91 protein-coding genes (2 of these 91 running past the window's edge) are annotated in these 115,343 nt (G+C 71.8%); 43 read left to right on the forward strand and 48 right to left on the reverse strand.

Annotation, left to right across the window (positions count from 1 at the left end):
• Positions 1 to 229: the 5' portion of a chorismate mutase gene (locus tag ABIA32_RS20240; protein ID WP_370097136.1), read on the reverse strand. Its footprint begins 374 nt before the window's first position; the window shows 229 of its 603 coding nt (coding positions 1-229); its start codon is at positions 227 to 229; its stop codon lies off the left edge, out of view.
• A 256-nt stretch (positions 230 to 485) separates the two neighbouring features.
• Between ABIA32_RS20240 and ligD the strand changes: the two genes are divergently transcribed.
• Both ligD and ABIA32_RS20250 read left to right on the forward strand, forming a co-directional pair.
• Positions 486 to 1,490, forward strand: a complete 1,005-nt coding sequence (gene ligD / locus ABIA32_RS20245; RefSeq protein ID WP_370097486.1) for a non-homologous end-joining DNA ligase — start codon at positions 486 to 488, stop codon at positions 1,488 to 1,490.
• A 73-nt stretch (positions 1,491 to 1,563) separates the two neighbouring features.
• On the forward strand, positions 1,564 to 3,132 hold the full coding sequence (locus ABIA32_RS20250; RefSeq protein WP_370097139.1) for an MFS transporter: 1,569 nt from the start codon (positions 1,564 to 1,566) through the stop codon (positions 3,130 to 3,132).
• A gap of 65 nt (positions 3,133 to 3,197) precedes the next feature.
• Here the strand turns inward: ABIA32_RS20250 and ABIA32_RS20255 are convergent, their stop codons facing one another.
• Positions 3,198 to 3,767 (reverse strand): CGNR zinc finger domain-containing protein, encoded by a 570-nt coding sequence (locus tag ABIA32_RS20255; RefSeq protein WP_370097142.1) that lies wholly within the window; start codon positions 3,765 to 3,767, stop codon positions 3,198 to 3,200.
• 129 nt (positions 3,768 to 3,896) lie between these two features.
• Here ABIA32_RS20255 and ABIA32_RS20260 point away from each other — a divergent pair, with 129 nt between their 5' ends.
• The 4 genes from ABIA32_RS20260 to ABIA32_RS20275 are packed head-to-tail and all read left to right on the forward strand — an operon-like array spanning position 3,897 to position 7,462.
• The gene (locus ABIA32_RS20260) at positions 3,897 to 5,105 is read left to right on the forward strand and encodes an MFS transporter (RefSeq protein ID WP_370097145.1); all 1,209 of its coding nucleotides are present in this window, start codon (positions 3,897 to 3,899) and stop codon (positions 5,103 to 5,105) included.
• Between the two features lie 43 nt (positions 5,106 to 5,148).
• Positions 5,149 to 5,985: an enoyl-CoA hydratase/isomerase family protein gene (locus ABIA32_RS20265; RefSeq protein ID WP_370097148.1), complete on the forward strand. Its 837-nt coding sequence runs from the start codon at positions 5,149 to 5,151 to the stop codon at positions 5,983 to 5,985.
• A 3-nt stretch (positions 5,986 to 5,988) separates the two neighbouring features.
• Complete coding sequence (locus ABIA32_RS20270) at positions 5,989 to 6,933, forward strand: SDR family oxidoreductase (protein WP_370097150.1); 945 nt, start codon at positions 5,989 to 5,991, stop codon at positions 6,931 to 6,933.
• 10 nt (positions 6,934 to 6,943) lie between these two features.
• Positions 6,944 to 7,462, forward strand: a complete 519-nt coding sequence (locus ABIA32_RS20275; RefSeq protein WP_370097151.1) for a DUF664 domain-containing protein — start codon at positions 6,944 to 6,946, stop codon at positions 7,460 to 7,462.
• A gap of 25 nt (positions 7,463 to 7,487) precedes the next feature.
• Here the strand turns inward: ABIA32_RS20275 and ABIA32_RS20280 are convergent, their stop codons facing one another.
• From ABIA32_RS20280 to ABIA32_RS20295, 4 genes are read right to left on the reverse strand one after another with little or no spacing between them, the layout of a single operon-like run.
• Positions 7,488 to 8,060, reverse strand: a complete 573-nt coding sequence (locus ABIA32_RS20280) for a YbhB/YbcL family Raf kinase inhibitor-like protein (RefSeq protein WP_370097154.1) — start codon at positions 8,058 to 8,060, stop codon at positions 7,488 to 7,490.
• Positions 8,057 to 8,635, reverse strand: coding sequence for an isochorismatase family protein (locus tag ABIA32_RS20285; RefSeq protein ID WP_370097156.1), 579 nt, complete (start codon positions 8,633 to 8,635; stop codon positions 8,057 to 8,059). The genes ABIA32_RS20280 and ABIA32_RS20285 overlap by 4 nt, the downstream gene beginning before the upstream one ends.
• Positions 8,636 to 8,695: 60 nt before the next feature.
• Positions 8,696 to 10,462: an MFS transporter gene (locus tag ABIA32_RS20290; protein ID WP_370097159.1), complete on the reverse strand. Its 1,767-nt coding sequence runs from the start codon at positions 10,460 to 10,462 to the stop codon at positions 8,696 to 8,698.
• 30 nt (positions 10,463 to 10,492) lie between these two features.
• A complete protein-coding gene (locus ABIA32_RS20295) occupies positions 10,493 to 10,930 on the reverse strand; it encodes a MarR family winged helix-turn-helix transcriptional regulator (RefSeq protein ID WP_370097162.1) in 438 nt (145 codons plus the stop codon).
• A 267-nt stretch (positions 10,931 to 11,197) separates the two neighbouring features.
• On the opposite strand from ABIA32_RS20295, the gene ABIA32_RS20300 reads away from it, so the two are divergent.
• On the forward strand, positions 11,198 to 14,179 hold the full coding sequence (locus tag ABIA32_RS20300; RefSeq protein WP_370097164.1) for a glycoside hydrolase family 48 protein: 2,982 nt from the start codon (positions 11,198 to 11,200) through the stop codon (positions 14,177 to 14,179).
• An 18-nt stretch (positions 14,180 to 14,197) separates the two neighbouring features.
• Here the strand turns inward: ABIA32_RS20300 and ABIA32_RS20305 are convergent, their stop codons facing one another.
• Together ABIA32_RS20305 and ABIA32_RS20310 are read right to left on the reverse strand one after the other, a co-directional pair.
• On the reverse strand, positions 14,198 to 15,184 hold the full coding sequence (locus ABIA32_RS20305; protein ID WP_370097167.1) for a LacI family DNA-binding transcriptional regulator: 987 nt from the start codon (positions 15,182 to 15,184) through the stop codon (positions 14,198 to 14,200).
• A gap of 128 nt (positions 15,185 to 15,312) precedes the next feature.
• Positions 15,313 to 17,301 carry a glycoside hydrolase family 6 protein gene (locus tag ABIA32_RS20310; protein WP_370097170.1) on the reverse strand — a complete coding sequence of 663 codons (1,989 nt, stop codon included), beginning with the start codon at positions 17,299 to 17,301 and terminating at the stop codon, positions 15,313 to 15,315.
• Positions 17,302 to 17,624: 323 nt separating this feature from the next.
• On the opposite strand from ABIA32_RS20310, the gene ABIA32_RS20315 reads away from it, so the two are divergent.
• Positions 17,625 to 19,187: a cellulase family glycosylhydrolase gene (locus tag ABIA32_RS20315; protein WP_370097172.1), complete on the forward strand. Its 1,563-nt coding sequence runs from the start codon at positions 17,625 to 17,627 to the stop codon at positions 19,185 to 19,187.
• A 26-nt stretch (positions 19,188 to 19,213) separates the two neighbouring features.
• Here the strand turns inward: ABIA32_RS20315 and ABIA32_RS20320 are convergent, their stop codons facing one another.
• Entirely contained in the window at positions 19,214 to 19,882 is a 669-nt protein-coding gene (locus ABIA32_RS20320) for an HAD-IA family hydrolase (protein ID WP_370097173.1), read from the reverse strand.
• A 141-nt stretch (positions 19,883 to 20,023) separates the two neighbouring features.
• Complete coding sequence (locus ABIA32_RS20325) at positions 20,024 to 20,785, reverse strand: ArsR/SmtB family transcription factor (RefSeq protein ID WP_370097176.1); 762 nt, start codon at positions 20,783 to 20,785, stop codon at positions 20,024 to 20,026.
• Positions 20,786 to 20,850: 65 nt separating this feature from the next.
• On the opposite strand from ABIA32_RS20325, the gene ABIA32_RS20330 reads away from it, so the two are divergent.
• Both ABIA32_RS20330 and ABIA32_RS20335 read left to right on the forward strand, forming a co-directional pair.
• On the forward strand, positions 20,851 to 21,873 hold the full coding sequence (locus tag ABIA32_RS20330; protein ID WP_370097178.1) for a serine protease: 1,023 nt from the start codon (positions 20,851 to 20,853) through the stop codon (positions 21,871 to 21,873).
• A 119-nt stretch (positions 21,874 to 21,992) separates the two neighbouring features.
• A complete protein-coding gene (locus ABIA32_RS20335; protein WP_370097181.1) occupies positions 21,993 to 22,685 on the forward strand; it encodes an acetate uptake transporter in 693 nt (230 codons plus the stop codon).
• Positions 22,686 to 22,725: 40 nt separating this feature from the next.
• Here the strand turns inward: ABIA32_RS20335 and ABIA32_RS20340 are convergent, their stop codons facing one another.
• The 11 genes from ABIA32_RS20340 to ABIA32_RS20390 all read right to left on the reverse strand — a co-directional run bounded on the left by ABIA32_RS20340 (position 22,726) and on the right by ABIA32_RS20390 (position 45,230).
• A complete protein-coding gene (locus ABIA32_RS20340) occupies positions 22,726 to 22,974 on the reverse strand; it encodes a hypothetical protein (RefSeq protein WP_370097184.1) in 249 nt (82 codons plus the stop codon).
• Between the two features lie 324 nt (positions 22,975 to 23,298).
• Positions 23,299 to 24,363 carry a branched-chain amino acid aminotransferase gene (locus ABIA32_RS20345; protein WP_370097187.1) on the reverse strand — a complete coding sequence of 355 codons (1,065 nt, stop codon included), beginning with the start codon at positions 24,361 to 24,363 and terminating at the stop codon, positions 23,299 to 23,301.
• A gap of 10 nt (positions 24,364 to 24,373) precedes the next feature.
• Positions 24,374 to 24,730, reverse strand: a complete 357-nt coding sequence (locus ABIA32_RS20350; protein ID WP_370097189.1) for a nuclear transport factor 2 family protein — start codon at positions 24,728 to 24,730, stop codon at positions 24,374 to 24,376.
• Complete coding sequence (locus ABIA32_RS20355) at positions 24,727 to 34,722, reverse strand: amino acid adenylation domain-containing protein (RefSeq protein WP_370097191.1); 9,996 nt, start codon at positions 34,720 to 34,722, stop codon at positions 24,727 to 24,729. Before ABIA32_RS20355 ends, ABIA32_RS20350 begins: the two co-directional genes overlap by 4 nt.
• Positions 34,719 to 39,620: an amino acid adenylation domain-containing protein gene (locus tag ABIA32_RS20360; RefSeq protein WP_370097193.1), complete on the reverse strand. Its 4,902-nt coding sequence runs from the start codon at positions 39,618 to 39,620 to the stop codon at positions 34,719 to 34,721. The genes ABIA32_RS20355 and ABIA32_RS20360 overlap by 4 nt, the downstream gene beginning before the upstream one ends.
• Before the next feature lie 6 nt (positions 39,621 to 39,626).
• On the reverse strand, positions 39,627 to 39,842 hold the full coding sequence (locus tag ABIA32_RS20365; RefSeq protein ID WP_370097195.1) for an MbtH family protein: 216 nt from the start codon (positions 39,840 to 39,842) through the stop codon (positions 39,627 to 39,629).
• A 53-nt stretch (positions 39,843 to 39,895) separates the two neighbouring features.
• Positions 39,896 to 41,173, reverse strand: a complete 1,278-nt coding sequence (locus tag ABIA32_RS20370; RefSeq protein WP_370097197.1) for an MFS transporter — start codon at positions 41,171 to 41,173, stop codon at positions 39,896 to 39,898.
• On the reverse strand, positions 41,157 to 42,443 hold the full coding sequence (locus ABIA32_RS20375) for a glutamate synthase-related protein (protein ID WP_370097200.1): 1,287 nt from the start codon (positions 42,441 to 42,443) through the stop codon (positions 41,157 to 41,159). Before ABIA32_RS20375 ends, ABIA32_RS20370 begins: the two co-directional genes overlap by 17 nt.
• A complete protein-coding gene (locus tag ABIA32_RS20380) occupies positions 42,440 to 43,447 on the reverse strand; it encodes an asparagine synthetase A (protein WP_370097203.1) in 1,008 nt (335 codons plus the stop codon). The genes ABIA32_RS20375 and ABIA32_RS20380 overlap by 4 nt, the downstream gene beginning before the upstream one ends.
• Entirely contained in the window at positions 43,444 to 44,694 is a 1,251-nt protein-coding gene (locus ABIA32_RS20385) for a methylaspartate mutase (protein ID WP_370097205.1), read from the reverse strand. The genes ABIA32_RS20380 and ABIA32_RS20385 overlap by 4 nt, the downstream gene beginning before the upstream one ends.
• Entirely contained in the window at positions 44,694 to 45,230 is a 537-nt protein-coding gene (locus tag ABIA32_RS20390; protein ID WP_370097208.1) for a cobalamin B12-binding domain-containing protein, read from the reverse strand. Before ABIA32_RS20390 ends, ABIA32_RS20385 begins: the two co-directional genes overlap by 1 nt.
• Before the next feature lie 345 nt (positions 45,231 to 45,575).
• Here ABIA32_RS20390 and ABIA32_RS20395 point away from each other — a divergent pair, with 345 nt between their 5' ends.
• Positions 45,576 to 45,788: a hypothetical protein gene (locus ABIA32_RS20395; protein WP_370097211.1), complete on the forward strand. Its 213-nt coding sequence runs from the start codon at positions 45,576 to 45,578 to the stop codon at positions 45,786 to 45,788.
• A 34-nt stretch (positions 45,789 to 45,822) separates the two neighbouring features.
• On the opposite strand, the gene ABIA32_RS20400 is transcribed toward ABIA32_RS20395, so the two are convergent.
• Positions 45,823 to 48,960, reverse strand: a complete 3,138-nt coding sequence (locus ABIA32_RS20400) for a BTAD domain-containing putative transcriptional regulator (RefSeq protein WP_370097214.1) — start codon at positions 48,958 to 48,960, stop codon at positions 45,823 to 45,825.
• 327 nt (positions 48,961 to 49,287) lie between these two features.
• Between ABIA32_RS20400 and ABIA32_RS20405 the strand changes: the two genes are divergently transcribed.
• Both ABIA32_RS20405 and ABIA32_RS20410 read left to right on the forward strand, forming a co-directional pair.
• Positions 49,288 to 49,656, forward strand: a complete 369-nt coding sequence (locus ABIA32_RS20405) for a nuclear transport factor 2 family protein (protein WP_370097488.1) — start codon at positions 49,288 to 49,290, stop codon at positions 49,654 to 49,656.
• A gap of 102 nt (positions 49,657 to 49,758) precedes the next feature.
• A complete protein-coding gene (locus ABIA32_RS20410) occupies positions 49,759 to 51,408 on the forward strand; it encodes an AMP-binding protein (protein WP_370097217.1) in 1,650 nt (549 codons plus the stop codon).
• Positions 51,409 to 51,430: 22 nt separating this feature from the next.
• Here ABIA32_RS20410 and ABIA32_RS20415 read toward each other — a convergent pair whose 3' ends face one another.
• Positions 51,431 to 52,354: a serine protease gene (locus ABIA32_RS20415; protein WP_370097220.1), complete on the reverse strand. Its 924-nt coding sequence runs from the start codon at positions 52,352 to 52,354 to the stop codon at positions 51,431 to 51,433.
• A gap of 244 nt (positions 52,355 to 52,598) precedes the next feature.
• Here ABIA32_RS20415 and ABIA32_RS20420 point away from each other — a divergent pair, with 244 nt between their 5' ends.
• Complete coding sequence (locus tag ABIA32_RS20420; RefSeq protein WP_370097223.1) at positions 52,599 to 56,171, forward strand: choice-of-anchor D domain-containing protein; 3,573 nt, start codon at positions 52,599 to 52,601, stop codon at positions 56,169 to 56,171.
• 94 nt (positions 56,172 to 56,265) lie between these two features.
• Here the strand turns inward: ABIA32_RS20420 and ABIA32_RS20425 are convergent, their stop codons facing one another.
• Positions 56,266 to 56,832 carry an NAD(P)H-dependent oxidoreductase gene (locus ABIA32_RS20425; protein WP_370097226.1) on the reverse strand — a complete coding sequence of 189 codons (567 nt, stop codon included), beginning with the start codon at positions 56,830 to 56,832 and terminating at the stop codon, positions 56,266 to 56,268.
• Positions 56,833 to 56,952: 120 nt separating this feature from the next.
• Between ABIA32_RS20425 and ABIA32_RS20430 the strand changes: the two genes are divergently transcribed.
• Positions 56,953 to 57,561, forward strand: coding sequence for a TetR/AcrR family transcriptional regulator (locus ABIA32_RS20430; RefSeq protein WP_370097229.1), 609 nt, complete (start codon positions 56,953 to 56,955; stop codon positions 57,559 to 57,561).
• A gap of 42 nt (positions 57,562 to 57,603) precedes the next feature.
• Here the strand turns inward: ABIA32_RS20430 and ABIA32_RS20435 are convergent, their stop codons facing one another.
• Positions 57,604 to 57,999, reverse strand: a complete 396-nt coding sequence (locus tag ABIA32_RS20435) for a hypothetical protein (RefSeq protein ID WP_370097231.1) — start codon at positions 57,997 to 57,999, stop codon at positions 57,604 to 57,606.
• 472 nt (positions 58,000 to 58,471) lie between these two features.
• On the opposite strand from ABIA32_RS20435, the gene ABIA32_RS20440 reads away from it, so the two are divergent.
• The 5 genes from ABIA32_RS20440 to ABIA32_RS20460 all read left to right on the forward strand — a co-directional run bounded on the left by ABIA32_RS20440 (position 58,472) and on the right by ABIA32_RS20460 (position 66,010).
• A complete protein-coding gene (locus ABIA32_RS20440; RefSeq protein ID WP_370097233.1) occupies positions 58,472 to 58,723 on the forward strand; it encodes a type A2 lantipeptide in 252 nt (83 codons plus the stop codon).
• Between the two features lie 125 nt (positions 58,724 to 58,848).
• On the forward strand, positions 58,849 to 59,661 hold the full coding sequence (locus tag ABIA32_RS20445; RefSeq protein WP_370097236.1) for a DUF2118 domain-containing protein: 813 nt from the start codon (positions 58,849 to 58,851) through the stop codon (positions 59,659 to 59,661).
• Entirely contained in the window at positions 59,646 to 61,907 is a 2,262-nt protein-coding gene (locus ABIA32_RS20450; protein WP_370097239.1) for an NHLP family bacteriocin export ABC transporter peptidase/permease/ATPase subunit, read from the forward strand. Before ABIA32_RS20445 ends, ABIA32_RS20450 begins: the two co-directional genes overlap by 16 nt.
• Positions 61,882 to 64,776, forward strand: a complete 2,895-nt coding sequence (locus tag ABIA32_RS20455) for an NHLP bacteriocin export ABC transporter permease/ATPase subunit (protein WP_370097242.1) — start codon at positions 61,882 to 61,884, stop codon at positions 64,774 to 64,776. Before ABIA32_RS20450 ends, ABIA32_RS20455 begins: the two co-directional genes overlap by 26 nt.
• Positions 64,777 to 64,849: 73 nt before the next feature.
• Positions 64,850 to 66,010, forward strand: a complete 1,161-nt coding sequence (locus tag ABIA32_RS20460; RefSeq protein ID WP_370097245.1) for a nitric oxide synthase oxygenase — start codon at positions 64,850 to 64,852, stop codon at positions 66,008 to 66,010.
• 18 nt (positions 66,011 to 66,028) lie between these two features.
• On the opposite strand, the gene ABIA32_RS20465 is transcribed toward ABIA32_RS20460, so the two are convergent.
• The 4 genes from ABIA32_RS20465 to ABIA32_RS20480 are packed head-to-tail and all read right to left on the reverse strand — an operon-like array spanning position 66,029 to position 69,335.
• The gene (locus ABIA32_RS20465; RefSeq protein ID WP_370097248.1) at positions 66,029 to 67,159 is read right to left on the reverse strand and encodes an ABC transporter ATP-binding protein; all 1,131 of its coding nucleotides are present in this window, start codon (positions 67,157 to 67,159) and stop codon (positions 66,029 to 66,031) included.
• Positions 67,156 to 68,031, reverse strand: a complete 876-nt coding sequence (locus ABIA32_RS20470) for an ABC transporter permease (protein WP_370097251.1) — start codon at positions 68,029 to 68,031, stop codon at positions 67,156 to 67,158. Before ABIA32_RS20470 ends, ABIA32_RS20465 begins: the two co-directional genes overlap by 4 nt.
• Positions 68,028 to 68,885 (reverse strand): molybdate ABC transporter substrate-binding protein, encoded by an 858-nt coding sequence (modA, locus tag ABIA32_RS20475; protein WP_370097254.1) that lies wholly within the window; start codon positions 68,883 to 68,885, stop codon positions 68,028 to 68,030. The genes ABIA32_RS20470 and modA overlap by 4 nt, the downstream gene beginning before the upstream one ends.
• Positions 68,886 to 68,939: 54 nt before the next feature.
• Positions 68,940 to 69,335, reverse strand: a complete 396-nt coding sequence (locus tag ABIA32_RS20480) for a molybdopterin-binding protein (protein ID WP_370097257.1) — start codon at positions 69,333 to 69,335, stop codon at positions 68,940 to 68,942.
• A gap of 322 nt (positions 69,336 to 69,657) precedes the next feature.
• Here ABIA32_RS20480 and ABIA32_RS20485 point away from each other — a divergent pair, with 322 nt between their 5' ends.
• The 5 genes from ABIA32_RS20485 (at position 69,658) to ABIA32_RS20505 (ending at position 76,292) form a co-directional block, all read left to right on the forward strand.
• Complete coding sequence (locus ABIA32_RS20485) at positions 69,658 to 70,821, forward strand: MFS transporter (RefSeq protein ID WP_370097260.1); 1,164 nt, start codon at positions 69,658 to 69,660, stop codon at positions 70,819 to 70,821.
• A gap of 178 nt (positions 70,822 to 70,999) precedes the next feature.
• Positions 71,000 to 71,452 carry a DinB family protein gene (locus ABIA32_RS20490; RefSeq protein ID WP_370097263.1) on the forward strand — a complete coding sequence of 151 codons (453 nt, stop codon included), beginning with the start codon at positions 71,000 to 71,002 and terminating at the stop codon, positions 71,450 to 71,452.
• A gap of 307 nt (positions 71,453 to 71,759) precedes the next feature.
• Entirely contained in the window at positions 71,760 to 72,155 is a 396-nt protein-coding gene (locus ABIA32_RS20495; RefSeq protein WP_370097266.1) for a cell division protein SepF, read from the forward strand.
• 175 nt (positions 72,156 to 72,330) lie between these two features.
• On the forward strand, positions 72,331 to 75,603 hold the full coding sequence (locus ABIA32_RS20500; RefSeq protein WP_370097269.1) for an SNF2-related protein: 3,273 nt from the start codon (positions 72,331 to 72,333) through the stop codon (positions 75,601 to 75,603).
• Positions 75,600 to 76,292, forward strand: a complete 693-nt coding sequence (locus tag ABIA32_RS20505; RefSeq protein ID WP_370097272.1) for a hypothetical protein — start codon at positions 75,600 to 75,602, stop codon at positions 76,290 to 76,292. Before ABIA32_RS20500 ends, ABIA32_RS20505 begins: the two co-directional genes overlap by 4 nt.
• Before the next feature lie 162 nt (positions 76,293 to 76,454).
• Here the strand turns inward: ABIA32_RS20505 and ABIA32_RS20510 are convergent, their stop codons facing one another.
• Positions 76,455 to 77,501 (reverse strand): glycosyltransferase family 2 protein, encoded by a 1,047-nt coding sequence (locus tag ABIA32_RS20510; protein ID WP_370097275.1) that lies wholly within the window; start codon positions 77,499 to 77,501, stop codon positions 76,455 to 76,457.
• A gap of 213 nt (positions 77,502 to 77,714) precedes the next feature.
• Positions 77,715 to 78,386 (reverse strand): response regulator, encoded by a 672-nt coding sequence (locus tag ABIA32_RS20515; RefSeq protein WP_370097277.1) that lies wholly within the window; start codon positions 78,384 to 78,386, stop codon positions 77,715 to 77,717.
• Positions 78,387 to 78,608: 222 nt separating this feature from the next.
• On the opposite strand from ABIA32_RS20515, the gene ABIA32_RS20520 reads away from it, so the two are divergent.
• The 4 genes from ABIA32_RS20520 (at position 78,609) to ABIA32_RS20535 (ending at position 82,825) form a co-directional block, all read left to right on the forward strand.
• Positions 78,609 to 79,220 carry a transglycosylase family protein gene (locus tag ABIA32_RS20520; protein ID WP_370097280.1) on the forward strand — a complete coding sequence of 204 codons (612 nt, stop codon included), beginning with the start codon at positions 78,609 to 78,611 and terminating at the stop codon, positions 79,218 to 79,220.
• Between the two features lie 113 nt (positions 79,221 to 79,333).
• Positions 79,334 to 80,563 carry a sensor histidine kinase gene (locus ABIA32_RS20525; protein WP_370097283.1) on the forward strand — a complete coding sequence of 410 codons (1,230 nt, stop codon included), beginning with the start codon at positions 79,334 to 79,336 and terminating at the stop codon, positions 80,561 to 80,563.
• 34 nt (positions 80,564 to 80,597) lie between these two features.
• Positions 80,598 to 81,143 carry a TetR/AcrR family transcriptional regulator gene (locus tag ABIA32_RS20530; protein ID WP_370097285.1) on the forward strand — a complete coding sequence of 182 codons (546 nt, stop codon included), beginning with the start codon at positions 80,598 to 80,600 and terminating at the stop codon, positions 81,141 to 81,143.
• A gap of 62 nt (positions 81,144 to 81,205) precedes the next feature.
• Positions 81,206 to 82,825, forward strand: coding sequence for an MFS transporter (locus ABIA32_RS20535; RefSeq protein ID WP_370097287.1), 1,620 nt, complete (start codon positions 81,206 to 81,208; stop codon positions 82,823 to 82,825).
• Here ABIA32_RS20535 and ABIA32_RS20540 read toward each other — a convergent pair.
• Both ABIA32_RS20540 and ABIA32_RS20545 read right to left on the reverse strand, forming a co-directional pair.
• On the reverse strand, positions 82,809 to 83,696 hold the full coding sequence (locus ABIA32_RS20540; RefSeq protein WP_370097290.1) for a transketolase family protein: 888 nt from the start codon (positions 83,694 to 83,696) through the stop codon (positions 82,809 to 82,811). The genes ABIA32_RS20535 and ABIA32_RS20540 overlap by 17 nt on opposite strands.
• A 69-nt stretch (positions 83,697 to 83,765) precedes the next feature.
• Positions 83,766 to 84,464: a transketolase gene (locus tag ABIA32_RS20545; RefSeq protein WP_370097491.1), complete on the reverse strand. Its 699-nt coding sequence runs from the start codon at positions 84,462 to 84,464 to the stop codon at positions 83,766 to 83,768.
• A gap of 165 nt (positions 84,465 to 84,629) precedes the next feature.
• Here ABIA32_RS20545 and soxR point away from each other — a divergent pair, with 165 nt between their 5' ends.
• Positions 84,630 to 85,121 carry a redox-sensitive transcriptional activator SoxR gene (gene soxR / locus ABIA32_RS20550; protein WP_370097293.1) on the forward strand — a complete coding sequence of 164 codons (492 nt, stop codon included), beginning with the start codon at positions 84,630 to 84,632 and terminating at the stop codon, positions 85,119 to 85,121.
• A gap of 5 nt (positions 85,122 to 85,126) precedes the next feature.
• Here soxR and ABIA32_RS20555 read toward each other — a convergent pair whose 3' ends face one another.
• From ABIA32_RS20555 to ABIA32_RS20580, 6 genes are all read right to left on the reverse strand, one after another.
• The gene (locus ABIA32_RS20555; protein ID WP_370097296.1) at positions 85,127 to 85,909 is read right to left on the reverse strand and encodes a PIG-L family deacetylase; all 783 of its coding nucleotides are present in this window, start codon (positions 85,907 to 85,909) and stop codon (positions 85,127 to 85,129) included.
• Between the two features lie 24 nt (positions 85,910 to 85,933).
• Complete coding sequence (dacB, locus tag ABIA32_RS20560) at positions 85,934 to 87,178, reverse strand: D-alanyl-D-alanine carboxypeptidase/D-alanyl-D-alanine-endopeptidase (RefSeq protein ID WP_370097299.1); 1,245 nt, start codon at positions 87,176 to 87,178, stop codon at positions 85,934 to 85,936.
• A gap of 192 nt (positions 87,179 to 87,370) precedes the next feature.
• Positions 87,371 to 88,438 carry an RNA ligase (ATP) gene (locus ABIA32_RS20565; RefSeq protein WP_370097301.1) on the reverse strand — a complete coding sequence of 356 codons (1,068 nt, stop codon included), beginning with the start codon at positions 88,436 to 88,438 and terminating at the stop codon, positions 87,371 to 87,373.
• Between the two features lie 141 nt (positions 88,439 to 88,579).
• Positions 88,580 to 89,359 (reverse strand): hypothetical protein, encoded by a 780-nt coding sequence (locus ABIA32_RS20570; protein ID WP_370097303.1) that lies wholly within the window; start codon positions 89,357 to 89,359, stop codon positions 88,580 to 88,582.
• Positions 89,360 to 89,473: 114 nt separating this feature from the next.
• The gene (locus tag ABIA32_RS20575) at positions 89,474 to 90,406 is read right to left on the reverse strand and encodes a Gfo/Idh/MocA family protein (protein ID WP_370097306.1); all 933 of its coding nucleotides are present in this window, start codon (positions 90,404 to 90,406) and stop codon (positions 89,474 to 89,476) included.
• Positions 90,407 to 90,486: 80 nt separating this feature from the next.
• The gene (locus ABIA32_RS20580) at positions 90,487 to 93,339 is read right to left on the reverse strand and encodes a discoidin domain-containing protein (RefSeq protein ID WP_370097309.1); all 2,853 of its coding nucleotides are present in this window, start codon (positions 93,337 to 93,339) and stop codon (positions 90,487 to 90,489) included.
• A gap of 168 nt (positions 93,340 to 93,507) precedes the next feature.
• Here ABIA32_RS20580 and ABIA32_RS20585 point away from each other — a divergent pair, with 168 nt between their 5' ends.
• Complete coding sequence (locus ABIA32_RS20585) at positions 93,508 to 96,261, forward strand: TIM-barrel domain-containing protein (protein ID WP_370097311.1); 2,754 nt, start codon at positions 93,508 to 93,510, stop codon at positions 96,259 to 96,261.
• Positions 96,262 to 96,363: 102 nt separating this feature from the next.
• Here ABIA32_RS20585 and ABIA32_RS20590 read toward each other — a convergent pair whose 3' ends face one another.
• From ABIA32_RS20590 to ABIA32_RS20600, 3 genes are all read right to left on the reverse strand, one after another.
• Entirely contained in the window at positions 96,364 to 98,250 is a 1,887-nt protein-coding gene (locus tag ABIA32_RS20590) for a ricin-type beta-trefoil lectin domain protein (RefSeq protein ID WP_370097314.1), read from the reverse strand.
• Between the two features lie 191 nt (positions 98,251 to 98,441).
• Complete coding sequence (locus ABIA32_RS20595) at positions 98,442 to 98,705, reverse strand: hypothetical protein (RefSeq protein WP_370097317.1); 264 nt, start codon at positions 98,703 to 98,705, stop codon at positions 98,442 to 98,444.
• A gap of 67 nt (positions 98,706 to 98,772) precedes the next feature.
• On the reverse strand, positions 98,773 to 99,354 hold the full coding sequence (locus ABIA32_RS20600) for a hypothetical protein (protein WP_370097320.1): 582 nt from the start codon (positions 99,352 to 99,354) through the stop codon (positions 98,773 to 98,775).
• A gap of 273 nt (positions 99,355 to 99,627) precedes the next feature.
• Here ABIA32_RS20600 and ABIA32_RS20605 point away from each other — a divergent pair, with 273 nt between their 5' ends.
• Positions 99,628 to 100,572 (forward strand): alpha/beta hydrolase, encoded by a 945-nt coding sequence (locus ABIA32_RS20605; protein ID WP_370097494.1) that lies wholly within the window; start codon positions 99,628 to 99,630, stop codon positions 100,570 to 100,572.
• Positions 100,573 to 100,614: 42 nt separating this feature from the next.
• On the opposite strand, the gene ABIA32_RS20610 is transcribed toward ABIA32_RS20605, so the two are convergent.
• Complete coding sequence (locus ABIA32_RS20610; RefSeq protein WP_370097323.1) at positions 100,615 to 101,565, reverse strand: Dyp-type peroxidase; 951 nt, start codon at positions 101,563 to 101,565, stop codon at positions 100,615 to 100,617.
• A 215-nt stretch (positions 101,566 to 101,780) separates the two neighbouring features.
• Here ABIA32_RS20610 and ABIA32_RS20615 point away from each other — a divergent pair, with 215 nt between their 5' ends.
• Entirely contained in the window at positions 101,781 to 102,704 is a 924-nt protein-coding gene (locus ABIA32_RS20615) for an NADP-dependent oxidoreductase (RefSeq protein ID WP_370097326.1), read from the forward strand.
• A 144-nt stretch (positions 102,705 to 102,848) separates the two neighbouring features.
• On the opposite strand, the gene xylA is transcribed toward ABIA32_RS20615, so the two are convergent.
• Positions 102,849 to 104,027: a xylose isomerase gene (xylA, locus tag ABIA32_RS20620; protein ID WP_370097328.1), complete on the reverse strand. Its 1,179-nt coding sequence runs from the start codon at positions 104,025 to 104,027 to the stop codon at positions 102,849 to 102,851.
• Between the two features lie 108 nt (positions 104,028 to 104,135).
• Here xylA and xylB point away from each other — a divergent pair, with 108 nt between their 5' ends.
• From xylB to ABIA32_RS20640, 4 genes are all read left to right on the forward strand, one after another.
• Complete coding sequence (xylB, locus tag ABIA32_RS20625) at positions 104,136 to 105,554, forward strand: xylulokinase (RefSeq protein WP_370097331.1); 1,419 nt, start codon at positions 104,136 to 104,138, stop codon at positions 105,552 to 105,554.
• A gap of 162 nt (positions 105,555 to 105,716) precedes the next feature.
• Positions 105,717 to 106,742, forward strand: coding sequence for a LacI family DNA-binding transcriptional regulator (locus tag ABIA32_RS20630; protein ID WP_370097333.1), 1,026 nt, complete (start codon positions 105,717 to 105,719; stop codon positions 106,740 to 106,742).
• Between the two features lie 83 nt (positions 106,743 to 106,825).
• Positions 106,826 to 108,160 carry an FAD-binding protein gene (locus ABIA32_RS20635; RefSeq protein ID WP_370097336.1) on the forward strand — a complete coding sequence of 445 codons (1,335 nt, stop codon included), beginning with the start codon at positions 106,826 to 106,828 and terminating at the stop codon, positions 108,158 to 108,160.
• Positions 108,161 to 108,251: 91 nt separating this feature from the next.
• On the forward strand, positions 108,252 to 108,707 hold the full coding sequence (locus ABIA32_RS20640; protein ID WP_370097339.1) for an SRPBCC family protein: 456 nt from the start codon (positions 108,252 to 108,254) through the stop codon (positions 108,705 to 108,707).
• 221 nt (positions 108,708 to 108,928) lie between these two features.
• Here the strand turns inward: ABIA32_RS20640 and ABIA32_RS20645 are convergent, their stop codons facing one another.
• Positions 108,929 to 109,129, reverse strand: a complete 201-nt coding sequence (locus tag ABIA32_RS20645) for a hypothetical protein (RefSeq protein ID WP_370097341.1) — start codon at positions 109,127 to 109,129, stop codon at positions 108,929 to 108,931.
• Between the two features lie 133 nt (positions 109,130 to 109,262).
• Complete coding sequence (locus tag ABIA32_RS20650) at positions 109,263 to 109,544, reverse strand: hypothetical protein (protein WP_370097344.1); 282 nt, start codon at positions 109,542 to 109,544, stop codon at positions 109,263 to 109,265.
• Positions 109,545 to 109,707: 163 nt separating this feature from the next.
• Here ABIA32_RS20650 and ABIA32_RS20655 point away from each other — a divergent pair, with 163 nt between their 5' ends.
• The 4 genes from ABIA32_RS20655 to ABIA32_RS20670 all read left to right on the forward strand — a co-directional run bounded on the left by ABIA32_RS20655 (position 109,708) and on the right by ABIA32_RS20670 (position 113,151).
• Positions 109,708 to 111,009 carry an FUSC family protein gene (locus tag ABIA32_RS20655; protein ID WP_370097347.1) on the forward strand — a complete coding sequence of 434 codons (1,302 nt, stop codon included), beginning with the start codon at positions 109,708 to 109,710 and terminating at the stop codon, positions 111,007 to 111,009.
• Complete coding sequence (locus ABIA32_RS20660) at positions 111,006 to 111,551, forward strand: MarR family winged helix-turn-helix transcriptional regulator (RefSeq protein ID WP_370097349.1); 546 nt, start codon at positions 111,006 to 111,008, stop codon at positions 111,549 to 111,551. Before ABIA32_RS20655 ends, ABIA32_RS20660 begins: the two co-directional genes overlap by 4 nt.
• A 61-nt stretch (positions 111,552 to 111,612) precedes the next feature.
• A complete protein-coding gene (locus ABIA32_RS20665) occupies positions 111,613 to 112,887 on the forward strand; it encodes an FAD-dependent monooxygenase (RefSeq protein ID WP_370097352.1) in 1,275 nt (424 codons plus the stop codon).
• A 51-nt stretch (positions 112,888 to 112,938) separates the two neighbouring features.
• The gene (locus ABIA32_RS20670) at positions 112,939 to 113,151 is read left to right on the forward strand and encodes a DUF1918 domain-containing protein (RefSeq protein WP_370097355.1); all 213 of its coding nucleotides are present in this window, start codon (positions 112,939 to 112,941) and stop codon (positions 113,149 to 113,151) included.
• A gap of 29 nt (positions 113,152 to 113,180) precedes the next feature.
• Here the strand turns inward: ABIA32_RS20670 and ABIA32_RS20675 are convergent, their stop codons facing one another.
• Positions 113,181 to 113,453, reverse strand: coding sequence for a DUF2277 domain-containing protein (locus ABIA32_RS20675; RefSeq protein WP_370097358.1), 273 nt, complete (start codon positions 113,451 to 113,453; stop codon positions 113,181 to 113,183).
• 122 nt (positions 113,454 to 113,575) lie between these two features.
• On the opposite strand from ABIA32_RS20675, the gene ABIA32_RS20680 reads away from it, so the two are divergent.
• A complete protein-coding gene (locus ABIA32_RS20680; RefSeq protein ID WP_370097361.1) occupies positions 113,576 to 113,764 on the forward strand; it encodes a hypothetical protein in 189 nt (62 codons plus the stop codon).
• Between the two features lie 261 nt (positions 113,765 to 114,025).
• Positions 114,026 to 115,177 (forward strand): agmatine/peptidylarginine deiminase, encoded by a 1,152-nt coding sequence (locus tag ABIA32_RS20685; RefSeq protein WP_370097497.1) that lies wholly within the window; start codon positions 114,026 to 114,028, stop codon positions 115,175 to 115,177.
• An 18-nt stretch (positions 115,178 to 115,195) separates the two neighbouring features.
• On the opposite strand, the gene ABIA32_RS20690 is transcribed toward ABIA32_RS20685, so the two are convergent.
• A protein-coding gene (locus ABIA32_RS20690; protein ID WP_370097363.1) for an agmatine/peptidylarginine deiminase crosses the window boundary here: on the reverse strand, positions 115,196 to 115,343 show its end. The gene runs 1,076 nt beyond the window's last position; 148 of the gene's 1,224 nt are visible here — the last part of the coding sequence; its start codon lies beyond the right edge, outside the window; it ends in the stop codon at positions 115,196 to 115,198.

Raw genomic sequence — 115,343 nt, forward strand, 5'->3', positions numbered from 1 at the left:
GCGCCGGGTCGTCGATCGGGCTGGTGGTCCCGTATTTGGCCGCCGCCACCTGGTCGGCCACCTCGACTCGCTGCGCCGACAGCTCCGCGATGGCCTCCAGCGGCTTCGTCCTCGACGCGGCCGAGGCCGTGCCCGCTCCGAGCCCGACTCCGGACGCGGCGGCGGTGAGCAGCAGTGCTGCGCCGACGACGGTGGCCGTCGATCGCCTTGCTGTGATGAGCAGTCGCACAGGAGCCCCCCAGTCGTGTACGGAACGTCACGCTGATCCTACGGGCGGGGATCGCCGGGGCGCGGCGCTTTCGCGGGATTCGCGGGCCGGTGCTTCGGGATGGGCAAAGGGTCCGGTCCCCTCCCCGAGGGGGAAGACGCGGACCGACGGCGCGCACCGCCAGGGCTCCATAAGCCGGTGGTGCGCCCCCCGCGCGGCCCACGCCCGGCGGGCGCGGCTGCCCGAACGCACCTACGGTGGGCTCATGGGCGAGGCGATGGAGCTGACGGTCGGCGGGCGGGCGGTGCGCCTGAGCAGTCCGGACAAGGTGTACTTCCCCGAGGCCGGCTACACCAAGCTGGACGTGGCCCGCTACTTCGAGGCCGTCAGCGAAGGCGCGCTGCGGGCCGTGCGGGACCGGCCGACGACGCTGCAACGCTTTGTGGACGGGATCGGCGGCGAGGCGTTCTACCAGAAGCGCGCCCCGCGCGACCTGCCCGACTGGATCCCCACTGCCCGCATCGCCTTCCCCAGCGGCCGCCCCGCCGACGAGATGTGCCCGACCGAGCCGGCCGCCATCCTCTGGGCGGCCAACCGGGGTGCGCTCACCTTCCACCCCTGGCCGGTCCGTAGCGCGGACACCGACCACCCCGACGAACTGCGCATCGACCTCGACCCGCAGCCGGGCACCGACTTCACCGACGCCGCGCGCGCCGCGCACGAGCTGCGCAAGGTGCTGGAGGAGCTGGGCCTGCGCGGCTGGCCGAAGACCTCCGGTGGGCGCGGCCTGCACGTCTTCGTGCCGATCCTGCCGCGCTGGGACTTCGTGGAGGTGCGGCACGCGGTGATCGCGATCGGCCGCGAGCTGGAGCGGCGGATGCCCGACGAGGTCACCACCGCCTGGTGGAAGGAGGAGCGCGGCGAGCGGATCTTCGTCGACTTCAACCAGATGGCCAGGGACCGGACCATCGCCTCCGCGTACTCCATCCGGCCGTTCCCGCACGCCCCGGTCTCCGCGCCGCTGCACTGGGACGAGGTGTCGTCGGTGCGCCCGGACCAGTTCGACATCCGCACCATGCCGCAGCGCTACGCCGAACTCGGGGACGTCCACGCGGACATGGAGGGCGAGGCGTTCGACCTGACCGCCGCGCTGGAACTGTCCGAACAGGACGCCACCGAGCGCGGGCTCGGCGACATGCCCTATCCGCCCGAATATCCGAAGATGCCGGGCGAGCCGAAGCGGGTCCAGCCGAGCCGCGCCAAGGCGGAGCCGGAGCACTGACGCACCCCCTCGGGCGCGCCACCGATCGGTGCTATGGTCTGCCCGCCATATGGACGCAAGGGGGAGCTTGACCATGAGTACGAACGGGGTCGGATCCGGGCGCAAGGGCCTGGTGCTCGCAGCGATGATCTGCGCGGTGGCGATGACTTTCATCGACCAGACGATCGTCTCGATCGCCGCACCCAAGATCCAGTCCGAACTGCACCTCTCCGGGACCGGCGTGCAATGGGCGATCAACGCCTATCTGCTGGCCATGGCAGCACTGTTCGCCTTCGGCGGCCGACTCTCGGACACGCTCGGCCACCGTCGCATGGTGGTCATCGGCGTGGTCGTCTTCGCCGCCTCCTCCGCGCTGTGCGGCCTGACCCCGACCGGGGCGCTGGCCCAGAGCTGGATCATCACCTTCCGCGCCGTGCAGGGTCTCGGCGGCGCGCTGATGTACCCGGCGGCGCTCGCCATCGTCGTCAACACCTACGAACTGCGGGAGCGTGGCCGGGCGCTGGCCCTCTTCTTCGGCATCGCGGGCGGCCTCACCGCCGTCGGGCCGATCCTCGGCGGCTACCTGACGCAGTGGACCTGGCGCGGCATCTTCTGGGTGAACATCCCGGTCGCACTCGTCGCACTGCTGCTCATCTGGATCTCCAAGCCCGAGACGCAGTACCGACCGGCCCCGATCGACTACCGCGGTCTGATCCTGATCGCCGGCGGCGTCGCGCTGAGCGTCTTCGGCTTCCAGCAGTCGCACGTCTGGGGCTGGGCCAACCCGGCGATCTACCTGTCGATCGCGGCGGGCGCGGCGCTGCTGCTGGTCTTCTTCCGCTACGAGCGCGGCCGGACCTCGCCGTTGATGGACGTGGCGATCTTCCGTGACCGTGCCTTCGTGGTCCAGTGCGTGGTGCTGGCCCTGGCCATGGCCGTCTTCCTGCCGATGTTCTTCTTCGCCAGCGAGTACGCGGCGCTCTCGCTCGGCCAGAACGCCCAGCAGGCCGGTCTGACGCTGCTCTACTTCTTCCTCGGCTTCATGGTCACCGCGCAGATCGGCGGCCGGATGCTGGACCGGGTCGGCGCGAAGCGTCCGGTCGTGGCCGGCGCGGTGATCGCCGCCGTCGGCTTCTACCTCTGGGCGAGCAAGATGCCCTCGCTCAACCTGTCCACGCTGACCTGGTACATCGTCCTGGCCGGGGCCGGCATGGGCCTGATGATCGGCCCGTCGAACACCGACGCGGTGAACCGCGCGTCCAGCCTCTCCTACGGCGAGGCCACCGGCATCACCATGACGGTCCGTAACTACGCCTCCAGCCTGAGCTTCGCCGTGCTGGGCACCGTGATGGTGTCGATCTTCCAGTCCCGGATCGCCGACTCGCTCGTGCAGCAGGGGCTGTCGACGGCGCAGGCCCAGCAGGCAGCGGCGGCTGCGACGCGTGGTGACTACAGCGCGGGCGGCGGCAGCGGGTCGACGAGTTCGATCCCGAAGTGGGTGCGGCTGGACTTCGCCCACGGCGTCCAGACGGTCTTCTACATCATGGCCGGAGTGATGCTTCTGGCGGCGCTCGTCGCCCTGCTCGGCCTGCGCGGCGGCGTGCAGGCCCCCGAGGCCCCCTCCGCGGAGAACACGGCCGCGGCGGACGCCAAGGCCGCCTGAGCGGAGTACGTCCGTCGGGGCCTCGCGCGGATGCGCGGGGCCCCTTTCGCGTCCACTCCCCCGGCTCAGCCCTCTCCGGCCGCGCGCCGGGCGCGGAAGGCGGCGGCCTTGGCCCGGTTCTGACAGGCCGTCGAGCAGAACTGCCGGGCCGCGTTGCGCGAGACGTCGACATGGACGCGGTCGCAGCGGGACGCCGCGCAGACGCCGAGGCGTCCCGCGTAGTCGCCGCCGACCGCCATGGCGAGGCCGGTCGCGCAGCCCGCACTCCAGCCGATGGCGTAGGAGTCGTCCGCGCCGTGGAAGTGGACCTGCCAGGGCTCCCCCGGCGACCGGTCGAGCTGCGGGCGGGCGCCGTTGGCGCGCAGGAGCTTGTTCAGTGCGGCGGCCGCGTCGTCGATCCGCTCCGCGGCGACGGCCTCGAAGACGATCCGCAGCTCGCGCGCTGTCCCGGCGAGGTAGTCGGCCTGGTCGGGGTCGATGCCGTCCGTGCCGGGGAGCGCCGCCCGCACCGCCGCCACCTGGTCGGACCCTACCGGCGCGATGAAGCTCCTGCCGCGTGCGTCGCCGTCGGTGAGCGCGTTGACGAGGGCGACGGAGGCATCGAGCAGCGCCCGCATGTGACTGTCGAACAACACTTGACCGGTTACCTTTCCCTGCCTAACGTATGTCACTGACATTAGCCCATTCGCCAGTGACGAGGTGATGCAGTGCCGGGTGGGACGCCGCCGCTTCCCCGAACCGTTCGCCTGCTGTTGCTGGCGCGGGTGGTCAATCGACTGGGCGCCTTCTCGCTGCCGTTCCTGACCGCACTCATCAGCGCCGACTACGGCGCGAGCGTGACGACCGCCGGGCTGGCGACAGCGGCGTTCGGACTGGCCACCATCCCCTCCCGGCTCGCCGGCGGCCGGCTGGCGGACCGGGCGGGACCGCGCTTCACCATCGTGCTGGGGCTCAGCTGCTGCGCGCTGGCACAGCTGGGGATCGCCGCGTCCGGCTCGCTCGTGGCGGTGATCGGCTGCGCCGTGCTGCTCGGACTCGCCTTCGAGGTGTACGAACCGCCGAGCCAGGCGATCATCAGCGAGTCCGTCCCGCCCGAGCAGCGCGTGCGCGCCTTCAGCCTGTTCAGCGCGGCCCTCGCGGCCGGTGGCATGGGCGCGGGGCTGCTCGCGGCGCTGCTCGGCCACTGGGACCTGCGCTGGCTCTTCGTCGCCGACGCGGCCACCTGCCTCGGCTGCGCCCTGCTCGTGCGCGTCGCCCTGCCGCCGGACCGCCCGGCGCGCGCCCACGAGCCGCCTGCGTCCTCACCCGCCGGCCACGCGCTCGGCCCGCTGCGCGATCGCGCCCTGCTGACCATGCTGCTGACCGGCAGCGCCTACGCGCTGATCAACCAGCAGACCGTGATGAGCCTCCCGCTCACGCTCGCCGAACAGGGTCGACCGGCCGCCGACGCCGGGCTGCTCTTCACCGCGGCGGCGATCACCACCGTGCTCGCCCAGCCGTTGATCAGAGTGCCGCGACTGAGCCGCCTCACCACTCCGGCCGCACTGGCCCTCGGCCACCTGCTTCTGGCCGCCGGACTGCTCGGCTACGCCGCCGCGCACTCGCTCCCCGCCTCGATCGGTGCCACCGCCGTCTGGAGCCTCGGCGACCTGCTCGTCATGGGACGCGCCTACGCCCTCGTCGCCGACCTCGCCCCGACCGGTGCGAGCGGACGCTATCTGGCAGTCTTCGGCACCAGCTGGGGTGTCGCCGCGACGCTCGCGCCGGTCCTCGGCACCCAGCTCCTCGCCCACGCGGGCGCCACCGTGCTCTGGACGTCCATGGCCGGCGCCTGCGTGGCACTGGCGGCGCTCCACCTGCGGGTGAGGCCCCACCCCAAGCGCTCTCCGCGCGCCGCGTCAGCGGCCCCCGCCGACGGCAGGGAACGCAGCGGGACGGTCACTGGTAAAGCAACTGACGCAGTGTCAGAATGACGGGCCTGAAGCGACACGATCGACACGATCGGAGTGGAGAGCCGTGTTCCCCACCGCGCCGCTGCTACCCGAGGCGGACTGGTTCATCCGCCTCGACCACGAGCACGACGGCCGCGTCGCCGTGCTCACCCTCGACAACCCCGCCAAGCTCAACGGCTGGAGCTGGGAGGCGACCCGGCAGCTCGCCGCGCGGGCCGACCAGATCCGCTTCGATCCTGACGTGCGGGCCGTCCTGCTGCGCGCGAACGGCCGCGCGTTCTGCGCCGGGATCGACGCCCAGGCGCCGGGCAGTCCGATCGCGGGCCGCTCGGACGCGGAGCTGGTGCGCAACTACTACGAGGGCATCCGCCACGTGCACGAGCGGCTGGCCGTCCTCTCCGGGCTGCCGCAGCCGGTCGTCGCGGCGGTGCAGGGATACTGCCTGGGCTTCGGCTTCGAGCTGGCGCTGATGTGCGACATCAGGATCGCCGCCGAGGACGCGGTCTTCGCCCTGCCCGAAGTCACCCTCGGCGTCGCGGTGGACGCGGGCGGAGACCTGCGGCTGGCCCGCGAGGTGGGCACCGGCTGGGCGAAGCTGCTGGCCCTGACCGGCCGCCGGATCGACGCCGCCACCGCCGAGCGGATCGGCGCGGTGCAGCTCGTGACCGGAGTCGAGGAGTTGCAACGCACCGCGTTCGAGGTCGCCGCGCAGCTCGCCGACAACGCTCCGCTCGCCGTCCAGGCCGTCAAGCGCAGCATCGACTCCTACGCCGACCACGCTCTCGGCGACGCGCTGCGCACGCAGGCGTTGTCGGCGTCGACGCTCTTCGCCTCCGCCGACAAGGCCGCCGGCTACGCGGCCGCCGCGCACCGCCGTCCAGCGGCGTTCGAAGGCCGGTGACCCGTGGTCAGCCAGCCACCTCCGCTCGGCACGGCCATGCTGCCGAGCGGCTGCTACGAGGGGACGACCGTGCTGGTCACCGGCGGCGGGACCGGGCTCGGCCGGGCCATGGCCGTCGAGTTCGCCCGGCTCGGCGCGCGGGTCGGCGTGCTCGGCCGCAGCGCCGAGCACCGCGCCGCCGGTGTCGCGGCGGTGACCGAGGCCGCCCGGACGTTCGGCTGGTCGGGGCCCCGAGCGATCGGCGCGCCCGCCGACGTGCGCGACCCCGAGGCGGTCGCAGCCGCGTTCGACCTGGTCGAGGCCGCGCTGGGGCCGGTGCGCGTGCTGGTCAACAACGCCGCCGCCAACTTCCCCGTCCTGGCCGCCGAGCTCAGCCCGAACGGCTGGCGGGCCGTGGTCGACACCGTGCTGAACGGCACCTTCCACTGCTCCCGCGAGCTCCACCGCCGCCACACCGCCCGGCCGGGCGGCGAGGGCGGCGAGGGCGGCGAGGGCGGCCGGGGCAGCGAGGGCGCGGCGATCCTGAACATCCTGGCGGCTCAGGCCTTCACCGGCGGTCCGGGGATGGTGCACAGCGCCTCCGCCAAGGCCGGGGTGGGCGCGATGACGAAGACGCTCGCCGTCGAGTGGGCCGAGGCCGGGATCCGCGTCAATGCGCTGGTCCCCGGGCTCTTCCCGCACGACGACCTTCCCGAGTCGCTACGCCGGCTGCGCGAGCAGGACCCCGACCACAGTGCTGTCGACGCCCGCCGCCAGCCGGCCGGGCGCGTCGGACAGCCGCACGAACTCGGCTGGGCGGCGACCTACCTCTGCTCGCCCTTCGCCGGCTTCCTCACCGGCCACACGCTCTTCCTGGACGGCGGAAACCATCTGCGCCGCGACTTCGTGATGCCGCCCGTCGTCCCCCTGGCCCAGCAACTCGGGCGTCCCACGGCTCCCCCGGACTAGCCTTGGCCTTGTGACCGTCGCGACCGAACTGCTCATCGACGCCTTCGGGCGGATCCAGGAAGTCGTACGCGAGGCCGTCGAGGGGCTGAGCCCGGACCAGCTGGCCTTCAGGGCCGATCCGGCAGCCAACTCCGTCGCCTGGCTCGTCTGGCACCTGACCCGGATCCAGGACGACCACGTGTGCGACCTCGCGGACATGCCGCAGGCCTGGACGGAGCTCGGCTGGCGGGAGCGCTTCGACCTGCCGTTCCCCGCCGGGGCGACCGGCTACGCACATCGCCCCCAGCAGGTCGCCGCACTCGGCGGCAGCACCGCCGAGCTGCTGCTCGGGTACTACGACGATGTGCACGCGCGCACCCTCGCCTTTCTGGGCGGACCCGGCGGGCACCACTTGGACCGCATCGTCGACACCCGCTGGGACCCGCCCGTGACCGCCGCCGTCCGGCTGGTCAGCGTCGTCTCGGACGACCTGCAGCACGCCGGACAGGCCGCGTTCATCCGCGGCCTGCTGGACCGTCGGGCCCAGTGAGCCGGTCCAGATCTCGGGCCGGTCCTCAGCGTTCGAAGGTCCCGGTCAGTCGGCCTCGGGCCAGCACGGGAGTCGTGAGGGAGGAGAGCAGGGCGCGGGGCCGTGCGCGCTCGAGTGCGGAGCCGTCGGGGGCGGTGCCCACCGCGCTGGAGAGGGCGAACAGCTGGAAGGTGTAGTGGTGCGGTCCGTGGCCCTTGATGGGTGCGGGGCCCTGGTATCCGCGTCCGATGGTGGAGCGCAGCACCCGTACTCCGGCGGCGGGCTGCCGAGCGGCGAGGGCGCCGGAGGCGAGGTGTTCCACGGCCGGATCGATCAGTGCCAGGCAGTGCGCGGCGGGCCTGGCCATGGGCACGTCGGTGTCCTCGACGACCAGCAGCAGTTGCGCGGTGCCGGCCGGTAGCGGGCTCCAGGCGAGGTGGGGGGACAGGTTCCGGCCGCCGACGTGCCTGGCGGCGTGCTCCAGCGGCATCGCGCCACCGTCGACGAAGTGATGGCTCGTCACACTGAGCAGGTCGGGGCCCTGCAGGTGCGGCAGGTTCCATGCCGCATGGACCTCGCCTGCTCTGCGGTTGCTCAGAAGCCGACCCAGCAGGCTCATCGCGTCCCCTCGACCATGTCGGTGATCTCGGCCGTGGTGGCGGTTTGGCCGGTCTTGGGGAAGATGCGCTCGATGCTGTTGCGATGCGCGTCGGTGTCGGGGTCGCTCATGGCGTCGGTCGCCAGGACGACGTGGTAGCCGTAGTCGTAGGCCGCGCGTGCGGTCGACTCGACGCCGCTGCTCGTCGAGACGCCGGCGAGCACGACCTGGGTGACGCCGAGGTCGCGCAGGAGCGTGTCGAGCCCGGTGTCGTGGAACGCGCTGCGCCGCCGCTTGGTGATCAGGTGATCGGTCGGCTGCACGTCGAGCTCGTCGACGAGGTCGGACCACCCGGGCGGAAATGCGGCACCGCCTCCGCCGCCTCCGCCGGACCGGTCGGCGTCCGTACGTCCTGGGGCCCGCCCGGTGACGTTGACCAGGACCACCGGCAGGCCGCGTCGGCGGAAGGCGGTCGCCAACTGCGCGGTACGCTGCACGACCTGGGCGACAGGAACGTCGGTCCGGGCCGGGACGATTCCCTTTTGCAGGTCGATCACGACGAGTGCGGACGTGGGGTCGATCGTTGTCAGTGCCATGGTGCTCTTTCTCTGGATGTCGGCGGGTTGCCGCGACGGGTTTCTGGGTGTGAGGGTGCGTCAGCCGCCACTGTCCTTGCAGGGTTGCATCTCGGCGACAGCGTCGCCGGTCGGCGGGGTCGATCCCGAGGCCGGCCTCGTGGGGGCGGAGCTGGTACCGCGCAGGGAGGCGATCGCGGCCAGGAGGGCGAGGACGGCGCCGAAGGCGAAGACGACGACCAGGCCGGAGTGGAAGGGCCCGGAGATCAGGTTCGGGAAGAACTCGCGTCCGGTCAGGGCCTGCCGCTGCGCCGCCGTCAACCTGGCCAGCACGCCGCTGGGTTGGAGCAGGTGCTGGACCGGGTTGACGCCCAGTTGGGCGGCGAACAGGGACGACACCGGGGGAAGGCTGCCGGCCTGGGCGGCGAGGTGAGCCGGCACGCCCTGCTGCTGCAGTCCGCTGGTGAGCGCGTGCGGGAGATTGCCGGCCAGACCGGCGATCATGAGCGAGAAGAACACGCCGATCGAGACGGCGGTGCCGGAGTTCTGGAAGGTGGCGCGCATCCCGGAGGCGACCCCGCGCAGGTGGGCGGGGACGCTGCCCATGATCGAGGAGGAGTTGGGCGAGGCGAACATGCCGCTGGCTGTCCCGTTGAGCGCGATCAGCACCGCGAAGATCCAGTAGCTGAAGTCGATCGGCAGCAGCATCAGGCCCAGGAAGCTGGCACCGAACAGCAACGCACCGCCGGTGGCCAGACCCCGGGAGCCGATCCGGTCGGACAGGTACCCGGAGACGGGTCCGGCGGCGAGGAACCCGGCGGTCAGCGGCAGCATGAAGATGCCTGCCCACAGGGGCGTGGCGCTGTAGTCGTAACCGTGCAGCGGCAGCCAGATGCCCTGCAACCAGATGATCAGCACGAACTGCATCCCGCCACGGCCGATCGAGATGGCCAGGCCCGCCAGATTGCCGAAGGTGAAGGCCCGCAGGCGGAACAGACTGAGCTGGATCATCGGCGCGGTGACCCGGCTCTCGATGGCCCAGAACGCCGCGAGCAGCGCCAGACCGCCGCCGACCAGGCCGAGGACCAGCGGGTTGGTCCAGCCCATGCTGTGTCCGCCGTGGGGCTGGAGACCGAAGGTGACCGCGATCAGGACCGCGCTCAGGCCCACCGCGAAGGTGATGTTGCCCCACCAGTCGATCCGGCCGCCGCCACGCCGGCCGCTCTCGTGCAGGGTGCGGTAGGCCCAGATGGTGAAGAAGACGCCGACGGGCACGTTCACCCAGAACACCGCCCGCCAGTCCCAGGCGGCCAGCAGCCCGCCGGCGACCAGGCCGATGAACATCCCGCCCAGTCCCGCGACCTGATTGATGCCCAGGGCGAAGCCGCGCTGCTCCTCGGGGAACGCGTCGGTCAGGATCGCGGCCGAGTTCGCCGTCAGCATCGACCCGCCGACCGCCTGCAACACCCGCCAGCCGATCAGCCACATCGCTCCATGGCCACCCTCGAAGGGATCGAAGGACAGCAGGATCGAGGCGAACGTGAAGACCGCGAAGCCGGCGTTGTAGATGCGCACCCTGCCGTACATGTCGCCCAGTCGGCCCACGGTGACCACCAGTACGGCCTGCACCAGCCGGTACCCCATGATCATCCAGAGCAGGTAGGCGATATTGCCCGGGGCCAGCGGGTCCAGGTGCACGCCCAGGAAGATCGCCGGCAGCGCGATCAGCACAATGGAGCCGTCCAGGGCGGACATGAAGACGGCGGCCGTGGTGTTCGTCAGCGCCGTCCACTTGTACCGGTCACCGTCCGGGCGCTTTGCGGCACGCGGCACCGCGGGAAGAGTCATCGGTGGTCACTTCCTCGGTTTCCGTGCACGTCAGATGTTCTGGGCCAGCCGCTCCAGCAGCGGTGCGACCGCTGCGAGCTGCTCCAGTTCCGCCGCGGTGAACGTGCCGGCGAGAGCCCCGGCGAGGAGTTCGGTCCGGGCGTTGCGCTTGATCCTCAGCTCCTGCAGACCGGCGTCGGTCACCGTGAGGATCACCCGTCGGCCGTCCCCGGGATCCGGACGCCGTTCGACCAGGCCGCGGGCCTGCAGCGCGCTGAGGGTCGCCCCCATCGCCTGCGCCGTGATCTGCGCCTCTCGGGCCAACTCCGAGGACGTGGCGGGGCCGCCGCGGTCCAGCCGCGACAGCGCCTGCCGCTCCGGCATGGTGAGCCCGCCCTCGACGGGGACCTGACGCACACGCCGCACCAGCAGACTGACGCTCGCGAGCAGGGCTGCGGCGATCTCGTCGGGGTCCACTTCATCGGTCATATACTAAGGCTAGCTTATCAATCTGCCTTAGTAAATGCCGCTTCGCCGCCGCGGTGAACTGTTCGACGCTGCCGTCGCCGAGGTGCGCGGTGGAATGTACATGGCCGCAGGGCGGCCCCGACCTGCCCGGCGCCGCGTCGCCGCAGCTCAGCCGCGTGCGCGCGAACGGCCGCGACCGTCACCCCGGCGCGCCCTGCCCGTCCGCGCACAGCGCCCTCACACTTTCCGCGTCATCGCTCCCCCACCCGCTCCCTCGGGAGGTCTCATATGCGACGCGGTTCCCCGCGCGCCAGACTGCTGGCGCTGCTCTCCTCGGCAGGCGCACTCGCCCTGATCGCCACCGCCGGCGGCACCCTGGCCGTCCCGACCGGGGCCGCCGCCGCCTCGGTGGCGTGCAGCGTCAGCTACGCGGACACCAATGACTGGGGCAGCGGCTTCAGCGCCGCCGTCACCATCAAGGACACCGGCAGCACAGCCATCACCAACTGGGTGCTGACCTACTCCTACGCCGGCAACCAGACCCTCTCCAGCGGCTGGAACGGCACCTGGGCCCAGTCCGGCAAGAACGTCACCGTCACCGCGCCGACCTGGGCCGCGACGATCGCCGCCGGTGCGAGCTACACGACCGACGCCAACTTCAGCTACTCCGGCGCCAACGTCGCCCCGACCAGTTTCTCGGTCAACGGCGTCGTCTGCGGCGGCGCCAACCAGCCGCCGACCGTCAGTCTCACCTCGCCGACGGCGGGTCAGGTCTTCCAGCCGGGGGCGACCGTCCCGCTCGCGGCCACGGCGGCCGACGCCGACGGGACCGTCAGCAAGGTCGACTACTACGCGAGCACGAGCACCGGCGGCAACGCTCTCGTCGCCACCGCCACGGCCGCGCCGTGGACGGCGAGCTGGGCGAACGTGGCGGCGGGCAGCTACTCGCTCACCGCCGTCGCCACCGACAACGGCGGCGCGACGACGACCTCGGCCCCGGTCGCGATCAGCGTGACCGGCCCGAGCGTCCTGGTCAGTCCGAGCGCGATCACCGTGCAGCAGGGCGGGACCGGCGCCTTCGGCGTCACGCTCTCCTCCGCGCCCGCCGCGAACGTCAGCGTCGCCGTCGCCCGCTCCGGCAGCGACACCGACCTGAGCGCGGCCCCGGCCACGCTCACCTTCACCCCGTCGAACTGGAACACCGCGCAGAACGTGACGGTCACCGCCGGGACCAACGCCGCGCAGGTCGGCGGCACGGCGACCTTCACCGCGAGCGCGACCGGCTACGGCGCGGCCTCGGTCACCGCGACGGAGTCGGCCAAGGTCTCCGGCTACGACCAGTACTTCCTGGACCTCTACTCGAAGATCAAGAACCCGGCGAACGGCTACTTCAGCCCGCTCGGCATCCCCTACCACTCAGTGGAAACGCTGATCGTCGAAGCGCCGGACTACGGTCACGAGACGACGTCGGAGACCTACAGCTACTGGCTCTGGCTGGAGGCCGACTACGGCCGGGTGACCGGCGACTGGTCGGGCTTCAACAACGCCTGGACCAACCTCGAGACCTACATGATCCCGAGTCACACCCAGCAGCCGGGCCAGAGCACCTACAACCCGGCCAAGCCCGCCACCTACGGCCCGGAGCTGCCGCAGCCCGACCAGTATCCGGTCAAGCTCGACTCCTCCGTCCCCGTCGGCACCGACCCGCTCTCGGCCGAACTGACCTCCACCTACGGCACCTCGGACATGTACTCACCCGCGTGGATCATGGACACCGACAACAAGTACGGCTTCGGCAACTGCGAGGACGGGACCACCAAGCCGAGCCTGATCAACAGCTACCAGCGCGGCCCGGAGGAGTCCGTCTGGGAGACGATCCCGCAGCCCGACTGCGACGTCTTCAAGTACGGCAACACCAGCTCCGGCTTCCTCAGCCTGTTCAACGACGGCGGCGGCTCCTACGCCAAGCAGTACAAGTTCACCGACGCCCCGGACGCCGACGCGCGCCTGGTGCAAGCGGCGTACTGGGCGGACACCTACGCCAAGGCCCAGGGCAAGACCTCGGTCATCAGCGGCACTCTGGCCAAGGCCGCCAAGCTCGGCGACTACCTCCGCTACGCGCTCTACGACAAGTACTTCAAGCAGGCCGGCAACTGCAACGGCTCCAAGACCTGCCCGGCGGGCACCTCCAAGGCCAACGAGCAACTGGGCCTGTTGACCTGGTACTTCGCCTGGGGCGGTGCCTCGGACGGCAGTTGGTCCTGGCGCATCTCCGGCTCCGCGGCACACCAGGGCTACCAGAACCCACTGGCGGCCTTCGCCCTCTCCACCGACAGCAACCTGGCGCCCAAGTCGCCCACCGCCACGGGCGACTGGTCGGCGAGCCTGACCAAGCAGCTGCAGTTCTTCCGCTGGCTCCAGTCCAACGAGGGCGCGATCGCGGGCGGCGCGACGAACAGCTGGGGCGGCAACTACGGCGACGTGACCGCGCCGCCGGCCGGTGACCCGACCTTCTACGGCCTCTACTACGACTGGCAGCCGGAGTACCACGACCCGGCCAGCAACTCCTGGTTCGGCTTCCAGACCTGGGCCATGGAGCGCTTCGCCGAGTACTACTACGCCTCCGGCGACGCCAACGCCAAGGCGGTGCTGGACAAGTGGGTCAAGTGGGCGATGTCCGTCTCCACCGCGGACACCGCCACCGGCACGCTGACCACGCCCGGCACACTCAGCTGGTCCGGCGCGCCGGACACCTGGAACGCCACCACTCCCGGCGCCAACGCCTCGCTGCACGTCACGACGAGCGGCAGCGCGACCGACCTGGGCGTGGCCGGTTCGCTGGCCAAGACACTGGCGTATTACGCGGCCAAGTCCGGGGACACCGCGTCCCGCGACTTCGCCCAGCACATCCTGGACGTCATCCACAGCAAGTACAGCGACTCGCTCGGCTACTCGGCCCCGGAGACCCGGACCGACTACAGCCGCTTCACCCAGGCCTACAGCGCGACCACCCACGAGGGCCTGTATGTGCCGCCGGGCTGGACCGGCACCTACCCGGACGGGACGGTGCTCAGCTCGACGAACACCAACACCTTCCTGTCCATCCGGCAGTGGTACAAGAACGACCCGCAGTGGTCGAAGGTGCAGACCTACCTGAACGGCGGAGCAGCGCCGGTCTTCACCTACCACCGCTTCTGGGCGGAGGCCGATATCGCGACGGCCTTCGACTCCTTCGCCCAGCTCTTCCCGACGATCACTCCGGGAGGCTGAGGCACTAGCGGGTCCTGATCAGGCGGACTGGCGCACCACCAGCTGAGTGCCCATCACGATCCGGCCGGGAAGCCGCCGGTGCACCAGTTCCGCCACCAGTCGCGCGCCCATCGCCTCGACCGGCTGACGCACCGTCGTCAGCTGCGGGGTGGTGCGGCGCGCGATCGCCGCGTCGTCGAAGCCGATCAGCGCGATGTCGTCGGGGACCTTGATGCCCAGCCGGGTCAGCGCCCGCAGTGCGCCCGCCGCCATCGGGTCGGAGGCGGCGAAGACCGCGTCGAGATGCGGGTTCCGGTCCAACAGCCGCAGCATCGCGTGCTCGCCGGAGGCCACGGTGAAGTCGCCGCGGATCATCAGCTCCTGCCCGGTGCCGAACTGCCGGACCGCGCTGCGGTAGCCGGCGAGCCGGTCGACGCCGACGGCCATGTCGCCGGGGCCGGCGATCGTGGCGATCCGGCGCCTCCCCAGGGTCTGCAGGTGGCGGACGGCCTGCAGGGCGCCGCCGACGTTGTCCGCGTCGACGTAGGCGAGGTCGGCGTCACCGGGCGGGCGGCCCATGGAGACCACCGGCACGTCCGCCGCGCGCAGCAGCCGGGGCAGCGCGTCGTCGCCGCGCAGACCGACCAGCAGCACGCCGTCGACGTGACCGCCGCGGAGGAAGCGGAGCAGGGACGGGCGGGAGTTCTGCCGCAGCGCGGTCAGCACGAGCAGCTCGCGCTCGTAGGGAGCCAGCGCGCGTTCGACGGCGACCAGCAGCCGCGTGTAGAAGAGGTCGGACTGGCAGTGCAGCATGTCCGCGCAGACGACGACCGCGATCGCCCCGGTGCTGCCCGCCGCGGCGCGAGGCGCGCGCTGGCGGACGTAACCGAGTTCGGCGACCGCCCGCTCCACCCGAGCCCGCGCGGGTCCGCTGACGCGGGTGGAGCGGCTGAGCGCGCGGGAGGCGGTGGCGGTGGACACCCCGGCGCGCAGTGCCACCTCGGCGAGCGTCGGCCTGGCAGTCACCGTCTGTCTCCTTCTCGTTGGAGGCCGATCGCGACCTGGGAGCGCTCCCAGGTCGGAGTGAGCCGTCAAGGGGGCCCGCCGCTGCGAAGCGGCGGGCCCCCTCTGCCCACTGACCTGCTGTCGGACCGTCAGGAAGCCGTACAGGTCAGCGTCGGTGCGGCGTTGCTGCCGCTGTACGACGCACCGAAGCCGAAGCTGGTGTTGCTGCCGACCGCGATGGTGCCGTTGTAGCCCATGTTCACCGCGGTGACCGTCGTGCCCGACTGGGTGTAGGTCGCGTTCCACATGTTCGAGACCGTCTGGTTGCCCGCGAAGCTCCAGACGACCTTCCAGGCCGTCGTCGCCTTCGTGCCGGTGTTGGCGACCGTCACGTTCGCGTTGAATCCGCTGCCCCAGTCGCTGCTGATGCTGTAGGTCGCGGTGCAGCCGACACTGCCTCCGCCTCCGCCTCCGCCGGAGGCGGCCGTGGTCGCGGTCACCGCCGCCGAGGCGGCCGAGACGTTGCCGGGCGCGTCCTGTGCGGTGACGGTGTAGGTGTAGGCGGTGGACGCGGTGAGACCGGTGTCGGTGTAGCTGGTGCCACTGGTCACCGTCGCGACCTTGGCGCCGCCCCGGTACACGCTGTACGCGGCCACCCCGACGTCGTCCGTGGACGCGGTCCAGGAGAGGGAGACGCTGCTCGCGGTAGTACCGGTGACGGTCAGTCCGGTCGGGACGGAGGGCGGGGTGGTGTCGTTGTCGCCACCGCCCGAGGAGGCGCCCAGGCTCGGGTAGGCGTTGCCGACCAGCTGCTGGAACTGCGCCGCGAACCACTGTCCGGCCGGGATGTCGTAGCCGGGGATGGCGTCGGTCGGGTAGGTGCCGCCGTTGCCGTCGGTCTGCGTGCCGTTCGGGTCGCAGTGCGGGTCGCCGTGCGCGTGCGTGGCGGTCGGGTAGTCGCCGTCCGACTCGCCCGGCGGCTTGACCCAGATGAACGCGATGATCGGGTCGCTGCCGCCGTAGGGCTGCGCCGTCGGGCGGGCGCCGATGCCGGCTCCGTTGACGTTGCACCAGTCGCCGCGGAACGGACGCTGGTCGACCTTGTTGGCCGCGACGTAGGCGTCCACCGTGGTCGGCGTGGAGTTCAGCGCCGTCGGACGGGCGGAGCCGCCCCAGCCGTTGCGGGAGGTGTCGACGATCATCCCGACCGTGCTCGGGAAACCGGCCGAGACGAGCGAGGCGTGCATCGCCTCGTCGTAGCTGTGCTCGTCGAAGTACGGGTTGTACTGGTAGAACTTCGCCGAGTCCAGCGGGTTGCCGCCCACCTGCAGCGTGGAGTTGGGCAGGAAGGGCTCATCGAGCGGGGTGGTGTTCGCCGTGTCGCTGACGAAGCCGTCGACGCTCGCGAGCCCGGCCGTCGTCGCCTTGGCGACCTTGGCGAACTCCTGCGCGGCCGGGCCCATGTTGCTGGACCAGCCGAGCCAGCCGGAGTGGCCGATGTCCAGGTAGTCGTAGACGTTCGGTATCGCGTGCAGCTTGTTGAGCGTGTACGCCACGCCCGTCTCGTAGTACGGGGCCGCCGTCGCGCAGGCGGGCTTGTTCTGGTTGGTGACGGCGTTGGGCAGCGAGTCCGGCTCGATGACCGCCGCGATCCTCAGGTTGCTGTACTTGCTGTTGCCCAGGATGGACGCGATCGGGTCGACGTACTGCGTCTCGTACTCGGTGAGTCCGGCGGCGGTCGCCGGGATCTCCCCGTTGGAGGCGAGCGCGGCACAGTCACGGCCGGGAAGGTCGTAGATGACGACCTCGAACAGGTTGGCACCCGTGGCCACCGCGTTGTCGAGCTGGGCCTGCAGACTGCGGTGGGTGCTGTCACCGGCGATGGCGCCGATGCGGTCCATCCAGATCGCGGTCTGGTAGCCGGAGACCTTCGCCTCGGCCGTGCCCAGAGTCCCGCCGTCGGCACTGGCCTGCGCGTTGACCTCAGAGACGTAGTCGGGGTTGAGATAGGGGGTGGCCCCGACGAAGGGGTTCGCCAGGTGCGTGCCGGCGGCGTGCGCCGACTGCGCTGCCGCGACCGGGACGAGCCAGGTCGCGCCGAGCGCTGCGGCGGCGGCTGCCACACGCAGTCTGCGCAAGGGTGGGTGCGCCACTGTGTACTGCCTTTCTGTGGGCGGGTGGTGGTGGGAGCGGTCCCAGTTCGGGAAGGTGAATTTCCGGAACGGCCACTGCCGAAAGCAGCGGGACCGCACCCGACTCGGGGACAGGGAGGGTGGGAGCGCTCCCAATGGTTGACCGCAACGGACGGACCGTCAAGACTCTTGTCGGTGAGCAGGAAAGTTCCATCGAGCTTGGTATGACCTCTGTCCGAACCCGCCCGGGGTCGCTACCTTGGCTCGGGCGGGCAGGCGTGGGAGCGCTTCCGATTTCGGGTCCACCATCCTGAAGGAGCGTCATCTCCATGCGCCCACGCGCCCAACTGGCCGCTGTCGCCGCCACCCTCGGCGGCTGCGCCGCCGTGCTGATCCCGCTGGCCCCCGCCTCGGCCTCGACCACCGCAGTTCCCACGGCCGCGAGCGGCGCCGCCTGCAGCGTGAGCTACGCCGTCAGCAACGACTGGGGCAGCGGCTTCACGGCCGCCGTCACCATCACCGACACCGGCAGCGCCCCGCTCACCTCATGGGCGCTCGGCTACACCTACGCCGGCAACCAGACCCTGCAATCCGGCTGGAACGGCACCTGGTCGCAGTCGGGCCACAACGTTGCTGTCGCAGCGCCGAGTTGGGCCGCGACCATCGCTCCCGGCGGCTCGTACACGACCGACGCCAACTTCTCCTACTCCGGCGCGAACGCGGCGCCGACGGCGTTCACCGTGAACGGCCTCGCCTGCGGCCCGACCGGATCGCCCTCCGCCTCCCCGTCTCCCTCGCCCTCAGCCTCCGCCAGCGCGAGCCCGACGGCCAGCCCCAGCCCCAGCTCCAGCCCGTCCCCGAGCCCGACCGGCTCCTCCGGCTCCGCGCCGGCCCTGCATGTGTCCGGGAACAAGCTCGTCGACGCCTCAGGACGCACCGTCACGCTCCACGGCGTGGATCGGTCCGGGGCGGAGTTCGGCTGCGTCCAGGGCACGGGGCTCTTCGACGGCCCGGTCGACCAGACCTCCGTCTCGGCGATGACCTCCTGGCACATCAACGCCGTCCGCGTCCCCCTCAACGAGGACTGCTGGCTCGGCCATTCCAACGTCAGCGCGGCCTACGCGGGCGCGAACTACATCAACGCGATCAAGGCCTACGTCGCCCTGCTGGAGAAGAACGGCCTCGACGTCATCCTCGACCTGCACTGGACCGACGGCGTCTACACCGGCAACTCCTCCGGCTGCACCGCCGCCACCGCGCTCTGTCAGAAACCGATGCCGGACGCGGCCGGAGCGGTCCCGTTCTGGAGCTCGGTCGCCTCGACCTTCAAGGGCGACAACGCGGTCGTCTTCGACCTCTTCAACGAGCCCTACCCGGAGCGCGCCACCGGCGGCGAGACCAGCGGCTGGGCCTGCTGGCGGGACGGCGGTACCTGCCCGGGCATCGGTTACGCCGTCGCCGGGATGCAGTCCATGGACAACGCGGTGCGCGGCACCGGCGCGACCAACGTGGTGATGCTTGGCGGCCTCGCCTACTCCAACGACCTGACGCAGTGGCTCGCGTACAAGCCGACCGACCCGACCGGCAACATCGCCGCCTCCTGGCACTCGTACAACTTCAACACCTGTGCCAACAGCTCCTGCTGGAACTCCCAGATCTCTCCGGTGCTGGCCCAGGTGCCGCTGGTGACCGGCGAGCTCGGCGAGAACGACTGCGCCCACGGCTACCTGGACACGCTGCTGCCCTGGCTCGACAGCGCCGGCGCCTCGTACCTGGCCTGGACCTGGAACACCTGGGACTGCAGCAACGGCCCTGCCCTGATCAGCGCCTACGACGGCACCCCGACCTCGTTCGGGGCCGGATTCAAGGCGCACCTGGCCACACTCGGCTGACCAGACCTGATCTGCCTGACCGGACCTCAGCCGATGAGCAGCGCCAGCGAGCCGTCCGGCTCCACCAGCGGCCGCACCTGGGAGAGGTCCTTGGCGATCACGTCCGCCGCCAGCTCCCCCGGGTCGTGAGTGGTCGCCAGGGCGACCGTGTGCATACCCGCCGCACGGCCGGCGGCGAGGCCGGCCGGGGAGTCCTCGACCACGACGCAGCGGCTCGGTGCCACGCCGAGCCGCTCGGCTGCCTTGAGGAAGGGCTCAGGGTCGGGCTTGCCGCGCGTGACGTCCTCCGCACCGACCAGCATCGGCACGGTCAGGCCGAGGGCGGAGAGCCGTCGCAGCGCCAGTACTCGCGCCGCCGCCGTCACCACGGCCCAGCGGTCCCGTGGCAGCGAGGAGAGCAACTCCTCGGTGCCGGGGAGCAGCCTGGTGTTCGCGGCGTCCGCCAGCTCCAGCTCCTGGAGCCTGGCCACGGCGGCGGCGACCTCCGGCTCGGGCAGTAGTTCCGCGATGACCTCCCGGGCCGGGCGGCCGACGTAGCCGACCTCGTCGAGCCGCTGCGGCTCGATCCCCGACTCGCTCGCCCACCGGCCCCAGCACCTGCGCACCGAGGCGAGGGAGTCGATGAGGGTGCCGTCGTTGTCGAAGAGCACGGCATCGGCGGTCAGCACGGCGGGAGCGGGGAGGTGGGCGGTCACGGCGGGGACTCGTCCTTCGCGTCCGGGGACGGTGGCCTGGTACCTCTCCAGCCTCCCCCGCACGGGCGGATCATCCAAGGGGCCAAGGTCCCCTTCCGCCCCATCCGGCGCAAAGGCCGCCCACGCGGCGGATCAGCGGCGTCAGGCCCCGCTGCCGTACATCAGCGAGCCTGGCGTGGTGAGCAGCTCGCCCGACTCCAGCCAGGTCTTGAGGCCGGAAAGTATCATCGGCCAGCCGCCGTACAGCTCGTCGTTGGCACCCTCGCGGAGCTGGTCGTGGGTGACGGTGAGCCGGCAGGAGTCGCCGACGGGCTCGATCTCCCAGGTGACCCTGGATGTGCCCTCCGCCTTGACCTCGTCGCTCCAGAGAGCCGTCATGCTCTGCACGAGCCGACGCGGCGGGTCGACCTCCAGATGGACGCCCTCGCCCAGCGGGCCGGGGGCACCGGGCGACGACATCTGGAACGCGCCTCCCGGCACGAGCTCCCCGGTGATCCGGGCGCCGAAGTTGTACTTGGCCCGGATGTCCGGGTCGGTGATCGCCTGCCACAACCGCTCGGGAGTGGTGCGGATGTAGATCTCGAAGACCTTTTCCATGGTCGACTCCAGATCGTGCTTGAGATCGCTGAGCGCCGCAGCCCAGGGCTCGGCGTACTTGCTGACCCAGCGGTCATGGACCAGCCGGATCGGGACGGGGTTGAGGAAGTGCAACTTCTCGCGGCCCTGACGTCGGGTGACGACCAGGCCTGCCTGCTCCAACTGCTTCAGGTGCTTCATGACAGCGAAGCGACTCGTCTCGAACCTTGCTTCCAGCGCGCTCAGCGTCTGGCCGTCGCTCTCGAACAACGCGTCGAGGAGCGCGCGCCTGGTGGGATCGGCCAGGGCCTTGAAAACCTCGTCCACGAACCGAGAATAGGTGACCTTTCGGTCACATGTCAAGCGGCGGGTGATTTTTCCCCGGGGGGCTTGTGACCAGCGGCAACGACAAGGCAGCATGTCGCTACCTCCCCACTGCACGCTGCGAGGTTCCCCTGTTCTCCATTCAGCGCAGCCCCGCACGGCCGACCCCCACGGGTCGGCCGATCCCCGCCCAGCCCATCCCGACCCGACCCGCACCCACGCAGGCGATCCCCGCTCAGCGCCACCTCGCCGAGCTCTCCCGCCCTCAGGGTGTCCCCGCGCAGGACCACGTCCCCGCCGAGCACGGCGCGGCGGCGTTGCACCCCCCACGGCGGCGTCCCACCGTCTCCGCGGTCGCGTGGCTGGTCGCACTGGCGCTGGCCGGAGCCACCGGGGCGGCGTTGCCGAGTCAGGAGCTCGGCAATCCGCACACCGCCGTCGCGGACCGCGTGGACAACAGGGTGGGCGCCCTTTTCAGCGGCGGGCTCGGCGGCACGCACTACTGCACGGCCAGCGTGGTGGACAGCCCCAAGGGCAACATGATCATCACGGCCGCCCACTGCCTCAGCGGCGCCGACCAGGACAAGGTCTTCGTGCCGGGCTACCGCGACGGCACCGCCCCGCTCGGCGTCTGGCAGATCGCCTCCACCATCCAGGACCCCGGCTGGACCGCCAACGGCGACGCCTCGGTGGACGTGGCCTTCGCCGTGCTCAAGCCGCTCAACGGCCGCTCCGTGCAACAGGTCGTCGGCGCGAACCGGATCGCCGTCGACCAGGGCTTCGACCACCTCGTCACCATCACCGGCTACCCGGACACCCTGGAAGCACCGATCACCTGCTCGGATCTGGTCGACCGCTTCAGCGACAGCCAGATGCGGATCGACTGCACCGGCTACAGCGACGGCACGAGCGGCAGCCCGTGGCTGATCCCCGGCCGGGGCGGGCCCACCGGCGACGAGGGCACCGTCATCGGCGTGATCGGCGGCTTCGAGACCGGCGGATACACCGACGACATCTCCTACAGCTCGTACTTCGGAGACCGCGTCGGCCGCCTCTACCGCACCGCCGTGACGCGGGCCGCAGGGCTGTAGCCGCGCAAGCCGGGTAAGCCGGGCCGGTCGGGTCGGCGCCGATACGGAACCCTCGAGTCGCCGGTCGGGCGCTCGGCCACCAGGATGGTGCAGGAGCCGAGCACCGCTCTGGAGGCATTGTGTCCGACCCCACCGCCCCGCCCGCTCAGTACAACTCCGCCCGGCAGCTGTCCGCCAACAACCGCATCGGCCCGTGGGCCCAGGCGGTCTCGGTGCGCCGGATGGAGCCCACGGCGCAGGCGCAGCTCGGACCGCTCGGCCTGGCCGGCTTCATCGTGGTCACCTTCATCGCCACCGGGATCGACGCGGGCGTCCTGCCCGAGAGCGCGGCGCCCGTCCTTGCCCCGGTCGGCTTCTTCATCGGTGGCCTGGCCCAGCTTCTCGCCGGGCTCTTCCAGGCGCAGCGCGGGGATACCTGGCACGCCACCGTCTTCGGTTCGTTCGGCCTGTTCTGGTGCGCCAAGGCCAGCATGCTGAAGTGGGTGCTGCCGGGCATGGACCCCTCCGCGCGCGGTGCCGCCAGCGGGGTGTTCACGCTCCCGTGGGTGTTCGTGGTCTTCGTGTTGTGGCTCGCCAGCTGGCGTATCCACGTGGCGCTGCTGTCCACCTTCAGCTGCGTCCTCGTGGTCTTCGTGGCGATGACCGTCTCCGGCTTCACCGGCAGCGTGACCTGGAACCGAGTGGCCGGTTGGAGCGGACTGCTGGCCGCGGCCGGCGCGCTCTACCTGCTCGCCGGGCAGGTGATGGCGAGCACCTGGGGCCGTCCGGTCCTGCCCATGGGCCAGCTCAACCACCCGAATACCGAGACCTGACCCGCCCTGCACTCACTGCCCTGCACTCACTGCCCAGCTCTCACCCGCCGGGATACCACGCCAGCGCGTGCGCCTCCGCGAGCGTGTCGCGGACCTGGTTGCGGTAACGGCTCGCCTGCTGCGGATCGGTTTCGGCCAACGCCGCCGCGGCGAGGGCCGCGGCGGAGGTGGACCAGGCGAGCAGGCGCACCGCGTCCTGGCGGTCGGCGTCGAGCAGGCGTTCGTCGGGCAGGTCGGCCGCGTGACGGGCCAGGAGGGTCGACAGCACCCGTAGATGTGTGCGGGTCACGGCTGGCGGTGGAAGGGGTTCGTTGGCATGACGGCCCACGTCGACGGCTCCCGGGTGAGTACGGGTTCGGACACTCATCATGGCGCAATTGCCTCTGGCATGTACGCGCATTACTTCAAGAATCCTCACACCCTTTAGGACACCCTTGACCTGCCCTTGGGGACACACCGGACGCATCGTCACAGACACCCCCTGGCGCGAAGCAGTGCGCCGTTCGTAGGCCACTCAACGCCCATTGCATGCACAAATCAAGTAGGCGCGGAGCCGCCCGCGAAGCAGGCGGGCCGAGCCGCTCCGGAACCGGCACGGCTCGGCCCGGACGCCTCAGCAGATCCGGTGCAGCCACCCGCCCGGGTCGGCGCGGCGGCCGTGCTGGACGTCAAGCAGTGCCTGACGCAGCCGGGCGGTGGCCGGGCCCATGCCGCCGTCGCCGATGGTGAACCAGTCGTCGCCGTCGCGCACCCGGCCCACCGGGGTGACCACCGCGGCCGTTCCGCAGGCGAAGGTCTCGGTGATGGCGCCGGAGCGGCAGCCCTCCCGCCATTCCTCGACGGTGATGCGCTCCTCGGCGACCGGGTAGCCCTCCAGTCCCGCGATCGTCAGCAGGCTCGCCCGCGTGTTGCCGGGCAGGAGGGTGCCCGTCAACGCGGGGGTGACCAGGCGGCCGTCGCGGACGAAGAACAGGTTCATCCCGCCCATCTCCTCGACGAAGCGGTGCTCGGCCGCGTCCAACCAGACGACCTGCTGGCAGCCGGCCGCCTGCGCCTGCTGCTGGGCCAGCAGCGAAGGGCCGTAATTGGCCGCGCACTTGACGTTTCCGGTGCCGCCGGGGACGGCCCGGGTGAACTCCCGGCTGACGTGCACCGAGACCGGCTGCACCTGGTCCCCGAAGAACCCGCCGGCAAGGAAGGCCATCATCAGGAAGGTGTACTCGTTGGACGCGCGCAGCATCAGCTGCGTCTCGCTCGCGTAGAGCAGGGGCCGCAGGTACAGCGTGTGCGTCGGGTTGTCGTGCAGCCAGTCGGCGTCGGCCCGGACCACGTCCTCGACCGCGCGCAGGAACATCTCCTGCGGCACCTCCGGCATGGCCAGCCGGGCGGCCGACCTGGCGAACCGGGCGGCGTTGTCGCGCGGCCGGAAAGCCGCGATCGATCCGTCCTGCTGGACGAAGGCCTTCAGTCCTTCGAAGACCACCTGGGCGTAGTGCAGGCCGATCATGCCCGGGTGGATCGACAGGTTGGTCAGCGGGCCCAGGGTCGGGGCCGACCAGCCGGTGCCCGCCGTCCAGCGGGCGGTGACGAGGTGGTCGGTGAACGCGTCGCCATGGCCCGGGTTCTCCAGGTACTTGCTGGGACGGAGGGACGCTTCGGTCGTCGCGATTGCGGTCATGACTGGTCTCCTAACCAAGAGGGGCGAAGTAGTAGGTGTCCCGGTGCGAGAAGAGGCCGTCGGGGCCGACCTCGAAGAAGTCGGCGAAGCGCAGCTCCATCTCCGCGCCGTCGTGCAGCTCGCCGTGGAACTCCCCGTGCACCGCGACCCGGTCGCCGGCGTCGAGGACCGCGGTGAAGGCGTGCCGGCCGGCGCGGAACTTGCGGCCGGCCCGGTAGAAGGCGGCGATCTCCTCGCGCCCGTGCATCGCGGGGTACCCCGGACGGCGGTACACCGCGCCCGGCTGGAAGAGGGCGACGAGGCCCTCCACGTCGCCCGCGTCGACGTAGGCGTAGTACCGCCTGATCATGGTCTCGCCTTCGGTCATGGCATCCTCCTGATGAGTTGGGCCGCGATCTGTGTGAGCGGAACAGGTTGGAGCATGTCGCCGTGCCGACACGCCACGTCGTGCACCTCGATCTCGCCGCCGACGTGGCTGCGCCAGGCCGCGGGGTCGCCCGGGTCTCCGTCGTCGCCGGTGGCCCGGAAGAAGAGGACATCGCCGTCGACCTTTCCGGAGTCGAAGCCGCGGATGGCGTTCGCGTGGCCGGCGAAGACGTCGGGGAGCCGGTCGATCCCGGCCGCACCCAGGACGGCTAGCGGTTCGGCGACGAGGTCGTGGAACTCGAGCCTGCTGTCCGGGTTGGCGTCGATGCCGATCGAGAGCAGCAGCTCGCGCAGCGTCCCCGGGTCGTCGGCGGCTGCCGGAAGGGCGTCCCGGTCGGCCGCGGCGGGGTAGCCGTCCAGGATGGCGAGCAGCTCGACGCTCTCGTCGGCCGTCTGCAGTTCGGCGGCGAGCGCGTGGGCCACCACTCCCCCGAACGACCAGCCCAACAGGCGGTACGGGCCGTGCGGTTGGACCGACCGGATCTGCGCGAGGTAGTCCTGGACGAGGTCCTCGATCGTCAGATCGCCTGCGGGCGAGGTGAAGCCGCGCGCCTGCAGTCCGTAGACCGGCTGGTCCGGGCCCAGGTGGCGGAGCAGCCCCGAGTAGACCCAGCTGATGCCGGCGGCCGGATGGACACAGAACAAGGGGATGCGGGAGCCGGTGGCGCGCAGCGGCAGCAGTACCGCCAGCGGGTCACCGTCCGCCGAACCGAGCGCGAGCTGCTCGGCCAGCAGCGCCGGTGTGGGCGCCGTGAACAGCGTCCTGATGCTCACCGTCGCCCCGGTCTCCTGACGGACCCTGCTGATCAGCCGGGTCGCCAGCAGCGAGTGCCCGCCGAGGTCGAAGAAGCTGTCGTCGATCGACACCTCCGCCCGCCCGAGGCCCAGCGTCTCGGCGAAGACGGCGGTCAACTGCCGTTCCACCGGGGTGCGCGGCGCGCGGCCGGGCCCCGTGGCACCCCAGTCCGGTGCGGGCAGCGCTCCCCGGTCGAGTTTGCCGTTGAGGGTCAGCGGCAGCTCGCCGAGGATCGTGAACGCGGCGGGCACCAGGTAGTCGGGCAACCGGTCGGCGACGAAACGACGCAGCGTCGCGCCGTCGACCCCACCGTCCGCCACGCCGACCGCCCTGTCGGCCGCGACGTAGGCGGCGAGCCGGGTGCCGTGGACCAGCACGACGGCCTGGCGCACCGCCGGATGGCGGGCGATCGTCGCCTCGATCTCCCCCGGCTCGATCCGGATGCCCCGGAGCTTGACCTGCTGGTCGGCGCGTCCGATGAAGGCGAGTTGGCCGTCGGGGAGCCACCGCACGACGTCGCCGGTCCGGTACATGCGCTGCCCCGGCGGACCGTAGGGGTTCGCCACGAACCGGCCGGCCGTGAGCCCGGACCGGCCCAGGTATCCGGCCGCCGTCCCCGAGCCCGCGAGGTAGAGCTCGCCGGGGACGCCCACGGGCGCGAGCCTCAGGGCGTCGTCGAGCACGAGCAGATCCGCGTTGGCGACCGGCCGACCGATCGGCGGCAGATCCCGGCCACCGGCCGCTACCGCCGCGGCCGAGGCGACCACGGTGAACTCGGTCGGGCCGTAGAGGTTCATCAGCGTGAACGGAGTTGCCACGGCCGGGGTGCGGCGCAGCACGTCGCCGGCCGTGAACAGCCACCGCAGCGAGCCCTGTCCCAACCGGGGGTCGTCGAGCAGCAGTTCCAGGCGCGGGGTGGGCAGGAAGCAGGTGGTCAGTCGGGTCGCGATGATCCAGTCCAGCAGCGCGTCGGCGTCGTCGAGCGTCTGCTGGTCCGGCAGGTGCACGGAGGCGCCCGCGCACAGGTAGGGCCAGATCTCCCACACCGCCGCGTCGAACCCCTGCGCCGCGACCTGGCTGGTCCGGTCTGCGGGGGTGATCCCGTAGCGACGGATGTGGTCCTGGCACATGTCGCTGAGGGCGCGGTGCCGGACGACGACGCCCTTCGGCGTGCCCGTCGAGCCGGAGGTGTGCACGACGTAGGCGACGCCGTCGGGGTCGGGCCCCGGCAGTGGCGTCGCCGACAACTGTTCGGCGTCCTCGGCGGCGTCGATGTCGTCGAGGCAGATGATCTCGGCCCCGCACGGCGGCAGCAGCGCGGCCTGGGCCCGGGTGGTCACGATCACCGGCATCGCCGTGTCCTCGACGAGGAACGCCAGCCGGTCCCGTGGATACGCCGGATCGAGCGGGGCGTAGGCCGCGCCCGCCTTCAGCACGCCCAGCATCGCCACGACCATCTCCGGCCCGCGCTCGACGCACACGCCGACCACGGTGGACGGCCGCACCGCCAGGGCCCGCGCCACCCGGTCGGCCCGTCGGTCGAGCTCGCCGAAGGTCATCGATCCGACGGCGACCGCCGCCGGATCCTGCGCCGCGACGAGGTCGCAGACGGTCCGGCTCGTGTCGAACGGCACCCGCTCGCCCTGCCAGTCGCGCAGCACGCGTGCCCGCTCCTGCTCGGTGAGCAGGTCGATCTCGCCGAGCCGCAGTTCCGGGTCGGCGCACACGGCCTCCAGCACCCGGGTCAGCCGCTCGGCGAAGGAGACAATCGTGTCCCGGTCGAAGAGGTCCTTCGCGTACTCGAAGGAGGCGTGGATGCCGCCGCAGCCCTCGGCCTCCGAGAAGACCATGGTCAGGTCGAACTTCGCCCCGCCGGAGCCGATCTTCTCGAAGTCCGTCTCGAACCCAGGCAGTTCGAACGTGCCCCCGCCGAGGTTCTGCAGCACCAGCATGACCTGGAAGAGCGGGTGCCTGGCCAGTGACCGGACCGGGTTGAGCGACTCGACCAGCTGGTCGAACGGCAGGTCCTGGTGCGACAGCGCCGCGAGGTCCGTCTCCCGGACACGGGCGAGCAGGTCCGCGAAGGCCGGGTCGCCGGAGGTGTCGGTCCGCAGCACGAGCGTGTTGACGAAGAACCCGACGAGGTCGTCGAGCTCCGCGTCGGTGCGGCCGGCCACCACGGACCCGAGCGGGATGTCCGTCCCCGCGCCGAGCCGGGTGAGCAGCGCCGCCACCGCCGCCTGCAGCAGCATGTACAGGGTGACCTGGTGACTGCGGGCCAACGTCGTCAGGCTCGCGTGCAGGGCGGCCGGAAGGACGACCTCGACGGTGTCGCCGGCGTGGCTGGGCGTCGCGGGGCGCGGCCGGTCGGTCGGCAGGTCGAGCTGGTCCGGCAGCTCGGCGAGGTGCTCGCGCCAGTAGGCCAGCTGCGTCCCGAACAGCGACTCGGGGTCGGCCGGGTCGCCCAGCATCTCGTGCTGCCAGAGCGTGTAGTCGGCGTAGCGGACCGCGAGCGGTTCCGCTTCCGGCGCGAGTCCGTCCAGCCGTGCGGCGTACGCGGTCGCGAGATCGGCCAGGAGCGGTCCCATGGACCAGCCGTCGGCCGCGATGTGGTGCATCACCAGGACCAGGACGTGGTCGTCCGGGGCGAGCGCGAGGGCGTGGGCGCGCAGGGGCGTGTCGTTCGCGAGGTCGTAGACGTGCCCGGCCGCCTCCTCCAGCCGGGCGGGCAGCTCGTCGGGGGTGACCTCCGCCTCGATCCACACCGGCGCCGCGTCGGCCGGTTCGCGGATCACCTGGACCGGCTGTCCGTCCACCTCCGGGTAGACGGTGCGCAGCGCGTCCTGCCGGGTCACCAGGTCCAGCAGCGCCGCCCGCAGTTCCTCCGGGCGCCAGGCGCCGCGCAGCCGCAACGCCGTCGCCATCGTGTAGGTCGCGCTCGGCTCGATCTGGTGCAGGAACCAGAGCCGCTGCTGCGCGTGGGCGAGGGGCAGCCGCGCGGGTACGGCGCGCCCGCCCGGCCGTGGCCGCGCCCGGCCGCCGGACCGGTGCAGCTCCCCGGCCAGCCCGGCCGGCGTCGGAGTGCGGAAGACGTCCCGCACCTCCAGCTCGGCGCCCAGCGCTTCGCGGACGCGGTTGACCAGGCGCACGGCGAGCAGCGAGTGCCCGCCGAGGGCGAAGAAGTTGTCATCCGCGCCCACCTCGGCTTCGCAGCCCAGCAGTTCGGCGAAGGCGTCGCACAGCAGCTGCTCCTGCGGCGTCCTCGGGGCCCGGCTCGCCGGAGCCGACGGAGCCGGGAGAGCCGCGAGGTCGACCTTGCCCGACGGCGTCAGCGGGACGGCGTCGATCGGCACGTAGAGCTGCGGCACCAGGTGGGCCGGCAGCCGCTCCGTCAGGTGGTCGCGGAGGGCGTCGACGGACGCCGACCCTTGCGTGTAGGCCACCAGACGCTCGTCGCGGACGACGACGACCGCCGCCTCGACCCCCGGGCACTGGGCCAGTCGGGCCTCGATCTCACCGGGCTCGATGCGGACCCCGCGGATCTTGATCTGGGCGTCGGTGCGGGCCAGGTAGGTCAGTTCGCCGTCCCGCCGCCGTTGCACCAGGTCTCCGGTGCGGTACATCCGGCTGCCAGGGCGGCCGAACGGGTCGGCGACGAACCGGGTCGCGGTGAGCGCCTGCCGCCGGTGGTAGCCGCGCGCCAGCTGGGGGCCCGCGAGGTAGAGCTCGCCGACAGATCCCGGGGGCACCGGCCGCAGCCGGGCGTCCAGCACGTAGGCGGCGGTGTTCGCGTGCGGCCGCCCGATCGGCATGGCCCCCGGCTGCCCGGCCCAGGCGAACTGGGTCACGTCGACCGCCGCCTCGGTCGGCCCGTACGCGTTGTGCAGCGCGACGCCGTACCGGTCCCGGAAGCGGCGGGCGAGCTGCGGGGAGAGCGCCTCGCCGCCGCAGAACGCCAGGCGCAGCGTGTCGTGGTGTGCCGCTTCGGGCTCGCGGGGCTCGCGCAGGAACGCGTCGAGCAGGGCGGGCACGAACTCGGAGACCGTCACCGCGTGTTCGCGGTAGAGCGCCGCGAGGTAGGCCGGATCGCGGTGGCCGCCGGGCTTCGCCACGACGATCGTGGCCCCTGCGGTCAACGGCCAGAAGATCTCCAGCAGGGACACGTCGAATGCGGCCGGCGACTTGTGCACCATCCGGTCCGCCGGGGTCAGCCCGTAGTGGGCCTGCCGCCACAGCAGCTGGTTCACGATCGCCCGATGCGTCGTCACGACGCCCTTCGGCAGGCCGGTCGAGCCCGAGGTGTACATCACGTAGGCCGGATCGTCGGGCCCGGCCGCCGTCAGCGGCGCGGTCGTCGTCGGCACCGCCGTCGTCGCGAGGTCCGGCGACGCGAGGTCCTCGGTGGTGAGGACGCACGCCGGTTCCGCGTCGGCGATCATGAACGCGAGCCGCTCGGGGGGATAGTCCGGGTCCAGGGCCAGGTACGCGGCACCCGCGTAGAGCGTCCCCAGCATCGCCACGACCAGCTCCGCGCTGCGTGGCAGGGAGAGGGCGACGATGCGCTCCGGGCCCGCGCCCCGCACGGCGAGCCGCCCGGCCACCGCCCGTGCGGCAGCGTCGAGTTCGGCGTAGCTCAGGCGTACGCCTTCGGCGATCACGGCGGTCGCGTCCGGCGTCGCCGCGACCCGGGCCTGGACCAGGTGCGCAAGGGTCGTCTCGGGGAACTCGACGGCCTCGCCCTGCAGATGGCGCGGCTCGTCCGGAGCGTAGAGGTCGACGCCGTGGACCCGCGCCTCAGGATCGGCCAGCACGGACGCCGCGAACCGGGTCAGCCGCGCGCCAAGCTGCTCGACCGAGGCCCGGTCGAACATGTCGGTCGCGTACTCCAGGTAGACGTCGAGGCCCGCCGGCGCGCCGTCCTCGTCGCGGCGTTCGATGAAGTCGATGCTCAGGTCGAACTTGACCTGGTCGTTGGCGAGCGCGTGGACCGACGCCGCCCCGGCGCCGTCATCCCCGTCATCCCCATTGCCGCCGTTCCCGCCGGTCGTCGCGTCGTGCAGGGCGATCATGGCCTGGAACAGCGGGTGGCGGCCCAGGACGCGGGGCGGGTTGAGGTGCTCCACCACCCGCTCGAACGGGACCTCCTGGTGCGCATAGGCGTCGATCATCCGGGTGCGGACCCGTCGCAGCAGGTCGCGGAAGGACGGGTCACCGGAGAGGTCCGTGCGCAGCACCAGGGTGTTGACGAAGAAGCCGACCAGCTCGTCCAGCGCCGGATCGCCGCGGCCCGCGACCGGGGTGCCCAGCGGGACATCGTCGGAGCCGCACACCTGGCCCAGGGTGGCGGCGGTGAGCGCCTGCAGGGACATGAAGAGGGTCACCTGCTCCGCCCGGGTCAGCCGGAGCAGTTCGGCGTGCTGCCGCGCGTCCAGGGACACGGTGACGGTGTCGCCGCGACCGTCGCGCTCGGCGGGGCGCGGCCGGTCGGCGGGCAGCTCGAGCTCGGCCGGCAGGTCCGCCAGGTCCTCGGCCCACCAGGAGAGCCCCGCCGCGTCGAGCTCGTCCCGCTGCCACAGCGCGTAGTCGGCGTACTGGACGGGCAGCGCGGGGAAGGCGGGCGCCCGACCGGCGAGCCGGGCCGTGTACGCGGTGGTGAGGTCGCGCAGCAAGGGCCGCAACGACCAGCCGTCCGCCGCGATGTGGTGCAGCAGCAGCCCGAGCCGCCCGTCGCCGTCCAGCTGGGCGCGGATCGGGATCTCGGTGGCCAGGTCGAAGACATGGCCGGCGTCGAAGTCCTGGACCGACGTCAGTTCCGGCCGCACCCCGTCGAGCACGCGCTGCACGGGCTCGCCATCGACCAGCGGATAGACCGTGCGCAGGATCTCGTGCCGCTGCACCAGGTCCCCGAGCGCGGCTTCGAGGGCGGGCACGTCGACGGTGGGCAGCGGGAGGGTGAAGGCGACGTTGTACGCGGTGTCCGGCTGCGTGTGGTGCAGGAACCAGAGCCGGTGCTGCGCGGGCGACAGGGGCAGCGGTTCCGGGCGCTGCGCGCGGGCCGTGAGCGGCGCCCGGGTGACGCCCTGCAGGCTCTCCAGATGGGCGGCGAGCGCGCCCGGCGTGGGGTGGGTGAACAGCGCCTTCACGGTGAGGTCCCGGTCCAGCCGCTCCCGGGCCCGGCCGATCAGGCGGGCGGCGAGCAGCGAGTGCCCGCCGAGCGCGAAGAAGTCGTCGTCGATGCCGACCCCCGCCACCCCGAGCACGTCGCCGAACAGATCGCAGAGGATCTCCTCGCGCGGATTGCGGGGCCCGCGCCCGGCGGCCGTGATCTCCGGCTCCGGCAGGGCCCGGCGGTCGAGTTTGCCGTTCGCCGTGATCGGCAGCGCGTCCAGTACCACGAAGGCCTGCGGCACCATGTAGTCCGGCAGTCCCTGGCGGACGTGGGCGCGGACCTCGGCCGGGTCGGCGGCGCCCACCAGGTAGGCGACGAGCCGGCCCTCGCGAGCGACGACCGCGGCCTGCTCCACTCCGGGGTGGCGGCCGATGACCGTCTCGACCTCGGCAGGCTCGATCCGGAAACCGCGGATCTTCACCTGGTCGTCGGCCCGGCCGCAGAACTCCAGCACCCCGTCCGCACGCCAGCGCACCAGGTCGCCGGTCCGGTACATCCGGCTGCCCGGTCGGCCGAACGGGTCGGCCACGAAACGCGACGCGGTCAGCCCGGACTGGCCCAGATACCCGCGGGCCAGCCCCGCGCCCGCCATGTAGAGCTCGCCGATGACACCGATTGGGACCGGTGCGAGGTACGCGTCGAGCACGTGGACCCGCTTGCCGTGCAGGGGTCGGCCGACCGGGATGGAAGGGCCCTCGCAGTCGGCGCGGGTCACCGCGTGGAAGACGGTGAAGATCATGCTCTCCACCGGCGAGTAGCCGTTGACGATCCGCAGCTCCGGATGGGCCGTCAGCAGCCTGGTCAGGTGCGCGACGGACGCGGCCTCGCCGCCGGTCATCACCTGGCGCACGGTGTCGAAGACCCTCGGATGCTCGTCGATGAGGTAGTTGAGCAGGCTGGCCGAGGCGTGCAGGGTGGTCACCCCGTGCGCGGCGACGAGCTCCTCGACAACCGCCGGCTCGGGCACCTGGCCGGGGTGCAGCACGCAGGTGGCGCCGAAGAGCAGCGCCCCGAACAGTTCCAGCGCGAACGCGTCCCAGGAGACCGGGGCGCACTGCAGCACCACCTCGCCCGGGCTGCCCGGGCCGAAGGCCACGAACTCCTGCCCGAGCAGGGTGGCGGTCATGCTGCCGTGCGAGGCCAGGACGGCCTTCGGCCGGCCGGTCGAGCCCGAGGTGAACATGACGCAGGCCGCGTCGTCCGCGCCGACCGCCACCGCCGGTGGCGTGTCCTCGCCGGGGGGCAGCTCGGCGTCCCAGCCGATGACCCGGCGGATGCCGGCGCCGTCGACGGCGGCGCGGAGCCGGTCCAGGGGGTGAGCGGTGTCCAGGACGGTGTAGGCGGCACCGGCCTTGAGGACCCCGAGCAACGCCGCCACCAGCGCGACGCCGCGTTCGAGGCAGACGCCGACGACCTCGCCGCGTCGGACGCCGTCGGCCAGCAGCGCGTGCGCCACCTGGTTCGCGCGGCGGTCCAGCTCGCGGTAGCTGACCGTGGTCGGCCCCGCGACCAGCGCCAGCGCGTCCGGGCTGCACGCCACCTGGGCCTCGAAGACCTGGTGGATCGGCAGGTCGCTGGTCGCGGGACGGGCGGCGCCGCTCCACTCGTCCAGCAGGACGCGCCGCTCGGCCGGGTCCAGGAGCTCGTCCGCGGACAGCCGGCGTCGCGGATCCTGCGTCATCGCCCGCAGCACCGTCACGAAGCAGCCGAGCATCCGCGCGATCGTCGACTCGTCGAAGAGGTCGGTGGCGTACTCGAACGACAGGACCATGCCGTCGTAGTCGCCCGCAGCGGTGCGGAGCTCCGACACCGCCACGGTCAGGTCGAACTTCGCGGCGGTCGCCGGCACCGGCACGGGTTCCAGCACGACGCCGGACGCCTCGGCCGAAGGCCCGTCGAGGCACTGCACGGCCTGGCTCTGCAGGGCGTACATGACCTGGAAGAGCGGGTGCCGTGAAGGCGACCGTGGCGGGTTGACGGCCTCCACGATCCGCTCGAAGGGCAGGGCCTGGTGCGCGAACGCCGCCAGGTCGACCTGCTTGATCCGCTCGATCAGCTCGGCGAAGGTGGGGTCCCCCGAGGTGTCGGTGCGCAGCACGACGGTGTTGACGAAGAAGCCGACCAGCTCCTCCAGCGCCTCGTCGTCGCGCCCGGCCACGGCCGTGCCCAGGGGGATGTCCGTGCCCGCGCCGAACCGGGTGAGCAACGCGGTCAGCGCCGCCTGGACCACCATGAACAGGGTCGCCTCCTGCCGGGCGGCGAACGCGACCAGCTCGGCGTGCAGCTCCGGGTCGAGGATCACCGAGGACAGCGCGCCGCGCTCCGACGGCTCAGCCGGACGCGTGCGGTCGAACGGCAGCGGCAGTTCCTCCACCGTGCCGGCCAGCGTCCCGCGCCAGTGGTCGAGCTGACGCGACACCAGGCTCTCCGGGTCGCTCTCCTCTCCCAGCACCTCCTGCTGCCACAGCGTGTAGTCCGCGTACTGCACCGGCAGCGGTTCGAAGCCGGGCGTCCGGCCGGCGACGCGGGCCGCGTAGGCGGTGCCCAGGTCGCTGACCAGCGGGCCGAGGGACGAGCCGTCGGCGGCGATGTGATGCAGGATCAGGCCGACGTGGTACTCGTCGGCGGCTACGCGGCACAGCTGGGCGCGGATCGGGATCTCGGCGGCGAGGTCGAAGACGTGCCCGGCGTCGATGGCGTCCACCACGGAGAGCTCCGGCGTGGCGTCCTCCAGCACGTGCTGGTGCGGCTCGCCGTCCACGACCCGGTAGACGGTCCGCAGGATCTCGTGCCGGCGTACCACGTCGGCCAGCGCCTGCCGGAGCACGCCGGCATCGACCTCGCCGCGGGCCCGCAGGGTGAACGCGACGTTGTAGGCGGTGCTCGGTTCCAGCTGGTGCAGGAACCACAGCCGCCGCTGGGCGTAGGAGAGGGGGATCGTCGCGGCCGCGACCTCGGGACCGGTCATCGCGCACGCGCCTTCAGGGCCGGCCGGGCCTTACCGGCGGTCTCGAACTCCTCCACCAGGCGGGCGACCGTGCGGGCGCCGAACACGGCCTGGATGCTCAGCTCGACGCCGAACGCCGTGCGGACCTTGCTGATCAGCCTGGTCACCAGCAGCGAGTGGCCGCCCAGGGCGAAGAAGTCGTCATCGATGCCCACCCCCGGCACGCCCAGGATCTCCGAGTACAGCCGGCACAGGGTCTCCTCGCGCTGGTCGCGCGGGCGGCGGCTGGTCTCCGAGGCCGTGATGGCCGGCACCGGCAGCGCCTTGCGGTCCAGCTTGCCGTTGGGCGTGATGGGCAGCGCGTCGAGCGCGACGAAGGCGGTGGGGACCATGTAGTCGGGCAGCGTCCCGGCCAGCGAGTGCCGCAGCATCGCCAGATCCAAGCCCCGACCGGCCTCGGGCACGACGTAGGCCACCAGGCGCTTGTCCCCCGGCGTGTCCTCGCGCACGACCACCGCGACCTGCCGGACCCCGTCGTGGCGGCCGATGGCGGTCTCCACCTCGCCCGGCTCGACCCGGAAGCCGCGGATCTTCACCTGGTCGTCGGCCCGGCCGCAGAACTCCAGCACCCCGTCCGCACGCCAGCGGACCAGGTCGCCGGTCCGGTACAGGCGGCCGGGGCCGAAGGGGTCGGCCACGAAGCGGGAGGCGGTCAGTCCGGACTGGCCCAGGTAGCCGTCCGCCAGGCCGACTCCGGCCATGTAGAGCTCACCGACGACCCCGACGGGCGCGGGGTCGAGCCGGTCGTCGAGCACGTAGACGCGCTTGCCGTGCAGCGGCCTGCCCACGGGTATGGAGCGGCCGTCGCAGTCGGCGCGGGTCACCGGGTGGAAGACCGTGAAGATCATGCTCTCCACCGGCGAGTACCCGTTGACCAGGCGCAGGTCCGGACGCAGTTCGAGCAGCTTGGTCAGGTGCGCGACCGAGGCGGCCTCGCCCCCGGTCATCACCTGGCGCACCCCGGCGAACACGTGCGGGTACTCGTCGACGAGGAAGTTGAGCAGGCTCGCCGACACGTGCACGGTACTCACCCGGTGCCGCTCGATCAGGTCCGCGATGACCGCGGGCTCCGGCGTCTGGCCCGGCTGCAGCACGCAGGTCCCGCCGAAGAACAGCGCCGTGAACAGCTCCAGCGCGAACGCGTCCCAGGACACCGGCGAGCACTGCAGCACGACGTCGCCGGGGCCGCTCGTCACGTACTCCTGGCCGAGGAAGGTGGCCACCATCGACCGGTGCGAGGAGACGACGCCCTTCGGGCGGCCGGTGGAGCCGGAGGTGAACATCACGCAGACGGCGTCGGCCGGACTGACCGGCACGTCGGGCGCGGCGGGCGACTGCTCGGCCACCGCAGGGTCGGTGACGTCGATCCAGGTCCGGCGCCCGGGCGCGGTCCAGGCCGCCATCTCGGCCGGGCGGCTGAGCACGGTGGCGACCCCGGCGTCGTCGACGACGGCCGCGAGGCGCTCGACGGGGTACTTGGTGTCGAGCAGCGTGTACGCCGCGCCGGCCTTGGCCGTGGCGAGCACCGCGACGATCAGGTCCGTGCCGCGGCCGAGGTAGACGCCGAGCAGGTCTCCGCGTCCGACGCCCTGGTCCAGCAGGTGGCGGGCGAGCCGGTTCGCGCGGGCGTCGAGCTCGGCGTAGGTCAGCTGCGCCGGGCCGTCGATCAGCGCGATCGCGCCGGGGGTCGCGGCTGCCTGCGCGGCGAAGGTCCCGTGCACGGTGGCGTCGGCGGTGACCGGCGCGCCGGCCCCGCTCCAGTCGTCCACGAGGAGCGAGCGCTCGGCGGCCGTCAGCAGGTCCACGGTGTGCAGGGCGGCGGCCGGGTCTGCGACCATCGCCCGCACCACGCGGTCCGTGCAGCGGGCCAGGAGCTCGATCGTGCGCGGGTCGTACAGGTCGGTCGCGTACTCGAAGGAGCCCTGGATCCCGGCGATCTCGCCGCGCGGGTTGCGCACCTCCGCGAAGGCGACGGTCAGGTCGAACTTCGCCGAGCCGGTGTCCGCGAGCCGGCTGGTGACCTCCAGATCGGGCAGCCTCAGCACCGCCTCGTCGTTGTTCTGCAGCACCAGCATGATCTGGAACAGCGGGTGCCTGGCCAGCGAGCGGTTCGGGTTGAGTGCCTCGACTACGCGTTCGAACGGCAGGTCCTGGTGGGCATAGGCGGCCAGGTCGGTCTCGCGGACCCGGTCGAGCAGCTCCCGGAAGCTGGGGTCGCCCGAGGTGTTGGTGCGCAGCACGACGGTGTTGACGAAGAATCCGACCAGGTCCTCGAGCGCGTCGTCGACCCGGCCCGCCACCGGCGACCCGAAGACGATGTCGGACCCGGCGCCGAGCCGGCTCAGCACCGCCGCCAGCGCGGCCTGCAGGATCATGAAGAGGGTGACCTGCTCGCGCTGCGCCAGGTCGAGCAGGGCCTGGTGGGTCGCCACGTCGAACTCGAGGCCGACGGCCGCGCCCTGATAGGACGGCACGGCCGGACGCGCCCGGTCGGGGGTGACGGTCAGCTCGTCGGGCAGCGCGTCGAGTGCCTTGGACCAGTACTCCAGCTGCCGGGCGGCCAGGCCCTCCGGGTCGTCTGCCTCGCCGAGCAGCTCGCGCTGCCAGATCGTGTAGTCCGCGTACTGCACCGGCAGCGGCTCCCAGGCCGGCGCGGTCCCGCTCGTGCGGGCCTGGTAGGCGGTGGCGATATCGCGCAGCAGCGGGCTCATCGACCAGCCGTCGGAGACGATGTGATGCATGACGACCAGCAGCACATGCTGGTCGGGGGCGCTGCGCAGCAGCGTGGTCCGCACTGGCAGCTCGGTGGTGAGGTCGAAGAGATGGCGCGACGCGTCGCGGACGAACGCGTCCACCTCGTCGGGCGCACACTCCGCCTCCAACCAGACCGGCTCGCAGTCCGCGACTACCTCCTGGTACGGCTCTCCTTCGCGCTCGGGGAAGATCGTGCGCAGCGCCTCGTGGCGCTCGACGACGTCACGGAGCGCGCCGCGCAGGGCGTCCCGGTCGAGGTGGCCGTGCAGGCCCACGGCGACCGGCACGTTGTAGGCCGGGCTGTGCTCCAGGCGGCTCAGGAACCAGAGCCGCTGCTGCGCGAAAGACAGGGGGACCATGGGATCTCCTTGGGTCCGAAGGTGATGGCGCAGCACCGGCCGGTCTCGGCGGGTGGTGCCCAGGCGGCCGGCCAGGACGGCGACGGTCGGAGCGGCGAACAGGTCGCGGTGGGTCAGCTCCGCGCCGAAGGCGGTGCGGATCCGGTTGATCAGTCGGGCGGCGAGCAGCGAGTGGCCGCCGCACTGGAAGAAGTCGTCGTCGACGCCGACCCGGGCGCGGCCAAGGACGTCGGCGTACAGGGCGCAGAGCGTCCGCTCGGCCCCGGTGACCGGCGGCCGGTAGCGCGCGGCTCCGTCGAAGTCCGGCTCCGGGAGTGCGGACCGGTCGACCTTGCCGTTCGGGGTGAGCGGCAGCGCGTCCAGGGGCACGAACGCGGAGGGGACCAGGTGGTCGGGCAGCCGGCTGCGGCAGTGGGCGCGGACGTCCGCGAGGTCGACCCCGGCGCTGACCTCGGCGGGGACGAGGTAGGCGACGAGCCGCTTGTCGCCCCGCGCGTCGCCGCGCGCCACGACCTTCACGGCGTTCACGTCGACGTGATCCGCGATCACCGCCTCGACCTCGGCCGGCTCGACGCGGAAGCCGCGGATCTTCACCTGGTCGTCGGCGCGGCCGAGGAACTCGTACACCCCGTCGCGCAGCGCGGCAAGGTCGCCGGTGCGGTACATCCGCCCGCCGTCGCAGGCCACGAACCGGGTCGCGGTCAGCGCGGGCTGCCCGAGATAGCCCTGGGCGAGCCCGGACCCGCCGAGGTACACCTCACCGGGCTCGCCGTCAGGGACCGGCCGCAGCCTCTCGTCCAGCAGGTGGACCGCCGTCTCCGCCAGCGGCACGCCGATCGGCAGCGTCGCCGACGCCAGGTCGGCCGCCGTCATCTCGTGGTGCGTCGCGAACACCATGCTCTCGACCGGGCCGTAGCCGTTGACGATCCGGAGCTGCGGGAACTCACGCCGCAGCTTGTGCAGTTGGGCGAGCACGGGCACGTCCCCGCCGGTGAGCACCTGACGCAGGGTGCCGAACACCTCCGGGTGCAGGTCCACCAGCAGCGCGAGCAGTCCGGCCGAGAAGAACGCGCTGGTGATCCGATGCCGCGTCACGAGCCGTGCGATCAGAGCGGGTTCCGGGCTCTGGCCCGGCTGCAGCACGCACGTCGCGCCGTGCAGCAGCGCGCCGTACAGCTCCAGTGCGCACGCGTCCCAGGAGACCGGAGCGCTCTGCAGGTGGACCTGGTCCGGCCCGAACTCCTGGAAGTCCTGCCCGCGGAAGGTCCGCAGGATCGAGCGGTGGTCGCCGACGACGCCCTTCGGGCTGCCGGTCGAGCCGGAGGTGAACATGACGCAGGCGGCGTCGTCCGGGCCCGAGCGGACCGTCGGCGCGACCGTCGCGGCGTCACGGACCAGCGCGCCGGCGAGGTCCGCCGGGGTCAGCACGGCCCGCGGCGCCGCCTCGGCCAGCAGGCGGGCCACCCGCTCGTCCGGGAAGGCCGGGTCGACGGGCACGTAGGCGGCGCCCGCCTTGAGCACGCCCAGCCAGGCCGCGACCATCTCGATGCTGCGGGGGACGTGCACCGCGACGCGGTCGCCGCGGCGCACCCCCTGGGCGACGAGAGCGTTCGCGATCCGGTTGGCGTAGGCGTCGAGGTCCCGGTAATCGATCTGCCGCGTGCCGGATATCAGCGCGACGCTATGCGGATTCTGTGCGGCTCGACGGGCGAACTCCGCGTGCACGGTTGCGGTATCGATGGGCATCGGCCCTCATGCCTTCGCCTCGACGGCGGCGATGAGGCTCGCCGGGCGCAGATCGGTCCAGTGCGTCTCGACGTACTCGAGGCACGCCGCCCTGGTGCCGGCCTCGTGCACCACGCGCCAGCCGTTCGGCACGGCGATGCCGAAGGGCCACAGCGAGTGCTGGTTCTCCTCGTTGACGAGCACCTGGAAGATTCCGTCTTCGTTGTCGAAGGGGTTGGCCATCTCAATCAGCTCCCTTGGTGTGGGTCGGTGTGGTCAGCGCGGTCACCGCGGGACTACGCGGCAGCGGGCTCGGTCGGGAGGTCGCGGGTGCTCTTGATGGGGCCGACGAAGCGGAGGAACTTGGCCGCCGCCAGGCCGCCGAGCATGATCCACAGGCCCGTCGTGATGCCGAGCCAGGCGCCCAGCGCTCCGCCGATGACGGCGCCGATCGGCATCGAGCCGTACACGATCACCATCGCGGTGGTACCGATCCTGCCCTGCAGCTCCTGCGGGCAGTACCGCTGGCGGAAGGTCGAGCTGATGATCCCGCAGGCGACCATCCCGGCGGCCGGCACACCCATGCCGACCAGGAAGAACGCCAGCCCGGCGCCCTTGGTGGTGAGCGGGATCAGCAGCCCGAAGGGCGCGGAGGCGATCGCGATGACGATGAGGGCGCGCGCGGTGCCCAGCCTCTTGCTCAGTCGCGTCGCGACGACCGCGCCGGCGAACCCGCCGAGGCTGTCGGCGATCATCAGGACACCGACGAAGCCGGCCGACACCCCGACGACGTCGACGAGGAACACCACCAGCAACGCCAGGGCGCCGGAGAGCAGCAGGTTCTCGACGCCCGCGCAGAGCGCGATGATCCGGAGGTAGGGCTCGCGGACGAGGTACCGGACGCCCTCGGCGATGTCCTGGCGGATGGTGGTGGGCTCGGCCGGTTCCTCGCGGCGCGGCTCGCGCCGCCGGATCGAACCGAGGCAGAACACCGCGACCACGTAGGTCAGGGCGTCGACGAGCAGTCCACCGATCGCGCCGAACACCGCCGCGATGACGCCCCCGACGCCGGACCCGCCCATGAACGCGACCTGCGCGCTGCCGTCGAGCTTGGCGTTCGCCTCGCCCAGGTCCTCGCCGTCCACCAGCGTCGGCAGGAACGCCCCGTAGGCGGGCCCGAAGAACACGGCGCCGACGCCGGACATGAAGGCCACGAAGAACAGGTAGCCCATGGTCAGCAGCCCCAGCGCGTAGACCACCGGGACGCTGACGATCAGCGCCGCGGCCGCGGCGTTGCACACGATCATCACCGTGCGCCGGCGCCACCGGTCCACCCACGCGCCCGCGGGCAGGCCCAGCAGCAGCATGGGCAGCCAGGAGCACGCGGTGAGCAGGCCCATCGCCAGCGGTCCGGTGTGCAGGACCGCGACCGCGACCAGCGGCAGGGCGATGCCCGTGATGGCGCTGCCGAACTTGCTCGTGGTCTCGCCGATCCACAGCAAGCGGAAGTCCCGCTGCCGCAGCACGCCGGGCCGTTCCGGCGCGACGGCCTCAACCTCAGTAGTGGTAGTCATGGCGATGCTGCACTCCTTCCGAGAAGGTCTCACCCGCGGCTGCGGGCAGCCACACGTCCTCGGGTCCGAGGGCGTCGGCGCGGTACTGTCCGAGCGCGCTGACGATCAGCTGCAGCTCCATGCGGAGGCTCTCGAGCAGCCGGGTGAGACCCACCTGCGGGTCCTCGTCGGCCGCGAGCAATGCGGCCCGACCCAGGCCCGCGGCACGGGCGCCCAAGGCCAGCGTCTTCGCGATACGCGCGCCGTCCGCCATCCGGCCCGAGGCGAGCAGGCAGCCGGCCGGCGTACCGATCCGGCGCAGGCATTCGGCCAGCGGCAGCCCGACGTGGTCGAGGAACGCCGACGGCGCCCAGCCCGATCCGCCCTCGGCCCCGTCGACGGTGACCGCCGACGCGCCGGCCTCCCAAGCGACCCGGGCCGCCCGCGCGATGTCGCGCCCCGGCGGGAGCTTGACCCAGATCCGGGCGCGCGGAAAGTTGTTGCGCATCAGGCGGATCTGCTGACGCAGGATCTCGTCCGTAAAGGTGCCCGGCGCGCTGCAGCGCAGCACCCGGCCGGTCGGATCGCCGTAGATAGGGTCGATGGCGAACTGCTCGGCGACCCGCGCCCCGGTGTCGGCGCCGACCAGGGTCATGCCGCCGAGCCCGGGCTTGGCGCCCTGGCCCACCTTGAGCTCGAAGGCGAGCCTGCCGGTCTCCAGCAGCTCGGTGGCGGTCGGGTCGCTGTAGACCAGGTTCCACACCTCGGCGTCCGCGTCCTCGGTGGACTGCTGCACCACGACGCCGCCCAGGTCGGGCGGGGCCGCGGCCGCGTAACGGTGCAACCGGGCCAGCAGCGTGCGTTCCGCCTCCTCGCCGCCGCGGCCGTAGCCGTTCATCGGCACCACGTTCTCGCCGATCACCATGGGCACCCCGAGCCGCCCCGCCTGATCGCTGACGGCGAGGCCCAGGTTCGAGCTGGCCACCTGGGTGGAGCCGAAGGCGGACACGTACACCGGCAGGGGCGAGCGCAGGCCGCCGATGTCCGTGGTCAGGTCCACGTCCCCGTACAGGGGTTCGCGTCCGAGGTCGATCAGCCGCTCCAGCCGCATCGGCATGAGCACCGGCGGGACCAACCGGGTCGCGTCGAGCTCGTCCTGTGCGGTCAGCGGGCCCTGGCCCAGCAGCGACGTCCCGTAGCCGGCCGGGTCGGGGAAGACGGCTGCCGCGCCCAGCCTCGCCCGGCGGCGCACCTCCGCCTCGGGGAAGGTCGCCGCATGCAGTCCGGTCACGGCGACACCACCCCTGGGAGCTTCGGGTACGCGTTGGCCTGCCACACCGCTTCGAGCCCGGCGACGTAGCGGGTCAGGCGTTCCAGGCCGATGCCGAATCCGGCGCTGCTCTTGATGCCGGCCCGGACCAGGTCCAGGTACCAGCCGTACTTCTGCGGGTTCTCGCCGGTCTCCCTGATCCGCGCGACGATCTGCCGGTAGTCGGACTCCCGCTCGCTGCCGCTGCAGAGTTCGCCGTAGCCCTCGGGCGCGATCAGGTCGAAGTTGCGCAGGGTCCCCGGCCGGTCGGGGTTCTCCTTGTCGTAGAAGCCGCGGGAGCCCTTCGGGTAGTCGGTGATGAAGAACGGCCGCTCGTGCTGCGCGGACAGCAGCCGCTCGGCGACCCAGTCGATCTCGGCGTCCGGGCTCTGCTCGTGCCCCAGTGCGTCCAGGTCTGCCGCGGCCTGGTGGTGCGTCATCCGGCCGAACGGGCCGTCCAGCAGCGGCTGGAACGCCCGCGGGTCGCGGCCGAGGAAGGAGAGCTCCGCCGACCGCTGCGCGGCGACCCGGCGCACGATGTGGGAGACGAGCCCCTGCGCCACGTCGAGGATCTCCTCGCGCGAGGCGTGGGCGACCTCGACGTCGATCTGGTGGAACTCGGCCAGGTGCCGTGCGGTGGAGGCGGTCTCCAGCGGCTCGAGGCGCACATTCGGCGCGATGTAGAAGATCTTGTCGAAGGCCAGCAGCGACGCCTGCTTGTAGAGGATGGCACTCGTCATGAGCTTGTACTTGTGGCCGTAGTAGTCGATGTCGACCTGCTTGGCGCCGCGCGCTCCGGGATCGGTGACCGGTCCGATGATCGGCGGCAGCAGCTCGACGAAGCCCTCGCCGGCCAGGTACTCGCGGGCCGCGGCGGTGATCTCGTTCTGCACCAGCAACACGGACCGGGTGACCGGGGAGGTGAGGTGCGCCCGCGGGTCCGGGGGCAGCGGGACGGTCCGGGGCTCGTAGGCGGTCTGGGTCACTGGGCCAGCTCCAATCGGTCATACGTGCGTTCGATGTACGACAGGGCGTCGAGAAGTTCGGCCGACCTCAGCTGACGTCCCGTCACCAGATCGGCGGAGTCCCCGATGGGGAGTGAACCGATGCGCTGCCAGAGCAGGCGGCCGGAGGCGTCGACGACACCGCGGGTCCGCCCGGCGTTGTCCGGGTGCAGGCAGTACGGGACGTCGAGGTAGCCGCGGGCGAATCCGGCGACGAGGGCCAGGCCGATGTCGGTGGAGAGTTCGCAGACCGCGTCGACGATGGATCTGGCCTGCGCGTAGAGGCCGGTGTCGTCCGGCGGCGGCAGAGGGCGGACGTCGGCGGCAGCCGAGGCGGCGTATTCGAGGGCGGTGACGTTCTCCTCGATCGTGGGGATGCGGAAGGCCTCGGCGGTGGTCTTCACGATCAGCCGGGCCGCCCCGGTGCGGACCGCCAACAGCGCGGAGTCCGCGATCAGTTGCAGGGCCCCGGACTCCGACTTCGGGAAGACGCCCATGTACGTGTAGACGACCAGGTGCGACTGCACGTCCGGCAGCAGTTCCGCGACGAGCCGGGACAGCGCCAGGGCCGCCTCGGCGTCCTGCTCCGGATGGGTCTGCTGGGCGTAGCTGAACGAGACGCTCCGCAGGCCGTGCTGCCGGAAGAAGAGCCCTTCCAGCACGCTGAGCGCGACGAGCAGGGCAGGCGGGCACAGCTGCCCCAGCATGCATCCGCCGAAGGTCTCCAGATGCGGCTCGAACTCCGCGGTGCGCGCAGCCGCGAAGGACTCGCACGCCTGCGCCCAGTGGTGCGTGGCGAGCGCCAGCGGCGCCCGGCTGTAGGGGAGGCAGTACGACACCGGGCCGCCCTCGGTAGCGTCCAGTCCGGACGCGAGCGCCGCGGCGATGACGTGTCGCGGGTCGGCGGATCCGTGACGCACCTGGACCGGGAAGTCCGGCCCGGCGATCCCGTCCACGACCGACCGGGTCACCGCGGGTCCGTGCGCCACGATGGGGAACCCGTTGAGCGAACCGCCGCCGTCCAGGGCCGCCCTGGCCGAGGCGTGGTCGCCGACCCGGGTGTAGCTGTCGACGGTGATGGTGCCGGCGGTCACCGCGCCGGCGGACTGGACGGCCGCCAGGCCCGCCCGCATCCGGTCCGGCTGGGACATCCCCATCCGGGGCTGCACCACCACTCCCCCGTCGGCCGCGAGCCGGGTGATGCTGTCGCCGAAGGACCAGGAAGGCATCAGACACCGACCGTTTCGACGGCGCGTCTCCCCGCGGTCGGCAGCGAGCCGACGAACGAGCAGAACTCCGTGAGCGCGACGCCGTCCTGGAACACCCCGTCGAAGCCGGCCTCGAGGAGCGCCGCGGGCACGCTGCCGTCGAGGCCGCCGGCGAGGTCCAGCTTGCCGCCGATGACGACGGGCAGCGTCGCCAGCTCCGATCGTCCGCGGATCGCCCGGATGACCCGCGGGCCGTCGTGGTGGCCGTGTCCGTTGACGGTGCTGACAACGACGAGGACGGGCCGGAGCTCCAGGCACGCGGTCACGATGAGGTCGTCGGGCGTACAGGCGCCGAGGTTGGTCACCCGGTACCCGAGCTCCTCCAGCACCAGCTGAAGGAACACCAGGTTCCATGTGTGCGAGTCCGACGAGGTGCTGGTCACGATGACGTCGCGGCCGTGGCGGCCGTCGCGGCGGCCGAGGTAGCCGCCGGCGTCGGGGCCGTCGGGGTCGTCCAGGCCCTCAGGGTCCTCGCACAGCGTCAGGTCTTGGTTCACGGATGATCCCTTCGCGATCTTGACGGGACTTCGTCGGCCCGTGGTGGCGCACGCTCCGGCCGGCCGGACCGGGGAGCGGGGAACGCCACGGGGGCCGCGATACGGCGGTGATGCGGCGGTGAGGTGGGTGGGTCGGTCCCTGGCGTGGTCCCGATATCGATGGTTCGCCGCGGGCTATCACGGCGGCATCTCCGCCGCTATCACCGCGGCAGCCCAGCTCCGGCACCCGGCGCAAGCTCCGCGGCAGCCGTGAAAGGGCAGGGATAGCGACGGCGATAACGCCACGATTCCCGCGTCCCTACGGTGGGTTCCAAGGCAGCACCCGATCCCCGGAAGGACCCCGAAATGCGTCTCACCGCAGTGAAGTTGGTCGCAGTGAAGATGGTCGCCGCCGTCGCCCTCGCCGCCGCGCCGGCGGTGTTCGCCGCCGGCTACGCCGTGGCCGGACACCAGACGGGCTCCGGCGCGTCGTCGTCCGTCACCGCCGTCGCCGCCGCGTCCACCCCGGCGCCCGCGCCGACGTCGACCGTCTCTCCCGCGAACGACCCGTGGGACTGAGCCTCTCCCCCGGTGCCCCAGATCCTGATGCCGCCTACTCCGGGAGGTCTGCGGCCCCCGCGCCGATGCGCTTCAACAACTGCTCCGCATCCCGCAGTTCCCGCCCCATAGACCGCTCACGCAGCGCCGTGATGGCATCCTCCAGCAGCGCGGCGGCCCCTCCGGGGTCCCCTTGCCCGACGCTGAGCCGCGCCAGTTCGATCCGCGCCAGCGCCGCGCCGGCGGGGTCCATGATCTCATCGCGGATCACCAGGGCCCGCTCGAACTGAACCCTGGCCTGCCCGAACCGCCCCAACCGGATGCTGACCTCGCCGAGGCCCATCAGCAGGTGGCCCTCGCCGATCAGGTCACCGCTCTTCCGCACCATCGCGAGCACGTCCGACAGCGTGCGCTCCGCCTGCTCCGTCTCGCCCCGCTGCAGCAACAGCTGCCCGACCCGGCGCAGCGCACGGGCCTCGCCGCCCGCGTACCCCACCGCGCGGTAGATCGCCAGCGCCTCCTCCAGCCGCGCCCGAGCTCCGCCGCCGTCCCCGCGCTGCATCCAGATCTGCGCGCTCTGCGTCAGCACCGTCGCTTTCCCGACGATGTCGCCGGCCTGGGTGAAGGCGCGCAGTGAACGCTCGTATAACGCCGCCGCCCGCTCGATGTCCCCGCCGTTGCGTTCCAGCAGCGCCAGGTCCCGCCAGCACAGGGCCAGGCCGTGGCTGTCGCCGAGCTCGTCGAACAGGCGCAGCGCCGACTCGAGGGTGGTCCGGGCCTGGTCGCCCTGTCGTCTGGTCAGGTACAGCGTGCCCAGCGAGGCGAGCAGGGCTGCGGTGGCGCGGCGGTTCTCCGCCCGCCGCGCGGCGGTCAACGCCTGCAGATGCGTGCTCTCCCACAGGTCGTGATAGCCGCGCGCCTCGAACAGGGTGACCAAGGTGGTCGCCAGCTCCCAGCAGGGCTCGTCCAGCCCGGCCTGCGCCGCGTCGCCGACGGCCTGGCACAGGTTCACGTGCTCGCTGTCCATCCACTCCAGTGGATCGGCGACCAGCTGGTCGACGTACCGCTCCGGAGGCTGCCAGCGGGTCGCGGTGCCGCGGAGGATCGTGTAGTCGCCGCCGTAGACCGCCCGGTGCACCCGCTCCGCGATGGCCAGCCAGCCGCCGACCATCCGCTCGACCGCCTCGCGCCGCCCGTCCGCGGTCTCGGCCGCCTCCAGCTCGTCGCGCGCGAACATCCGGACGATCTCGTGCAGCCGGTACTGGACCTCGCCACGCGGCGACATCCCGACCACGTCGAGCATCTGCACGTCGACGAGTCCCTCCATCAGATCGGAGGGCTGCGAGCGGTGGTCGTCCAGCAGCGCCCCGGCCAACCAGCCCGGCAGCGTGGGCCCCTGGGCCAGGCTGAGCAACCGCAGCAGCCGGCGGTCCGCCCAGCCCAGACCGTCGTGGGTCAGCGAAAGGCTCGCACGCACCGTCATGTCGCCGTGTGCCAGCTCGTCGAGCCGGCGCCGCTCGTTCGCCAGCCGCTCCACCATCGAGGCCAACGACCAGTGCGGGCGCGCGGCGAGGCGAGCCGCGACGATACGCAGCGCCAACGGCAGCCCGCCCACGGTGCGCGCGAGCGCGAGAGCCGCCTCGCGCTCACCGGCCACCCGGTGCGCCCCGATCACCTGGCCGAGCAGTTTCAGTGCCGACGGGGGGTCGAGGATGTCCAGCTCGATCCAGTGCGGGCGGGGCAACCCGGTCAGCCGGGTCCGGCTGGTGACGATCACCACGGACCGCCCCGCGCCCGGGATCAGCGGGCCGACCTGGCTCTCGGAGGCGGCGTCGTCGAGGACGACCAGCACCCTGCGGGTGGCCAGGATGGTGCGGTAGGTCTCGGCGCGCTCGTCGAGCGAGTCGGGGATCATCAGCCCCGGAATGCCCAGCGCGCGCAGGAAGCGGCCGAGCACCTCGCGGGGGGAGACCGGGTTGGACCCGGTCCCGCGCAGGTCGCAGTAGAGCTGGCCGTCCGGGGCGTAGGCGTCGCCGAGCTGGTGCCCGATGTGCGTCGCGGCCGCGCTCTTGCCGATGCCCGGGCGGCCGACGATCATCACGACGCGGGCCGCGGTGGAGCCGTCCGCGAGGACCGCCTTGACCCCGGCGACCAGTGGCTCGCCGCCGATGTAGTCCGCGGCGTCGGTGGGCAGTTGACGCGGCTTGTCGCCGGCGAGGACGGGCCCGGTCAGCGTCGGTGCGGGCTCCCCGGCCGGTCCGACCGAGTCGGCTGCCGCCACCCTCGCCCGGTCCGCCTCGCCCGCCTCGACTGCTCCGCCCGCTCCGCCCGCCGTCGGCGCGGCGAGAACGGCAACCGCCGCCCGAGCCGCCGGTTCGGCGGCGAGCAGCAGCTTCGGGTCGCCGGCCAGGATCGCCGCCTCGAGGGCCCGCAGCTGCTCGCCGGGGTCCAGGCCGAGTTCGTCGGCGAGCAGGTCGCGGCCGTCGCGGTAGGCCGCGAGTGCCTCGGACTGCCGGCCGGACCGGTACAGCGCCAGCATGTACTGGCGCCGCAACTGCTCGCGCAGTGGGTGCTCGTGCAGGTGCTGCCCGATCTCGCCGATGAGCTCGCGGTGGCGGCCCAGGGCGAGTTCGAGGTCGATGTAGGTCTCGACCGCGGCCGTGCGGTTCTCCTCCAACCGCGTGGCCTTGGCCCGGAGATCCTCGCTCGGGATGCCGCTCAGCGCCGGGCCCCGCCACAGCGACGTGGCCTCCCGCAGCAGCCCGGCGGCCTCCGCGGCGCGGCCCTCCCGAGCGAGGATCTGGGACTGGTGGACGTGCCGGGTGAACACGTGCAGGTCCAGCACGTCCCGAGCCACCCGCATCAGGTAACCGGGCGGCCGGGTGTCGATGGGCGCGTCGATGCCGGCGTCCGTGAGCACCTTGCGCAGCCGTGATACGCAGATCTGCACCTGGGTGCGCGCCGTGTTCGGCGGGCACTCGTCCCAGATCAGGTCGATGAGATGGTCCATGCTGACCACCCGGTTCGCGTCGAGCAGCAGCGCGGCCAGCATGGTCTCCTGCCGGCCTGGCGCGATGCGCACCGGAGAACCGCCGGCGCGCACCTCGAGCGGGCCCAGGATGTGGAAGTTGAGCCCTGCGTTGAGCCCCGGTCCGTCGACGCCGGACGGCTGCGCCGTGGTCGACTCGGCCATGCACACTGCCTTTCCAGGCCCTAAGCCCACCTTTGGCCCGTCATGTCATGACACCGCTCAGAGTGTTGCCGAACGACGACCTCTTGTCCACGATACGATCACAAATCCAAGGCCCCAATTCCCCTTCCGCCGACTGTTCGCGATAGCGCCGTGAATGCCGGATGAAGGCGCGGAGAAGTCGGACCCTGCGAGGCTGCGGTCGGTGTAGACCACGCGGCACGGTCGCCCCCGTGCCGCGCCGCGTATGGGAGGACGGACATCGCGCAGCGCAACGAGACAGGGCGACAGCAACTCGGCACCCCGGTCCTCGCGGCCGGGATCGACCACATCCGCCTTCTCTACCACTACATCGACACAGGAGACATGGACGGCTGCGGCTCGCTCCTCGACGCCGACGTACGGCTCTGGTCACCGGGCGCCCCGGTGGGGCACGGCAGGTCCGAGGTGATCGGCCTGCAGCGAGACATGGCCGGCCCGTTCGCCCGGCACGAGACGAGACGGATCTTCGCAGCCGGAGACGTGATCGCCGTAGCCGGACGGCTCGTCCGGCGGACTGGTGAGCGGTCGGGAGCGGAGTCGGGGACGGCGGATACGGGGAGGGAGACAGATGCCGTCGAATTCGCGGACTTCTTCACGGTCAGCGAGGAGGGGATGCTGCTCACCCAGCACCGGTACTACTTCGTGTCGCCCGGCTGACGGCGATTCCGCAGCAGGTTGGCCGACGGCGCGGCCGTCGACACGACCCGACCCCTCCCCTAGGCTCCCTTGCACCGAAGCCGCCGACCCGGGAGTGCTGTCATGTCCGCCGTCGACCTCGACCCACGACTCTCCCACCGGCGCGGCGGGACCACCCCGCCGCTGCCCGAAGGAACCGTCGGCGCCGACCTCGCCCGCACCGCGCGGACCCACCCCGACCGGGACGCCCTGGTCGAGTGCGCGAGCGGGCGGCGCTGGACCTACGCGCAGTTCGACGCCACCGTCGACGACCTGGCCCGCGGCCTGCTCGCCGCCGGGATCGGCGCCAGTGACCGGGTCGGCATCTGGTCGCCGAACTGCGCCGAATGGGTGCTGACGCAGTACGCCGCCGCCCGGGCAGGCGCGATCCTGGTCAACCTCAACCCGGCCTACCGGCGCCACGAGATCGCCTACGCCCTGCAGCAGTCGGGCACCCGGCTGCTGGTCTCCGCAACCCGGGTGAAGGCGAGCGATTACGTCGCCCTGGTCGAGGCCGTGCGTGACGAGTGCCCGACGCTCGCACGCGTGGTGTACATCGGGACGCCCGACTGGGACGCGTTGGTCGAGGCGGGCCGCGAGGTTCCGCTCGACCGACTGCGCGAGCGCGAGGCCGCGCTCACCCCCGATGACGCCGTCAACATCCAGTACACCTCCGGGACGACCGGCCGCCCGAAGGGCGCGACGCTGTCGCACCGCAACATCCTGGGCAACGGCTTCCAGGTCGCCGAGGTGCAGGGCTGGACCGAGCAGGACCGGGTCTGCGTGCCGGTGCCCTTCTACCACTGCTTCGGCATGGTGATGGCCAACCTCGGTGCCACCTCCCACGGTTCCTGCATCGTCGTCCCCGGGCAGCTCTTCGACCCGGCCGAGGCGCTGGACGCTGTCCAGGCCGAGCGCTGCTCGGTGCTCTACGGGGTGCCGACCATGTTCATCGCAGAGCTGGCCCAGCTGGAGGCGCACCCGGGCCGCTGGGACCTCTCCTCGCTGCGCACCGGCGTGATGGCCGGTTCGCCCTGCCCGGTCGAGGTGATGAAGCGGGTGATGGCCGAGATGGGCATGGCCGAGGTGACCATCGCCTACGGCATGACCGAGACCTCTCCCGTCTCCACCCAGACCCGCCCCGACGACTCCCTCGAACACCGCGTCGCCACGGTCGGCAGGGTCCACCCGCACGTCGAGGTCAAGGTCGTCGATCCGGACACCGGCGACACGGTCCCGACCGGCACGCCGGGCGAACTGTGCACCCGTGGCTACTCGGTCATGCTCGGCTACTGGGAGGAACCCGAGCGCACCGCCGAGGCCGTCGACGCCGACGGCTGGATGCATACCGGCGACCTCGCCGAGATGGCCGAGGACGGCTACCTCTCCATCGTCGGCCGGATCAAGGACATGGTCATCCGCGGCGGCGAGAACGTCTACCCGCGCGAGGTCGAGGAGTTCCTCTACAGCCACCCGGACATCGAGGACGTGCAGGTCATCGGCGTCCCCGACGAGCGGTACGGCGAGGAGCTGATGGCCTGGGTCAAACTGCGGCCGGGCGCGGCCGAGCTGACGGTCGGGCAGCTGCGCGCCTACTGCGACGGCCGGCTCGCCCACTACAAGGTCCCTCGCTACCTGCACCTGGTCGACGGCTTCCCGATGACGGTGACCGGCAAGATCCGCAAGGTCGAGATGCGCGAGGAGGCGGTGAAGCTGCTCGGCCTCGGGCAGTGACGGGGCGGCCCGCCCGCCGTCGTCAACCCCCCTGGGCGACCGCCTGGTTGTAGAGGGCGAGCACGTCGTTGTCGAAGTACGGGCTGTAGGAGACGTCGTCGGTGTCGCCGCCCTGCTGGTAGCCGCCGATGACGCCCATCACCGTGCCGGTGCGGGTCTTCTTGTCGAAGGAGGTGAGCCAGGGGCTACCGCTCGTCCCGCCGGGGAAGGACTTGCACGCGATCTTCATCTGGTGCGCGCTCTGCTGCGTCGTCGTGTTGAAGCACGCGATCGGCTCGCCGGCGTTCGACGGGTAACCGGTGAGCGCGACGGTGCGGTCGAAGCCCAGGTTCACCCCGAGCTTGTTGCCGCCCAGGACGGAGGCGATGGCCCTGTTGCCGACGGTCCCGAGCACGAGGAAGGCGACGTCGAGATCGGGATCGGTGGAGTCGATCCAGCGCTGGTCCACGACGATGCCGCGGATCGGCCACTCCCCCTCGGGCTCGGCCCCGTCGCGGTAGCCGGGGACGAAGACGATGTCGGTGTTGTAACCGCCGCCCTTGCCGCCGTGGACGCAGTGCGCGGCGGTCACCACGATGCTCTGGCCCTTGCTCTGGACGACGCTGCCGGTGCAGAAGTGGTCGCCCTTACCGCTCTTGGCGAAGATCGCGCCGACCCGCGCGGTGACCACGTTCGACTTCGCGGTGCGGGTGTTCCCTCCGTGTGCGGTCAAGGCCTGGTCGAGCCGCTGCTGCGACCACGACGACGGTGAAGGAACGGCGGTGACCACCGCACTGCTCGACGCGCCGGGCGTGGCCCCCGACCCGGCAGCCACGCTCGCGGTCGCACCCACGCCCGCACCCACGCCCGCACCGACCGACGCGGCGGTGCCGCTCGCGCAGCCGCTCACGGCCGCCAGCAGCGCCATCGCGCCCGCCGCTCGGATCCCACGTGCCGTCAGACCCATGCGCCGATCTCCGTTCAGCTCGCCCCGCTCGCCCCCCGCTCCGACCATCCTGTGCGGGCCCTCCACGCCCCGAAAGTCGGCACGCCGACTACCGATGTTCTTGCAATCACAAGCACAGGAATCAACAAGTTCATGTCGAGATATTGCGACTGGCCATCGAAGACCTTACGGTCACCCTTGCGCCGCCCCTCGCGCCGTCCCCCCGGCGCCGTCGCTCCTCCACCCACTCTCCATGGGAGCAAAGGTGTTCCGAACCATCCGAGATCCACGGCGGGCGCTCGCCCTCGCCGCGGGTTCCACGCTGCTCGCCGCAGCGGCCGTCGTCGTCCCCGCCGCCAGTCAGCCCGCCTGGGCCGCAGCCACCGGCGGCAGTGGGGCGAGCCTGCCCTACACCGAGGTGCAGGCCGAGAGCTCGGCCACCAACGGCACTGTCATCGGCCCGAGTTACACCCAGGGCCAGCTCGCCGACGAGGCGTCGGGCCGCAAGGCGGTGACGCTCTCCGGCAGTGGCAGCGGACAGTACGTCACCTTCACCACGCCGGTGGCCACCAACTCGATCAACTTCCGCTACAGCATCCCCGACACCGCGAACGGCTCCGTCTACACCGCCCCGATCTCCCTCTACATCAACGGGGTCCGGCAGGCCGACTTCACTCTCACCAACGCCTACAGCTGGTTCTACGGCAGCTACCCCTTCACGAACACTCCCGGCAGCAACCCGCACCACTTCTACGACGAGGCCCACCGCCTCCTCAACACCACCTATCCGCAAGGCACCACCTTCAAGCTCCAGGTCGACTCCGGCGACAGTGCCGCCTCCTACACCGTCGACTTCGCCGACTTCGAGCAGGTCGGCGCCGCGCTGACGCAGCCGGCGGGCTCGGTCTCGGTGACGAGCAAGGGCGCGGACGCCACCGGCGCGACCGACTCCACCAGCGCGTTCAACGCGGCGATCGCGGCCGCCGGGTCGGGCGGCACGGTGTGGATCCCGCCGGGGACCTTCGACATCCCCGGGCACATCGCCGTCAACAACGTCACCGTCGCCGGCGCGGGCATGTGGTACTCGACCGTCACCGGCGCGGCGCCCGGCTTCTACGGCAACTCGGCGCCGAACCCCAGCACCAACGTGCACCTGCAGAACTTCGCGATCTCCGGCGACGTCCAGGACCGCAACGACAGCGCCCAGGTGAACGGCATCGGCGGCGCGATGAGCAACTCCACGGTGTCGAACCTGTGGATCGAGCACATGAAGGTCGGCGCCTGGATGGACGGGCCGATGGACGGCCTGACCTTCTCCGGTATGCGGATCCGGAACACCACCGCCGACGGGATCAACTTCCACGGCGGGGTCACCAACTCCAAGGTGACCAACAGTGACATCCGCAACACCGGTGACGACGGCATCGCCACCTGGGCCGACTCCAGCCTCGGCGCAGACGCCAACGACACGATCTCGAACAACACCGTCCAGCTGCAGCAGCTCGCGAACGGCATCGCCATCTACGGCGGCCACGACAACACGGTGACCGGCAATCTGGTCGAGGACACCGGCCTCACCCAGGGCGGCGGCATCCACGTCGGGCAGCGCTTCACCTCGACGCCGGTCGGCACCACGACGATCTCGAACAACACCCTGATCCGCGACGGTTCGCTCGACCCCAACTGGCAGTTCGGCGTCGGCGCGCTCTGGTTCGACGGCAGCCAGGGCGCGATCACCGGGCCGATCAACGTGAGCAACGCCCTGATCGAGCAGAGCCCCTACGAAGCGATCCAGTGGGTCGAGGGCACCATCAGCGGCGTCAACCTGAACAACGTCACCATCGCCGGCACCGGCACCTTCGCCCTCCAGGAGCAGACCGGCGGCGCGGCGAGCTTCACCAACGTCGTCGCGACCGGCGTCAACGGCCCCGCCCCGGTCTACAACTGCGAGGGTGGCAACTTCGTCGTCACCGACGGCGGCGGCAACTCCGGCATCAGCGGCACGCCGTACTGCAGCGGCTGGCCGACTCCGGTCTACCCGCCCTACCCGGCGACGGGTGTGACGGCCAGTCCGAGCGCACTGGGCTTCGGCTCCGTCGCGACGGGTGCGACCAGCGCCGCGCAGACGGTCACCGTTTCCAACCCGACCGGCTCGGCCGCCTCCGTCTCGTCCATCGCGACCACCGGTGACTTCGCGCAGACCAACAACTGCGGCAGCTCCATCGCCGCGAACAGCTCCTGCACGGTCAGCGTCACCTTCTCGCCCACCGCGACCGGCGCGCGCAGCGGCAGCCTGACCGTCACCGCGGGCGGCGTCACCAACACCGTGGCGCTCTCCGGCACCGGCACCGCCCCTGGACCCGTGCTCGGGGCCAACCCGGGCAGCCTGAACTTCGCCGGCACCGTGGTCGGCTCCTCCGCCGCACCGCAGACGGTGACGGTGACCAACTCGGGCACGGCGTCCGCGTCCGTCTCGGGTGTCTCGGTCACCGGTGACTACACCCAGACGAACAACTGCTCCTCGGTCGCGGTCGGCGCGTCCTGCGCGGTGACCGTCACCTTCACGCCCACCGCGGGCGGCACCCGCACCGGCACGCTCACCGTCACCAGCAACGCCAACAACAGCCCGACCACCGTCGCGCTGAGCGGCACCGCCATCGACAGCACCACGAACATCGCCGCGGGCCGACCCGCCTCCGCCAGTTCCAGCAACGGCTCCTACACCCCGGCCAACCTGACCGACGCCGACCCGTCCACGTACTGGGAGAGCGCCAACGGCTCCTTCCCGCAGTGGGCGCAGGTCGACCTCGGCCAGAGCTACAGCGTCGGCAAGATCGTGCTCAAGCTCCCGCCCGCCACCGCCTGGGCCGCGCGCACCGAGACGCTCTCGGTCCTCGGCTCGACGGACGGCAGCAACTTCTCGACGATCGTCGGCTCGGCCGGCTACAACTTCGACCCCAACGCCAACAACAACACCGTCACCATCCCCTTCAGCGCGACCAACGCCCGCTACGTCCGGGTGAACATCACCGGCAACACCGGCTGGTCGGCCGGGCAGCTCTCGGACTTCGAGGTCTTCCCGAGCGGAGGCGGCTCCTCGGCGGCGACGCTGTCGGTGGTGCCCACCTCGCTGAGCTTCGCCGCGCAGACGCTCAACACCACCAGCGCGGCGCAGGCCGTCACGGTCACCGACACGGGCACCGCCGCCGCGTCGATCAGTTCCGTCACCACGACCGGCGACTTCGCCCAGACCAACACCTGCGGCAGCTCCCTCGCCGCCGGGTCCTCCTGCACGGTCGACGTGACCTTCACCCCGACCGCGTCCGGCACCCGTACCGGCACGGTCACCATCAACGGCAACGCCACCAACAGCCCGGTCACGGTCGCGCTGACCGGCACCGGAGCAGGGACGGTGGCCACCAACCTGGCGGCCGGCAAGTCCACGGCGGAGTCCAGCCACACCCAGAACTACTCCTCCGCCAACGTCACCGACGGCAACCCGAGCACCTACTGGGAGAGCGCCAACAACGCCTTCCCGCAGTGGGTCCAGGTCGACCTCGGCTCGGCGCAGAGCGCGAGCCGAGTGGTGCTGGAGCTGCCCCCGAGCACCAGCTGGGGGGCCCGCAACCAGACGCTCTCGCTGCTCGCCGGCACCGACGGCAGCAACTTCAGCACGGTGGTGGCCTCGGCGACCTACACCTTCGACCCGAACGTCAACAGCAACACCGTCACCATCACCTTCCCGGCGAACACGCAGCGGTACTGGCGGATCAACGTCACCGCGAACACGGGCTGGCCGGCCGCGCAGCTCTCGGAGTTCCAGGTCTGGAACGTCTGACCCGGTTCACGCAAGCAGGGTGCAAGCAAGCAGGTCGGCCCCGCTCCTCCGTCGAGGAGCGGGGCCGACCCGCGTGTGCAGGGTGCGGGGTGCGTCAGACGGCGACGGAGGTCGAGGCAGCGGCAGCGGCGACCTGAGTCAGCAGGGTGGTCAGCTGCTCGGCGACCTCGGCGTCGTCCGCCGGGTGGGTCTCGGCGAAGCGCACGACGGAGCCGGGGACGGAGAGCTTGACCTCCTCCAGCACCGCGCCACCGGCGATGCCCACGGCCTTGCGGGCCTCGTCCTGGGCCCAGAGCCCGCCGAACTGGCCGTAGGCGGTGCCGAGGACCGCGACCGGCTTGGCGGTCAGCGCGCCGGCGCCGTAGGGGCGGGACAGCCAGTCGATGGCGTTCTTCAGGACGGCGGGCATGGTGCCGTTGTACTCGGGCGAGAACAGCAGCACGGCGTCGGCCGCGCCGACCGTCTCCCGCAGTGCAACGGCCGCGGCCGGAGCGCCGTCCGCGACGTCGATGTCCTCGTTGTAGAACGGCACGTCGGCCAGGCCCTCCACGATGACCACGTCGACCCCCGCAGGGGCCAGCTTCACGGCGGCCTCGGCGAGCTGGCGGTTGTGCGAACCGGCGCGGAGGCTGCCGACCAGGGCGGCGATACGAACAGACATGAGATCTCCCGGGGGATGGGCAGAGCTGGAAGTATTTAGCGGACCGGGGTCCGGTTATTAGAAGTAACACACTAAGCGGACTGCGGTCCAGTTTTGTTCCCCGCGCGCTACCCTGGGTCCATGACCCCGCCCCTCGAGCCGATCGAGCTGCTCGCCTCCCCCGCGCCGGAGCGCGCCGACGCCGCCCGGAACCGGGCCAAGCTGCTCGCGGCGGCGGCCGAACTGATCCAGGAGCACGGCGCCGAACACCTGACCATGGAGGCGGTCGCCACCGCCGCCTGCGTCGGCAAGGGCACCGTCTTCCGGCGTTTCGGCGACCGGTTCGGCTTGTTCCTCGCGGTCCTGGACCAGGCGGAGTGCGAGATGCAGCAGGCGTTCATGTTCGGTCCGCCGCCGCTCGGCCCGGGCGCCCCGCCCGTCGAGCGGCTGCGCGCCTTCGGCGTCGCCTCGCTGCGTCACCTGCGGCAGAACATGGACATCTACGTGGAGGCGGACAAGAGCGCGGCGCAGCGCTACGACGCGCCGCCCCGCGTCGTGCGCGAACGCCACCTGGCACTCCTGCTCGGCGAGGCGGGCGTCTCCGGGGACCTGGAGCTGCTGGCCGCCACGATGCTCGGCTCACTCGATCCGGCCCAGGTCCACCATCTGCTGACGGTCCGCCGACGCGCACTGGAGGAGCTGGAGGCCGGCTGGCTCGACCTGGTCGCCCGGATCACCGCGCCGTCCTAGCGGTACGGCGGCATCGCGACGGATCCTCCACAGATCGGTCGGTCAGGAGCCGAACGGGTTCACCTGCGTATGTGGACACGGTCTCGCCCAGACGGTCCAGAAGCCCGTGCGCGGCATCCTGGAAGGCCGGGCGTCGGCCTCCCCGCACAGCGGGGGTACCGCTTCCCATCCATGCGGGCGGAGGCCGTCCGGGAGCAGCGCGTCGAGCAGTACCGCGACGCTGAGGTGTGCTCCGACCAGCTCGTCGGGTGCGAGGTCGGTGTCCTGGGCCAGTTCGTCGACGTCGACGGCCCCGAGGATGGCACCGGTGCGCCACGCGGGAAGTTCGACGAAGGCCGTGTAGCCCTGGACGCGAAGGACCCGGGCGTTGGTTCGCGTGTGCGGCTGCCTGCGCGCAGTCCCGAGGCGGACTGCGGCGGCTTCGTGCTCGGTGTTCATAGCTCCCAAGGAATGACCGTTGCAGCGGGCGATCGGGAACGGCCTGGCGGCTTGGCATGAACGCTAGCCGCGGGAACCGCGAACAGACAAGACGACCAGAAGGTCGCCTTCCGCTTCCAGGGCGTCCGGCCGCAGCGCGCTGACGCTGAATCAGTCCGTCCGCCGGGCCGCTCCCCACTTCGTCTCCCTGATCTCCTCGCTTGGCACACAAATGCCGCCCTCCGACCCATCGCTTCCGCCGCGGCACCACGTATCGAACGCAATTACGCCACCACCGTTCACCGAAGCTCCATAATCCTGCCCGGCCGACCGCAGATTCCACCCGCAAAACGACTGGAATGTTCACATAATGACCTCATTGCTTCGATGGACATATGTCCGGATTGCATGGTTGGATCATGCCAAGAAAGGGAGTCGCAGATACCGGTTCCCTGCATCGGAAATACTCAGAGCATTGAGAGGAAATACACTCATGCGCAGCGACTTCACGCCCCAGGTCGAGACCCGCGAGCTCGACGACATGGACCTGGACGGCGTGGCCGGCGGCATCGGCTTGGGCGGCGGCGTTGCCCTGGGCGGCGGCGTCGGCGTGACCGGCGTCTCGGACACCCTGGGCGCCGTCGGGTCCATGCTTCCGGTCGGCGGCCTGGTCAGCACCGCCACCGGTCTGGCCGGCCTCACCGGCCCGGTCAGCGGCCTCACCGGCATCGTTTCGGGTATCTGACCGAGATATCTCCCGCCGAGCCGAAAGCTCCGGCTTCAGGCCCCGGAATTATCGTTCCGGGGCCTGATTCACGCCCGTGCCTCAAATCGACGGATTCAACGTCGAGCAGTCTAAGGAAAATCTCTGTGCAGTTCCGGCGAAAGGCGCTTGCCAAGCAGCAATCGCCCGAGGATCTCGACGTGCCGGCCCATCTCGCCCGGCCGCAGGGCCGCCTCGTGCTGGTGGTCTCGGCGGTTGTGGTGGCGGTCGTGTGCTTCTGGGCGGTGACCGGAACAGTCTCCTCGAAGGTGAGCGCGTCCGGGGTCCTGATCCACCCGGAAGGCAGCTACACCCTGCAGAGTCCCGTCACCGGGCAGGTCGTCACCGTCTTCGCCAACGAGGGTGACACCGTGGCCGGTGGCGCCCCGCTGTTCAGCGTGCGGACGAGCGCGGGTCAGAAAGTCCAGACGGTAAGGACGGTGGCGGCCGGACGGGTGACCGCGCTCTCGGCCGGGATCGGCTCGGTCGTCGAGACCGGTTCCGACCTGGCGACCGTGGAACGCATCTCCAGCACCGGCGAGCCTCTGGTGGCGGTGTTGTACGCGTCCGGGAGCGACGCGTCGTCGATCCCGGCCGGCGCAGCGGTGGACCTCACCGTCCAGTCCGTGTCCGTACAGCAGTACGGCGTGCTGCGCGGGCACGTCCTGTCAGTCGGAACAAGCCCGGAGTCACAGCAGCAGATCACCAGCTTTCTCGGCAGCATCGAGCTCGGCCGGCAGTTCAGCGCACAGGGCGAACCGGTGGCGGTCGTGGTGCAGTTGGAGCGGTCGAACAGGACCAGGTCCGGATACATCTGGTCCTCGACGGACGGCCCGCCGTACCCGCTCCCGTCCACGGCGTCGGTGAGCGCCGCTGTCCAGGTGGCGGCAGAGCACCCGATCGCATGGCTTCTGCCGTGAGCCCCCGACACGGCGGCTCGACCCCGATCGCCGCGAGCCCTCGGCACAGCAACCTCCACGGCAAGGGTCGCCGACGCCCCAAGGCCAAGCGGCAGAAGACCGTTCGCACCCGCACCGTCCTCCAGATGGAGGCCGTCGAGTGCGGGGCCGCGGCCCTCGCCATGGTGCTCGGACACTACGGGCGGCACGTGCCCCTCGAGGAGCTGCGGATCGCCTGCGGCGTCTCCCGGGACGGCTCCCGCGCGAGCAACGTGCTGAAGGCCGCCCGTAGTTACGGGCTCACCGCCAAGGGCATGCAGATGGAACCCGCGGCGCTGGCGACTGAGGTACGCACGCCCGCCGTTCTGTTCTGGGAGTTCAACCACTTCGTCGTCTACGAGGGGATGGGACGTCGCCTCGGCCGACGTGGGGTGCACATCAACGACCCTGCCCGAGGTCGCCGGTTCGTGGACGAGGAGGACTTCGACTCCAGCTTCACGGGTGTGGTCCTCACGTTCGAGCCTGGCCTGCAGTTCCGGGCGGGCGGCAAGCGGCCGGGGATGCTGAGCACCCTGCCCGCGCGGCTTCGGGGCACCGGGGGCACCACAGCGGCTGTCCTCGTCGCCAGCCTGCTCCTCGTCGGCGTCGGCGCAGCGCTGCCCGCGCTCAACCGCACCTACATCGACGCGTTCCTGATCGGCGGTCAGACCTCGTTGCTGCCGGTTCTCTTCGCGTCGATGGCGGCCATGGTGCTGCTGACCGCCGTGCTGATCGGCGTACAGCAGGCAAATCTGCTGCGCGGACGGATGATCTCGTCCACTCTGAGCAGCGCCCGCTTCCTGCGCCATCTGCTCAGGCTGCCCGTCGCCTTCTTCGCCCAGCGCAACCCCGCAGACCTCGTCCAGCGCCTTCAGTCCAACGACGCCGTGGCCGAGACCCTGGCCAGAGATCTCACCGCGGCCGGTGTGGACGCCTTGGTCGTGGTCCTCTACGCGCTCCTGCTGTGGACCTACGACCCGCAGTTGACCGTCCTCGGGATCGGCATCGCACTGCTCAACGTGGTGGCTCTGCGCCTGGTGGTACGCATCCGGGGCACCGGCGTGCAGAAGCTGCGTGCGGACAGCGCCCGGCTGACCAACACCTCCTACAGCGGGCTCCAGCTGATCGAGACGATGAAGGCCACCGGCGGTGAGACCGGGTACTTCCGCCGCTGGGCCGGACAGCACGCGATCACCCTGAACGGGGAGCAGCGTCTGGGTGTGCCGAGTGCGGCGCTGGCCGTCGTCGCCCCGACCCTGGCCGCGCTCAACAGTGCGCTGATCCTGCTGATAGGCGGGCTGCGGGCAGTGGAGGGCCGGATCTCGATCGGTCTGCTGGTGGCCTTCCAGGCCCTGGTGGCCGGCTTCACCGCGCCGGTCGCGCGGCTGAACGGGGTGGCGGGTCGGGTCCAGGACTTCGCGGCCGACATGGCCCGACTCAAGGACGTGGAGAGCTTCCCGGTCGACCCGCAGCTCACACGCTCCGGGCCGAGCGCCGGTGCGCGCCGGCTCAGCGGCCATGTGGTGTTGGAGAACGTCACGTTCGGGTACAGCGCGCTGGACAAGCCGCTGCTCAACGGCTTTTCACTGGACGTCGGCCCTGGCCGTCAGGTGGCGCTGGTCGGCGGCTCCGGCAGCGGGAAGTCCACGGTGTCCCGGCTGATATCCGGGCTCTACCAGCCCTGGGAGGGCGAAATCAGCGTCGACGGCCGACGGGTGGAGGAGATCCCGCGCAGCTCGCTGGCCGCCTCTGTCTCCTTCGTCGACCAGGAGGTCTTCCTCTTCGAGGGCACGGTCCGCGACAACGTGGCGCTCTGGGACCCCTCCCTCTCGGACGAGGCGGTCACCGTCGCGCTGCGCGACGCGGCGGTTCTCGATGTCGTCTCCCGGCGTCCCGGGGGCATCCACAGCCGCGTGGAACAGGACGGCCGCAACTTCTCCGGCGGCCAGCGGCAGCGCCTGGAGATCGCCCGGGCCCTGGTCCGCCAGCCCAGCGTGCTGGTCCTGGACGAGGTGACGAGTGCCCTGGACGCGAGGACCGAGCAACTCGTCATCGACAACCTCCGGCGGCGCGGCTGCGCCTGCGTGGTGATCGCCCACCGGCTCAGCACGGTGCGGGACAGCGACGAGATCGTCGTCCTGGATCGCGGCGTCATCGTCGAGCGCGGGCGTCACGAGGCTCTGGTCGCAGCGAGAGGGCCCTATGCCGAGCTGGTCAGGGAGCACTGACGTGGCGCAGGACGCTCAGTACGCCCCCCAAGCACCTGTCGACATCGGTGTGCTCGCCGCCCTGAGCGGCCTGGGCACGCCGGTCGACTGCACCGGGCTGCGGCGGCTGCCGCTGGAGGGGCCCCAGGTGGTGTGGCTGGTCGTCGCCGGTGCGATGGACCTGTTCGCCGTCGATGCGGTGATCGAGGGCCGTTGGCAGTTCCTGGGCCGCCTCGACGCGGGAGACCTGCTGCCCGGCCCGGCCGCCGGTCCGCGGCACACCGTGATCGGCAGGCCGCTGCCGGGCTGTGTGCTGCGCCGGATCCAGCTCCGGGAGCTGTTCTTCCAGCCCCAGTACGCTCCCGAGTGGGCGTACTACGGTGCCAACGGTGTGCTGACCCCGCTCGAGGACGCCTTCGCGCGCGGCGTCGGACGCAGCCTGCACGTCCTCTTCGAAGCGCGCGTCCACTCGGACTACTCGGACTTCGGGGACGACGACATCCAGTGGCTGTCCCTCACCCCCGGCAGTCTGCTCCACGGCGGCGTCTACAGCCACGAGACGGCACAGGATCTGTTCATCGACCCGGCGACGTGGCAGCGGCTGATCGACCAGCAGAGCCGGCTGCTGTTCGCGCTGGACCGCTGGATCGACCAGCTCGAACGCGCCTTCGAGGATCGGGCGACGGCCGGCATCAGGGCCGGCGAGGCGGTGCGCGCCCAGGCCGACCAGGCCCTGCTCACCTCCATCGACCGTGCGGACCGCGACCGCTCGACCGTGCAGCGCTCGAACATGCAGCGCTCGGGCCGCGGGACCGGCGCATCCGTGGATGTGGACGAAGCCACGCTCGCCGCCTGCCGTGTCGTGGGCGCGGCGGCCGGAATCAGGGTCGCCACGCCGACGGGCGGCGGAGCGACGAACGACCGGCTGACCCCGGTCGAGAGGATCGCGGTGGCCTCGCGGTTCCGTACCCGGCCGGTGCGGCTCACCGGGCGCTGGTGGCGGGAGGACGCCGGCCCCCTGTTGGCTCATCGGGCCGGATCCGGGGCTCCCGTCGCGCTGCTGTGGCGCCGGGGCCGGTACGAGGCGGTGGACCCCGCCGGCCGCAGGCGCACCCGGATCCGCGAGGCCACCGCGGACCAGGTCGAGCCGCAGGCGGTCATGTTCTACCGCCCGCTTCCGGAACAGCCCCTCTCCGGCCCGCGGTTGCTCCACTTCAGCCTGCGGGGCACGCGCAGCGACCTGCTCCGGCTGGCGCTCAGCGGCCTGGTCTCGGTTCTGCTCGGCACCCTGGTGCCGATCGCGACCGGACAGGTGCTCGGCGACTACGTGCCGAACGCCGAGAACAGCCTGATCGTCCGGACATCGCTGGCGATCGCCGCCACCACCCTGGTCTCCGCGGCTTTCATGCTGATGGAGAACATCTCGATCCTGCGCCTGGAGGGGCGCGTCGAGGCCACGCTGCAACCAGCGGTCTGGGACCGGCTGTTGCGCCTGCCGACGACGTTCTTCGCCGGACGATCGACCGGAGAGCTGGCGTCGGCCGCGATGGGCATCAGCGCCATCCGCCGCATCCTCTCCGGCATCAGCTCGGTGGCGGTCCAGGCCGGCACGGTCGGCGTGGTGAACCTCGGCCTGCTGCTCTGGTACAGCGTCCCACTCGCACTGGCCGCGATCGGCATGCTGGTCGTGATCGGAGCCGTCTTCCTCGGCCTGGGCCTGTGGCAGTTGCGCTGGCAACGCCGGTTGATCGTGCTCAACAACAAGCTCAACAACCAGGCCTTCCAGACCCTGCGCGGCCTGCCCAAGCTGCGCGTCGCCGCGGCGGAGAACTTCGCCTACGCGGCCTGGGCCCGCGACTTCGCCCGAAGCCGCGAGCTCCAGCTGCGGGTGGGCCGGATCAAGAACCTGATCACCGTCTTCAATGCCGTCTACCTGCCGTTCTGCATGCTCGGGATGTTCATGCTGCTGGCTGGTCCGGCCCGCGGCAGCATGTCGGCGAGCAGCTTCCTCACGTTCAGCACCGCCGTCACGATGGTGCTGACGGCAGTGACCCAACTGACCGGCACGCTGCTCTCCGCAGCCTCCGCGCTACCGCTCTTCGAGCAGATCAGGCCGGTACTGAACGAGCTACCCGAGGTGCGCAGCGGCACCGCGGTGCCCGGGACGCTGTCAGGCGAGATCGAGGCCCGGCACGTGTCCTTCCGCTATACCCAGGACGGGCCCCTGGTTCTCGACGACGTGTCCTTCCGCATCGAACCGGGCGAGTTCGTCGCGATCGTCGGCGCCAGCGGCTGCGGCAAGTCGACCCTGCTGCGACTGCTCATCGGCTTCGACCGGCCCACGGCGGGCGGCGTGCTCTTCGACGGCCAGGACCTCGCCTCACTCGACCTGACAGCGGTCCGACGCCAGTGCGGCGTGGTCCTCCAGGATGCGCAGCCCTTCACCGGCTCGATCCTGGACTGCATCCGCGGCACCGAACCCCACACGATCGAAGAGGCATGGGAAGCCGCCGCGATGGCCGGCCTCGCCGAGGACATCAAGGCCATGCCGATGGGCATGCACACCGTTCTCTCCGACGGCGGCGGCACCGTGTCCGGCGGCCAGCGTCAGCGCCTGATGATCGCTCAGGCTCTGATCCGCCGCCCCCGCATCCTCCTCTTCGACGAGGCCACGAGTGCGCTGGACAACGAGACGCAGCGCGTCGTCATCGAGAGTACGCGCACCCTGCGCGCCACCCGCGTGGTCATCGCCCACAGGCTCTCCACAGTGCTGGACGCGGACCACGTGATCGTGATGTCCGGCGGCCGCGTCGCACAGCAGGGCACACCCGCCGAACTCCTCGCCGCCGAAGGCCCCTTCCGTGAACTGGTTCGACGCCAGATCTCCTGAGGCCGCGGTGGCCGGTCACACGCCGAACCCATCTTGCCGACCCGCCCAGCCGACCCGCCGGAGAGAAGCACCCGTGTCGCCGTTCCCGTTCACCCGCCCCGACCCGCAGCCGGCGCCGCAGGCCGAAACCCTCGCTGCAGCGGAAGCATTCATCCGGCAGTTCGCGCACGAGAACCCCCGATCCGGCGACCCAGACTCCCGCATCCGGGCGATCAGGACCGCAGTGGAGTCGTCGGGCACGTACGAGCACACCCCCGAGGAGCTCGCCTTCGGCGCCCGCGTCGCCTGGCGCAACTCCGCGCGGTGCATCGGGAGGCTGTACTGGAACAACCTGCTCGTGCGCGACCTGCGCCACCTCGAACACCCCGACGACATCGCCGCGCAATGCTTCGAGCACCTGCGCCTGGCCACCAACGGCGGCCGGATCCGACCCGTCATCAGCGTCTTCGCACCCGACCGCCCCGGGCGTCCGGCAACCCGGCTCCTCGGCGAGCAGTTGGTGCGCTACGCCGATGATCCGCGCAGCGCGGAACAGGTCTCACTGGCGCGCGGGCTGGGCTGGAAGGGCGGAAGCGAGCCCTTCGAAGTGCTGCCGCTGGTCGTGCACGCCTCGCCGGACACCGCGCCGGAGTTCTACGAACTGCCCGAGGACACCGTGCTGGAGGTGCCGCTGAGGCACCCTCATCATCCGGGTTTCGCCGGGCTCGGCCTACGCTGGTACGCCGTCCCCGCCGTCTCGGACATGACCTTGGAGATCGGCGGGATCAGCTATCCGTCCGCGCCGTTCAACGGCTGGTACATGGGCACGGAGATAGGCTCGCGCAACCTCGCCGACCTGGACCGCTACGACCTTCTGCCCACCATCGCCCGGCTCTTCGACCTCGACACGACCAGCGAGCGAAGCCTGTGGCGGGACCGGTCCCTGGTGGAGCTGAACCTCGCGGTGCTGCACTCCTACCAGGAGGACGGGGTCACCATCGCGGACCACCACACCGAATCCGCTCGCTTCCTCACCCACATCGAACGCGAGGGAAGGAACGGCCGCTCCGTGCCTGCGGACTGGAGCTGGATCGTGCCGCCGCTGTCAGGCTCCGCGACCGCGGTGTTCCACCGGTACTACGACCCGCCCGATCTCCTCCTCCGTCCCGCGTTCCTGCGCCGCGACACGGCCTGGTCCACGGCCCGGTCCGGCGTGAAGGGAGAACCGCCCTCGTGTCAGCGGTCCGCCTCGTGAGCCGAAGCGCCGTCCTCCTCAGGCCGGATACGCCCGCGTCTGCGCCGCCTTGACCGAGGCCCAGACCTCGCTGCCCTCGCTCAGGCCGAGCTCGGCGACGGCCGCCGGGGTGAGGTCCGCCGTCAGCCGCAGCGGTCCGGCCAGGTCGAGGCGCACCTGGTCGCCGTGGAGCTCCATGCCGACGACCGTGACCGGCCACTGGTTGCGCGCGCTGGTGTCGGGCCTGCTCCGGTGCACCGTGACGGCGGCCGGGGGGAAGGCGGCGAACACCGGCCCCTCGTTGCTGTCGTCGGCGGAGAGCACGGTGCCGTCCGCTGCGCCCTGCGCCCAGCCTTCCTGCGCCCGGCCTTCCTGTACCTCGCCGTCGATCCGGACCTCGTGGCCGTCGGCCGTGCCGCGGAACAGGTTGAGGCCGACCAGCCGGGCGATGTAATCGCTGCGCGGGTGCCGCGCGATCTCCGACGGCGCGCCCTCCTGGATCGCGCGCCCGTGCTCCAGCACCACCAGGCGGTCGGCCAGCACCATGGCGTCGAGCGGATCGTGCGTGACCAGCAGTGCGACGGCGTCGAAGGCCGCGAGGTGGCGGCGCAGCGTAGTGCGCACCTCCAGCCTCGTTCGGGCGTCGAGCGCGGCCATCGGCTCGTCGAGCAGCAGGAGCCGTGGCTGCGGCGCGAGCGCGCGTGCCAGCGCGACGCGCTGCGCCTGACCGCCGGACAGCGCGCGCGGACGCGCGGCCGCGTGCTCCACGAGGCCGACGCGGTCCAGCCAGGCCCGCGCTTCGGCACGCGCCTCGGCCTTGCCGCGCCCGTGCGTGCGCAGCCCGAAGGCGACGTTGTCGAGCGCGGAGAGATGCGGGAAGAGCAGGTAGTCCTGGAAGACCACCCCGACCGGCCGCCGCTCCGTCGGAACGCGCAGCCTGGCGTCCGGCTCCTCCACGGTCTCGCCGTCGAGCCGCAGGTGGCCGCCGGTGAGCGGGGTGAGCCCGGCGAGAGCGCGCAGGGCCGTGGTCTTGCCCGCGCCGTTCGGCCCGAGGAGGGCGACGACCTCGCCGGGCGCGGCGGTCAGCGCAAGATCGAGCGAGAAGGTCCCGAGGTCGACGACCAGCCGCGCGTCGAGGGCGACGGGCCGCGGTTCGGCCGGGGCGCTCATCCCTGTGCCCCCGTCGCCCAGCGCCCGCGCAACGCCAGCAGGACCGCGAGCGAGACCGCCAGCAGCACGAGGCTCAGGGCGACGGCCGCGTCGGGGTTGTCCTGGAGGGCCAGGTAGACCGCGAGCGGCATGGTCTGGGTCGTGCCGGGGAAGTTGCCCGCGAAGGTGATCGTCGCACCGAACTCGCCCAACGCCCTCGCCCACGCCAGGACCGCGCCCGCCCCCACACCGGGCGCGATCAGCGGCAGCGTCACCCGTCGGAAGACGGTGAACCGGGACGCGCCGAGTGTCAGCGCGGCCTCCTCGTACCGGGAGTCGGCACCGCGCAGCGCGCCCTCGACGCTGAGTACCAGGAAGGGCATCGCCACGAAGGCCTCCGCGACCACGACACCCGCCGTCGTGAACGGCAGGGTGACCCCGAAGGCGGAGTCGAGCCACCGGCCGATCAGGCCGTTGCGGCCGAGGACCAGCAGCAGTGCCACGCCGCCCACCACCGGCGGCATCACCAGCGGCAGCGTGACCAGGGTCCGGGCCAGCCGCAGCCCGGGAAAGCTCGTGCGGGCCAGCAGCCAGGCCAGCGGCACGCCGAAGAACAACGACACGGCCGTCGCCGCCGTGGCTGTGATCAGCGACAGGCGCAGCGCCGGCCAGACGGCGTCGCCGCCGAGCAGCGTCGGCATGGCGCTCCACGGCGCCCTGACCAGGAGTCCGATCAGCGGCAGCACGAGGAACGCCAGTCCGGTCGCGGCCGGAAGCACCAACGCCAGCGGTGCTCGGCCGCCCGACCCGCCGCGCGGCCGACGGGCCGCGCGGCGGGGGGCGCCCTCCAGCACCTCGGGCTGGTCGAGCTCGGCGGCGGGCCTGCTCGTCACGGGGCCTGGAAGCCTGCGGCGGCGAGCACCTGCTCACCCTCGGGGGAGGCCACGTACGCGGCGAAGGCCTGCGCGGCGGCCGCGTTGCTGCTGCCCTTGAGGGCGGCGATCGGGTAGGTCGTCACGGCCTTGCCCGCCTCGGCGAAGTTGACGCCGGTCACCTTGCTGCCGGCGCTCTTGACGTCCGTGCGGTAGACCAGCGCGGCGTCCACCTCGCCGAGCTCCACCTTCGTCAGGGCCGCGGTCACGTCCTGCTCCAGGGTGACCGGCGTGAGCTTGACGCCGGCCGCGGTCAGCGCCTTCTGGGCCGCCGCGCCGCAGGGCACGGACTTGGCGCAGAGGGCGACCTTGATCCCGGAGCCGGTGAGCTGGGAGAGCGAGGTGATCTTCTTCGGGTTGCCCGGTTGGACGGCGATCTCCAGCTCGTTCTTGGCGAAGTCGACCGGGGCGGCTGCCGTGTCGCCCTTGTCCACGACCGTCTTCATGGTCGCCAGGCTCGCGGAGGCGAAGACGTCCGCCGGCGCGCCGGAGACGATGGACGCCGCGAGGGTGTCGCTGCCGCCGAAGTTGAAGGTCACGGTCACGCCGGGGTGAGCGGCCTCGAACGCCTTGCCGAGCTGGGTGAAGGTCTTCTTCAGCGAGGCGGCGGCGAAGACGGTCACCTTCCCGTTCAGCGCGGCGCTCGCGCTGCTCGACGCCGAACTGCTCGCCGCAGCACTCGAGGTGCTCCCGGCCGTGGTGGAGGAGGATGAGCTACAGGCCGCAAGGCCGACGAGCACGAGCGCGGCTGTCGACGCGGCGGCGGCGCGGCGGACACGCGGCGCGGAGAGGCGGGACAGACTGGATCGGGACATCGATGGAACCCCCACGGTTCGATTGGGGCGGCCTGGGCACAGCGGGATCGCCGGTCAGGTCCGCTCGACTACGACATTGGTCGACTTGATGACAGCCACCGCCGGCACTCCCGGCTCCAGTCGCAACTCCTCCGCGGACTCGCGGCTGATGAGCGAGACCACGCGAAAGGGCCCGGCCTGGATCTCCACCTGCGCGGCGACGTCGCCCAGGATCACCTGAGTGACGATGCCGCGGAAGCGGTTGCGGGCGGAGGAGGGCAGGCCCTCGGCTGCCGCCGTCTCCGGCTTGGCGAGTTCCCGCGCAAAGGCGGCGAGTTCGGGGCCGGGAACGATACGGTGGCCGTGATCGTCCCTTTCGGCGCTCAGGCGGCCCGCATCGACCCAGCGCCTCATGGTGTCGGCGCTGACTCCGAGCAGAGCGGCTGCCTCGCCGATCCGGTAGCTGTTCACGTGACGATCATCCTGTCGCACTTGCTAGCCATTCGTCACTCGTAGCATGGCACAAGCGACCCCTGCAGTGCAGCTCGCCCCGCATGTGCGGGTATCCATGCGGAACCGACCGGCCCGCATCACGCTCCCAAACACCCCGGAACCATCATCAGGTGGCAGTCGCACGGCACTGGTCGCCGACGGCCCCGCGCCGATAGGATCTTGGTATAGACCAAGTGACTCGTGTAGGCCCGCCCCACCACTCGTCCACCGGCGCGTGCGGGCCCTACCACCTGGGGGTGGAGTGGCCAGCCAGCAAGCTCTGCGGCGGGCACGGAGATCCGTGTCCGCCGTCTTCGTCGTCCACGGCGCAGTCGCGGGGAGTTTCGCGACGCGGATCCCGTGGATCAAGGACCACCTGCACCTCAGTCCGGGACAGCTCGGACTGGCGCTGGTCGCCCCCGCCATCGGCTCCTTCGCCGCCATGCCGCTGGCCGGGCGACTGCTGCATGCCCGCGGTCACCGCTCGGGCATCCGGCTGCTCATCATGCTCTGGTCCGCGGCCCTGGTCCTGCCGGCCCTCGCGCCGAACCTCCCGATCCTCGCGCTCTCACTGCTCTGCTTCGGCGCGACCTCCGGCGTGTCCGACGTCGCGATGAACGCGCAGGGCGTGGAGGTGGAGGCGCGCCTCGGACGCTCGATCATGTCCGGTCTGCACGGCATGTGGAGCGTCGGCGGACTCCTCGGCTCGGCCGTCGGCGTCACGGCGGCCGCCCTGGGCGTGCCGGCCCCGCTTCATCTCGCAGTGGTGGCCGCGACCCTCGTCGCGATCTCCCTGCCCGTCTGCCGCGGCCTGCTCGACGTCCGGCCGGAGCCGGAGGAGGAGGCGCCACCCCGGTTCGCGCTGCCGCCCCGCTCGGCGCTGCTCATCGGACTCGTGGGCTTCTGCGCCGTCTTCGCCGAGGGCGCCTCGGGCGACTGGAGCGGCGTCTATCTGCGCACCGTCGCCAACTCGGGCCCGGCCGTGGCGGCCGCCAGCTACACCGCCTTCGCCTGCACGATGGCCGCCGCACGACTGGCCGGCGACACGGCGGTCCGTCGCTTCGGCACGGTGCCCACCGTGCGCGGCAGCGGCGTCCTGGCGCTGGCCGGCGGCGTCCTCGTCGTCACGGCCCAGGGCGCGGCGCAGGCCATCGTCGGCTTCGCGCTGCTGGGAACCGGCATCGCCGTGGTCGTACCGCTCTGCTTCGCGGCGGCGGGCCACAGCGGCGACAACCCGAGCCGTGCCATCGCGGGCGTCGCGACGGTCACCTACACGTCCAGCCTGATCGCCCCCGCGACCGTCGGCCTGATCGCCCAGGCCACCTCGCTGCGTGCGAGCTTCGGCGTGATCACGGTGCTGACGCTGGGTCTGATTCTCGGCGCCCGCCTGCTCGCGCCCGGTGCGCCACGCACGGGAGCGGGTGCGGCCACGGAACAGCCCGCCACCATACAATCGAAAACCTGATCGATTTTGAATATGCCGATTTCTGATTCTTCTCACTAATCCGATGGCCGCATTACGCCCGAACCGCAATCATGGGCGCATGACACCGTCGAACTCGTCGGAACCAAAAGAGCGTCAGGCTGTCATTCCTGTCAAGGATCTGCGAACCGGCCCGCCCTATGTCCAGGGCGAACGGGCAATGCTGGAGAGCTGGCTGGACTGGCACCGGGAAACCCTGGCCGTCAAGTGCGCCGGTCTCGACGCGGCGCAGCTGCGCCAGCGCTCCACGCCGCCCTCGACGCTCTCCCTGCTGGGGCTGGTCCGGCACATGGCGGACGTCGAGCGCTTCTGGTTCCGCAACGTGCTCGACGGCCAGGACACGCCGGCGTACTTCTGGACGGAGGCATCCCCCGACGGGGACTTCGACGAGGTGGAGTCGGCGGACGCGGAGCAGTCCGTGGCGCTCTGGCAGCGGGAGATGTCCCTGGCCAGGGAGCTGACGACTGGTCGAGCACTGAACGACACCGGCATCCGCCGGGGCGAGCAGGTCTCACTGCGGTGGATCTACGTCCACATGATCGAGGAATACGCGCGGCACAACGGACACGCGGATCTGCTGCGCGAACGGATCGACGGCACAACCGGCGAGTAGTGAGCCTGCCCGGCCGTCGTGGAGCAAAACCTGACCTCTTCGGAAGTCAGCAGTTTCAGTGAGAGCAAATTCGCACCAATGTTCGAATGGAACCAACTCAATCGGTATCGCGTCCGAACGAATCGTCAGAAAGATTGACACGGACGGCGCGGCGAGGCGTCCGGACGGGTGCCTTGTCGGTGATCAATGCGATACTCGGACAACGCGGTGGGAATGAGCCACCGCAACAAGCAGGACCAGCAACACGCACGGGCGTGCCTCACCGCACGCATCACACGGGGTAGCAGGACGGATGGGGAGGTTGGGCATGGGAGCAGCACTGCGTGACGATTACCGCGGGTGGCTGGCGCCGTCGGGGCGGTACCCGGTGGCAGTCCCGGACTACGAGGAGCCCTGGGACTCCCCCGAGCTCGATCCCGCGCCGCCCGCGCCGCAGATCACCCAGGTGCGCCCGACGGGCTTCGAGTCGGCGCGTGAGATCGGCGAGCATGTCCGCGTCGGTACGCCGGTCATCATGGACCTCACCCAGATGGCTGACCCCGACGCGAAGCGGTTGATCGACTTCGCTTCCGGTCTGGTGTTCGGCACCCGCGGCACGATGGAGCGGATCGCCCGTCGGGTCTTCCTGCTCGCGCCGCCGGAGATCGAGGTCATGGTCATCGACAGCGCTTCGGACGACTCCGGCTTCTACAACCAGAGCTGAGCCTGGTCGGCCGCACAGAGCACCCCCTGCCGTCGGCAGTCGCGCCCCCGTCGCGGCCGCCGGCGGTTCGGCGTCTGTACGGGCGTTCTGTCAGAGCCGCTCTGTCAGTGCCGCTGCTTAGGCTGCAGGTCCCAGGGGTGGACGGCCACCCCGACGACCGAGAGCGAGTTCCTCGATGTTCGCACTGCACGGGCTGTGGCGCGCCGACCGCCGCCTCGCCCTGTGGGCCGAGGACGCCGCTCCGCCCGCTGCCTCCTCAGGGAGCACACAGAGCGCTCCCGTCGAGGGCCGGCACCCGTTCGCCTGCACACCTGCCGCGCTACGCGCGCTCCTCGGCGCTGTGAGCCCCGGCCTGGAATGGCTCGCCGATCAGGCTGACGAAGCCGACACCCGGCTGCTGCTGCCGACTCTCGAAGGCGAGCCGCTGCCCTCCCCCGAGGTGGCCTTCCCCGGTTCGCAGTCCGGCTGGTCCGGGGCTCTGCTGGCTCCCTGGCGGGTCCCCAGCCTGCTCTTCGACGCGGACCAGGCGGCCCAGCTCCTCGGCGCGCTGCACGATCCGGAGCGTCAGGCCGTCCATCCGGATCTGCCGGGTCTCGGTCCGGTCGAGGCCGCGTTCGGCGCCTCGGTGCGCTGGCTGACGGCCCTTCACGATCTCGCCTGGCGCCTGGTCGGACGCGGCCGCGTGCTGCCCGTGATCGAGACGGGGGACGCCACCGACACCGGCTCGGCCCCCCGCGCCGTCTGGCGTCCCGTCCTGCAGGCAGCCGACGCCCGCGAGCTCACCGGGCTGACCGCCGCCTGCCCGCCCGTCTGCCGCGCGGAGGCAGGCGCCCGACGCGGCGCGGCCGGGCTGGCCGGTGAGCTCCTCGCCGTCCTGGTCGACCGCGAGGCCCGCGCCTCGCTCTCCGCACTTCCCGCCGTCCGGCGGCCCGGGCCCGACGCGGATCTCACGGAGCGCCTGGTCGCGGCCCTGGCCTCGTCCGATGGCGAACTCGGCGGCGAACCGGGCGGCGAGCTGAGCGGTGACGCCGCCGGCTGGCAGCCGTTCGCCGACGCGCTCCGCCGTGGCGAGGCCGCGCGCAGCGGCACCGCCGCCGGTCCGCTGCGCCTCGGCTTCCGCCTGGTCGAGCCGCAGGGCGACGCAGCCGTGGAGGAGGCCGACAGCGACGAGACCCAAAGCGAGGGGACCGCAGCCGAGGACCGCTGGTGGCTCGAACTGGTGATGACCCCGGCTGACGAGCCGTCACAGCTCGTGACCGCAGCCGAGTTGTGGGACGGCGGTCCGGGCGCCGACGTGCTGGCGCAGAGCATGACCGCTCCGCGGGCCGCGTTCGCGCTGGAGCTGAACCGCGCCGCACGCTGCCATCCACTCCTCGCCGAACTCGCCGAGGAGGCGCGCGCCCAGGGCGCCTGGCTCGATCGCGCCGGGGCCTTGCTCTTCCTCCGCGAAGCCGCGCCCGCGCTCGCCGAGGCCGGGTTTCTGGTGCTGCTGCCCGCCTGGTGGCGTGAGCCTCCCTCGCTCGGCATGCTGCTGGCGGCCCGACCCGCGCAGGCCGGGGTCGTCGAACGGGAGAGCCTCGTCGGCCGGGACGAGATGCTGGCCTTCCAGTGGCAGCTGGCCCTCGGGGGCGAGCCGCTCACCGCCGGGGAGCTCGCCCACCTCGCGGCCGCCAAGGACACCCTCGTCCGCATCCGCGGCCGCTGGCTCGTCGCCGACGCCGACCGGCTGGCGGCGGCCGCTGCCTTCCTGGACCGCGAGGGTTCCGGGGCCATGGCGGCGAGCGAGGTCCTCGAACTGATCCTCGACGCCCGCGAAACGGCCGGGCTGCCGGTGCTCTCGGTCGACGTCGAAGGGAGGCTCCGCACACTGGTGTCCACCCTCACGGGCGCGCGGGAGACCGCCGGGCCCGCCGCCGCACCGGCCCGCGTCGAGCTCCCGGCGTCCTTCGGCGCCGAGCTTCGGCCGTACCAGCGCAGCGGCGTCGACTGGCTCGCCGCCCTCGCCCGGCTCGGCCTCGGCGCGGTCCTCGCGGACGACATGGGCCTCGGCAAGACCGTGCAGACCCTCGCCCTGCTCGCCGCCGAGTACGCCTCCGTCACGCCGCCGACCGCGCCCAGCCTCGTCGTCGTGCCGATGTCCCTGCTCGGCAACTGGGAACGCGAGTGCGCCCGCTTCGCGCCCGAGCTGCGCGTCCACGTGCACCACGGCTCCCGGCGCGGCGGCGCCGCACGGATCAAGGAGTCGGCGCTCGCCGCCGACGTCGTGATCACCACCTATGGCCTGGCCGCGCGCGACTTCGAGGCGCTGCGCGCCGTCGACTGGCACCGGCTCGTCGCGGACGAGGCGCAGAACATCAAGAACGCCGCCACCCTCCAGTCCCGGGCCGTCCGCGCGCTGCCCGCCGCGCACCGCATCGCCCTGACCGGAACCCCGGTCGAGAACCGGCTGGCCGAGCTCCACTCCATCCTCGACTTCGTGAACCCGGGCCTGTTCGGCACGGCCGAGCGCTTCAAGGAGCGCTACTCCGTGGCGATCGAACGCAGCGCCAGCGTCAGCGCCACCGCCCTGCTGCGGCAGCGCACCGCGCCCTTCGTCCTGCGTCGCCAGAAGACGGACCCGGCGATCGCCGCCGAGCTGCCGCGCAAGCAGGAGATGACGGTTCTCTGCAACCTGACGGCGGAACAGGCCGCGCTCTACCGTGCCGTCGTCGCCCAACTGCTGCAACGCATCAAGGGCATGGGTTACACCCGCGACCTGGAGCGGCGGGGCTTCGTGCTGGCCGCGCTCACCCGGCTCAAACAGATCTGCAACCATCCGGCCCACTTCACGGGCGAAGGCGCGCGCGGCGCCGCCGTCCGCCTCGCCGGGCGCTCGGGCAAGCTCGCGCGGCTCGAGGAGATCCTGGAGGAGGCGCTCGCCGAAGGCGACACCACGCTCTGCTTCACCCAGTACACCCAGTTCGGCATGCTGCTCCAGCCCTACCTGCAGCGGCGGCTCGGCTGCACGGTGCGCTTCCTGCACGGCGGTGTGCCTGAGCGGTCCCGGCGACGACTCGTCGACGCCTTCCAGGAGGACGACCGTCCCTCCGTCTTCCTGCTCTCGCTCAAGGCGGGCGGCACCGGCCTCAATCTGACCGCTGCCAACCAGGTGGTGCACGTGGACCGTTGGTGGAACCCCGCCGTCGAGGAGCAGGCCACCGACCGCGCCTACCGCCTGGGCCAGCGCCGCGACGTCCAGGTCCGACGGCTGGTCTGCGTGGGCACGATCGAGGAACGCGTGGACGAACTGCTCACCGCGAAGCGCGCCCTGGCGGACGCGGTGATCGGCGGCGGCGACCTTCACGCGGTGGACGGCGGCGGGAGCGCGCTCGACGTCCTCACCGCTCTCGCCCCCGACGCGCTGCGCGAGGTGCTGACCCTGGCCGAAGAGGCGGTGAGCGAGCTGTGACACGGCCGTGGTCCGAGCGGTTCCTCGCCCGCGTCGAATCCCTCGGCGTGGGCCTGCTCGCCGATCAGATGCGCGAGGCGGGCGGCTCGGCGCAGGTGCGTGACGTCGTCATAGCGCCCGGCTCGGCCCGCGCCCGCGTCGGCGGGGTGGAGGCCTGGGCCGATCTGGCCGTCTTCGACGCCGAGCAGTGGCAGCGCGCCGAGGCCGCACTGGTCCCGGTCCGCGACCGCCTGCTCGCGCGGGACCTGCCGCCCGACGTCGACGCCCTGCTCGCCCGGATCGGCCTGCCGCTGCTCCCCGCGCAGGCACGCGAGCTGACGCTGGACTGCGCCTGCGGATACTCCGTCGGCGTGTGCCGCCACGTCGCGGCGCTGCTGGGCGCGGTCGCGCGCGCCTTCGACCACGATCCGTTCCTGCTGCTGCGCTGGCGCGGGCGCGACGAGGCGCGGCTGCTCGCCCGCCTGCGCCGCGGCCCGCATCGTGCGGGCCCCGAGGCGCTCTCCCCGCTCGGCTTCTGGACCGAGCCCGCCCCCTACCCGCCCCCCGGTCCGGACGACCTCCCCCCGGAACCCGCCCTCGCCGAGCTCGGCGGTCCCGGCGCGACCCCACAGGACCGCGCGCTGGAACGGTCACTGGAGCGCGCCCTGCGCCCCCTCTACGACGCCATGATCCGGCCCGAGCAGGACTAGCTAATAGCTAGGCCGGCACCGCCAACCCTTGCCCTGCCGCAGGGGGCACCTTCCGGCCGACGGCCGGGCAGCGTACGACAGCGGTCCGGCGCCTCGCAGCCGCACGCCCCCCCAGCCTTCGGCCGGGAGGGTACGGGAGGGCAAAGGTTGCCGCGGGCGGCGCTAGCTTCCGTCGCGAGCCGACTTGGACGCGAGGCTGGTCGCCAGGCGGCGGAGGTGCCAGTAACGCTGCTGCAGGCGCTGGAAGAGCACCAGGGTGCCGATGTGGTTGGTGAGCGTCAGGCGGTACTTCAGCCGCATCGGCGCGCTGAGCGCCTCCAGCCGTTCGCTGCCGATCTCCTGGAGCAGGCGGCTGACGTGCTGCTGGTAGGCGACACGGAACGGGCGGTCGCCTCGGGAGACCCAGGCGAAGAACATGGGGAGTTCTTCCCGCAGCGTGTTGGCGTCGTAGGCGCGCAGGTCGGACTGGCCCTGCGGGCCCGGGCGGGCCCCGAGCCAGGCGCGCACGAGTTCGATCGAGCGGACGCGATCGACGAGACCCTGCGGATCAGTGCGCTTCTGCGTGATCGACAGCTGCCCGGCTTCGCGGATCCGCCAGTGGTAGACCGGCTCCTCGAAAACGTCGACGCTGGTCGCCAGGAAGTGCAGGGGGATGCTCACCGGCGCGTCCTCGTAGAGCATTCCCTCGGGGTACAGCAGGCCGGCGTCCTCGAAGAAGCTGCGGCGGTAGACCTTGTTCCATGCCGTACGGTCCCGCACCAGGGCCGGCAGCTTGGTGACGTGCGTGGCCGTGAGATCGTGCCGGAACGGCTCCTGGTGGACCCGGGAGGGGACGAACTCGTCACCGACCAGACGCAGCACGTTGCCCGCCGCGAAGTCCGACCCGGTCTTGTCCAGCGACTCGATCATCCGCTCGTAGGCATCGGGCGGCAAGGTGTCGTCGCTGTCCACAAAGGTCAGGTACTCGGCGCCGGCGGCGACATTGCGCCATCCCGTGTTCCGGGCGGCTCCCAGGCCCTGGTTCTCCTGTCGCACCAGGCGAAAGCGCGGGTCGGCCGCCGCGAACGCCTCGGCGATCGCCGCTGAGCCGTCCGTGGACCCGTCGTCGACCATCACGCACTCGAAGGCGTCGAACGTCTGCGCGGCGATCGAGTCCAGACACTCCTGGAGATAGGACTCGACGTTGTAGACCGGGACGACGACGGACAATCTGGGAGTAATCAACGGTGGGCCTTTTCCTCAGGAGCGACGCGGTTCGGCCCGGGCCGACCCCCGGCGCGGCCGTGCCATGGGAATGGTGCACTGTCCGGTGCCTCCCAACGTGTCCGTTGGGCAAATAACCGATGAACAGCTTCCGTCGTGGGCCCGCCTCGCGCCACCCCGCTACCCCCCCTCGCGCCGCCCCTGCGCAGCCGAACATCGCTAGCGGGAGCTGAGTCCCGCCTCGTGGGCGAGGATCGCAGCCTGGGTCCGGTTGTCCAGGCCCAGCTGGCCGAGGATCCGGGACACGTAGGTCTTCACGCTCGCCGGGGCCAGATGCAGCTCAGCGGCGATCTGCGCATTGGTGCGCCCCTCCCCGACCAGCGCCAGCACGTCGCGCTCACCGGGCGCCAGCGCGTCGAGGCGCTCGCGAGCGGAGACCGCCCGCTCCGACGTGCGGTGGTCCGCCCCGGCGCGCTGGACCAGTGCCGCCATGACGTCCGGCGCCAGGGCGCTGCCGCCCGCAGCGACCGTGCGAACCGAAGCAATCAGCTCCTCCGGGCGCACGTCCTTGAGCAGGAAGCCGGCCGCGCCCGCCTGCAGCGCGGACATGACCTTGTCGTCGGTGTTGTGAGTGGTCAGTACCAACACGCGCGGCGGTTCGTCCAGCCGCAGTAGTTGCAGCGTCGCCTCGACGCCGTCGACCCGCGGCATCTCCAGGTCCATCAGCACCACGTCCGGGCGCAGTTCCCGCGCCAGCGGCAGCGCCTGCGCGCCGTCCTCCGCCTCGCCCACCACGTCGAGGTCCGGCGCCGTGCGAAGCAGGGCGACCAGGCCGGAACGCAGGACGGGCTGGTCGTCGACGATCAGTACGCGTATCGGTGGCTGCGGCACGGGACCAAATCTGCCATATGGGGCCTTTGGTCGCCTTCCTTTGCGGACCCATATGTCCACTTTCGGCGACTGCGGCGACGGGGCGATTCGGGGGAATCTTGAATCACAAGGCGGCGCACGGCCTCGGTCTAGCGAATCGCCTGACGAGTGGCATTTCGGCCTGAGATTCAAAGGCTCGGAAGCTGCTGCTCTGCCCCTGTTCCCGGCGTGAGGATCCCTCGCATGTCTGTCACCGCTCCCCGCAAGCGCACCGCCCGTAAGCGCACCCTGGTCGTCGGTCTGGTCGCCGCCATCGGCGCACCCGCCCTGCTCTCCCTCGCGGCGCAGCCCGCGTCGGCGGCCTCGGTCGACACCTGGGACCGGGTCGCTGCCTGCGAGAGCACCGGCAACTGGAACATCAACACCGGCAACGGCTTCTCCGGCGGCCTCCAGTTCACGCCCAGCACCTGGGCCGAGTTCGGCGGCACCGCCTACGCGCCCTCCGCCGACCAGGCGAGCAAGTCGCAGCAGATCGCCATCGCCGAGAACGTCCTGGCCACCCAGGGCCCGGGCGCCTGGCCCGTCTGCTCCCAGCAGGCCGGCCTCGCCGCCGGCGGCCCGGCCCCCGCCGCGCCGTCCGCCGCGCCTGCCTCCGCGCAGGAGGCCCCTGCCCCGGCCGCCGCCGGCACCGGCTCCGCCGCGTCCGGTAGCTACACCGTCGCCTCCGGCGACACCCTCAGCGGCATCGCCGCGCAGTTCGGCCTGGGCTGGCAGCAGCTGTACGCCGCCAACCAGGGCGCCATCGGCGCCGACCCGAACAGCATCGCCCCGGGCACCGTCCTCAGCCTCGGCTGAGCCGGCAGGAGGGGCAAAGGCCGGGCCAAGGCCCGCACCAGAACGGCCTGTCCGTCGGTGCCGCGTCGCTCCGCCGGGATGCCGGTGGCGGCGCAGGCGGGCAGGCTGGGGGGATGCCGTCGATACGCCGCCTCGATCCCGAGAGGTGGCTGCGCGCGCTCACGGGCGGCGGTGCCAGCGGCGCGCGGCCCACCGAGGCGGGTGCGCGCCGGGTGGACGCGCTGCTCGCTCTGCTCTGCGGGGTGCTGGCCACCCTCGCCCTCGCGGGAACGCACAAACTCGGGTTGCTCCCCGACTTCTGGCTGAGCCTGCTGGTCTCCTGGATCGCGGCCGCCGCACTGCTGCTGCGCCGCAGCGCCCCCTGGCTGACCCTGACGATCGCGCTCGCGTCCACGGTCTCCTCCGACGACCGCACCCCTCTCTTCTTCGCCTGCTACGCCATGGCCGCCTACGGCGGCCGGCTGCGCTGGACCGGCGTGATTGCCGCCTCCCTCGGCTACGTGATCACCCGCGACCTGCTCTTCCCGCACGGCTACGCCGACCGGCCACCCGCCTACTTCGTCACCAGCACGCTGCTGATCCCGGCCCTCTACGGCGAGACCGTCCGCCGGAACCGCGCGACCACCGCCGTGCTGCGTGCCCACGCCTGCCGCGCCGGCGCGGCCGTCAGTCAGGCGGCGGACCTGGCCGCCGTCGAGCAGCGGACCCGGCTCGCCCAGCGCACCCACGATCTGCTCGGCCACCGGCTCACCGCGCTCAGCATGCAGGCGGCGGCGCTGCGCCTCTCCCCCGCCGCCGACCCCGCACTGCGCGAGGGCGCGGAGGCCGTCGAGGAGTCCGCGCGCGGCGCGCTCGCCGAAATGCGCTCGCTGCTGGACATGCTGCGCGACCCGACCGGCCGCGACGGCGTCGACGGACACTTCGACTTCGCCCGCTTCGTCACCGGCCTGGCGCGCAACATGCGCGCCACCGGCATGCGGATCTCCCCCGACGTCGCCCCGAACCTGGGGCGCATCCCCGCCGAAGAGGGCCGCCTGCTGCTGCGCGTCGCCCGCGAAGCACTCACCAACGCCGCCAAGTACGCGCCCGGCGCGGTCGTCGCGCTCCGCCTGCGCGCCATCAACGCGCGCTGGCGACTCGAGGTCGAGAACGGACCGCCGCGCGGCCCGCGCATCGTCGTCGACTCCGGCGGGCTGGGGCTGGCGGCCCTGCACGCCGACCTCAGCGCCGCCGGTGGCTCCCTCGCCGCCGACGCCACGGCGCACGGCGGCTTCCTGGTCGTCGCCGAGCTGCCACAGGCAGGTCAGCCCGCTACCGAGGCCAGACAGCAGATTCTCACTTGAGACATTCATGTCTCAAGTGATATAGTCTTGCATCATGGCCACCGATCGCGAATCCGTCCTCCTCGCCGCCGTCGCCCTGCTCTCCCGGCAGCCGACCGCGCCGATGGACGAGATCGCGCGCGCCGCCGGCATCAGCCGGGCCACACTCCACCGCCACTTCCCCGGCCGCGACGCGCTGATCCGCGAGATCGGCGCGCTCGCCCTGGTCCGCATGGACGCGGCGCTGGACACGGCCTCGCTCGAGGAGGGCGATCCGGTCGACGCCGTCCGCAGGCTCGCCGACGCCCTCATCCCCGACGCCCAGCTCGCCGCCTTCCTGGCGGGCGAGAACCGGTTGTTCGACGACAACGAGATCACCGACGCCTGGGACCGGATGGACGCCCGCGTCGCCGCCCTCTTCCTGCGCGGTCAGCAGTCCGGGGCGTTCCGCGTCGAGCTTCCCGCATCCTGGCTCAGCGAGGCGTTCTTCGACCTCCTCGCGGGCGTCGGCTGGGCCGTACAGGACGGCCGGCTCGCGCCGCGCGAGAGCACCCGCGCCCTGACCGAGCTCTTCCTCGGCGGCGCGGCCCGAAACGCCTGAAGCCCCGGTGTCGCCCCCACCTCACACTCCCTTCGCACTTCTTGAGCTCTCAGGAGAGAGACATGTCCGCCGACCTGACGGTCCCCCAGACGACCTCCGCGTACCGATATATCCAGCCGGGCGCGCAGGGCTCCAGCAGCCAGAACCCCCGTGCCCGCTGGATGGCCCTGGCCGTCCTCGTCGTCGCCGTGCTGCTGGTCGCCGTCGACGCGACCGTGCTCGTGCTGGCCCTGCCCTTCATCAGCGAAAGCCTCAACCCCTCCGCGACCCAGCTGCTCTGGATCGGTGACAGCTACTCCTTCGTCATCGCCGGCCTGCTCGTCAGCATGGGGTCGCTCAGTGACCGCATCGGACGCAAGCGGCTGCTGCTGATCGGCGCGGCCGCCTTCGGCGCGGCCTCGCTCATCGGCGCGTACGCGCCCAGCGCGGCGTGGCTGATCGCCGCCCGCGCGCTGCTCGGCGTCGCCGGCGCCACGATCATGCCCTCGACGCTGTCGCTGATCCGGAGCCTGTTCCCCGACGACCGCGAGCGTGCCCGCGCCATCGGCATCTGGGGCGCCGCGGCCACCGCGGGTGCCGCCGCAGGGCCGCTGGTAGGCGGCGTGCTGCTGGAGCACTTCTGGTGGGGCTCGGTCTTCCTGATCAACATCCCGCTGGTCGCGGTGCTGCTGGTCCTCGGCCACCGACTGCTGCCGGAATCCCGTGACCCGAAGCCGGGCGCCTGGGACGTGCTCAGCGTCGTGCTGTCGCTCGTCGGCATCATCGGCGCCGTCTACGCGGTGAAGGAAGCCGCCGTCTCCGGCCTCGCCCGGCCCGACGTCTGGCTGGCCGCCGTGCTCGGCGTCGGCTCACTGACCGCCTTCTGGCGACGTCAGCTGCGCCTGCCGATGCCGCTGCTCGACGTCCGGCTCTTCGCCCACCGCCGCTTCACCGCCGCCGTGCTCGCCGCGCTGATCGCGCTGATCGGGCTCTCCGGCGTGGTCTTCTTCCTGTCCCAGTACTTCCAGCTGGTCCGCGGCTACTCGCCGCTCCAGGCCGGTCTCGCTGATCTCCCGGCCTTCGCCGGTTCCACGGTCGGCGCGCTGGCCGCGGCCTCGCTCGCCGGACGCCTGGGCCACCGGCGCGCCCTGGCCGGCGGACTGCTGGCCATGGGCCTCGGCCTCGGCGTGCTGGGCTGGGTCGACGCGTCGACCTCCTACCTGCTGATCGGCGCGGCCTTCGCGGCGATCGGTCTGGTCGAGGGCGTCGTCTACGCGCTGTCGACGACGATGGTGCTGGACGCCGCCCCCGCCTCGAAGTCGGGCGCGGCGAGCGCGGTTTCCGAAACAGCGTACGAGCTGGGCACGGCGCTCGGCATCGCGCTGGTCGGCACGGTGACCACGGCCATCTACCGCTCAGGGCTGGTCCTCCCGGCCGGCGTGCCCGCGAGCAGCGGCGCTGCCGCCGAGAACTCGCTCGGCGCGGCCGTCCAGACGGCCCACACCCTGCCGGGCGAAGCCGGCCAGGCCCTGCTGCACACCGCGCGGACCTCGTTCGTCCACGGCATGAACATCGCCGCGCTGCTCTCCGGCGTGCTGCTGACCCTCGCCGCGGTGCTGGTGTGGGTGCTGCTCGGGCGCGGTCGCCGCACGGCGGTCGCCACCGAACTGCCTGCGAGCGAGCGGCTCACAGCCAAGCGCTGATCCGCTCCCGCAGGGAGCGGGCATCCAGGCCGTGGGCGGCGATGTGCTCGCCCATCGAGCCGTAGTGGCGCAGCTCCTCGCGGGCGACGCCCAGGCCGAGCACCCGGTGCGGCCGGTCCGCCAGCGCCTCGCTGGCGAACGGCGTGCTGGTCCCGGCCAGGTAGGGCTCGACGACGACCACGTCGGCGCTCGCCCCGTCGGCGAGGGCGGCCCGCAGCGCGGCGGAGTCGAAGGGGCGAACGGTCGCCGCGTAGAGGACCGTGACGTCAAGCCCCTCCGTCGCCGCGAGGACGTCGTCGAGGACCGGGCCGACCGCGATGACCACCGGTCCCGTGCCGCTCTCACGGACCGTCAGGAACCGGCCCGGGGTGATCGGCCGCGCGACGGCGTTGCTCTGGGCGGAGAGCCGCACGTACACCAGCCCTTCACCGGCCGCCGCGTCGCGCAGCAGCAGCTCGGCCTCGTCCGCGTGGCCGGGCACGTGCACCGTCCAGCCCGGCAGCGTGTCGAGCAGGGCGATATCGGCCGGCGACATGTGCGTTCGCCCACCCGCCGGCCAGTCGTACGAGCCCAGCGCGCTGACCAGCACCGCGCCGACGCCCTGGTGACCGAGGTCCAACTTGACCTGCTCGAACGGCCGCTCGATCAGGAAGCTGGCGAAGGTGTGCGCGATCGGTCGCATCCCCGTCAACGCGATCCCTCCCGCCGCCCCGATCAGCAACTGTTCGCGGATCCCGACGTTCAGCACGCGGTCGGGGTGCGCGGCGGCCGCACGGTCGAAGCCGGTTGCGGAGATGTCGGCGAGCACGACGGCGAGGCGCGGGTCCTCGTCCAGCAGGGCGGTCGTGGTGGAGATGAAACGGTCACGCATGGCGGGTGCTCCTGGGGTCGAGACGTGGGCGAGAGGTGTCCGGCGGGCAAAGGCCAAGGGGGCAAGCCGTCAGTTCTTGGGTTCGACGACCGCGACGACGGCGTGCGGGCGACCCCGGTGCGGCTCGGTGAAGGCGTCGAAGAGCGCCTCATGATCGCGACCGTCGACCGTCACGGCGGACCAGCCGGCGGCGGCGAAGCGGGAGGCGATGCCACCACTCCAGCCGTGGGTCGCCGACTGGTTGTCGATGACGACGGTGTGCAGCCGGTCCAACCCGGCGGCGCCCGCGTAGGCGAGGGCCTCGTGGTTGCTGCCCTCGTCGAGCTCCGCGTCGCCGATCAGCACCCAGACCGCCGGGTCCGTCAACCCCTGGGCCCGCAGCCCCAGCGCGGTGCCGACACCGAGCGGGAGCCCGTGGCCGAGCGACCCGCTGCCGATCTCGACTCCCGGGATCAGCAGCCGGTCGGGGTGGTGGCCGAGCGGGGAGTCGTACCGGCCGAAGCCGTCGAGAAGCTCGGGGGCGATGAAGCCCTTCGCCGCCAGGACGGCGTAGTAGGCCATCGGCCCATGTCCCTTGGAAAGCAGGAAGCGGTCCCGCGACCGGTCGTCCGCGCGGGCCGGGTCGACCCGCAGCACGCGGTCGTAGAGCACCCACAGCGCGTCAAGCGTGGAGCTGGCGGCGGGGCCGTGCTTCTCCGCGCCGGCCATCCGGGACATGAGCGCGCGCAGATTGTCGAGTTCGAATTCGGTCCGAGACTGCTCGGTCATCAACGTCATGTCGGAAGACTGCAACTTCAAGCCCACTTGAAGTCAAGCCCTGATCATCACAGCCGCGCGGAAGACCGCGCCAATGGGCCCTCCTCTGGGCATCGCCGCCCGTACTGCGGCATGTCCTTGTATGGTGCGCCAGGCGAAAGAAGCTGGAGGCCGCCGATGACAGCACTCAGGGACCGGCTGACGGTCGGTGAACTCGCCGCCCGCAGTGGGCTGGCGACCTCCGCGCTGCGCTACTACGAGGAGCTCGGCCTGATCAGTTCCGAGCGCACCGCGGGCGGGCAGCGGCGCTACCACCGGGCGATGCTGCGCCGGGTCGCGTTCGTGCGGGCGGCGCAGCGGGTCGGGCTCTCCCTGGACGAGGTCGGCACCGCCCTGGCCCGGCTGCCGCAGGACCACGCCCCCACCGCCGCCGAGTGGGCCCCGGTCGCGCGCGCCTGGCAGCATCGCATCGACGAGCAGATCGCCGAACTGCAGCTGCTCCGCCGTAAGCTGGGCGGCTGCATCGGCTGCGGCTGCCTCTCGCTCAAGACCTGCGGGCTCTACAACCCGGACGACACCGCCGCCGAACGCGGCTCCGGGGCCCGCTACCTGCTGGGCGACCAGCCGCCCGAGCCGAACGCGGTGAACGCGGTGAACGCGGCGAAGTAGTCCGCTCAGTCCGCGAGCGGGCCACGCGGCGGAACGCCGGGCAGGGCTCCCGGGCCGGGCCGGTGCAGGTACCACTCCGTGCCGAGACACAGCTCACGAAGCGCCGGGTCCGCGAAGGCGTTCACCCGCGCACCGCGCGCGAACTCCGAGGCGTGCGCGCGGACCGCCGACCACTTCACGTCGAGCCACGGCCGCACGTCGACCGCTGCGGCGATCCCGGCGTCCGGCGTGCACGGCGTCGACGCCGCCTCGAAGCCCAGCTCCGCCGCACCGCGGACCAGGGACTCGGCGATCGTCGCCAGCCAGAGGGAGGACACGGCCCAGGCCGGTCCCGCGTCCGGCGCGAGGTGCGGACTGGCCGCCGCCTCCACCGCGGCCAGGACCGCCCTATGCACCCGGATGTGATCCGGGTGCATGGAGATGCCGGCCGCGTCATAGGTCACCACGGCGCTCGGCCGCAGCGCGCGGATCCGCTCCACCAGCCGGGCCACCACCTCGTCGAACGGCGCGGCGCAGAGCGAACCCTCCCCTGCGCCCAGGTGACCGGAGTCCCGGTAGGGCAGCACCGAGGACTCGGCCACGCCGAGCACGTCGAGCGCCCCGGCCAGCTCCTTGACCCGGGTGCCCGGCGCAGCGGCCGACGAGCCGTCCGCCAACTCGCCGTCGGTACAGGTGACGACGGCCGTCGTCCGGCCGCGCTCGGCGTGCTGGGCCAGCACGCCCCCGGTCCACAACGACTCGTCGTCCGGATGGGCGTGCACCGCCAGCAGCGCGTGGCGTGGCTCCATGGTTCGGTCGCTCCTTCCGCTCCGCTACCAGCACCCCTCGACCGTCGCCGCGAGCGCGTCGACGCCGAGACGGGCGGAGGAGAGGTCGGGCGCGCCGTTCTCGACGAAGGCGAAGGACTTCCAGCGCCCGTCCGCCCCGAGGGTCACCCCGGCGAGGGCGACGGCGTCGTGCAGCGTGCCGGTCTTCGCCATCACCTTGCCCCTCGCGCAGTCGCTCGGCCAGGTGGTGAACCGACCGTAAGCGGGACCCAGCGTGCCGTCGACGCCCGCCACCGGCAGTCCGGGCAGGACCGGCCAGAGGACCGAGTGGTAGCGGGAGTCCACGGCCAGGCCGGCCAGAGTGGCGAGCGCGGGCGCGGTCATCCGGTCGCTGCGCGACAGGCCGCTCCCGTCGTACAGGACGACTCCGCTCTGCGGCACGCCATAGCGGGTGAGCGCGGAGCGGACTGCCGCCGTCGCACCGCGCCAGTCGGCGCTGCGCCCCTGGGCGAGCGCGGTGAGCCGGGCGAAGCCCTCGGCGTTGTCGTTGTCGCTCTCCTTGAGCATGTAGTCGATCTCGTACGCGAGCGAGGCCGAGGTCCGCGCGGCCAGGAACTTCGAACTCCGGGGCGCAGTCCCGTGGCTGGGCCCGGAGGCGCGGATGCCGTGGGTGCCGAGCTGGTAGGCGAACACCGATCCGGCGTGGAGCGAGGTATCCATGACCCGGTCCCCGAGCAGCGCCAGCGCCCGGACGGGCGCGACCTCGCCAGGGTAGTAGTCGGCCGGCCAGCCCGGCGACAACGTCGGGGCCGGGAAGAGCGAGTCGTCCACGTGCAGGGTCACCGAGGTGACGTGGTTCGCCTTCAGCGCGGCGGCGGTCGCTGCGGCGAGCGCGTTCAGGTCACTGCTGGTCAGATGCTGGTCGCCGCCGCCGACCAGGTAGAGGCTGCCACCGTAGAGCAGGGCCCGGGTCTGCTCGGTGTGGCGGGTACCCAGCACGGTCAGCGCCGCGATGGCGGTGGCCAGCTTGGCGGTCGACGCGGGCATCAGCGTGGCACTCGCGTTGCGGGACCAGACGACGCGACCGGCCGCGACGTCCATCACCTGGCCGCTCGCGTGCGAGCCGAGGTGCTCCGCCGGAAACCGGACGTTCAGCTTCGACGCTATCGTCCGGTCCGCGGGGGTGGGGCTGCCTGCGGCGGTCGCGGTCGTCACGCCGAGCGAGAGCGCGGAGACCGCGGCGAGCCCGGTGAGGCAGGCGTTGCGAAGGGTACGGCGAGGCCGAGACATGACTCCCCCATGACCGCGCTGATCACCTCAGCCGGCCGACTGGTCAGAACTGGTCAGAACTGCACGATTCGACAGACCGAACGAGTCTGGCAGGGCCCCGCCGTGGACGGTAGATCAACACTCCGGGGCAGAACGGGCGATACCACCCGTCCTGCCCCACCTCTTCAGACCGGCTGCCTCACTCGCGCCGCCTCACTCGAACTCGGTCCCGCCCTGCCGGGTGAGGTACGCCGGGTTGATCACCTTCGCGATCGCGCGGCTGCTCCCCAGCGCCGTGCTGCGCCGCTCCACGCGCGGCCGGACCACGACGCCCTCGCGGATGTGCAGCGCGCGGCCGGACAGCGTCTCGCTGCCCTCGGCGAGCGCCAGGACCGACTCCGTCTCGAAGGGCCCGGCGAACAGCCTGGGCACCACCGGGAGGTCGTCGGCCAACCAGTCCTGCGGGTCGAGCCAGCGGACGATGCCGCTGCCGTCGTCGTAGGAGAGGTCGAAGACCACGAATCCCGGCGCACCGCTTCGCACATCCGCGCCGTAGGCGAGGTCCTGCACGCCGGCGCCGTAGACCTCACCGAAGATGCCGACCCGGCTCGCCCCGAGGCGCTCCGCCAGCCGCGACGCGACCGCCGGGAGGTCGAACCCCCGAGCCGCACGCCAGTAGAGGTTCCGCTCGTCCTCGACCAGCGCGAGGTGGCTCGCACCGATCCCCTTGGAGGAGACCTGCACCCGACCGTCGGCGAACCAGGTGAAGAGGCAGCAGCTGCCATGCACCTTCTCGGTGATCACGACCTCCTCGCCCGGCTCGAACACGTCCGGGTAGCGCCGCAGGTTCTCGATGTCGACCCACGGCAGCAGGTCCGGCGCCGGTTCGGCGTCGCCCGACATCCGCGCCGGCACCGGCGGCACCCATTTCGTGATGCCCAGCGCCTCGGCGAAGTCGGTCCCTTCCGCGTGCGCGGCGGTCAGATCCGCGTCGAGCGCGCGCGGACGGCAGACGATGCCCTGGGATATCTCTCCGCGCAGCCGGATCGCCTTGACCCGGTTCTGCTCCCTGCCCGCGAGCCGTCCGGTCAGCCCCAGTTCGTCGACCAGCGCGGCCGGGAGAACCGCCTGCTCGGGGATGTAGACGGCGATGTCGCCACTGCGGTACGCCCCCTTCGCGACGACCGCGCGGAAGAGCCCGACCTGGGCCAGTTCGAGCGCGTCGGCGGCGGGGTGGGGGTGGATCGTCAGCTGCTCGGCGGTGATGCGGAGGGTGGACACAAGAACGGCTCCTCGGCCGGGACGGGACAGGTGGTGATCCTGCGGATGCTGCGATCCGTGCAAGATCTCCACCAGTGTCCCGGCCGGTCGAGGAGCCGTCAGCTGAATTTCGGTCAGCGGGGCTCAGCGAACCGCCGTCCGTCAGGCGACGTCCTTGCGGGTCACGCCCAGGTAGCCGACGAACGCGGCGATCAGCGCCGCCAGCGCGAGGCTGACCCAGCCCGTGCCCCAGTTCAGGCCGCCACGCTGGTGCGAGACGCCCATCCAGTCGGCGAACGAGGCCCCCAGCGGCCGGGTCACCACGTAGGCGAACCAGAAGGCGAAGATCGGGTTCAGCCCGAGCTTCCAGTGCCCGAGGGCCGGGATCGCGATCAGCCCGGCGAAGAGCAGCCCGGAGGAGAAGTAGCCCAGGTGCAGCGTGACCGCCGTCATGTCACCGGTGGCCGTGCCGAGCGCGAAGGTCGTCAGCACGGTCGCCCAGTAGAAGAGTTCGCGGCGACGGGTGGTGATGCTGTGGATCGAGAGCGTCTTCTCGCTCCGGTACCAGAGCCCGAAGATCACAGCGAGGGTCACCGCGAAGAACGCGGACGAGGCGACGTACGGGACCTTGAACTGCACGTGCAGTACATCGGCGGCCATGGTGCCGAACACGCTCACCATGACCACGGCCGTCCAGTAGATCGCCGCCGAGTAGCGCTTCGCCACCAGCTGGACGGTGAGCGAGATCGCCAGCACGACGCCGGCCGCCGCCACGGTGAGCTGCGGGTCGTACCGCTTCACCAGGAAGTCCGAGGTGGTCTCGCCCATACCGGTGGTCAACACCTTGATGATCCAGAAGAGCGCGGTCACTTCAGGGACCTTGCTCAGCGCCTGACGAGCGTGGGCCCCGGGACGCGACTGCAGCAGTTGATCTCTCGCCATGACGCGAGAGCCTTCCATACGAAAGTGTCGCGCCCGTGGGCGGGAAGGGTTCCGGCCGAAATCCTCACCGAGTTATGGAAACGGTGATTTCAGGACAGAAGTGGTCAGACCGGGTCAGATCGCGCCCTTGATCCGGCGCACGATCTCCTCGCACAGCTCGTGGGTGCGCAGCGCGTCGTACGCGTCGAGGGTCTGGCCGGCACGGACGGCGTCGAGGAAGGCAAGGACGGCCTGCTCGATCCCCCGCTGGCGGGCGACGGGCACCCAGTCACCGCGACGAGTGATGCTCTGCCGGCCGTCGTGGTCGACGACCTCCGCCAGGTTCATGACCACGCGCTTGGTGTTGCCGCCTGAGACCTCCAGCACCTCCTCGGTCGACCCGCTGAGCCGGTTCATGATGCCCAGGGCAGTGAACCCGTCACCGCCCAGCGTCAGCACGAGGTGCTCCACCAGCCCGTCCCGGCTGCGGGCCCGCACATCCACGTGCTCGATCTCCCCAGGAGCCAGTGCCCGCAACTGGTCGACTACGTGGACGAAGTCGTCGAAAACCAGGGTGCGCGCCGCCTCCGGCAGCCCCACCCGGTTCTTCTGCAGCACGATCAGATCCCGGGGCACCTCCATCGCCGCGAGATACCCGGGCGCATACCGGCGATTGAACCCCACCATCAACGAGCGCCCACGACGGTCGGCAAGCTCGACGAGATGGCGCGCGCCTTCCACGGTGTAGTCCAGCGGCTTGTCCACGTACACATCGACGTCGGCCTCCAGCAGCCGCTCAACGATCGGCACGTGCTGATCCGTCGAGGCGTGCACGAACGCGGCTTTGATGCCGCTGTCGATCAACTCACCCAGGTCGGTGAACCGGCGCTCGACCGCCACCCGATGAGCCTCTCCCAACCGGTCCAGCTTCGCCCGGTCCCGCGTCATCAACCGCAGGTCAAGACCCGGCAGCGCCCCGAGCACCGGCAGATACGCCTTCTGCGCAATGTCCCCCAGGCCCACCACACCGACCGGAAGAAGATCATCAGATGTAACGAAGTCAGACACGGGCACTCCAGACCGGCTAGTGATCACCAACACCCCAACCTAACCTCCTCATCGGACACTCGCCGTCACAGGCCCGGCTGTCAGCTGCCGTAGACGCGGAAGGCCCAGAGGGAGTAGCCGTAGCCGGTCGCGCGGGCCGTCCCGTACATCCGGATGTAGCGGCCGGAGCCGGTGAGGCCGGTCAGGTCCTGGTTGCCGCCGGGGCCGTTGGTGGTCGAGTAGATCGTCGTCCAGGTCGTCCCGTCGTTGGAGGTCTGGATCTGGTAGGCCGTCGCGTAGGCGGCTTCCCAGTCGAGCTGGACCTCGTGGATGGCGTGCGTGGCGCCGAGGTCGACCTGGAGCCACTGCGGGTCGGCGAAGGCACTGGACCAGCGGGTCGCCGGGTTGCCGTCGGTGGCCAGGTTCGCGGTGTCGCTGGTGCCGGACTGGACCGAGGAGGCCGTCGTCGGCCGGTTCAGGGCCAGGTCGGTGGCGACGACGGTCCAGGTGAACCAGGCGGTTCCGGAGGCGCCGGTGGTGTCGGTCGCGGTGACGGTGACGGCCGAGGCGCCGGAGCCGGTCGGGGTGCCGGTGATCCGGCCGGTCGAGGAGTTGATCGAGAGGCCCGCGGGGAGGCCGGAGGCGCGGTAGGCGAGTGCCTGGCCGGCAGCCGAGTCCGTGGCGCTGATCTGCAGCGGGGCGATGGCCGTGCCGCCGGTTGAGCTCTGGTCGCCCGGCGGGGCGACGGTGACGGTGTTCGCGCTGGTCCCGCCGGTGGCCCTGAAGGCGAGCAGTTGCGCGGCGGCGGGACGGGTGTCGCCCGTGCTGCCGGCGTTGTCCCAGCCGCGCTGCGGAGCGGTGGCCACCTGGCTGCCCTGGGCGGTGAGGCTGAGGGCCAGACCGCTGTAGCGGTTGACCAGCCGGTAGCCGCCCTGGCCCGGCGCGGTGGCCGCCCGGATCGACCACTGCTGGCCGGTCGTGGGCGAGCCGCCGAGCCTGCCGGGGGTGACCGGCGCGTCCCAGGCGCGGCCGGCGTTGCCGCTCGCGTCGACGCCGAGCACCTGGCCGGAGGAGGCGTTCGCGACGGTCCAGAAGCCGTCGCCGGTCGGCTGGAAGCTCCAGTTCTGGGTGGGCGCGGCGCTGCTCGCGGCGACGGCGGTCAGCGCGGAGCCGCTCTGCGCGAGGTACTGGCCGTCGCCTGCGCTGATCTCGTACCGCACGCCTGGGGTGACCGGCGCGGCGGGGAGGTCCGCCGACGAGGTGGGCGCGATGGTGATGTCGGCGTACTCGCTGGTGTAGGTGGAGCAGTAGTACGCGCAGTAGGAGCGGAAGGTCCGGCCGACGACGTTCGAGCTGGTGAGGTTGCCGGTGTCCAGCATCCAGCGGTACCAGGCGCCGTTGGGCTGGTCGGTGACCAGGCCGAGGTCGGTCCACTTCTGCGTGGCAAGGCTGTCGGTGACGTAGAAGTGCAGCGGGGTCAGCGTGCCGGTGGCCTGGGCGACGTTGTTCTGCGGGGTGCCGATGTACTTGCCCAGGTAGGCGTCCCAGGCCACGTTCATCACCGCGAGCTGCGAGTTGTCGGGCGTCGCCCCGGCCGCGACCTGGGCGGCGACGCTGCCGGAGGCGTGCGGCGCGTAGTCGTCGGCGGGGGCGATGTAGCCGGGGCCGCCGCCGTCGGCGGGGATGATGTCGCTCTCCGCGCCGCCGACGCCGGGCTGGGTCCAGGCGCCGTCGTACCACTTCTGCCAGGAGCCTCCGGCCATCTTCTGCGCGATCGGCGCTCGCGCGACGTGCTGCAGCCAGACGGTGCCGCTGCCGGACTTGTCGAGCACGCGGGTGGCGTAGAAGGCGTAGAAGTACCCGGAGGCGTTGTCGACGAAGAGGCGCTGGTCGCCGTCGCCGTAGTAGTAGGTGGCGCCGGGGAACTGGGCGGTGTCGCCGCGCTTGGTGCTGTAGGGCGAGGTGACGGCGTGGCCCTTGACGGACCAGGTGTGGCCCTGGTCCTTGGAGACCGCGTAGTCGATGGCGTCGTAGTGCAGGCCGTCGCCGAAGGGCTGCGGGGTGAACTCGTTGTGGACCAGGCCGTACCAGTCCCCGGTGTCCGGGTCGACCCAGACGCCGCTCAGGTCGCAGTAGTTGCGCTCCGCGTAGCCCGAGCCGGTGGGCGCGTTGGTGGCGGTGACACCGGTCGGGCTGTTGTTGCAGCGCCAGGTGGTGTCGGCGTTGCTGTCCTTGGAGTTGGCCGGGTTCACCGAGCTGCTGATGGGCGCGGTGGTCGCGGTGTCGAAGTTCGTGCCGGACCAGAAGTCCCACTGCCTGATGTCCTTGGCACCGTAGAGGGAGTGCGCGGACTGGTAGTAGAACTGGCCGTTCTTGTCCAGGTAGACCGATGCGGGGGTGTCGTCCGGGTTGGCGAAGTTCACCGCCTTGCCGGAGGAGAGCACGTAGGGGTCGGCGGGCGCGGCGGCGGCGGCCCAGACCTCGCCGGTCTGCGCCGGGTCGCAGGGGGCGAGCCCGATCCGGTCGTTGTCGGCGACCACCCCCTGGACCTCCAGGCACTTGCCGGACTTGGCCGAGTAGATCGTGCCGTCCGGCACATGCCGGAACCGCTGCTCCGGCGCACCGGCCGCGCAGCTCCACAGCTCGACGAGCGCTGCGGTGGCGTTGGAACCACCGGTCACCGCCAGGCACTTGCCGAGGACGGTCACCGAACCGTCGCTGTTCCAGCTCCAGTTCTGCGCGGTGGAGCCGTTGCAGGCGTAGAGCTGGACCACGCTGCCGTCCGCGGTGCCGTAGTTGGAGTCGTCCAGGCACTTCCCGCCGAGGGTCACCGTGCCGGCCGCCACCGTGTGCGTCACCGCGTCGGCGGTCGCGCCGCCGCTCAGCGCTGCCGACGCGCCGACCAGCGCCAGTGCGAGGGCCGCCGCGAGGCGTCCCCTCCGGGGTCGTCCCACTCTCCTGTGCATCGTGAGCCTCTCCGATCTCGGCAGCCCTGGTGACCCGCCGGGTTCAATTAGTTAAAGTAGAATCAGAACTAACCTGGCTCGGCGTCAAGACCCCGTACGCAGATCAACAGCTCAGCTGCACACCCCTCCTGACGTGATCTCAGAGAAGGAGCCGCCATGCGAGCACGCCTGCTGGCCTTCGCACTGCCACCCCTGATCGCGCTCTCCGCCCTCACGCCGCTGGCCCCCACCAGCTCGGCAACCGCGGCGACGACCCGCTCCGACGTGGTCCGGGACGGGTCCGCGCGGTTCGAGGTCCTCTCGCCGACGCTGATCCGCACGGAGTACGCCGCCGACGGCGTCTTCGAGGACCGGCCCACCTTCAACGCCGTGAACCGGTCCATGCCGACACCCGCCTTCACCACCTCCGTCTCCGGCGGGGTGCGCACCATCACGACCGGCAAGCTGACCCTGCGCTACGTCGAGAACTCCGGCCCGTTCACCCCCGAGAACCTCAGCATCGCGCTGACCGCGGGCAGCACCGCGGTCACCGCCCGCCCCGCCTGGTCGACCACCCCGACCTGCGGTTACACCTCCGGCTGCGAGGCCGAGGGCCTGTCTCTCTCCGGCGGTGCGGCCACCGCGAGCGACCACACCGGCTACACCGGCAGCGGATTCGTGGCCGGGCTGAACAGCCCACCGGCCGCGATCTCCTGGTCGGCGACGGGCGTTCCCGCCACCGGCGACTACGCGCTGCAGTTCCGCTACGCCAACAGCACCGGCGGCGACGGCCTGAACACCACCCGCACCATGAGCGTCACCGCGGGCGGCGCCACCACTCGGGTCAGCCTCCCGGTCACCGGCAGCTGGGACACCTGGGCCGTCGCCTCCACCATCGTGCACCTGACCGCGGGCACCAGCCCGCTGAGCGTGGCCTGCGCCACCGGCGACAGCTGCAACGTCAACATCGACAGCGTCGCGCTGACACCCGTCGGCGCGGCCTACCCGACGCCGACCGCCGCCGCGCCCTCCGCCAATCTGGGCGGCTACCGCCGCAGCCTTGACGGGCAGTCAGGCCCCGCCCCGATGGCGGACGGCCTGCTCGACACGGCGGGCTGGCACCTGCTGGACGACACCTCCACCGCCCTGCTCAACGCCGACGGCACCATCACCCAGCGCCCCTCGCACAGCGGAAAGCCGTACCAGGACGGCTACTTCTTCGGCTACGGTCACGACTACCGGCAGGGCCTCAAGGACCTGCACGACCTGACCGGCCCGGCCGTGCTGCTGCCGGAGTGGGCCTTCGGGGTGTGGAACTCGCGCTACTACGCCTACAGCGCCGCCGACTACCAGAACTCCGTGATCCCGGCCTTCCGCTCCCACCAGACGCCCATCGACGCCCAGGTGATCGACACCGACTGGAAGTCCCCCAACGCCTGGGACGGCTGGTCCTGGAACACCTCCCTCTTCCCGAACCCGCAGGCCTTCATGAACTGGACCAAGCAGCAGGGTCTCGCGGTCGCGCTCAACGTCCACCCGAGCATCACCGAGACCGATCCGCACTACGCCCAGGCGCAGGCCACCGCCGGCGGCGCGCTGGCCGTGGGCAGCTGCCTCTCGCCGACCACCTGCCACGTCTTCGACTGGAGCGACCCCAAGCAGCTCAAGGCCTACCTCGACCTGCACACCCCCCTCGAGCAGCAGGGCGTGCGCACCTGGTGGCTGGACTGGTGCTGCGACAACTCACAGGCCTCCGCGTCCGGCGTCACCCCCGACACCTGGATCAACGCCCAGTACGCCGCGCGCGGTGACGCGGCCGGGCTGCGCGGCTTCGCCTTCTCCCGGGCCGGCAGCGGCTACCAGGACTACACCGGCTCCGCCGTCTACCCCTCCGGCCCCTGGGCCGAGCACCGCTACACCCTCGCCTTCACCGGCGACACCTCGCCCACCTGGGACATGCTCTCCTTCGAGTCCTACTTCACCGCCCGCGAGTCCAGCGGAATCGGCCTGCCCTACATCACCCACGACATCGGCGGCTTCTACGCCGACTCCGCCTACGCCAAGAACGGGCACGACAACGACGACCTCTACGCGCGCTGGGTCCAGCTGGGCGCCTTCCAGCCGGTGCTGCGCCTGCACTCCAACCACGGCGACCGGCTCCCGTGGAACTACGGCGCGGCGGCCCAGGCCTCGGCCGAGAAGTTCCTGCGACTGCGCGAGGCGCTGGTCCCCTACAGCTACACGCTCGCCAAGCAGGCCCAGGACACCGGCCTGCCGATGGTCCGGGCGCTCTACCTGAACTACCCCGAGTCGCCCGAGGCGTACAGCTACGACCGCGAATACCTCTACGGGGACAACGTCCTGGTCGCCCCGGTGACCACCCCCGGCTCCGGCGACGTCACCACCAACGTCTGGCTGCCGCCGGGCAGCTGGACCGACTGGTTCACCGGCAAGACCTACACCGGACCGGCCACCGTCCCGATCACCACCGACCTGTCCACCATGCCGGTCTTCCTACGCTCCGGCGGCATCGTGCCCACCCGCAGCAACTACGTCGACAACACCGTGCAGCACCCGCTCGACCAGGTCACCCTCGACGTCGCCACCGGCGGCAACGGCGCCTTCTCGCTCTACGAGGACGCCGGCGAGGGCAACACCTACAAGAGCGGGCAGTCCGCCACCACGCCGACGAGCTACGCCGACGCCACGCACACCCTCACCATCGGCGCCCGCCAGGGCAGCTACCCCGGCGCGGTAGCCACCCGGACCTGGACGATCAAGTTCCACGACGTGGCGTCCGCGCCGTCGAGCGTCACCATGAACGGAAATCGAGTCACCGGCTACTCCTACGACCCGACGACGAGCACCCTCACGGTCGCGACCGGCCCGCTGGCCACGGCCCAGACCGTCACCATCGGCTACACCTCATAGGCGAGTAGGTCACGAGCTGCGGCGATCGGGCACTGACCGCGCCCGATCGCCGCTTGCTCCCGTGAGTTCCTCCGTCGTTCGGTCCCTACCGACCGGGAGTGCTCAACTCGGCAAGGTCCACTGCTGGTTGGCGGATCCGGCGCAGTCCCAGATCTGCAGCCGGGTGCCGTTGGCGGAGCTCGGTCCGGTGGCGTCCAGGCAGCGACCCGAGTTGGGGTTGAGCAGGGCGCCATTGCTCTGGTGCTGCCACTGCTGTGCGCTGGTGCCGTTGCAGTCGTACAGCTGGACCTGTGTGCCGTTGGCGGTGCCCGCCGCGGTGATGTCCATGCACTTGCCGAGCGCCTGGAGCGAGCCGTCGGACGCGACCGTCCAGCTCTGCGCGGCCGTGCCGTTGCAGTCGTAGAGCTGCACGGCCGTCCCGTTGGCGCTGTTGCCCCCCGCGACGTCCACGCACTTGCCGCCGTACCCGGTGATCTGCCCGGTCGGGGATCCGGTGCCCTGGCCGGCGTTCCAGGTGAAGGTCGCGCTGGTCTGTGCGGGGAGGGAGTAGGTGAAGTGCTCGCCGCCCCAGTTGACGGTCAGCGACTGGGTGGAGCCCGACTCGTTGTAGGCGACCAGAGCCTTGGAGCCGTCGGGGTTCAGCCAGGCGACGTTGGGGACGCTGCTGTTGGCCGTGGAGTCGATCCGGTACGCGCCGGGCTTCACGAACTTGGTGAGCTGGCCCATGTCGTAGTACTCGATGTTGTAGTCGACCTGGCCGCTGCGGCTGTCGCCGTTGTGCACCGTGACCAGTCCGGTGCAGGTACCGCAACCGCCGGTGTGCGGGCCCATGTTCTGGTCGACCGCCAGCGACCACTTGACCACCGACTTACCCCAGTTGCGGGTGTAGTCGATGATGTTGTTCATGTCCTCCTGCTGCTGGTTGGCGATCCAGGTGCCACCGGAGTGCTCGGTGTCGAAGGCGTCGACGGCGGGGTACTGGTTGTGGATCGTGGTCTGCTCGGAGACGCTGCCCCCGTAGCCGTGCCAGGCGACGCCCCCGAAGAGCGGGTCGTTGCGGACCGTGGCGTCGTCCACCGTCGGTGCGCCGTAGGAGGCGTAGGTGTCCGGGTTCCAGTCCAGGGCCAGCACCTTGGTGCTCAGCCCGGCGGCGTGGAAGGCGGGGAGCAGATCGGTGCCGGTGAAGTAGTCCAGGCCGCTGCCGTTCCACTGCATGGAGGGATAGCCGGAGCAGCAGGTGGGCTCGTTCTGGGCGGACACGTAGTCGATGGGCACGCCCTGGGCCTGGTAGGCCTGGATGTACTTGACGAAGTACTGGGCGTAGGCGGGGTAGTACTGCGACTGCAGCCAGCCCTGGCTGTACGCCCCGCTGTCCTTCATCCACGGCGGCGCGGTCCACGGGGTGCCCATGACCTTGAGGCCCGGGTTGAGCTGCTGCGCCTGCTTGGTCAACGGCAGTACGTCGACCAGGTCGTGGGCGATGGAGAAGTTCGCGAGATTGGGGTCGGTCTGCCCGGACGGCATGTCGTCGTAGGTGTAGCTGTAACGGGCCAGGTCCGAGGCGCCCATCGGGTTGCGCAGGAAGTCCAGGCCGATGCCCGTAGTGGGGTTGAACAGGTTGTTCATCAGCGTGGTGCGGGTGGCGCTGCTGAGCGCGCCGCTGCTGTTCATCAGCCACGCCGCCGTGTCGGTGAAGGACGCACCAGCTCCGGTGAACTGCTGGTAGCGGGTGTTCTCGTTGACGTTGACGACCTGTCCGCTGCTGCCGGAGCCGGCGCTGAACGCGATCGATGCCTGTTGCTGCAGGCCTCGTGTGACGGTGCGTCCACCCGAGTCGCTGGTGGTGGTGAGCCAGATGCCGACAGGTTCGCCGGCGGCGTGCGCGGGCACGGGCTGGGTCGCGATCAGGCCCGCACCGGCGAGCAGTGCGGCGGCGGTACAGAAGGCCAGGCGGCGGAGCGGGAGTGCGCGAGCGGGGGAAGCAGGCATGGGGGTACCGCTTTCGGATCCCGGGGGTGGGGGCGGGAAGTGCGGGGTTGCGCAGCGGGCGCGTTCAGGAGTTGAACGCGAAATCGCATTCTTTCACTGCTTAGTTCAAGACTTGATTGAACTAGCGCCGCATGGCCCCGTCAAGAGGTCTGGTCCAATTCTGGTGGGGTTGGAGATGCGCGTCTGCCGGGTCAGGCAGGCCAGAGGACGACGTCCACTCCGGGAGCGGTGAAGCGGACCGGCAGCCCGGCCAGCAGCGGGCCACGCGTCTCGCGCGTCCAGACATGGAGCTGGACACCGATCTCGATCAGGCCCGGCTCCTCCATGCGATCCCCGACGCACTGTTCCCACGCGAGCATCACGGCCGCCCGCGCGCCGCTGACCGTGTCCGCCGAGGTGCGGCCGGTCACGATCTCCTGCGCGGGGATGCTGAACGCCCACTCTGCGATGATCACAAGCAAAGGGTAGAGCCCCGACCGCCCGCAGGAGTGATTCCGGGGCAGTGGCCGTGAGCAGCCTGCGTCATCCCGCCGATATCGGCGCCGCCGCCACGACCGACACCCGGTCGCCGAATCGTGCCGTCAGGTCTCGTTTCGCCCGCGCCGGATCACCGGCGACCCCGACCTCCACCACGCCGTCGCTCAAGCTCGCCACCGACCCCGCACCCACGCTCTGGATGCTGTAGCCGACGGTGTGTCCGATCAGCGCCTCCACGCGGCGGCGGGTCGCCGTCAGCTCACTGATCGACCGCGGCGCGTTCTTCAGGTCGATCCGCACGCCCGTGTCCAGGCCCGTGACGGCGGCATCGAAGCCCGAGCCGGGCTTGCGGTAGACGATCAGTCGTCCACCCGGGACGTCGACCACCAGGCCGGCGTAGGAGTTCCGGTAGGAGTCGGCGAGACGCTCGATCGCGCCCGCAGCCGTGTCCAACCGCTCCTGGTCGAGTGTGCTGGAGCTGGACGCGACGGGAGGAGCAGGCGAGCTCGCCTGCACGGGCGCCGCCGGCACGACGGTGACCTGCCGGCCGCACGCGGCGACGAGGGGCAAGGCCGCTATGACCAGGCCGGCGGCGATCACGCGTATCGACGCGCGGGCACGTGTCATCGATCCTGCCTCAACTTCCACTGGTGAACGCCGCTACTTCTTGACGATGGCCCGTGATCGTACGCCTTCGCGTGCCCCAGCCAGCAGGGGGTTCGGTTCCTGCGCGCGCGGTCAGGCTGGCAGGCTGTGCTGGTCGGGATGCCGCCAGGAATCCCTCGACCGTGGGGAGGTCCCTTCGTGGGTGTCGGTGGAACGCCGTTGGAGGACGGCCCGGTCCCGGAGGTCCGGCACGCGCCTCCCTTCGATCCGGAGCTGTCCGCCGCGCTCGCAGCCATGAGCGCGGAGTCCAGGGAACCGGTCACCCTGGATGACCTCGCCGCCCGGCAGCAGCGCGACGCTGCGGCGCGGCCCAGGCCCACTCTTCGCGAACTCCGGGCCGACGGTCGGTTCGAGGTGGAGGAGCTGCGTGCGCCGGGCGGCGTTCGAGACGAGAAGGCGGGGAGGGAGGGGATCGAGGTCAGGCTGGTCAGCGCGCGGCCCGCTGGGATCGCCGGGCCGCTGCCGCTCCTGTACTACATGCACGGGGGCGGAATGATCATGGGCAACGCATGGTCCGTGCTTCCGCGGCTGCTCCGCGAATGGGTCCTCCCGCTGCAGCTCGCCGTCATCTCCGTCGAGTACCGGCTGGCGCCGCAGGCCCAGTACCCCGGACCCTTGGAGGACTGTTACGCCGGACTCCTCTGGGCGGCTGACCACGCGTCCGGACTGGGCCTCGACGCGGACCGCATCATGATCGGCGGGAAGAGCGCCGGGGGCGGACTCGCCGCCGCGGTCGCCCTGCTGACCCGCGACCGGGGCGGACCGGCTCCGGTCGGCCAACTGCTCCTCAGCCCGATGCTCGACGACCGCAACAACACCTTCTCCAGCCACCAGATGGCCGGCCGCGACCTCTGGGACCGAGCCTCCAACGCGACCGCGTGGCGGGCCATGCTGGGCGACCGGCACGGCACCGCCGACCTACCGCCCTACGCGGCCCCTGCCCGCGCCACGGATCTGTCGGGGCTGCCCCCGGCCTACATCGAGGTCGGGTCGGCCGAAACCTTCAGGGACGAGGCCGTGGCGTACGCCGACGCGATCTGGCAGGCCGGCGGCGAAGCCGAACTCCATGTCTGGCCCGGCGCGTTCCACGGCTTCGACACCATCGCGCCGCGGGCGGTCCTCAGCCAGGACGCCCGCGACGCCCGTTCCCGCTGGCTCCGGCGGATCGTGGGACGATGAACGTCCTCCGGCTCGGCTGGAGTGGCCGGGCCGGTCGACGGATCAGTCTCCGTCCGCGCCGTCGGACACGCCGTCAGAGACGCCGTCGAGGAAGTCCGCGCTCGGCACGAAGAACAGGCAGCCGGTCACGGCCGTCGAGAAGTCGAGAATGCGGTCGGTATTGCCCGGCGGGTCCCCCAGGAACATGTTGCGCAGCATCCGTTCGGTCACCGACGGCGTCCGCGCGTAGCCGATGAAGTACGTCCCGAACTCGCCCCGCCCCACGGTCCCGAAGGGCATGTTCTCCCGAACGATCTGCCGTTGCCTTCCGTCCTCCCCGACGATCGTGTTCAGCGCGACGTGCGAGTTCGCCGGTTTGAGGTCGTCGCGGAACTCCACGTTCTCGGCCTTGCTGCGGCCGATCACCAGCTCCTGCTCCGTGGTGGAGAGGGCAGCCCAGGCCGCCATGTCGTGGACGTACTTCTGCACGATCACGTAACTGCCGCCACGGAATCCGGGGTCATCGTCGCCGATGTGGACCGCCGCCTCCGCGGCCTGGCCCCCGGGGTTCTCGCTGCCGTCGACGAACCCCAGCAGATCGCGCTCGTCGAAGTACTTGAAGCCGTGCACCTCGTCGACGACCGAGACGGAGTCGCCCAGCCGGTCCGCGATCAGACGGGCCAACTCGAAGCAGAGGTCCATCCGCTGGGCCCGGATGTGGAAGAGGAGATCACCCGGGGTCGCCGGAGCGTGGTGCTGAGGGCCCTCCAGGGCCTGGAAAGGGTGCAGTTCGCGCGGCCGGGGGCCGTCGAACAGGCGGGTCCAGGCGTCGGACCCGATGCCGACGACACAGGTGAGACCGTCGGCCGGCGCCCTGAACCCCACCGAGCGGACCATTCCCGCCAGATCCTGGAGCAGGTCCAGCACGGTCGGTTCGCCCCCGGCCGCGATCGTGCCCACGAGGAACACCGCCGCCCGCGCGGGAGGTGTGACGACGCTCTGGGGTGTTGCCATCGGGCTCCTGACGCGACGTGGGTGCACGGTCGGGGTCACCCGGATGATCCCACACGTCCGCGCGCCCGAGAGGCAACGACCCTGGCAGCCGCGCCGTCGCGGCCCCAGGGATCCCCCCGTTCGGACCGGCGGGCGGGCTCGACGCGGTGGGCTGGCCTAGCGTGAACGGTGGCGACCCCGGCACGCAGGCGGTCGCGGCACCCGGAGGTCTTCGCATGCGCGCGGTGACGTACGACGCCTACGCCTCGGACAACTCGCGGCTACGGTACGGCGATGTGCCTGACCCCAAGGTCGGGCCCGGACAGGTGCTCATCCAGGTCCGCGCGGCCTCGGTCAACCCGGTGGACTGGAAGGTCATGGCGGGCGGGCTCGACGGCATGATGGACACCGTCTTCCCCGCCATCCCCGGCTGGGACGTGGCCGGCGTGGTTGCCGCGGTCGGTCCGGACACGCCCGAGTTCGCGGTCGGCGACGAAGTGATGGCGTACGCCCGCAAGGACTCGGTGCACGCTGGAACCTACGCCGAGTACGTCGCGGTCGCCGCGCCCGCCGTGGCCCGCAAGCCCGCCGCTCTCGACTGGGCCCAGGCCGGCGGGCTCCCGCTGGCCGGCCTGACCGCGCAGCGCACCCTGGACCGCATGGACGTCGGCGCCGGGGACGTGCTGCTGGTGCACGGCGCAGCCGGCGGAGTGGGGAGCATGGCCGTGCAACTCGGCGTGGACCGCGGCGCGCGCGTGCTCGGCACCGCGTCCGAACACAACCACGCCTTCGTGCGCGAGCTGGGTGCCGAGCCGGTGACGTACGGCCCCGGCCTGGTCGAGCGCGTCCGCGCGCTGGCCCCGGGCGGCGCAACCGCGGTGGCCGACTTCGTCGGCGGACAGCTGGACACCACCCTGTCCGTCCTGGCGCCGGGCGGCCGCAACGCCTCCATCGTCGATCCGGCCGGCGCGCAGCGGTCCGCTGGGCTGTGGATCTGGGTGCGCCCCGACGGGTTGAAGCTGGCCGAGTTGGCCACGGTGATCGACCGGGGCGCGCTGACCGTCACGGTCGCCGCGACGTTCCCGCTGGACCAGGTCGCCGCCGCGTTCGACGCCAGCCGCACCGGTCACACCCGCGGCAAGATCGTGCTGACACCCTGACACGCTATGCGGTGGGCCCGGCCGGCGCGATCAGTGGACCTTGCATGTGGGCGTGCCGTGTGGGCGCGCCGAAGGGCCGCCGTGGGGTGCGGCGGCTCGTCGGCACGCGGGGTGGTCCGGTGCTACCGGGCGGGGCAGCGGAACTTAGACCGCGGTTCGCGCCCCCAGCAGGTGCTCCATCGCCAGCTGGTCGAGCGCCTCGAACGCCATCCCCCGCTCGGCTGCGGCCGCCGCGTCGAAGTCCTCGAACGACGCCCGGTCCGCCAGCAGGCCTGCCAGGCCGTCAGCGGCCGTCGGCAGGGCCAGCTCGGGGAGGCGCGACGCGGCCAGCGCGGCCTGGACGTCCGGGTCCGCGCGGAAGGAGCGGGCGCGCTCGGCCAGCAGCAGATAGTTGCGCATGCAAGCCGCCGCCGAGGCCCAGACGCCGTCGAAGTCCTCCGTGCGCGGGGGCTTGAAGTCGAAGTGGCGCGGCCCGTCGTAGCCGGCCGACTCCAGGAGGTCGACCAGCCAGAAGGCCTGCCGCAGATCGCCCGCGCCGAACCGCAGGTCCTGGTCGTACTTGATGCCGGACTGGCCGTTCAGGTCGATGTGGAAGAGCTTGCCGTGCCAGAGGGCCTGCGCGATGCCGTGCGGGAAGTTGAGGCCGGCCATCTGCTCGTGGCCGACCTCCGGGTTGACGCCGACCCGCTCCGGTCGCTCCAGCTCGTTGATGAACGCCAGGGCGTGACCGACCGTCGGCAGCAGGATGTCGCCCCGCGGCTCGTTCGGCTTGGGCTCGATGGCGAAGCAGATGTCGTAGCCCTGCGTCTCGACGTACTCGCCGAGCAGGTCGAACGCCTCCTTCAACCGGTCCAGGGCCACCCGCACGTCCTTCGCCGCGCCCGATTCCGCGCCCTCGCGGCCGCCCCAGGCGACGTAGACCGACGCGCCGAGCTCGGCCGCCAGGTCGATGTTGCGGATCGTCTTGCGCAGGGCGTACCTGCGCACGTCCCGGTCGTTCGCGGTGAACGCGCCGTCCTTGAAGACCGGGTGCGTGAAGAGATTGGTCGTCGCCATCGGCACTCGCAGGCCGCTCGCGTCGAGCGCCGCACGGAAGCGCTTGACCGTCGCCTCCCGCTCGGCGTCGGTCGAGCCGAAGGGGATCAGGTCGTCGTCGTGGAAGGTGACGCCGTAGGCGCCCAGCTCGGCGAGGCGCTGGACGGTCTCGACGGGGTCCAGGGCAGGGCGCGTCGCGTCACCGAAGGGGTCGCGACCCTGCCAGCCCACGGTCCACAGGCCGAAGGTGAACTTGTGCGCAGGGGTGGGGGCGAGCGGGTCGGTCATGGGTCTGCTCCGTTCGGTGCTGCCACGGCTCTATTCGTATTGGCAAAAAACAAATTAGTATGCGGTGGCAGCGAACGGAAGCCCCGGAACCGGAGAAGGAGCGCGCCCATGGCCACACGGCACGTGGTGATCGGCATCGACAGCTCGACGCAGTCGACGAAGGCCCTCGCCGTCGATGTCGCGACCGGCGAGGTGCTCGGCCGGGGCCAGGCCCCGCACACCGTCTCCGCGGGAGCCGGGCGTGAGAGCGATCCCGGCGTCTGGTGGGACGCCCTCAGCGCCGCAGTCGGCGCCACCGGCCACGCCGAGACCGCCGAGGCCGTCTCCATAGCGGGGCAGCAGCACGGGCTGGTCGCCCTCGACAAGCGCGGCGAGGCCGTGCGGCCCGCGCTGCTCTGGAACGACGTGCGCTCCGCATCGCAGGCTGCCCGGCTCGTCGACGAACTCGGCGGGGCGAAGACCTGGGCGCAGCGCACCGGCAGTGTGCCGACGGCGGCCTTCACCGTCGCCAAATGGGCCTGGCTGTGCGAGAACGAACCCGAGGCCGCCGCCCGGGTCACCTCGATCCGGCTCCCGCACGACTACCTGACGGAGCGCCTGACCGGTGAGCCCGCCACCGACCGGGGTGACGCGTCCGGTACCGGATGGTGGGGGGCCGACGGGTACGACGACGAGATCCTGCGGCACGTCGGCCTGGACCGCGCCGCGCTGCCGCCCGTCCTCGCGCCCGGCGCGCAGGCCGGGGTCGCCCGCGCCGACGGGCCGCTACGCGCGGGTGTCCTGGTCGCGACCGGGACCGGGGACAACGCCGCCGCCGCGCTGGGCCTCGGACTGCGACCCGGCCAGCCGGTGCTGAGCCTCGGGACCTCGGGGACCGTCTACACCGTGGCCCGGCAGCGGCCGACCGATCCCACCGGCACGGTCGCGGGGTTCGCCGACGCGCTCGGCCGCTGGCTGCCACTGGCGTGCACGCTCAACTGCACGCTCGCCGTCGACCGCTTCGCCGCGCTGCTCGGCCGGGACCGTGAGGCGGTCGAGCGAGACGGAGACGTCGTCGTGCTCCCCTATCTGGACGGCGAGCGCACTCCCAACCTCCCGGCGGCCGGCGGCCTGGTCCACGGGCTGCGGCACGACACCACGCCCGGCCAGGTGCTCCAAGCCGCGTACGACGGCGCGGCACACGCCCTGCTCACCGCGCTTGACGACGTCCTGCGCGCGGGCGGCGAGACGGGCACCTCCGCGCCGCAGCCGATCCTGCTGATCGGCGGCGGGGCGCGCGGGCGGGCGTGGCAGCAGACGGTGCTGCGCCTCTCTGGCCGCCCGGTGCGGGTGCCGACCGCACCGGAGCTCGTCGCTCTGGGCGCGGCCGCGCAGGCCGCGGCGCTGCTGACCGGTGAGCCCGCCGACGAGGTGGCGCGGCGCTGGGGGACGTCGGACGGTCCGGTCCTGCCTGCGGTGGAACGGGACGATGCGACGCTCGACCGGATCAGCCGCACCCTGCGCCGCGGGCACGACCTTCTGACCTGACCTCGGACTGCCGCAGCTGCCGTACCCCGCTTCGTGCCGGACGCGGACGTGCTCAGCCCGTTGCCGCGGCCACATACGAGAAAGACAAGGAGGACGGAAGATCCCGCACGGTAACGTTCAGTGCACAGCGGAAGATCGCGGCAGAGCGACGGAGGAGCAACCATGACGGCGGAGACGACCACACCGGGCCGCAAGCCGGTGATGGCCGATGTCGCTCGGCTCGCCGGGGTGTCCCACCAGACGGTGTCCCGGGTCCTCAACGACAGCCCGCACGTCAAGGAGGAGACCAGGGAACGGGTGCTCCAGGCGATCAGGGAGCTGGACTACCGGCCCAACTCCGCCGCCCGGACCCTGGTCACCAAGCGCTCGCAGACCCTCGGCGTCGTCAGCTTCGACACCACGCTCTACGGTCCGGCCTCGATGCTCTACGGGATCGAGCAGGCGGCACGCAGCGCGGGCTACTTCGTCAGCATCGCGAGCGTGCGCACGCTCGACAGCCGGTCGGTGCAGGAGGCGGTGGAGCGGCTGCGTGGCCAGGCGGTCGAGGGCGTGCTGGTGATCGCGCCGCAGACCTCCGCCGTCGGCGCGCTGGCACAGGTGAGCAGCCAGGTGCCGGTGGTGGCCGTCGGGACCGGGCCGCAGACGCGGGTGCCGGCCGTCGCGGTCGACAACGAGGCCGGGGCGCGCGCCGCGACGCGCTACCTCCTCGACCTGGGCCACCGCACCGTGCACCACGTGGCCGGACCGTCGAGCTGGCTCGACGCCCAGGCTCGTGTCGCGGGCTGGCGGTCGACACTGGCGGAGGCCGGCGCACCGGAGCCGCCGGTCCTGGCCGGGGACTGGAGCGCCCGGTCCGGCTACGAGGCCGGGCTGCAACTGGCGACGGATCCCGAGGTCACGGCGGTGTTCTGCGCCAACGACCACATGGCGCTCGGGCTGCTCAGGGCGCTGCACGAGGCCGGTCGCGACATCCCGGGCGACATCAGCGTTGCGGGGTTCGACGACATCCCCGAGGCCTCGTACTTCACTCCCCCGCTCACGACCGTCCGTCAGAACTTCGGCGAACTGGGCCGACGCGGCCTGGAACTTCTGGTCGAACAGATCGAGGACGGCGTCCGGACCCGGCCCCGCGTGCTGGTCGCGCCGGAGCTGGTCCTGCGCCGCAGTACCACCGCGCCGCGCGGCTGAACCGCACCCGTCTCGCATCCGTCCCTCGCATCCGTCCCTCGCCCACGTCCCACCACCTCCGCATGCGCCACGCTCGGCGCATTGTGAACGATCACACCATCGGAGCCACCATGTCGCCGCATCCGCAGTGGACCAATTGGGCGGGCAACGTCGTGTACAACGCCGCGCGCCGCCACGAGCCGACCACCGTCGCCGAGTTGCAGAACATCGTGCGCGCGGGCACGCGGGTGCGCGCGCTCGGGAGTCGCCACTCGTTCAACGGGATCGCGGACACCGACGGCGATCTGGTCTCCACGGCGGCACTGCCGCCGGTCCTGCGCGTGGCGGCGGACCGGCGGTCGGTGCGGGTGGGCGGCGGGCTGCGTTACGCCGCCGTGGCGGAGCATCTGTGGCGGAACGGGCTGGCGCTGGCCAATCTGGCGTCGCTGCCGCACATCTCCGTCGCCGGCGCCGTCGCGACCGGGACCCACGGCTCGGGGAACGGGAACCAGGGCCTCGGCTCGGCCGTCCACGCACTGCAACTGGTCGGCGCGGACGGGGAGCTGAGGGAGCTGAGCCGGGAAGCCGATCCGGAGGACTTCCCCGGCGCTGTGGTCGCCCTCGGCGCGCTGGGCGTCGTCACCGAGCTCACGCTCGCCGTCGAGCCCGCGTTCGAGGTGGCGCAGGGGGTCCGGCTCGGGCTGCCGCTGCGGCGGCTCGCGGAACAGGCGGAGTTCGAGCAGGTCTTCGGCTCCGCCTACAGTGTCAGCGCCTTCACCACCTGGGGCTCGGACGAGGCCGCGGTCTGGTTGAAGCAACGGACGGACCGACCCGCGCCGCCGGAGATCCCGGGCACCGTCCCCGCGACCACCGGACAGCACCCCCTCCCGGGTCTCCCCGCCGATCCCTGCACCGAGCAACTGGGCGTGCCGGGCCCCTGGCACGAGCGCCTACCGCATTTCCGGCCGGAGTTCACGCCGAGCCGCGGGGACGAGCTCCAGTCCGAGTACCTGCTGCCGCGCGGACGCGCTGCCGAGGCGATCGCGCGCCTGCGCGAGCTGGGCGGCCGACTGGCATCGGTGCTGCACGTGGGTGAGATCCGCACAGTCGCCGCCGACGACCTGTGGCTGAGCCCTGCCTACGGGCGCGACAGCGTCGCCTTCCACTTCACCTGGATCGCGGATCTCCCGGCCGTCGAGCCGGTGCTGGCGCAGGTCGAAGCGGCGCTGCTGCCGTTGGACGCGCGCCCGCACTGGGGCAAGCTCTCCGCCTGCCCGGCCGAGGAGCTGACGACCGCGTTCCCCCGCCTCGGCGACTTCGTCCGCCTCGCGCGCCGCCACGACCCGGAAGGCCGCTTCCGCAACCGCTTCCTCGACTCCTGCCTCAACGACTGTCCGGAGGGCCGCCTCGCGGGCGCCGACGCCGCCGTCGAAGGGTGAACCCGGGCGTGTCCGAAGGCCCGAGTGGGCGTCGATGCGGAAGGCTGGCTGTCCTGGTCCCGCTGCCGCCTCACACTTTACGGAGCCCGCTGTGGCCGTCGACGTCGTCACCGAGACCGTGATCGCCCGTCCCTGCGCCGAGGTCGCCGCCTACGCCGGAGACCCGTCGAACGCACCGACGTGGTACGCGAACATCGACTCCGTCCGCTGGCGGACGGAGCCCCCGCTGGCCGTCGGCTCGAAGCTCGACTTCGTCGCGCGCTTCCTGGGCCGGACCCTCAGCTACACCTACGAGGTCGTCGAGCTCTCCGCCGAACGACTGGTCATGCGGACGGCCCAGGGCCCGTTCCCGATGGAGACGAGCTACACCTGGCAGGCCGTCGACGCCGACCACACCCTGATGACGCTGCGCAATCGCGGTGAACCGGCCGGCTTCGCCCGGCTCAGCGCCGGGATGATGTCGACCGCGATGCGCCGCGCGAACGTCAAGGACCTGGCCGCCCTGAAGCAGCTCCTGGAGTCGGCAACGACAGCGCCCCCGGCCTGACGACGTCGGACCGGTGGGCGGGTCGGCCCCGAGGTCAGCTCCGAGGCCCTCGCCGGAGCGGTGATCGCGGGCACGTGACGAACGCATCGACGACCTGGCCCGCATCGGCGTCCGGCTCGCGACGACCGTCGAGGTGCGGGGCGCGCTGCGCAGCCGCCGGACAGCCGTCCGGCCCGGCCGCGGGGGACGCGGTCGGGCCGGCAGGCAGGTAGCGCGGCGGCTCAGTTGTGACCGAAGCGCTTCTCCTTCTTGTGCGCCGGCTTCATCGGCGCGTCAGGCATGCCCATCGTCTGCATGCTCTGGCCGCCGGACGGCATGGACGCCTTCGCGTCCGCCATCGCGGCCTTGTCGTGCTGCTGTTCCGTCCGGCCCGCCGCGTGCGACGTCTTCTGCTTGCGCGGCTGGTTCTTGACCTTCGACATGATGTTCTCTCCCAAATGGGGTGCGGCGCCGTGCTCGTGGACTGAACTGCCACAAGACCGAGCAAAAGTGTCGGCGCACCACCTCACAGTCGCAGCCGCCGGACACACTCGCATCTCGAACGGCTACGGAACGTCACCGCCCGCCGCTGAGCGCCGAGTGCTGCTCGGCGCCACGGTGCCGGTGTCCGGGCAGCAGGTCGTGCGCGGCGGCCAGCGCCGACCCGGCGCGCCCGCGCTTCTCGCCCGACGCGTGGTGCGCGAACGCCGTGGTCATGGGCCCGTTGCCAATCGGGGCAGCCGACCCGGCGCCGGGCATCGGCGTCCACTCGGCGCCGGCCGGCATGCTGGCCATCCCCGTGCGGCGCAGCAGATCCTCGGCGCCCCGGCGCAACTTCTTGGACTGGTGAGCGGCCATCGCGGCTCTCCCTTCCGCGCGCGCTTCCCACGCGCTTGCGACCGCCCTGGTCAGCCAGAGCGGGTTGTCGCACCAGTCTAGTGAGCAGTGTCTGTTTCGTCCCCTAGTCACCCTTTTTGCCCTGCTTTTATTTTACTGGTGAAATACCTGCTAAGGTTTTCCCATGGGCGCCTCCTCCCTCCCTCACCCCCGGATCCACCCGCTGCCACTGCGCGGAACACTGCGACTGCGGCCCGCCGTCGGGCCCTGGCACCGGCCGGCGCTGAGTGTCGCGGTCGCGACGCTGGCGCCGAACGTGCTGCTGCTCGCGCTCGGGCGGCTCGACCTCGTGCTCTACACCTCCGCAGGGACGATGTGCGCGCTGTTCGCGCATGCGCTGCCCTACCGGGAGCGGGCGCGGACGCTGGTCTGGGTGGTGCTCGGGATGACGGCGAGCGTGGCCGTCGCACTGGGCGCGGCGTCGCAGGTGCGCTCCACGGCGGTGCTGGTGCTGCTCGCCGCACTGGTCGCAGCCGCGCAGAAGCTGATTTGCGACGCCACCCGCCTCGGGCCGCCCGGCAACGTCATCTTCACCTTCGTCAGCGCCTCCGCCTTCTTCGTCCCGCAGCGGCTCGGCGAGGTCCCCGCGCATGTCGCGCTGACGCTCGCGGGCGGGGCCGTGGCCTGGCTGGTCTGCCTCGCGCCCGCGCTGGTGAAGGCGCACGGACCGGCGCTCGCGCTGGCGGTCCCGCGCGCGCCGCGCGGCACGCGGGCGCTGCTGCCGCTGGCGACGCGGGTCGGTCTCGGCTGCGCGCTCGCGGGCCTGGCGTCCCTGGCCGCGGGCGTGGGCCATCCGTACTGGGCGGTGGTCACGGCGGCGGCCGTGCACCGCAGCAACACCAGCGTCTCCTGGCAGCGCGCGCTCCAGCGGACCGTCGGCAGCCTGCTCGGCCTCGCGCTGTTCACGGCGACCGTGCCGTTGACCCGGTCCGCCGAGCTCGCCGCGCTGCTGGTGATCGCCGCCTGCCAGGTCGGCGCGGAGGCGACGATCACCCGCAACTACTGGGCGGCTCAGGTGTTCGTCACACCGATGGCGCTGCTGCTGGTCTCGCTCGGCGCCCGTGGGCCGGTCGGGACGCTGGTCGCCGACCGCTGGCTGGACACGTTGCTGGGCGCTGGACTCGGCGTGCTGAGCGCGCTGCTGGTGACCAACCGCCGCGCCGGCGACCGCCTCGCGCAGGCGCTGTGCCGCGCCGAGACCGCCCAGGCGCTGGCCCGCGCCCACCTCGCCGCGGGCGCGGGCACGGGCGTCGATCAGCCGGTGCGCGGGCAAGTCGCCGAGACGCTGCACGAGTTGCGAGAATCGGCCGAAGGACATGCCGGGGAGTGGTGGCAGCGCCCGGCCCCTGCCGAGCGGGTCAGGAGCGCGGAACGCGAGGGCATCCGCGTACTCGAACAGCTGAACAGTGGGGAGTACAGCAGATGAGCACGTCGGCACAGCCGGTCGCTGAGGGCGGGCAGCCGGCCGAGGACATCGTCGCGGGCATCATGCGGCAGTGGCAGGCGGTCCACCCCGGCCTCGACATCGAGCCCATCGCGCTCATCGGCCGGATCAACCGATGCGCCGCACTGCTTCAGCAGGCCGCCGATGCGCAGTTGCGCCACGAGGGCCTGAGCCGCGCCGAATTCGACCTGCTCGGGACGCTGCGCAGGTCCGGCCGTTCACTCACGCCGGGCGAGCTCGTGCGCGAGACCTTCGCCTCGGGCGCGGCCGTCACCAAGCGCCTGCGCGGGCTCGAGGAACGGGGCCTGGTCGAGCGGCAGACCGACAGTCGCGACCGGCGGGTCGCCCGCCTCTCCCTCACCGACGCCGGACGGGAGCTGGCCGACCGGGCCCTGCCCGCCCAACTCGAGCTCGAACGCTCGCTGTTGGCGGGCATCGCACCCGATGCGCGGGCCGAACTCGCCGACGGACTCGGTGCCCTACTGCTCCTTCTGGAAGGGCGTCTCGCCCGCACTCTCGGCTGACCCAGCTGAGATACTCGTCCGGCAAGGGGCGGGCTGCACACAGCGGGATCGAGGGGGACGCGTGCAGGGGCAAAGGGTGGCCGTCGTCGGCGGCAGCATCGCGGGCTGCGCCGCGGCGCGGGCGCTGGTGCGGGCCGGCGCGGGTGAAGTCGTGGTCTTCGAGCGGGCGCGCGGACGGCTCCAGGACCGGGGCGTGGGCCTGGCGATCCAGAACGAGCGCTACGCCGAACTGGAGGCCGCCGGGTACCTCGACGCCGCGATGCCCTGGGTGCAACTGACCCGAAGGCCCTGGGTGGTGCGTTCCGGCGACGCCCGCGCCGGGCGCGGGATCGCCGCGCTGCCGTTCCCCTACCGCTCCTACAACTGGGGTTCGCTCTGGCAGGAGCTGCACCGCCGCCTGCCGGACGCCGTGGACTACCGCTCCGGCGCGGCGGTCACCCAGGTCCTGCCGGAACCCGACGGTGCGCGGATCATCCTGCCGGACGGCCGGGAGGAGCGCTTCGACCTGGTCGTCGGTGCCGACGGCTACCGCTCGGTGGTGCGCGCCGCGATGCTGCCGGCCGCTGCGTCCGCCGCCCGCTACGGCGGCTACGTGGCCTGGCGCGGCACGCTGTCCGCCCGGCAACTGCCCGAGCCCGGCTCCGCCTTCGCCGCGCCGGACGCGACCACGGTCGTCTTCCCCGGCGGCCACATGATCGCCTACCGGATTCCGGGATCCATCGGAGAACCGCAGGTCAACTGGGTCTTCTACGCCACTCCGCCCGCCGAGGCGACGAGCGCACTGGCGGACCCCGTCATCCCGCCCTCGCGGGCGCTCACCGAGGCGATGACGGGCTACCAGCACGAACTGGTCGAGCGCCACTTCCCCGGCTACTGGCGCGACCTCGTCCTCGGCACGCCCAAGGACGCCACGCTGCTGCAGCCCATCTACGACATGGCCGCACCGCACTACGCCCGCGGCCGCCTCGTCCTGCTCGGCGACGCGGCGGCGATCGCCCGCCCCCACACGGGGAGCGGCGCGCTCAAGGCGCTGCAGGACGCGACCGTGCTGGGGCGGGCGCTGGGCGCGGCCGGCAGCCTGGCCGAGGGGCTGGCCGCCTACGACGCGGAACGGGCCCCGGTCGGCCGAGCGATCCTCGAGCTTGGCCGCAGCCTCGGGCGGGCCCATGTGCAGCAGACCCCGGACTGGGCCGCCATGGACCAGCGCGCTTTCGACGGCTGGTGGCACGCGAACGGCGGCAGCGGCGTCGGCGGCCGCCCGCTCGGGCCGTCCGACGCGGCGGCGCCTGCGGGAACTCGCCGCCCGGCGGCTCTGGACGCGACCGAGCAGGCGTGATCCCCTGAGAGGAGAGGCATCGCATCCCACGACAGCGTAGAGGAGGCGGCCATGCAGGCGGTCATCGGAGACCTGGTCGTCGTTGAGGGCACCAAGGAAGGCACGCCCCGGCGGGACGGCGAGATCGTCGCGCTGCACCACCCGGACGGCACTCCGCCGTACGACGTGCGCTGGGCGCACACGGGCAAGGTCAGCATCTTCTTTCCCGGCCCGGACTCGCACATCAAGCACCGCGAGCAGCAGACGCAGGCCGGCGCGGTCTGAGCCGCACGGCGGAGCGGGGCTCCGGAGCGTCAGGCCGGAGCCTCTGCGGCATGCACGTGCTCGTGCTCGTGCGGATGCTCATGAGAGTGTGCGTGCGCGCCACGGACCACGAGGGTGTCGAGCAGTTCCCGGGTCGCCGCGGCCACGGCCTCGACCGCCTCGTCGAAGGCCTCCCGGTTGTGCGCCGCCGGGGCGCGGAAGCCGGAGATCTTGCGCACGTACTGCAGCGCGGCCGCGTGGATGTCGGCCTCCTGCGGGTCGGGCGTGACCGGGGCACGGAGGGTCTTGATGGATCGGCACATGCACCCAGCGTAGGCCCGAAGGGTGACTAGAACCGGGCAGAGCGGCGGCGTGCAGGCGGGGCGGCATCGGCCTACAGTGCAGGGAGTAGGACGACGCGCACGCACCGGCCAGGAGGTACCAGATGTCCCAGCCCGAGGACGAGTCACGACCCACTCCGGACCGACTGCTCCACACCGGGTCCGAGCACCCGATCGACCCGGAGGACCTGGTCCGCGCGAGCGGCCGGGAGCCCACACCGGAGCTGATCGAGAAGGCACGCAAGGACATCGCGAAGTACGGCGCGGCGGCGGTCGAACGCGTGCTGCCCTGATCCTCTCCGCTCCGCCTCCCCCCAGCGCACCCCCCGCCGTGACTCCGCATGGCGGCCACTCTCGACGGGTGGCCGCCATGCGCGCGGCCCGGAGCGCCTGATCGCCCATCCCGAGCAGCCCCCTGTGGCGGCAGCAGGCCAACCACCGCCCGCCGGCAGCGGCCATTCAGCTCTACCGACTTGACTGAATTTTTAGTCAAAGTTACAGTGTCCCATGTGTCGGAGCAACAAGTGCCACCACTCTCCCTGTCTCGCCGCACCATGCTGCAGTCCCTCGCCGGCGCCGGAGCGCTGGCCTTCGGAGCCACGGCCTGCTCCGGCACTGGTGGCGCGAGCTCCGACCAGTCCTCCTCCGCCGCCTCCGCCGCGCCGACCACGTCGGGGCAGGGCGCGGCAACGGGCCGTCGGCTCGGCGCCGAGTGGGAGAGCCACACCCGCACGTTCATGGCCTGGCCGGCGCAGGAGTCCATCTGGGGCGAACAGTTGCCCGCCGTCCGCGCGGACGTCGCCGGTCTGGCCCGGGCGATCGCCGGCTACGAGGCCGTGGTCCTGCTGGCCCGGCCCGATCAGGTGGACCAGGCGCAGCAGGCCTGCGGCGCCGATGTCGAGGTCGTGCCGATCCCCGTGGACGACTCCTGGGCCCGGGACACGGTGCCGGTGTTCGTGGAGGAGGCGGGCACGCTCAAGGGCGTCGACTTCAACTTCAACGGGTGGGGCAACAAGCAGAACCCGCACGACGACGACGCCAAGGTCGCCGCCGCCGTCCTGGCCAAGTACGGCATCCCGCGCATTCGGACGCAGCTCGTCGCCGAGGGCGGCTCCTTCGAGAGCGACGGCCTGGGCACCGTAATGATCACGGAGAGCGCGATCGTCAACGACAACCGCAATCCGGGCTGGTCCCGTGACGACATCGAGGCCGAGCTCATCAAGGTGCTGGGCGTCCAGAAGATCATCTGGCTGGCCGGCGTACGCGGCGCGGACATCACCGACGCCCACGTCGACTCACTCGTGCGGTTCGTCGCGCCCGGGGTCGTCCTCCTGGACCAGGCGTTCCCCGGGACGCCGCCGGACGTCTGGTCGCGCTCGGCCGACCAGGCCAGGGGCGTGCTGCAGAGCGCCACCGACGCCCGCGGCAAGTCCCTGCAGATCATCGACTTGCCGCAGCCCGACCCCGACCAGATGACCGGCACCGGCAAGGCGTTCGTCTCCCCCTACGTCAACTTCTACATCGGCGACAAGGCGGTGTTCATGCCCAAGTTCGGCGACGCCAAGGCCGACGACCGTGCCAAGCAGATGCTCGCGGACCACTTCCCCGGCCGCGACATCGTCCCGGTGAAGATCGACACCATCGCCTCCGGCGGCGGCGGGATCCACTGCTCCACCCACGACCAGCCCGGCAAGCCCGCCGCCTGACGTCCCCCGCCGGCTTGGTTACGGGGCGGGCTGCTGCTGGGTGACGCAGTGGATGCCGCCGCCCTGGTTGCCGATGTTGTCGATATTGAGCTGCTCGATGACCCGCCCCGGGAAGAGGCCGGTCAGCACCGCCTTGGCATTGGCGTCGCCGCGACTGTCGCCGAAC

The organism is Streptacidiphilus sp. MAP12-20, from assembly GCF_041262525.1.
In the GTDB taxonomy this organism is placed as follows: Bacteria; Actinomycetota; Actinomycetes; order Streptomycetales; family Streptomycetaceae; genus Streptacidiphilus.

Coding starts and splice junctions, on each gene's coding strand:
- ligD (WP_370097486.1), top strand. CDS start 486: ATGGAGCTGACGGTCGGCGGGCGGGCGGTGCGCCTGAGCAGTCCGGAC.
- ABIA32_RS20250 (WP_370097139.1), top strand. CDS start 1,564: ATGAGTACGAACGGGGTCGGATCCGGGCGCAAGGGCCTGGTGCTCGCA.
- ABIA32_RS20280 (WP_370097154.1), bottom strand. CDS start 8,060: ATGAGCCTGCTGGGTCGGCTTCTGAGCAACCGCAGAGCAGGCGAGGTC.
- ABIA32_RS20285 (WP_370097156.1), bottom strand. CDS start 8,635: ATGGCACTGACAACGATCGACCCCACGTCCGCACTCGTCGTGATCGAC.
- ABIA32_RS20290 (WP_370097159.1), bottom strand. CDS start 10,462: ATGACTCTTCCCGCGGTGCCGCGTGCCGCAAAGCGCCCGGACGGTGAC.
- ABIA32_RS20295 (WP_370097162.1), bottom strand. CDS start 10,930: ATGACCGATGAAGTGGACCCCGACGAGATCGCCGCAGCCCTGCTCGCG.
- ABIA32_RS20300 (WP_370097164.1), top strand. CDS start 11,198: ATGCGACGCGGTTCCCCGCGCGCCAGACTGCTGGCGCTGCTCTCCTCG.
- ABIA32_RS20315 (WP_370097172.1), top strand. CDS start 17,625: ATGCGCCCACGCGCCCAACTGGCCGCTGTCGCCGCCACCCTCGGCGGC.
- ABIA32_RS20345 (WP_370097187.1), bottom strand. CDS start 24,363: ATGACCGCAATCGCGACGACCGAAGCGTCCCTCCGTCCCAGCAAGTAC.
- ABIA32_RS20350 (WP_370097189.1), bottom strand. CDS start 24,730: ATGACCGAAGGCGAGACCATGATCAGGCGGTACTACGCCTACGTCGAC.
- ABIA32_RS20355 (WP_370097191.1), bottom strand. CDS start 34,722: ATGACCGGTCCCGAGGTCGCGGCCGCGACGATCCCCCTCTCCTACGCC.
- ABIA32_RS20360 (WP_370097193.1), bottom strand. CDS start 39,620: ATGCCCATCGATACCGCAACCGTGCACGCGGAGTTCGCCCGTCGAGCC.
- ABIA32_RS20365 (WP_370097195.1), bottom strand. CDS start 39,842: ATGGCCAACCCCTTCGACAACGAAGACGGAATCTTCCAGGTGCTCGTC.
- ABIA32_RS20370 (WP_370097197.1), bottom strand. CDS start 41,173: ATGACTACCACTACTGAGGTTGAGGCCGTCGCGCCGGAACGGCCCGGC.
- ABIA32_RS20385 (WP_370097205.1), bottom strand. CDS start 44,694: ATGCCTTCCTGGTCCTTCGGCGACAGCATCACCCGGCTCGCGGCCGAC.
- ABIA32_RS20395 (WP_370097211.1), top strand. CDS start 45,576: ATGCGTCTCACCGCAGTGAAGTTGGTCGCAGTGAAGATGGTCGCCGCC.
- ABIA32_RS20400 (WP_370097214.1), bottom strand. CDS start 48,960: ATGGCCGAGTCGACCACGGCGCAGCCGTCCGGCGTCGACGGACCGGGG.
- ABIA32_RS20410 (WP_370097217.1), top strand. CDS start 49,759: ATGTCCGCCGTCGACCTCGACCCACGACTCTCCCACCGGCGCGGCGGG.
- ABIA32_RS20415 (WP_370097220.1), bottom strand. CDS start 52,354: ATGGGTCTGACGGCACGTGGGATCCGAGCGGCGGGCGCGATGGCGCTG.
- ABIA32_RS20425 (WP_370097226.1), bottom strand. CDS start 56,832: ATGTCTGTTCGTATCGCCGCCCTGGTCGGCAGCCTCCGCGCCGGTTCG.
- ABIA32_RS20430 (WP_370097229.1), top strand. CDS start 56,953: ATGACCCCGCCCCTCGAGCCGATCGAGCTGCTCGCCTCCCCCGCGCCG.
- ABIA32_RS20435 (WP_370097231.1), bottom strand. CDS start 57,999: ATGAACACCGAGCACGAAGCCGCCGCAGTCCGCCTCGGGACTGCGCGC.
- ABIA32_RS20440 (WP_370097233.1), top strand. CDS start 58,472: ATGCGCAGCGACTTCACGCCCCAGGTCGAGACCCGCGAGCTCGACGAC.
- ABIA32_RS20450 (WP_370097239.1), top strand. CDS start 59,646: ATGGCTTCTGCCGTGAGCCCCCGACACGGCGGCTCGACCCCGATCGCC.
- ABIA32_RS20455 (WP_370097242.1), top strand. CDS start 61,882: ATGCCGAGCTGGTCAGGGAGCACTGACGTGGCGCAGGACGCTCAGTAC.
- ABIA32_RS20465 (WP_370097248.1), bottom strand. CDS start 67,159: ATGAGCGCCCCGGCCGAACCGCGGCCCGTCGCCCTCGACGCGCGGCTG.
- modA (WP_370097254.1), bottom strand. CDS start 68,885: ATGTCCCGATCCAGTCTGTCCCGCCTCTCCGCGCCGCGTGTCCGCCGC.
- ABIA32_RS20490 (WP_370097263.1), top strand. CDS start 71,000: ATGCTGGAGAGCTGGCTGGACTGGCACCGGGAAACCCTGGCCGTCAAG.
- ABIA32_RS20495 (WP_370097266.1), top strand. CDS start 71,760: ATGGGAGCAGCACTGCGTGACGATTACCGCGGGTGGCTGGCGCCGTCG.
- ABIA32_RS20500 (WP_370097269.1), top strand. CDS start 72,331: ATGTTCGCACTGCACGGGCTGTGGCGCGCCGACCGCCGCCTCGCCCTG.
- ABIA32_RS20520 (WP_370097280.1), top strand. CDS start 78,609: ATGTCTGTCACCGCTCCCCGCAAGCGCACCGCCCGTAAGCGCACCCTG.
- ABIA32_RS20525 (WP_370097283.1), top strand. CDS start 79,334: ATGCCGTCGATACGCCGCCTCGATCCCGAGAGGTGGCTGCGCGCGCTC.
- ABIA32_RS20530 (WP_370097285.1), top strand. CDS start 80,598: ATGGCCACCGATCGCGAATCCGTCCTCCTCGCCGCCGTCGCCCTGCTC.
- ABIA32_RS20535 (WP_370097287.1), top strand. CDS start 81,206: ATGTCCGCCGACCTGACGGTCCCCCAGACGACCTCCGCGTACCGATAT.
- ABIA32_RS20540 (WP_370097290.1), bottom strand. CDS start 83,696: ATGCGTGACCGTTTCATCTCCACCACGACCGCCCTGCTGGACGAGGAC.
- ABIA32_RS20545 (WP_370097491.1), bottom strand. CDS start 84,464: ATGACCGAGCAGTCTCGGACCGAATTCGAACTCGACAATCTGCGCGCG.
- soxR (WP_370097293.1), top strand. CDS start 84,630: ATGACAGCACTCAGGGACCGGCTGACGGTCGGTGAACTCGCCGCCCGC.
- ABIA32_RS20555 (WP_370097296.1), bottom strand. CDS start 85,909: ATGGAGCCACGCCACGCGCTGCTGGCGGTGCACGCCCATCCGGACGAC.
- dacB (WP_370097299.1), bottom strand. CDS start 87,178: ATGTCTCGGCCTCGCCGTACCCTTCGCAACGCCTGCCTCACCGGGCTC.
- ABIA32_RS20570 (WP_370097303.1), bottom strand. CDS start 89,359: ATGGCGAGAGATCAACTGCTGCAGTCGCGTCCCGGGGCCCACGCTCGT.
- ABIA32_RS20585 (WP_370097311.1), top strand. CDS start 93,508: ATGCGAGCACGCCTGCTGGCCTTCGCACTGCCACCCCTGATCGCGCTC.
- ABIA32_RS20590 (WP_370097314.1), bottom strand. CDS start 98,250: ATGCCTGCTTCCCCCGCTCGCGCACTCCCGCTCCGCCGCCTGGCCTTC.
- ABIA32_RS20600 (WP_370097320.1), bottom strand. CDS start 99,354: ATGACACGTGCCCGCGCGTCGATACGCGTGATCGCCGCCGGCCTGGTC.
- ABIA32_RS20605 (WP_370097494.1), top strand. CDS start 99,628: ATGAGCGCGGAGTCCAGGGAACCGGTCACCCTGGATGACCTCGCCGCC.
- ABIA32_RS20610 (WP_370097323.1), bottom strand. CDS start 101,565: ATGGCAACACCCCAGAGCGTCGTCACACCTCCCGCGCGGGCGGCGGTG.
- ABIA32_RS20615 (WP_370097326.1), top strand. CDS start 101,781: ATGCGCGCGGTGACGTACGACGCCTACGCCTCGGACAACTCGCGGCTA.
- xylA (WP_370097328.1), bottom strand. CDS start 104,027: ATGACCGACCCGCTCGCCCCCACCCCTGCGCACAAGTTCACCTTCGGC.
- xylB (WP_370097331.1), top strand. CDS start 104,136: ATGGCCACACGGCACGTGGTGATCGGCATCGACAGCTCGACGCAGTCG.
- ABIA32_RS20630 (WP_370097333.1), top strand. CDS start 105,717: ATGACGGCGGAGACGACCACACCGGGCCGCAAGCCGGTGATGGCCGAT.
- ABIA32_RS20645 (WP_370097341.1), bottom strand. CDS start 109,129: ATGTCGAAGGTCAAGAACCAGCCGCGCAAGCAGAAGACGTCGCACGCG.
- ABIA32_RS20650 (WP_370097344.1), bottom strand. CDS start 109,544: ATGGCCGCTCACCAGTCCAAGAAGTTGCGCCGGGGCGCCGAGGATCTG.
- ABIA32_RS20655 (WP_370097347.1), top strand. CDS start 109,708: ATGGGCGCCTCCTCCCTCCCTCACCCCCGGATCCACCCGCTGCCACTG.
- ABIA32_RS20660 (WP_370097349.1), top strand. CDS start 111,006: ATGAGCACGTCGGCACAGCCGGTCGCTGAGGGCGGGCAGCCGGCCGAG.
- ABIA32_RS20670 (WP_370097355.1), top strand. CDS start 112,939: ATGCAGGCGGTCATCGGAGACCTGGTCGTCGTTGAGGGCACCAAGGAA.
- ABIA32_RS20675 (WP_370097358.1), bottom strand. CDS start 113,453: ATGTGCCGATCCATCAAGACCCTCCGTGCCCCGGTCACGCCCGACCCG.
- ABIA32_RS20680 (WP_370097361.1), top strand. CDS start 113,576: ATGTCCCAGCCCGAGGACGAGTCACGACCCACTCCGGACCGACTGCTC.
- ABIA32_RS20685 (WP_370097497.1), top strand. CDS start 114,026: ATGCTGCAGTCCCTCGCCGGCGCCGGAGCGCTGGCCTTCGGAGCCACG.